The organism is Nitrospirota bacterium (assembly GCA_016212185.1).
In the GTDB taxonomy this organism is placed as follows: Bacteria; Nitrospirota; Thermodesulfovibrionia; order UBA6902; family DSMQ01; genus JACRGX01.
On record JACRGX010000056.1, the window covers coordinates 1 to 115343 of the forward strand.

Genomic DNA, 115343 nt, shown 5'->3' on the forward strand with positions numbered 1-115343 from the left:
AGATAATCTTCAAATTTTTCTTTTGTTTCATCTCCTGTTCCGTTAAGATATACGGAGCTAATCTATTCCCGTATGCCTCAAAACATGCATTTGATAAATTTTCTATTTTAGGCTCCAGTTTCTTTTTGCTTTGTTCATCTTTAACCAAGACAAAGACATCTATATCACTGTTTACCCTTTCCAAACCTTTTGCTACAGATCCAAACAAAACCACTCTTTTAATTAAAGTCGTGGGTAAATTTTTTAATAGTGTATCTTTAAAGTCCTCTACAGGCTCTTTAATACCTGAAACACCTTTAATTAATTTAGATAAAACTCTAAAAGCATAACTCTTACGATTTACTCTCCACAGATGGACTTTCCCAACAGTAACGCAGTTCACGAGATTAAACTCGGTGAGTTCTCTCATCATTCTATTTACACTCATGTGAGAGACTTTTAAAATAGATGCTATCTCTCTTTCACTCATAGAAGCCTCATGAGTTAGGAGAAATTTTATTATTTTTACCTTTGTTTTTGAATTTAATATATCAAGCAGCGAAATATGAAACTTCATATAAGTCTCCTTGTAACATATTTGTTACAAGTGTAACATATTAATTTTCCCGCTGACAAGTGGAGAGGTTCATGAGAACTTTGGTTATGAGATTTTATAAGACAAGACGTCAAAAATATCCTGTTTGAATCTTGATGGTATAATCCTTATCGTTTTTTGTTATGTTATCTGTCTGTTGCAGGCATATTATATTTTACTTTATTTTTCTCCCACCACTCTTGCCATTCTTCTCTATTAGTTCCAAAGTCTTCACCGGTGATTTTGCTAAGGGCATAAGCCCCAGCCTGCAGCACAAAATTTATTTTGTAGTTTTCAATAATATCAGTCATCTTATAGTTCTCCAGATAGTATTTGGCATAATAGTGTTCAAAATTAATAATGTTAAGATATTTTCCATACCGCGTTTTTAACTCGTGAAGTGCAGGAACCTTATCAGGATCTCTATCAATCCACCTTTCAAGAACTCTATAATTAACTATACCCCAATTTGCTATATCCCCTGTGTCAACAATAACTACAGTTTCACTTATCTCTAAGGCTGGAAATGAACTAATCAACGCGGGTATGGGGCCCTTTGCACCTATTTCAGCTAATACAAGGGCAATATATCCATGCTTATTTGATGACATGTTTTCTTCCTTCTTCTGGAGAGCCTCAATGAGTGTTGGCACAGCATTTTTGCCCTGTTTTTCTAAGTATGAAGATGCTTCCTCCTTTGAGCAATCCTTAGACAGTAATCTATCTATTACAGCCGGGATACCTTTCTTACCTGAGAAAATGCCATCCTTCTGCATTTCTTGTATCAGTGCCTTGTACAAGTTCTTACGAACCTCGCTCCTAATTTTCTTGTTTTATATACTTGAATAATCGTTTTGCTAATTTATATTCGCCTATCCGCTTTTTTAAGTTTTCTCTTGCCCTTTGGCTCATAGGGCATTACTTTATCCCCGCCCCCTCCTTCACATCCTTCTCAGTCGTTAATATTGATAATACGCCGTCGCTGTCAGTGGCGGCAAGCACCATGCCCTGCGACTCAACGCCCATTAATTTTGCAGGCTGAAGATTTGTAACCACCACAACCTTTTTCCCGGTAAGGTCCTCAGGCGCATATACATTCCCGATTCCCGCCACTACCTGACGCATCTCTCCGGTATCTACCTGAAGCTTAATCAGCTTGTTTGATTTTTTCACCCGCTCTGCACTAATAACTTTTCCGACCTTTAATTTGACCTTTAAAAAATCATCAATTGTGATAAGGTTTAATCCTTCTGCTTCTGGTTCAGCAGATGCCTTTTCTTCTCTTTGCATTTCTTTTTTCACCTCTATCCTCGGAAACAATTGTTCTGCCTTTGAAACTTTTATTTCATAACCCGGCGTCCATTCCCATTTAAAGATTTCAGGATATTTCTCTGAACCGAAACTCTGTCTGGTTTCATCAGCTAATGACTTAAGTCCGAGCTGCTTCCATATTTTTTTTGTTGTATCAGGCATAAACGGATGCAGCGCAACTGCCGTAAGCCTAATGGCATTCCATAGATTAAACATAACGAACTTCAATTGTTCTGTATTGCTTTTGGCAAGTTTCCAAGGTTCTTTTTGTGCTATATGATTATTGGCAGCCCTGACAATAATCCAGATAGCGTCAAGTATTATATTGAATCTGAGATGAGACCAATGGCCGTAGTTTTCATCATCAATGGCGGTATGCATTGCATTTATACACTCACGCGCAAAGGGATTAATCTCGGTTGTGTCTCCCATCGGAATTTCAATTTTACTCTCAAAATATTTTTCCGCCATTGTCAAAAATCTGCTCAATAAATTTCCTAAGTCGTTTGCAAGGTCAGTATTGATACGGTTAATCAAAGCCTCTTCTGAGAAATTACCATCAAGGCCGAAAGGAACTTCCCGAAAAAGAAAAAACCTGAACGCGTCCGCGCCATACTTACCAATCATTGCATTAGGGTCCACCACATTGCCGAAAGACTTTGACATTTTCTTCCCGTTCACCGTCCACCAGCCGTGCGCAAAGATATTCTGAGGCAAAGGTAATTTAAGCGCCATGAGCATCGTAGACCAGTAAACCGCATGTGTTGTAAGGATATCTTTTCCGACAAGGTGATGGTCCGCAGGCCACCAGTCATCTGAGTTGAGAGTTAACCCCCCTTTAATTCCCCCCTTATTAAGGGGGGAGGCAGGGGGGTGTTGTAAATTTTCACTCCCGACTCCTGACTTCTGACTCCTGACTCCTTTTGGGGGAGTAAGATATTTTGTTGCTGAATAGTAATTTACCAGCGCGTCAAACCAGACGTAAACCACAAAGTCTTTATCAAAAGAAAACGGAATGCCCCATGCAAGCCTTGATTTGGGCCTTGATATGCAGAGGTCTCCGAGGGTGTTGTTCTTTAAAAAGCCGAGCACCTCATTCCTGCGCGTATCCGGAAGTATGTATGAGGGATTGTCTTCAATATATTTAATGAGCCTCTCCTGATACTTTGACATCAGGAAAAAATAGTTTTCCTCCTGTATCTGCTCCACAGCCCGGCCGCAGTCAGGACATTTCCCCTCAACAAGGTCTTTTTCCGTCCAGAACCGCTCGTCCGGCGTGCAATACCATCCCGAGTACTGTCTTTTTTCTATCTCTCCGTTATCCCACAAAATCCGGATAAGTCCCTGCACTGTCTTAATATGTTCAGAATCAGTGGTGCGGATAAATGTATCATTTGATATATTTAATTTTGTCCAGAGATTCCTGAAATTCCCAACCATCAGGTCAGCATGTGTCTTCGGGGTGTGCCCCCTTTCCTGCGCGGATTTTTCAACTTTTTGCCCGTGCTCGTCAGTGCCGGTAAGGAAAAAAACCTCCCTGCCTTTAAGCCTGTTGTACCGTGCAAGTATGTCGGCTGCAATCGTTGTATAGGCATGGCCTATATGCGGGACGTCATTAACATAATAAATCGGGGTGGTGACATAAAACTTCTCCATCTTTCCTTACCTTCTCTTTTTCTTCCAGAAATTCCTGCGTTTGTTAAACGGCTTGCCCTTGCCCGTTTTTTCAGGCTGTTCTGAGCCGGGGACTTGCGCCTGCCTGTCGCCTGCCTGTCCTGTAGGCAGGGTAGGCACGGTTAAGCTTTCAGCGTTGGGTGTTGGGTGTTGAGCGCCTGCCTGCCAGGAGGCAAGGTTCGGCATATCCTGCACCGGAGACTGAGGCCTGTGTTCCTGCCTCCGGCGTCTGCGTTCTCTATCGCGTCTTCTGTGTTCTCTGCCTTTATAACTTGTTTCAGTCTTTCCTGCCGTTTTATCATCCTGCTGCCCTGCCACCTGATCTTTTGCATTATTGCCTGTTACTGTTTCTGCTGCTACTGCCTGTTCTGCCTGCGGCTCTTCTATGGTTTCCTTTGAAGCTTCAACATAGGGTTCGCCGGGCTGCTTGCATTCATATCCCAGACAGCACATCAGCCTGCCGCAAATGCCTGAAAGCTTGCTTGGATTTAAGGCAAGCTCCTGCTTTTTCGCCATTCTTATTGATACCGGTTCAAAGGATGTAAGAAAAAGCGTGCAGCATGTCTGCCTGCCGCATACACCGATGCCGCCGATGCATTTTACCTCGTCCCTTACGCCTATCTGCCGCATCTCTATCCGGGTTTTAAATCTCCCCGCAAGGTCCCTTACAAGCTCCCTGAAGTCAATCCTCTCATCGGCAGTAAAATAGAAGATGAGCCTTTTCCTGTCAAGAGTTGACTCCGTGGCAATCACCTTCATAGCAAGCTTATGGTCTTTTACCTTTTCAATGCAAAAAGCCTTTGCCTCGTTTTCAAAAGTACGGTTGTTTTTGTCACTGGCAATGTCTTCCTCAGTTGCTATCCTGAGAATTTTTTTAAGCTGCGGCTCAGGCTTTTCAATGATGTGTTTTGCTTTTATGACAACGCCGAGGTTTAAACCCATTTCAGACTCTGCCACAACCCATGTTCCGGGGCTGACTTCAACGCCGTTTACCTCAAAGAAATTTGGTTTGCCGCATGACTTAAATCTTACGCTTACTGCATTTATACGTGTACGGGATTCTCCGCCTTCAGCAGGCGGCGGGTTGTCAGCCGCCGGTTTTTCAGCAGCTTCCGGCTGTTCTTCGCTAACCGCTTTGCCCGCATTCTGTGTGTCGTCTGCTGTATTCTGTGCGCTATCTTCCTGCATCTATCCTCCCTGCGAGCTATAACCCAAAGCCTCTTTTAACAAAATACTTGTATAGTAAAATGTAAGTTCTTTGTTTAAATTAAACCGTAACCGGTCTTTTATATCATTAAGTTTATCAGAAAGCGTAAGTATTTCTCTCAAATCAGCGTATTGTGAAATATTTTTTATCTCCGCCTCTTTGTCGTAATTAATCAAAAGCCCTGCATTGTCAGTAGCCTTAAACACAGCAATATCCCTGAGCCAAAGCTGCGCCCACTCAAACCATTCCTCCATAGAATCCCTGTCTGCCCATGATGCGCCCTCAATATTGCCCAGAAGGTTTTTAAGCTTATCCAGCGAATCATCCCTCCTGCCGATCATATCCTCACTTAATGCATCACCAAGCCTTCCTGCAGAAAGCAGGCTTATGAGTTTGTGATTTGTGTTTTGCGTTTCATGCTTCAGCAGTTCTGTCATTTTTTCAAGTGGAAGAGGAGAAAATCTGACTGTCTGGCATCTTGAACGTATTGTGTCAGGGATTAATTCAGGCCTTGAAGATATAAGGATTAAAAGGCTGTGCCCGGGAGGCTCTTCAAGAGTCTTCAAAAAGGCATTCGCCGCAGACTGATTAAGGTTTTCCGCTATGTCTATAACTGCAACCTTCCACATGCCTTCAAATGATTTGTATGATAAATGCTCCTCAAGCTCCCTGATTATTTTAATCGTAATCTGACCACCGTCGCCTTCCGGGGCAATAAAAAACACATCAGGGTGAATAGCCTTATCTATCTTTATGCAGGACGGGCACTCATCACAGCAGTCAATTGCGTGATGCGTGATGCGTGATGCGTAATGCGTATCTTTTTTTAACTCATCACTCATAACGCTTAACGCTTCACGGTTGTTCAGGCAGTTAAGCGCCTTTGCAAAATTAACCGCCGTAAGCTTCTTGCCTATGCCTGCGTCGCCTGCAAAAAGATATGCATGGGCAAGGCGGTTTTTTGCAATAGAGCCTCTTAAAATCCCCAAGGCCCTTTCCTGTCCGATAATATCTTTTAAAGCCATGCCGACTCCAGCGCCTCTATAATTCTTTTATGAACTTCCTCAGTGCTCCCTGATGCATCAATTATCCTTACCCTCTCAGGCTCTTCTTTTGCAATCTTAAAATACCCCTCCTGCACCCTCTTGTGAAACTCCACAGTCTCAAGTTCAAGCCTGTCTCTTTTCCGGGCTTCCACATTTCTTCTTAATCCTTCCTCAACATCCATATCAAGCAGGAATGTAACAAACGGCTTTAAATCAGGGGCTGCAATTTCATTGAGGGTTTTTATAACTGCCATGTCCATCCCCCTGCCATGGCCCTGATAAGCAACGGTTGAATCAAAAAATCTGTCGCATATTACAACAGCGCCCTGCATAAGCGCGGGATAAATGACCTCCCTTACATGCTGCGCCCTGGATGTGTTATAAAGAAGAAGCTCTGTCAAAGGATTCATGCTGTTTTCAGGCGCAAGGAGTATCTCCCTTATTTTAAGCCCGATTTTTGTGCCTCCGGGCTCTTCAGTTGTCAGGACCTTTAACCCTTTAGCCTTCAAATAGTCCGAAAGAAGTTTAAGCTGCGTGCTTTTGCCCGAGCCTTCAATGCCCTCAAATGTTATAAAGCCCCTGAGACCGTGAAGCGTAATGCCTGCCTGACCCTGCCTACCGGACAGGCAGGCGGCAGGCAGGCGTGATACATTAGTTGATTCATTATTTTGCATAACTTTATTTATAAGCCTCAGACACCTCTTTCAGAAGCGAAAAAACCCGCAGGGCATCGCCGGCATCCATTGAACCGGTGCCGCATGAAGGCGTAAGAATCGCCTGTCTCCTTATGCTGTCGCGTGAAATGCCTGTTTTCTCCAGCGAAACAAGCCCCCGTTCAAGCTGTTCTTTTAAATCATTGGCTGTTATCTCTTTTATTTTATTTATTGTCGGCACGATTCCCCATGCAATATATCCGCCCCTGTCTATAAATTCCCTCATCTCCCCGGGATAAATGCCAAGGGTATCCCAGAAAAAATAGGCGTCAAAGTTCAGTATGTCAATGCCTGATGAGATGATTAGAGGCCAGTCCGCCTTGCCGCAGCAATGAATGCCTGTCTTTGCCCCCGCGCCTTTGATATAGTCTGAAATATCCTTAAGGATGCGTAATGCCTCATTTGCATCCACGCCAAGGTAAGTTGATGTGCCGAGCGCAGAGAGTATGGGCTCGTCAATGAATATTATAACTTTTTCAGCAAAAGGCCAGAGATTATCAATCTGCCACTTAGCCTTTCCCTTAAGCAGAAAAAGGGCCAGCTCTCTCATTTCTTCGTCAAAATAAATGGGGCGTTTCTGGCTGTCAGTCAGGCTCAGCGTAAATGTAAGCGGTCCTGTAACATGACCCTTCACAACATTTAATTTTTCTTTTCTCTGTTTAAGAATCTCCAGGAATGTATAAAACCCCGGTGCATATTCTTTGGAAATAGGAAATCCCGCGCCCTTTTCAATTGCCTCATAAAAAGATGCCGCCGCCTGCTCATCAGCCTTGTCCACATAGACATACTCTCCCTTAATCTTCACAAACGGAAATCCTTCAGTGTATTGAGGAATCATGAATTCAAGAAAGCTCCTGTGGGGAAGCTGGGGCCAGAACGGGATGTCAACGGATTCAAATACAACCCTGCACGCCTCTTCTGCGTCTAAAAGGGGCAGACTGCCTATTCCTGTTGTGCTGAAACTCTTAAGCATGATTACTAATGATACTCTAAGGGTGTAATGAGTTTCAAATTATTTGGTAGAATATAGAAGGATCACGGTGCTGACAATATGAACATTGTTGCAATTTACAATCTGGATAAAGACGCAGACAGGTTCTCGCAAGCCCTTGCAGCAGTTCTCGGCAAAACGATATATGAAGCACGCTCCCGTCTGCGCGTCCCAGGCGGCGGCCCCTCAGTCCTTGCCGTTTTTCAGGAGATTGCAAAAGCAGAGGACTGTGCTGCAAACCTTAGGACAAACGGCTTTGATACTGTTATTCTCAGGCTGGATGAAATAGAGTCTGACAGGGTGCGTTTTCTCGTAAGAAACTTTGAATTTACCGGAGAATCACTGCATACCGAGTCCAGCCAGGGGCAAAAGCTTGTTCTGCCCTATCGTGATATCAGGCTTATCCTGTACGGTCTTTGTATCACCGTCCACATGGGAACTGAGACTGTTAAAGAACGTAAATTCAGCATGGGAAAAGCTCTGATGACAAGCGGGTTGGCAATGACCAAGCGCACAAGTCATGAAGTCCATACCAAGGAGGAAAACCGTGAACGGTTTCTTTATATCTTTGCGCCAGACCGGCAGACGGTTGTATTACGCGAGAATGCGCTTCATTATGACTCTCTTGGAAAGGCGCTTCAGCCATCCCGGGCAGCAAACTTCAACCACGTCGCTGCGGAACTGAGAAGGCAAAGCCCTGATGCTAAATTTGATGAGCGCTTATTAAACCGCGGCAGTCAGGTGCAGATGCTCGGGCCTTTGTTCAATCCGGAAGAACATCTGGACATTGCAACATCTCTGCTCGCTAAAATATTGCGGCCCATTTGAGTTCAGCCGAGCTGTTGTGCAAAAAAGAGATGGGTCTCCCCTTTTTGATGCTTAAGAAAACCCTCCTTTAGGATTTATCGGCAGTCAAGGCAGGGGATTTTTTAACCAGCGAAGAATACAACTCATCCATTGTTTTCACCAGATTGGAGCTATCGTATTTGGGGAATACGCAGCGGCGGCCGGCCTCTCCCATCTTTTTTCTTAAGAGGGCGTCGCTTAGGAGTTTTATAAGGGCGTCTGCAAATAAATCTGCACGCCCCGGCGGAACGAGGAATCCTGTAACACCGTCTTTTACAAGTGATGACACACCGCCAACATTTGCAGCAACAACAGGCTTGTCTCCAACCATTGCCTCAATAATGGACACAGGCGTGCCTTCATTAAATGAGGTAAGCGCAACAATGTCAAGGTCTGCATAAATTCTCTGGAGGTCGCGTCTGAAACCTGTGAAAATGACTTTATCTGCAATGCCTAATTTTTTTGCATACTCTTCAAGTTCTTCCCTCAACTCCCCGTCGCCGACAATAACAAATTTTACATCTGTCGCTTTCTTAAGCAAGTCTTCATAAAAAGTTACTCCCGCATGTTTCATGCGGTCTGTTATTATCTTTGCTCCTTCAAGAAACTGCCTGTGCCCTTTAATCGGCACAAGCCTTCCCACAATGCCTATAAGGAGGGTATCCAACGATACACCAATCTCAGTTCTGAATTCGCCCCTGTATTTTGCAAGATCAAAAAATGGCGCAAGTTTAAGACCAAGCGGTATGGTCTCAAATTTCTCCGCACTACCAATACCCATGCCCATCAATTCCCTCTTTAGCTCTTCGCTTAGCGTAATAATCCGCGTTGAGATATTGGCAAGCCCCTTTTCCATCTGTATAAATATCCATGATTTCAATTTTCCGAAATACCCTGTAAGCACATGTCCGTGAAAGGTATGGATAATCACCGGCACCCGTGCCAGCCATGCCGCCTGCCTGCCCAGAGTCCCTGCCTTTGCCGTGTGAGTGTGAACAATATCAGGTTTTTCTTTTTTTATTAATTTATACAGTTTATAAAATGCGATGAGGTCATTTTTGAGCCCTATCTCCCTGCCAAGCTCAGGGATGACAACAGGTTTTATGCCTTTGGATTCGGCAAGGTCTGTCATGCTTCCTTCCCTCGGCCCTTCAGTCCCTTTTACAAGGATTGTCTTGTACCCTAATTTGTCCAATTCAGAAGATAAAAGGATTGTATGAATGGCAGGACCGCCGATGTTAAGACGGGCTATTATGCGGATGATTTTTATGTTAGGCATATAATCTCATCGTTTTGTCCACTAATTGCATTTTCTTGCCGTCATTCCGCACTTGATGCGGAATCCAGTTCTAAGAAGTTCTCTGGATTCCCCGATCAAGTCGGGGAATGACAAATTAATATACTACTATATCACTTATAAAAATTCTGAAGATGACAAGGTCATATTAATATTCCTCACACATCCACAAACTCCCTGTGCCACAGCTCAAGCATAAGAAGCGCCCAGAGCCTTGCACTGTTGTCAATCCTCCCGCCGGTGTGTTCTGAAATAAGTTTTCTTACCGCATCAGACTTAAAATATCCCCTCTGAAGCGATTTCCAACTTAACAGCGTCTCTGTTAAATAATCCCTGAGTTCATGCCTGAACCACTTGCTTATCGGAACGCCGAAGCCTGCCTTTTGCCTGCTGAATACTGCCTCAGGTACCACACCATTAAATGCTTTCTTAAGAATATATTTATTTATTCGCCCCCTGAGTTTATATTCCACAGGGATTGAGGCTGCAAACTCCATAAATTCATAATCCAGAAACGGGCACCTTACCTCAAGGGAATTAGCCATTGATGCAATATCAACTTTCACCAGCAGGTCAAACGGGAGGTATGAATGAATATCCGCATCCATTGCCTTCTCAGCCATGTTACCGGCTGTGCTGCGCTCAAACAGCTTTATCAGATAATCGTAAGGCTCTTCATTTTTTAAAATCTCCTGCATTGCATCACCATAATACTTTTGCATATCATCTTTTGAGAACACTATCATCCACTGCAAATATTCCTGATTTGACGGATAGAAAGAGCCCTGAAGAAACCGCTTGAGCCGTTTCTTTTTGCTCCTGATATCCGTTTCGCCGCCGATGCTCAATATCTTAACGCACAAGGCCCTGACAGTTCCAGGTATATGCCTGAACCACTGCATAAGTTTTAACGCATAATACCTGTCATAGCCTGCAAAATTCTCATCGCCTCCGTCTCCTGAGAGGGCAACTTTTACAAATTCCGATGTCATCTTTGAAAGATAGTATGTTGGAAGCGCCGAGGAATCTGCAAACGGCTCGCCGTAGTGCCTTACAAGTTTCGGCAAAATATTCAGCGCATCAAATCTTACAATGAATTCTTTATGGTCTGTTTTGAAAAGTTTTGCTATCTGCCTTGCATAAGGAAGCTCATTATATGTATCCTCTTCAAATCCGATTGAAAAGGTCTTTACCGGCTCTTTCATAAGCCCTGACATGAGGGCAGTGACTATGCTTGAGTCAATGCCGCCGCTTAAAAATGCCCCAAGCGGAACATCGCTTATGAGTCTCTTCTCTACAGCATTTTCAAGCTGTTTAAAAACATTTTCTGCTAATTCTCTCTCATCAGTCGGGACAGTTTTTTTTGAAAAATCAATGTCCCAGTACCGCTTGGTCTTTACAATGCCGTTTTCAAAAATCAGATAGTGTGCAGGAGGAAGCTTGAAAATATTTTTAAATGCCGACTTTGGCGCAGGGATGTACTGATATGTTAAATAGAGGCTGATTGCAGACAGGTCAACAGCCTTTGGAATGTTGAGCGCCAGTAATCCCTGAAGCTCTGAGGCAAAGGCAAAGGTTTTTCCGTCATAATAATAAAATAACGGCTTTTTGCCTATGCGGTCCCTCGCAAGAAAGAGTCTTTGCCTTTTTTCATCCCAGACTGCAAATGCAAACATCCCCTGAAATTTATCAAGGCATTTTTCTTCCCATTCTTCATAGGCGTGCAGGATAACTTCAGTGTCAGAATTGCTTCTAAATTTGTGGCCGGCGGCAGTTAATGCCATGCGGATTTCCCGGAAGTTATAGATTTCGCCGTTATATGTTATCCATAACAAGCCGTTTTCATTTGACATCGGCTGATGCGCATTTTCAGAAAGATCAATGATGGATAATCTTCTATGCCCCAAGGCAACATTTACTTCTGATTTCTGACTTCCCGATACGGGACTCCGCTGAGGGTCGCTCCGACAGACTCCTGACTTCATATAAATTCCTTTGTCATCCGGCCCGCGGTGTGAGTGGGCATCTCCTGCCTTTTCAAATAAAATACGGTCAATATCCCCGCCTGTTATCATTCCCCATATCCCGCACATTTTATGGAAAACCCCCTGCTAATTCTATAAATTTTTGACAGCTTGACACGACTTATTAATGAAGTTTTAAAGAGTAAGCGGTCTTTATATTAAAAAGCGTATTTCAGACGCGGCATGAGTTTAACAATAACGCCATTAATAAATTTATTATCAATCAACTGAGCCCAGTGACGATTGTCATTGGGAAGGCTGTCAATATAATTTTGTATTTTATTTTTTTCTATCTTCAATAATTTATCAGATTCCGAGTCGTACACATTTATGTAATCTTTCACTATAAACTTTATCTCCCATTTCCTGTCAATCAAAACATTATTGTCAACATAGAATCTCTTATTTATCGGAGATATTTTAAAGTCTTTCTTTGCAGCCCTTTTTAAAAGATGGCCCCCCACTCCCTCTGTAATAAATTCTATATGGCTTATTTCACCGAATTTACTGAACTGGTTGTACGACACGAAAAGTGGTTCGGAAGCATCAAGGCTTATAATATCTCGGTTGCCGGCAAAATTATCAGCAATTAATTTCTGTTTTTTATTCCAATCTTTCCAATGATCCGAAATGCCCAGTATGCTGAAAATCAAGATTGAAAAAATTATTACTGCTGCTTTCTTATTAGAACTAATAAATGAACCCGCCAGAAAGGCCAGCAATAGCGAACTATAAATAGTTACCCTGTTGCCGAGATTGAAGGCAGTTTGCGGATAATAACCCGTTACTGCAAACATGCAAAAAGCCAGCACAGTTACAACTGAAAAAGCGCAAAACAGGTGAAAATTAAATTTTTCTTTTTCAAAACCATAATATTTATAAAATAAAACAATTATCAGAATACCAATCGCTACGGATAAAAATGATAGCTGGAGAATGGAAAAATAAATTTTCACTGCGAGAGACGGTCCGATTGCAACATCTATGAATGTCAGTACCTGTAATATAAATTGTTTTATAAGCTTTGAAAAATTGCCTGAATCAATTGTCCTGACTTTTTCCAGTGTAAAGACCTTTACGGCAATAAGGATATAAAGCGTATATATGACTTGCGGCGCTGTGAAAATCAAAAATTTCTTATACTCCTTCTTCATCAAAAATATTACGGAAAGTCCCCATACAAAAGGGGGGGATGCGTAACTGAAAAAAGAACCTAACATCCCCATTAAAAAGCCTTTTTTTAGACTATTGTTATTTATCAGGGCATGGGAATACACTATCAAACCGAATGCTATAAGCAGATACTGTGCATTTTGAAGGAGGTAATTTACAGAATCGTGCAGCGGAAATAAAATAAAAAAAACTGCCAATAAGAATGCCGCCTGTCTGTTTACATAATCCCTGGCAAAAACATAGAACAGATAACCGCTTAAAAATGAGACAGCGGTCTTCATGACTTCGTAGTATATTGCAACGTCTTCAAAAAAATAATATTGAAAAAAATCCAGATAATACACGGGAAGGTTGTAGAACATGTAGAGAGGCGGGCTTTTAGAAAAGTTCAATGTCAATAATTGCTTTAACGTCCATAACGGCACATTATTAGTGTGTATAAATTCATCGCCGTGAATCCCGGTTTTAAAAAAAATATAGCATAGAAAAACAAAAAAAAGCAGGAACACTCTTGATATATTATTTGTCAACAGATGCGTTTCCCTGTCTTGTTAAAGTAATTTTGCTGATTTAAGCTTTTTGTAAACATCCTCCAGAGCATTCTTACTGCAACATTCGTAAACCTGGAAAAAAGGTAAAAAAACATAGCAGACATTTTTTTCAGTTCTGTAAATGATAAATACCACCTCTTTTTTAACTTTACGACATTACCGCCCGCATATTTCGCCGTTAATAAATTTTTAATTCCCATAAAACTTAAATAGTAGGATAAATTCGCCCACATGGTATCAAAAATAAGCTCAATCCTGTCATTCCCCTCCGGAATATAAGGGATATCATCGCTCTCCCACATATACTGCACTCCGAAATTTTCCCAGTTGTCTTTTACAAGAATTTTTCCTTTGGGCTGCTCCTGGCTGTATACGGGAGTCCCCGGATACGGAGTAAGCGTATTAAAGCGGACTGAAGACAGCGGAAGGGACTTCACGAACTTCAATGTATTGTAGCGGTCTTTCCTCGTTTCTGTCGGTAAACCGAAAATTATTGTTGTACCGACTGAAAAACCTTTCACAGCAGACCTCCTGATTGCATCTTCAACAACGGCTACGGTTTCCCCTTTGTTGATGATTTTCATCAGCTTTTCACTGCCTGTTTCCAGCCCGTAATAGAGGATCCTGAAATTAGCATCATAAGCCATATCAAGGATATCATCAGCAGCATTGTCCCCTCTCAGTGAGCCGTGAAAAAATGCTTCCTTATGTAAATCTTCTTTTATTATCGCATCGCATAATTCCTTGAAATGTTTCTTGTTCACCGCTATATTATCATCCATAAGAAAAACAGATTCCTGCTTGTATTTCCTGACCAGTGTGCTGATTTCATGAATAACCCTGTCCACCGAATGATAACGGTATTTTCTCCCAGAAATATTCCTGGATGAGCAAAAAGTGCATTGGTATGGACATCCCCGCGATGCAAAGATTCCGCAAAAATTCGGATATTTAGCAAGGTCTTTTTCAAACAGGTAATAAGGGAATGGGGGTATAATATCAAGGTCCTGCACCAGAGGCCTGTCGGGATTATGTATATTTCTGCCGTCCTGCCTGTATGATACTCCCTGAATGCTTAGATAGTTTTTTTTGTTTAATATAAATTGAACTAATTCTTTAAATGTTTCCTCCCCTTCTCCCCTGACAATAACATCTACCCCATCTCTGGACAAAACTTCATCCGCAGCTACCGTCGGATGTATGCCGCCAAGCACTACTAAAGTTTTCCGGTCAATCCCTTTTATCTTGCGCGCCAGTTCATATGCCCGCCCGCAGTTCAGCGTTAAAACGCTAAGGCCTACAATTCGCGGTTCTTCCAGAGAATTTAATATATACGGCAACTCATTGTCTTCTATCGGATGAATCTGCTCGTCAATAATATCAACTTTATCAATGCCTGAAACCGATAAATAGCCTGCAAGCACTCCGATGCTTGTGGGAAAGGTTATGTTAATCATGGCGTTGATTTTCTTGTTCTGGGACCTTTCGCCTATTTTAGGGTTTATCAAGAGCACATTGGGCTTCACTGTTTGTCCACCTCGCGTTCAATATCAATTAAATCCCTAATAATAAAGGGCGGGCGTTTTCTTGATTCGTCAAAATTCCGCCATAGATATTCGCCGAGGATGCCGAGCATCACAAGCTGAACCCCTGAAACTATCAGTAAAACAACCATGAGCGACGACCAGCCTTCTACCGGAGCTGACAAGAACAGCCGGTTAAAGATGACGACGAGCGCATATACAAAACCCATGAATGCAAACAATATACCTATCAGAGAGATTAACCTTATTGGTGAATACGAAAATGACACAAAGGTATCAATAAAAAGTTTTATCTTTTTCATTAGTGTCCATTTTGAAGCTCCTTTATGCCTTAGCCCTCTTTTGTAAGTAACTATTCCCTGATTGAAGCCGCTCCAGAGTATAAGACCGAATATTGAAGTGTTCTTTTCCCTCATTGATACAACGGCATTTATCACTTTTCTGTCTATCAGAAACACGTCTGTTCCCATTTCAGGCATATTTTTCAAGGCAAATCTTCCGACTAACTTATAATATATCTTAGGGAGCAGCCGCAAAGGTCTTCCTTCCCATTCTCTAATGCCAATGACTACTTCACAGCCCCTTTTCCATTCATCTATCATCTGCTGTATTATCTCGGGAGGGTCCTGCAAATCAGCAGATATAAAGGTGCTTGCATCTCCTTTTGAATGCATAAGTCCGGCAAGACATGCGGCGTGGCTTCCGAAATTCCTTGAAAACCTGATTATTTTAACTCTGGAATCTTTTCTTGACATGCCATAGAGCATAGAAAACGATTTGTCAGTTGAACCGTCATCAACAAAGATAAATTCAAAAATATTCTCCGAGTTCTTCGTGATATCCAATAATTTCTGATACAGCGGCAGAAGATTTTCCTCTTCATTAAATACAGGAATTATTATGGAAATAAGCGGCATGGTTTTCACCCCCGCTGTCCCTGCTTTATCCAGTTTTGTATTTCCTCTTTTATGTTTCTCACTATTTCCCCCGGCACCCCCGCTACAAGAGAATAAGGCGGAATTACTGTATTTTCTTTAACTACAGTTCCAGCCGCAATAATGCTGTGGTGTCCGATATGCACCCCTTTCAGTATAGTTGCATGTTCGCCGATAAAAATATAATCTTCAATTATTGTTTCTGCCTTCTCTATTTCGCCGTATTTTCTTTCTGTAATACAACGTTTAACAGTGGAGTGTGTAATTATGTGAACCCCGCAGCTTATATCACAATTCTTTCCTATCTTCAGGCCTCCTATGCCGTCAATAACGGTAAATGCGCCAATCCACGTTCCTTCTCCTATCTCGGGGTTGTTTATAATCCATGCGTGGGGATTGTATTTGTTTGGCGGAATCCCATGTTCACCGGAGATCACTGCAGAGCCTCCTTTATACATTGAATTACATATTCCTGTCCTTTCATTGTCATCGCCGGATATATGGGGAGAAGTATAGTATTTCTTGTTATTCTCTCAACACCGGGAAGAAAAACCTTGTAGTTTGAATAGCACTCTTCCGTATGAATTGCCATAATGCCCCTTCTTGTCGCTATCCCCTTTTCAAGCAGCCTCTGCATCAAAGCATCCCTTGTCACAGGCGCAGAGGCAAATAATTCAATCCAATACGACTGATAGTTATGGAAAGCATACTCCGGAACCTCAGACACATTTATACACGAAATATCGCTTAATTTTTTATTATAAAACGCAGCTATCTGCCGTCGTCTTTCTATTATATACGGCAGCTTTTTAAGCTGACTAATTCCCATTGCCGCCTGCATATCGGTCATTCTGTAGTTATAACCTTTCTCCGGGTATGACTCAATAATAACCCTGTCTGCCGTGTGCCTTTCAATATCAGACACAGACATGCCGTGATGGCGGAATCTCCTGAGTCTTGCGGCCATATCAGGGTTGTCGGTAGTTATCATTCCGCCTTCGCCTGTTGTGATAATCTTTCTCGGATGAAAACTGAAGCAGGCTGTATTACCGTGACTGCCTATCCTTCTGCCCTTATACTCAGAGCCGATTGCGCAGGCGGCGTCTTCTATTATTATTAACTTATATTTATCGGCAATTTTTTTAATAGCATCCATATCAGCGGGAAGTCCCATCTGGTGGACGGGCATTATTGCCTTTGTCTTTTCAGTAATTGCCCCCTCTATTTTATCCGGATCAATATTGCAGGTTTTGGGGTCTATATCAACGAGTACAGGAGCCGCACCGCAGTGTACCACAGAATTGGCTGAGGCAATAAATGAAAGTGACGGCACTACAACCTCATCTCCTGCGCCTATGCCTGATACTGCCAGGGAGGCATGAAGCGCCGCAGTGCACGATGTCACAGCAACAGCATATTTTGAACCGGTATACTCAGCGAATTTTTCTTCAAACTCTTTTACTTTCGGCCCCTGCGTAACCCAGCCTGAACGAATCACTGCCGCAACAGCTTCCTCTTCTTCCCTGTCAAAAAACGGCTTTGATACCGGAATATTCATACGCCTTCCTCCCAGTTAAATACAATATCTTTTTTCAGCAGTTCTGACATATTGTATCCCTGAGATATAAACCACTTTATAAACATATCCAGCCCGTCATCTATGCCGACTGCGGCTTTAAACTTAAAAAGGCTTTCCGCCTTTTTACCGTCCGCAAAATGCCTTTTTACGTCGCCGGGCCTGTCCTTTTCAAAAACCGGTTTAATGGCTGGCTTGCCGAGCTTCGTATATATTTTTTCTGCAAGCTTTTTAATGCTTACCTCTTCGCCTCTCGCTATATTAACAGTCTGACCAATCATATCATCGCATTCAGACGCCATTATGATTCCTCTTACCGTATCGTCAACATATGTAAAATCCCTTGTCTGACTGCCGTCGCCGAAAATAACAGGCGGGACATTGTTAAGCGCGCGCAATACAAATTTCGGAATCACTTCTCCATATGCGCTTTCAAAATGCTCCCTCGGACCATATGTATTAAACGGAATGACAACCATGGAAGGCAGGTTATACGTTCTGTAATATGCAAGCGTATATTTTTCTCCTGCGAGTTTGCTGGCGCCATAAACAGTTGTGGGTTCACAGGTATGAAATTCATCCATCGGAACTTTAACTGCCGTACCGTATACCTCTGAAGATGAGACATATACAAACCTTTTTACGTTATTTCTGAGTGCAGCCATGCAGAGGTTGAAAGTCCCTCCAGCATTCACTTCGTGGTTTATTTCAGGGTCATTAATAGATACCCTGAGACACTGAACGGCCAGGTGATAAATAATATCCGTATCTTTTGTGATGTTATACAATAAATCTTTGTTTCTGATATCCCCTTTGATTATTTCAACATTTGCACTGCCTTCATGGTGAATGATATTTTCTTTCTTCCCGGATGAAAAATTATCAAGTATTACAACTTGATTGTTTTTTGCAAGTTTATCTACCAGATTGCTGCCGATAAAGCCGGCGCCGCCGGTTACAAGCACCTTCTTATTTTGTATTTTCATTTCGCCGCTGCTGAAGAATTATTTAAAGAAGTTTTATTGTCAGGCATAGAACTCTTTTATTTTCTCTGCTATATAAACCTGGCTTTCTTCTTTTAGTTCAGGATACATAGGGAGAGATAATATTTCATCGCATACTTTTTCAACAACCGGGAAATCACCCCTTTTATATCCAAGACCGGCAAGCGCCTTCTGGAGATGCGCAGGATTCTTATAATGTATGCCTGTGCCGATGCCTTTCTTATTAAGAAACTCTTGGAGTTTATCCCTTTCCTTACTGCGTACTACATATAAATGGTAAACATGACTCATCTTTTTTCCCTCAACCGGAAGTTTAAGGGGCACATCTTTGAGCAAAGAATTATATAATAGCGCCTTTTCTTTTCTTCTCTTATTATACTCGTCCAAATATTTGAGTTTTATCCTTATAACAGCCGCTTGTATCTCATCTAATCTGCCGTTATAGCCTACCACTGAATGCTCGTATTTTGACTTATGGCCGTGATTTCTATACAGTATCAGCAGTTCAGCTATTTTTTCATCGCTGGTGGTAACTATGCCGCCTTCTCCATATGCGCCAAGATTCTTTGTAAAGTAAAAACTGAAACATCCTGCCCTGCCTATTGAACCGCATTTTACGCCGTTATAAAGTGCGCCATGCGCCTGGCAGGCGTCTTCAATTACATCTATCCCGTACTGCCTTGAAGCCTCCATTATAGGGTTCATATCTGCCGTCTGCCCGTACATATGAACAGGTATTATCGCCTTTGATTTTTTGGTTATTTTTTTTCTTATCCCATCAGGGCTTATGTTGAAGGTGTCATTTTCAATATCAACAAAAACGGGTTTTGCCCCAATACATACAATCGCCTCTATAGTGGCAAAAAAAGTATGAGGTGCGGTAATAACCTCGTCTCCTTCTTTTATACCGGCGGCTAAAAGCGCAAACTGGATTGCCTCTGTTCCCGAACCCACGCCAACCGCATATTTAGTCCCGCAATACAATGCAAATTCCTTTTCAAGCGCATGGCAATTAGGACCTATGTAAAGATCCATCCCGCTTAATATCTCATCAATGGCGCTCATAACCTCATCTTTTATCGGCTCAAAACCTGCTTTTAGATCTACTAAAGGTATTTCTCTCATGTAATTATTTTATTTTTTTTCGTAGGGATGCCATTTATACGGTTTTTCATAAAAACCAGCCTTACATTCAAGTTCGTCAATCTTTTTTATAACTCTTGCAGGATTCCCGACTGCCACACAGTTAGCAGGAATATCCGTTACAACTACAGAGCCTGCCCCTATAAGTGCATTTTTACCGATTCTCACGCCAGGCAATATTGTTGAATTTGCTCCAATCCTGGCGAAATCTTCAACCAATGCCCCGCCTTTGCACTCCTTATATCTGGGACAGCCCATAGGATGCGGGTCATCGGTAAAAACCACATTCGGTCCTACAAAAACATTCTCGCCGATAGTCGTCATTTCAAGAAAACATCCGGTATGGATTCTGCTGAAGTCGCCTATCTTATTGCCGAACTCAAGAACAGAGTTCGTCCCCACGCTGACATTATTGCCTATAATATTATCCTCTCTTATGGAAATTCCCTGCCCTGTTTCAAAGTTGTCACCTATAGCGCTGCCAGCATAGATTGTAGAAAAAGGTCTTATATGTCCCTTGGAGCCAATACGGAGTTTTTTTGCGCCGGATTTGCACCCCCTCGGCGGTTTGCCGATAATGCACGGCTCGTCAATTAGTGTCCCGGCGCCGATTACAACATTGGTATAAATTTTTTTGTCGGATGTTTTTCTCATGTAATATATCTGCTGTTTAAATTTTTACAAAAATGCCGCCTTTCCTTAATGAGTTTTGTGCGGCTTCAAGTAATTTCACGACCCTGAGACCCGCTTCCCCGTCAGTAACAGGTCTCTTGCCATTTATTACACAATCCGCAAGATGTGTTATTTCAGCCTTCAGCGCCTCGGTGCTTTCAATTCTCGGTGAATACATATTGCCTATCCTGTACTGCACAAGGTTTCTGTATAACTTCTCCCTTGATACATTCATTAATTTAACGCCCTTGTCATATACTTTAACCTTCTCATCTACATTGAGATCATCAAAAACTATCATGTTCTTACTGCATCCTATAATAATTTTACGTATCTTTACGGGAGACATCCAGTTTACATGCAAGTGAGCGATAAGACCGCTTTGAAATCGCAGCGAAATATACGCAATATCCTCAACTTTCCCGGATATGCGGCTCGCTCCTGTTGAAGATATAAACGCGGGCTTTTCGGCTATAAGATAATCCATTATAGAAAAATCGTGGGGGGCAAGATCCCATATTACATTAATATCATGCTGAAACATGCCGAGATTAACCCTCACAGAATCAAAATAATAAATGTCGCCCATTTCATTGGAGGTCAGCAGGTCTTTGATAACTTTGACCGCGCCTGTATAGATAAAGGTATGATCCACAAAAATTATCAGATTCTTTTTTTCGGCAAGTTCTATGAGTTTTTTCCCTTCTGAGGAATTTAATGTCATTGGTTTCTCTATAAATACATGTTTTCCTGCATTCAGCACGTCATAAGCTATTTTGTAATGGGTAGATACAGGGGTTGCTATTGCTACAACCTGTACATTATCGTCTTTGATGATATCGCGATAATCTACAACTGATTTAATTTGAGATTTTTTTTGTTTAATCATCTTCAACCGGGATTTATCAATATCGCAGACATAAGAGACATCTGTTGAATGATTATCAACGAAATTTCTCACGAGATTGGGGCCCCAGTAACCGTAGCCTATAACCGCCACATTAATCATTTATTTTTTTCTCCTTCGCTGTTAATTATAGCAGAAATTCATTCTGATATTATTATTGTGAAAAACGGAAACGGCCTCCAAACTGAAAAAATAAAATTTTCGCTGTTTCAAGGATTACATTCCGTGCTGAATCCTGATTGGTCCACCATTTTTTTGAAAACGGTTCGTAAGGGGTCCTCAGCATTTTAAATTCACAGTTTTTAAGCGTTTTCTTAAAAATCATCTTTGCCCTCCTGACATGGTAAGGCGATGTAATAATCAGAAACCGGCATTGCCGTCCTTTGAACATCTTATTTAAGTTTTCAGCCTCCTCAATCGTGCTTAGAGACGGCCGGCTGAATATATGAATATCTTTATCTCGCACCCCTTTTTTTAAAAGAACCTTCCGGCAGATTTCCTCTTCCTGCGGCAGAACAATGCCTATATCATCAAGCATTTGAACAGCATGCTCACGGGCCGGTTTGCTGATATAAATTTGCGGGGCGTAGCCCTGCCTGTAAAGGTCCGCTGCATAAAATGCCCTCGTCAGTTCGCCTGAAAGAATAATAATAGCATCAGCCTTCCCGGGCTTATCTTCATTCTGAAGCCAGTACCCCGCATAAAAAAAAGCCCCTGCGGCAAGACCAAGAAAAATAATAACGGTCAGAGAAATCCAGTATATTTGCCGGATGCCTTTTTTCATTATTAAAACCACTGAGTTGCAGAGTATTTCATTGCAAAATTATCAATTATCATTTCAAAATGTAAATTTTAAATGCTAACTTTGCATTGCTAATTTTACATTGAATCTTTTTCTCTGTGGTTATTCAACTTTTTTATGAATAAACCAATTTTATCAGCCTATTTGTATGGCCGGCCAGCAATCCGACTGTCTTTGCCGTATCCAGCAAAACACCAAGAAAAGCAGCAACCATAAATGCGCTGAAATTCCCTTTCCACCAATGCCATGTTCCGCTTTTTTTGATAGGGATAATAACTCCGCGGGTTATGGCATAAACAGTCAGCATGGATGCTCCCAATAAAAATTTATGTGCAAAAGAAACAGTAAGAATTCCGAAAATTAAAAAATAAAAAAGCTGCTGTTTCTTAAAAACCCCAGCTTTTGCCGTATTCAGTCCGTATACATACCATTTTTTAATGCCGGCGCTTGCGGAGTCAGGGAAATTACGATAAGTAACCTCAGCCTCCGCACATATCTCCTTTGGGGAATAAATTTTCAGATATTCCTTTATCCAGTAAATATCTTCCGCAGACCTGAGATCCGGCTTGAACAGCCCAACCTGCCTGAAAATATCACGGTGAAATAACGATGCCGGGAGAACAGAATGAATTGCCTTATATCCGTATGAAAGCGCGCAAAAGGCGCGTTCTATTGCACTTTCGCCCATAAACCGGCATACTCCAAAAACACCTTTTATTTTATGCAGGCGCGCATAATTAAAAAGAGCATTCAGCCAATCAGGGGCCGGGACCACTCCTGCATCAAGAAAGGCAATCCATTCACTCCGTGCGGTTTCAATCCCTGCATTGCGGGCTGCGCCGGGGAAAGCCCCCTGCCGTAAAATTACCCGGCATTCTCCTTTCTCCCATCTGTTTAATTCCCACCATTCAGCAATTAATTCTGAACTTCCATCAGCAGACCCCGCATCAACAAAAACGAGTTCTTCCGGGAGGAGGTTTTGATTCTCCAATCCTTTAAAAAGATTAGGCAGTGTCATTGCCTCGTTCAAGACAGGGATAACAATTGAAACCGGTGCGGTTATATTGCTGTTAAAGCTTTTTGACCCCATTTATACCAATCCCATGCGCCGTAAAGTTTTTGAAGAAAGACCTTCTCAGAGTCCGATGCAATCATCTCCGTCCTGTATAACAAAAGCGCATCACGTGACGCCTTGTTTATTCCAAACATACTGCAGCCGCCGATTATATACCCCGCCTTTGCCGCCGTATCCCTGACGCGCCGGTTTACAGAACCATACGGATAGGAAACTGCAGTAATCGGCTTGCCTGTAATATCTTCAAGATAATTTTTGCTCTCCCGCAGCTCCTTCCATAAGGCAGAGTCGCCGCATTCCGCGAGAGGGATATGGTTTACGCCATGTGAGCCGATGGTAACGCCGTCAACAGAGGAAAGCTCCTTCAGTTCCTGCGGCGTCAGATAAAAAGGAACTTTCTTTTGAATAAATGCGGTTGAAACAAAGACCGTAAACGGTATGCGGTATTTCAAAAGAATAGGCGCTGCGGTATAAAGATTGTCCTTGTATCCGTCATCAAAAGTTATTGCTATCTGAAGCGCCGTATCAGATACATGTCTGTTATTTAAGCTGACGATGCATATATCTTCCATTCCTCTTAAAGCTGCCATCTGCCGCGTAAACACTTCTTTTTTAACGCTGATGCCGTATGAGTCATGCGGAAGTTTCGCATCAATGGAATGATAAAGCAGGATACGAAGCCCCTTTTGATAATTCTGATGCCCCTTAATAAAAAAAAGCCCTTCTGATATTCCTTCCGCTATAACACGTTTCCATTTCATAGACACACGCTTTTTTTAAAATATTTCTTCATTAATTATTTTATAAGCCTGTCTTATAAATTATTTTTCTTGATTTTTTTACAATATTTCTTAACATATTATTGGATTTAGCACCAATCTTTATACGCTGTAAGGTTATATAATAAAATCCCTTCAGTGTCTGCCTGGCAAGGAAAAACTGAAATAAAGGAGACTGTTTATTGCACCATTGAGCTTTATAAAATTGCCCATGACCATACCAATTATAATAAGTTTCACCTTTGCTGCATATCTCTTTTACCAGCTCTTCAATCAGAAGGTATCCGGGTCTGACATATTTATATTCATAATTAAAGCTTGTCAACACCCAATTAAAACCCTTGCCAAACCGGTAACCAAAGCTGACTGCCATTATCTTATCGCCTGCAAACAGAACATGTGCGTATAATCTTTGTTTTTGGTCCATAAGGACCAATAAGTCTCTTAAAAAAACTGAATATTTTTTATTCTCAAAAATACTGCCTTGATTTCTCTCGTTAAACGCCCGGAGTGAAAATTCAGTGTAAATGTCAAAATACCGCTCCACTTCTTCCCTGCCTGTTATCTCTTTTAATTTTAATTCGCCATAATGCTTAAACGCATGCTTCCGCCTCCTTCTCAGATCTCTTTTAAATTTATTGGATAAGGTTGAAAAATAATTTTCTGCCCCGGCGGAAAGGTCAACTGCCCAATTCATATGATCCTGTACCATGTAGAACCTGAACTTATTATCAGGCAGGCAATTACGGCACTCTTCAACTAATTTATTATCAGCCCTGACATCAGTAAGCCGGAGGACATCCCAATCATCTCTTTTTGATAATGCGTCCTTGAGCAGTGTCAGTATTTTTGTGCTGTCTGCTATACAGAAAGGCTCCGTATAATTTGCCGCGGTCCCGCCTATGTAATGCAGAACTCCGGCAAAACCGTTCCGGAATTCTCCGTTTTTTATGTAAAGCGGCAAGCCGCCGCAAATCTTCCCGTCATCATAAACAACAAAAATCCTTAGTCTTAGATTGTTGTGAAAATGCCTCCACCATGTGATAATAAAATCCGACAGTAAAAAAGGATTGTAATTGCCGGAAGAGATAAGCGCCTCATCCCACATCACGGCAATATCATTATATTCCCCGATATTTTCTATCCAGCGATATTTCATCTGATAATCACCATGTTAAACCCTGCTACCATAAAAAGCTGACAAACCATATTGTTTTATAATGTTCGGGTGCCGATGATTTAACGGCATCCGGCAGTTCAGGCCAGCGGAAACATTCAAGTCCGTATTTTCTTAATAATTTATTTATTGACCCTGTTTGTTCATCCGAAGCATAAAAAGGATACGCATAAGGCGCTACCCCGGCGGGAAGGGATTTGAATACCGGCTGAGCGCCTGCTTCCTTAAGAATCGGCTCCAGGGCAATATAAAGTTCACGCCGGCGTTTAATCTCTTTACTGACATCAACAGATGAAAGATATGAAAAAAGTTCGGAGCTGGGAGAGGGGCCTTCCGGCAGAATATATTCGGCGTCACTTGCAGAAGGCATTATCTCATAGCCTGTTCTTAATCTTCTCATGTGCCGGTTCAAAGATATTACAAACTGCAGCAGACTCACTCCAATAAATGGCGCAATTTTTCTTAATAGCTGTTTTAATCTGAAGGACAGCGGTTCAACAGAAGGGCTGAAGGCTATTTGAGGCTCTAAATTATAACCTGCATTTAAATTATTAAGAATCAATGCTGCGCCGTTCGGCATGGGAATTGTCTTGCGCAGGCTGAAAATACCAAAATCCCCTCTTGTGCCGAGAAAACTGCTGTTTTCATCTCTACTGAATAAACCGTGCGCATTATCCTCAATCAATACCGCACCTGTTTTCTTACAGTAATCACGGAAAGGCCTTAAGTCCTGCGGGAAACCGAAATAATTAACTGCCAGAATTACTTTTGAATCAGGCATGGCATCGGGGCTGACTGACAGTTGTAGTAAACGGTCTACAGGATAATACTCAACCTTGGCTCCAAGAGAATTAACGGCAGACAGTAAATCCCTGCATATAAAGCCCGGAATCAGAACCCTCTCTCCCGGGGCAACACCGGCAATTTTTAATCCTTCCAATAAGGCATGCCTGCCGTAGCTGAAAAAACGGATGTTATTATTGCCAAAAAAATCTCCAAGCCTCAGCGCTCCGTGTCCCGGCGGCGGCAGGTATATCTGTCTAACGAGTTCTTGAAGCGGCACTTATGGATGTTTCCCGAAAAAACGCAGCAGCTTTACAAACTGTTCAAATGGAAGGATAGATAATAAAAATACAAGGAAAAGTTTCGGCTTTATGAGCATATGCGGACCTACTATTGCCCTGACCCTGGACCTGTTGTTGTTCTTCCACTCCTCCACTGCCTCAAAATATGAAATCATTGCATTAATTTTTTTAATTTCCTTCTCATAGCGTAAACCGAAACCCTCAAACAAACTGCTGTATTTATCAAGCAGCATCCTCCATTCTGTCCCGAACAAACCAATCTTTTTCCAGGTCCAGCTTTCCTCATACATCCTCCATTTTGCAAGAGGCTCATCAATATATTCCAATTCCCAATCAAAGGCGACCCTTATAAACAAATCCGCATCACCTACATGATTAAACCGGCCGTCAAACCATTCAGACAGCATATCAAAACACTTCCGGCGTAAAACAACTGTCTCTAAAGAAAGAAAATACCCTGCCAATAACTCGCGGAATATCATTCCTGCGGGAGGTTTCTTCTTATAAAGAATTTTTTCATTCCCGGTTTTCTGATTTAAAAGCATTGTATTGGAATACACCAGCCCAACACTTTCTTTAGAAAAAAGGGGCATTTGTTTTTCAAGTTTTGCAGGAAGCCATATATCATCACAATCAAGAAAAGCAATAAACTCTCCCCGGGCATGTCGGAGAGCCATATTTCTTGCAGCATAAAGCGGGACCGTTTGTTCACCCCTGAAATATTTCAGCTTATCATCATAATTTTTTGCAATTTCCGCGCTGTCATCAGTTGAGACATTATCCCAAAAAATTATTTCCCAGTTTTTATAAGTCTGCGCATATACGCTGTCTATGGCTTCACGCAGGTATTTTGAACAATTAAGACAGTTCATGATAACACTGACTTTAGGCTTGCCGGTTAAATAGTCCGGTGAATGATTACGCACTTTTAATCCCAAACATAAGGTATTTTTTTATCAGAAGCGTTCAGGCGTTCCGTTTCATCAGGGTCGTGCGGCAAATCAGTGCAGTTTACCACCACAGAGGGCGTTGAAGATATGCCTTTAAATCCATACCATACAAGGGGGGGAATTCTGACAAGAGAGAACTTATCTTCTCCTATTTCTATAATCTTAATATCTCCGCAGCTCTTTGACCCGTTACGGTTATCATACAGCACTAACCTGATTTCACCTGCCGGCACTGCAAAGTGCTGAGTCATTTTAGTGTGCCTCTTCCATGCCTTCACAGCACCCTTGTTAACAATTGAAAAATAAATCTCTCCGAATTTCGTAAAAAGAGGGGAGTCGCAGCGAAGCATGTGCATAACCTTTCCTCTTTCATCGGCTATTTGTTTTAATTTTTGAATAATTACACCGTCAATCATAGTCGTGGAAGATTATTTTTTCACCCAAACCAAGCCTTGTCTTTTAGCTAATTTTGTATACTCCTCAATCTGGTTTGCGGTAAAACTATACATGTCTTTTTTCCCGCCGTAGAAAGCTTTATACCAGTTAGTAGTCATTTCAACCATTTCTTCAAAGGAAAGCACCGCATGCCAGTCCAGATAATGCAATGCCTTATCACAATTAAGTTTTAAAAAGGTTGATTCTTTCTTATTAATATGACCCTTGGATATACCCCACCTGCCGCCTCCCCATATCCTTGCAAAATCCCTCATCAACCCTTCTACTGATTTATTGCCGGTATTTAACGGGCCGAAATTGAACGATTCACCGGCTGCCTTTTCATTATTGAGCAAAAGATTTTCCCCTAAGCACAAATATCCACTCAATGGTTCAAGCACATGCTGCCACGGGCGGATAGCCTTTGGGTTTCTTATTTCAAGTTTTTCCTTCTTAGAAAAGGCCCTGATGCAGTCAGGGACAATACGGTCAGAGGCCCAGTCACCGCCTCCGATGACATTGCCGGCCCTTGCTGTAGCAATTTTAGGAGAATTTTTCATGGAGAAAAACGACTTAATGTAAGAATGACTGGCTGTTTCAGCACAGGCCTTTGATGCGCTGTAAGGGTCGTCTCCTCCCAGTCTGTCATTTTCTCTGTACCCCCAGGCCCACTCTACATTTTGGTAGCATTTATCACTTGTAATTATTACGGCAGCCTTTACTGATTTGGATTTTCGTATACATTCAAGAACATTCACCGTGCCGCCCATATTAGTGTAGAAGGTTTCATGCGGTATATCGTAGGAAAGGCGCGTTATCGCCTGTGCGGCTAAATGAAATACCACTTCCGGAGAAAAATCATCAAACACCCGTTTCAAGCTCTTCAAATCCCTTACATCACCTTTAATATGTTTTAATTTATTTTCAAGATTAATAACTTCAAAATTTGACGGCTTTGAAGGCAAATCTATTGAGAACCCTGCCACCTTGGCCCCTAATGCTAAGAGCCACGCACTTAACCATGACCCTTTAAATCCCGTATGACCGGTTACAAGTACCCGCTTATTACGATATATATTTCCGAATGATCTCACGTTCATCCTCAGTCCTTCCACACCTTCCATGGAGCATTATTGCCTTCCCATAATTTTTCAAGCAGTTGTCTGTCTCTTAAAGTATCCATGCATTGCCAAAAACCTTCGTGTTTATACGCTATTAATTGTCCGTCTTTTGCAAGATTTTCCAAAGGCTCTTTTTCAAGGATGTCGTTATCTCCATGAAGATAATCAAAAACTTTGGAGTCAAATATAAAAAACCCGCCGTTAATCCATCCTTCGCCTGTCTGAGGCTTTTCTTTAAATTCCAACACCCTGCTGCCGTCAAATGTCATGCCGCCGAATCTCGCCGTAGGCCTTACGGCAGTTACTGTTGCAATTTTACCATGTGATTTATGAAATTCAACAAGCTTCTTAATATCCACGCTGCAGACCCCATCGCCGTAGGTAAGCATGAATGTCTGATTTTTTAATTTATCCCTTAACCTGTACAGCCTCCCGCCTGTCATACTGCCGAAACCTGTATCAACAAGCTGTATAATCCACTCCCTGTAACAGTTTTTTGATGCCGACACTTCTCCTGTTTTAAGTGAAATGGTCAGATCACTCTGGAGGTTATAATAATTAAGAAAATATTTTTTAATAATTTCACCCTTATATCCAAGGGCAATGATAAATTCATTATAACCGCAGGCCCCGTAAATACTCATTATATGCCAGATTATAGGCTTATTCCCTATTTCAACCATTGGTTTTGGTTTAATCATGGTCTCTTCACTAAGCCTTGTGCCCATACCGCCGGCTAAGATTACCACTTTCATAATTTTGCTCCTTTCAGAAAACTTTTGTAATGCTCAATTGTTTCTTTTAATCCTTTTTCAAAGGTTACTTTAGGCTCCCATTTAAGCAAGTTTTTAGCAAGACTAATATCAGCATACAATGCCATATTCTCGCCTTTACGATACTGATGCGCGCCCCAGAGTGGTCTTCCGCCTCCTGTCAGCCTTACAACCTTTTCCGTTACCTGCCTTATAGATACGGGTGCTCCTGACGCCACATTTATGATATGTCCTTTTGCAGAGGGCAGTACAGCCGCCTTTATCAGGGCCTCAACCACATCTTCAACATAACAAAAATCTCTTAATTGTTTCCCCTCAGAAATTTTAAAACTGCAATTTTTCAAACATGCTTTAATAATATGAGGAAGAAAGCGTTTGCCGTCCTGCATAGGTCCATAAACCAGAAATAATCTTAAAACTACACCCGGAAACCCTTCTGTATTAGAAAGCATCTGTATAAAATGCGATGACGCTGTCTTTGCAAAAGAATATGGAGAGATGGGCTTTTCCCGCATACCCTCCTGCTGGGGCGCAGGCGCATTGCCATATTCATCACTGCTGCCTGTCTGGACAAAACCTTTAAGTTTTTTTACATCAAGGCAATCAATCAAGTTCATAAGCCCTGTAAAATGAGATTCTATTATCTTACGTCCATCTTCTAAATAAGGGGTATGGTCTATATAACCGCCAAGATTAAAAACATAGTCAAACGACTTGTTTCTGAGGGCTGATTTAAGTTGTCTTTTATTCCTGATATCCGCCTGTATAAACCGCATGTTCCGAGATTTTTGTTGTCCTCTATAGTTGCCGGTCAATCCGAGACAGGTAATGTGCGGTGTATATTCAGAACACCTGTTTGCAAGATGCCTCCCGATAAACCCGCTGCCCCCTGCAATCAGTATTTTGTCTGTGTTATTAAACACTGCTGAAAAACTTTCCTCTCAAAATGTTGTTTTAAAACTGTACGTTTATCTGTCGGCGCTCAAAACATTTTTACTAAAAAAGGCCGTTGTAAATTCTTTTATCTTTAACAGCCTTTCAAGCACCGCTCTCTCAAAAGAAACAAACTCAAAAAAGTCAAAATTAAAACGCATAAATGAAACAAACCGGATTATCCTCCAGTAGAATTTGCTGTCTCTCTTGGGTCTATTCCATGCAATGCGGTTATAGACATACTGCATGGCTTTGAGTTTACCGGAGTTTTGGATCCACTTATATTTTTCAAATGATTCATATCCTACCCCCTCCATAAACTCCTTTTTTGAGAGCATTGCCCAGTCGCTTAGATTAGTGGGCGGCGAGTATCCATATTCAGATACCACCTGCTCATAAAGCGGGGACCCCGGATACGGACGGAAGGGAGAAACAGTAATACAGCTTTTCTTCACCATGCCTCTAAGCTTAACCGCAAGGCTGTAGGTTTTTTTAATTTCATCTTCGGTCTCCCCGGGAAGTCCTACCATAAAGTTCATTTTAGGAACTATATTGGTTTTTGACAATATCTCCATGGCTTTGATTATATTCTCAACCTTGAGCTGTTTTTTCAGCATGTCAAGAATCTGCTGTGAGGCGCTTTCTACACCCATAGCTGCTACGACCATTCCTGATTTCTCCAGTCTTTTTGCAAGTTCAACATTTATATAAGTGTCGCTAAAATAATCTGCCCTCAATTGCGGACGCCATTTAATATTAATATTTTCCTGTTCTAATAGCTCTACAAATTCAAAAATCCTCTTTTTATTAATGAAGAAATTTTCATCCAGCGGCTGTATAAAATCCGCCCTGTAATTTTTTATAAGTTTCTTTATTTCTTCTATGATTTCACCGGCTTTTTTAAAACGATAGCTTTTTTGCAGGATAACATTTATACAGAAAGTACATTTGTAACTGCACCCGATGCCGGTTATAATAGGATACACAAGGCAGTTTTTATATGCATCGCCATAAAAATCCTCAACAGCTATTACATTATTTCTTGAATAACGTAGATGGTCTATCAAAGAAAAGTCCAAGGCAGGGATATTGCTGAGGTCATCTTTAACGGGGTTGGGGGGGGTCTGTACTATTGAATGCTTCGCAGTCTTATAATATACTCCCGGAACTCCAGAGAGGTCCCCGCCTTCGGACAATGTCAAGCTTAGCGGGATAATCGTAGCCGCCGCATCATTTACCACTACAATATCTACTGCCTTATCTTCAACGGTCTGCTCCGGGAAAAGTGTTGGGTGAACCCCTCCCCATACTATCACTGCATTGCTGTGTCTTTGCTTTATTGCCTGCGACACATGATATGCCCACGGCAGTTGCACAGTCATTACCGAAAAACCGACGAATATAACTCTTTCGTCAATTTCTTTAAGAATAGAGTTTACAGCCTCATCAATCCTCTGATACCTGCCGTCAACCACAATGACTTGAAAACCTGCGTTATGGAGTATTGTTGCAAGAACCATTATTGCAGTATTCGGATAGGCGCCATATGACATAATCTCCTGAAAATGTGTGCCGGGGTTTACCAGAATTATCTTATTCTTCTTCATAGTATTTTCTGTGAGTAAAAATTTTCATCTTAGATAAAAAAGTCTTTATAGTTAACTGCAACGCATAACCAATGCGTCCATGCCAGTAATACATTACAGCATAATCCTGTCTGTTATGATTGCCTATATTCTGCTTGCAGCGTTCAATATCTTTTATGAAACTATACTCGCTGTAAAGTGATTCAATCAAATTCCTGCCCTCAGTTGTCATATTGGATCTTATATAGCACCAGTAAAGCAACGGCACATAAGGCAGAAAAATCTCTCTGTTCATGCGCGGAGGATAATCGGCAAGCCATTCTCTTTCCATAGCCTGCAATTTCTCACCTCTTAAATATATCTTCCTGATCCAGAGGCTTTGCAGTATCCACTCCATATAACTGCCACGAAGCCATTTCTGCAGCAACAGGATATCTTTAAGGTCAACCCTGCAGAGAAACAATTTTTCTATTTCATTTGAAAAAGGTATGCATGAAAATTTTTTATGTGCAAGTGACAATGCTTTTAAAGCCTGCGGCATACAGCCGGTAAACGCCCAAAAAATTGAGAGCAGTGACATTCTTTCCTCGGGTTTGTATAATTCTCCTTTATTCGCTATTTTCTTTATTCTGTCAAGGGTCTTCTCCAGCGCCAGTTCAGGGGAAACAGCAAGATGAGTTTTAAATATCGGGGCATAAACATCCATTTTTCTTTCTTCCACAATATGTAATATATTTTTTATGTCCCCCCCGCTGTTTACTATCATATTGTCTAAAAGATTATGGAAAAATGTTTTCCTTCCCGCCGGCACTGCCACTACCGGCACATTTCTTTGCAGGGCATCTATAATCACCTGAGAGTTCCCACGGTTAAAAAGCACATCGGCAATGTCCAGAATATGATCTATGGGTGTATATTGATTTGCAATTTTTGCATCAGGGGCATGCCTTTTTATAAATTCATAGATGTTTTTGTCCTGTTCGGCAGGATGGGGTTTAACAATAAGCTCATATCTCGCAGGCAGTCCTTTTGATATGCACGCAAGCAGCTCTTTCCTGACTGCAGGAGTTTCTCCGCTTGGCGTCAGATATGCAAGACTCAGCACCGCTACGAGTTTGTTGTCGGATATCTTTAGTTCTTTTCTTAACGCTTCTTTCTTGTTTGAATCGGATGAATATAATTTTTTATACCTGAATACGCACCCAGTGGTTTCAACCACATCGCCGGGAACCCCTGTTTCAATAAACTTCTGCTGCTCATATTCCGACGCAACAAGCAAATGGTCAACAGGCAAAAAATATTCGTTTACAAAACCCTGCTCCAGCATCATCTGAAGTACCTCCTCAATTGCAATTACAGGAACTCCGAGCAGTGCAGCTTTCTGAATCAGATTGAGATGAGGCATTCTCGGTTGCGCTGAAAAGAGTATTAAAGCCTTTACATTGTCAAACAGCCCTTCCGGGGGATACCCGTCATTTAAAAAAAAGTTCCCGTTAATATGCCTTTTTTTATCAGAAAACCATTTAAGCTTAGGGTTATAAACACACTTTATATCCCATCCGGGCAGGAACTGCCTGAAGATTTCTATACTTCTATCGTGAACAATACTGACAGGATTAAAAAGAAGGGTATTCTTCATTTAGCATTTTTCTTTAGATTATAATAAGCTGTATTTGTAGCGCCGACTTTAGAATTTTTTATCGTGGTGTATACCAGGACATCATCTCTTTTATGCAGCTGGTCGCATACATTACAAAAGGGAAACTTGTAAAAATTCCCTTCCTGGTGCGCCTGCCTGAACGCATTATACTCTTTGCTATGCAATACCTCGTGCAGAGTCTGTTTTTTAAAATCGCCTAAAACAATCTTGCTGTCATAATCAAAGCAGCAGGGAACCGCCAATCCGTCCCACTGCACCTGAACAGGCCCTGTAAACGGACGGCCGCAGCTGGTTTTTTTCTCATCAAAGGGTCTGTATGTTCTTCCGTCTCCCCAGTTATGGGGCTTCCATACAGAAATGCCATCAGCTATTTCTTCATAACGCCTGAGAAAATCCTTCATCTCATGCTCATTTTCCGGCATTAATAAAAAATACATTTCTATCCTTAATTTACTGTTTTCCCTCCGGCGGGTCTCAAATAAATTCGCGACATTTTTACTGACATCTTCAAAAGACAGCCCTTTATGTATTCCTTCATAGGTTAACTTTGTTGTCCCGTACATGCTGATGCGTATTTTATCAAACAGGTCTGCAACCTTTTCCGCCTTCTTTTCATCAAGAATGGAGCCGTTTGTTATGGTGTAAACCTCAAGTCCCTTTGATTTTGCATATTCAGCGCGCTCAAAGATATATGGATCCAGAAAGCTTTCCCCGTAATTTTCAAGCGAAACCAGCTTAGCCCCGCCGCCTACGGCTTCATCCAGAACTTTTTTATAAAGGTTAAGGTCGAGGACGCCCTGGCGCCGTGTCATCCTCTCGCGCGGGCACATTATACATTTTGCATTACATTTGTTTGTTACTTCAAAACGTATTTCCGGGTTAATTAATTTCATTTCAAATCCGCCTTTTCTTAGATTTATTTAAAAATACTATACAGCATTTTCATATTCCGGTTATTTTCTTATGAGCAGATCTTTGAAATAAGCGCTCAATTTTACTATTTCCTTATCATCAAAAACATGCTTTGCCCATACAGCTTCAGGCACTGTCCCATGAAAATGGTTTTTAATCAGCCAATTCAGCGCCCACGGGAAATTATCTGCCGAGTTCACATAATAGCATGAATCCGGCTCAGGCTTTGTCTCAGGAGCAAGTATCTGACATGGTATGTGGCAGTATTTACCTGTGGGATCATACTGCAAAACCGGAATTCTGTTTTGCAGGGCTTCTTCAATCGTTGTTGATGAGTAACTGACAAGCATGTCAGAGAGGGACAGATACTCTTCAAACGACCCTTCGGTATGGATGTCGTAACAATCGGATTCAACCAATAAAGACTCTAAATCATTTTTTGATAAATAATCTTTCGGCCTGAACCGGATAATTAAATGTAAATCACTAACTTTTTCCACAGCACTGATAAGTGAGTTCAGATTGCCGATATATTCATCCACTGTCTGATAAACATAAAATCTTAAATCATTATGCAGTCTGGGAGTATCGGCATGCAGTAGTATGATTTTATTTTCATACCCTCGAAGAAGTTTTTTTCTTAAAAGCACCCTCGTGTTTTCATTTTTGTTAACCTTTGCAAAAAGTAGCGGACCTGTAATAATATGTGTGCTCCGTGTTGAAATCTCCTGAAGATATGCCCTTGCCCATGGAGATTGAACGGCAATATATTGATAGCGGGTATTCACTAAACCAAGACCGTGTTCCTTCCATTCCATCATCTCATACTGGTTTTTGGGAGGGACATGCGAACCATGTGAAACCAGCAATGACGGTATATTATATAAAGAAGCGAGTTCACCGAGGTTATAATTCATAAACCTTGCCATCTGCGAAATAATAATTGCCGGTCTTAATTTCTTTAAAAACCCGTTTAGATGTAAGGTTTGATTATGTATATTAGAAATAGTGGAAACAATGTCGTCCCTGATTTTTTTAAATACTATCTCTTTAACGCTAATCCCTCTGTAGCTGAAAATTTCATCGCTGCCCGCTGATTCCCAAAGTCTTTGTACCGATTGATTTATTGTTTTTTTAAATCTTTTTTGTTTTTTGCCGCCAATAACCGGCAAAGGGAAAAAAATATCTCCATCAGCCCTGAATAAAAAACTTAGTATTGAACTGGGATTTTTATCTGCCAAATAAAGCACACGGGCATCTGGCAATACCGGCATTAATTCATTGATGACCCTCTGAAAGTTATAACTCATTGACGGTGCAATAATAATTTGCCGGGCTTTAAGCAGACTGCTCATCGACAGTATTAATTTATAGATAAGAAACTTACATAAATCAGAAGCATTTTTTTTAACCGCTCCGGCTGCCGGATTCCTGCTTATATGGACGCCCTGCATTAATTCATGTGCTATGCAGAGCTTTTCAGATATCCTCTTGCTGATAGTTCCTGCATATCCTTCGCTATCGGACAAATATGGATTAAGCGAATAGCTGCCGTCTCTTGAAAATGCGATTATTTGCTCAATATTCCAAAGTAAGCAGGCCCTGTAAATAATTTCAATAAGCCATAAAAAATAATGAATAAATGTTCTCAGGTAAAAGAGAACGGTTATGTTATATCCCTGTGTTATTCTAAGTTCATCCTCTATCGTTAATAGAGATTCGCAGAATTTGTATATCTCATCCGATTTCAGTAATGCCTGTTCATGCCCTTCTCTTCCAAAAAGTTCATAAGTGGTAAAAAAACGGATTCCATTGCGTTTTAACTGCAGTTGTGCCTCAGGGAGAATTGCAAGAACATAAGTGTCTTCCTTCCTTAGTTCCTCAATAGACCTCCGGGCGATGAAGGAATCTACTTCGTCTTTGAATTCAAATATGATAAGGGTTCTGCTCAAGGTTAATGCAGCTAAACTGACTTCCCTGCCTGCCGGTCAGGCGGGTGAATCCAGAAATCAATAAGCCTTTCCGCCATTCTAAAGTCTTCTTCCTCTCTCACTTCAAGCGGCGAGTAAGGGTTGTTCACCGCGTAAATGCCTATTTTTTCGCCGAGCAGGGAGCCTTCGCGAATAAATTCAGGATGCGTGACTGAACACAGCCCTTTGATTCCGATAAATGAAGGTTCTTTGTATTTTCGCGGGATATCGCCTTTGTCTATTCTCTCAATTTTATTATCTTCCTGCTTCCATATAGACCTGTATTCGGTTCTGGCGGCAATAACGCTGTCCAGTCCTTCTTTAATTAATTGCTCTATTATGCTGTCTATGAGCTTTTTGGTCCTGAAAGGGAATGTCTCCTCAAGATAGACGATAATATCAGGAAATATTTTTTGCTCTTCAAGCTTATTCAAAGAATACTGAAGCACCTTCTCAATATCAACAAAATCTCTTGAGAGCGCTTCATCTCTTACAAACGGGGCGCTTGCTCCAAGAGTTTTTACAAGCTTTGCAAGCTCATGGTTATCCGTAGACACTATTACCTCTTTGATGTATTTTGATGCAAGCGCCTGTTCAATGGTATACCCTATAAGAGGCTTGCCTTTAAGATAATTAATCTTCCCCTTTACAGGTATAACAGCCATAATCCTGAGGTTTTTAATATCTACATGTATATTGTTTTTTGTCTCCGGATTCAGCGATTCAAGTATATTCACCACACTTGCACACCTTTTCTTGTCTCCGCCCTGGTGAATGCCATGGTAGTGGTAAACACTCGCATGAGGTTCATACACAATTACATATCCCTTTTGAAGCATTTTTTCCGCCCATATCCTGTCCTCAATATTCGCAGCCGTCTCGTCAAAAGGCATCTCATTCCATGCTGATTTCCTTAGAATGCTGTTTGCATTGTGGAAAAAACTGTCTTTTTTCTGAACTCTCCGGTCCATGCCGAATATTATTGAGAGGTCTCTCTTATCTATATCCGGCGTATAGGCAAGCGGTTCCTGCCGTCCGTACACTCCAACCACTTTCGGGTCGTCAAAATTATTTAATAAACTTGACAGCCATTTTTCGTCAATAGGAATACAGTGGCCTGAAAGGCAGACAATATAATCTCCTCTGGATTCCCGTATCCCCATATTAAGGGCAAGCCCGGGTCTGTAGTCCTTGCACGTTATGACCTTTGCAATATTAAACTGCTGTGCCTTCTCAATTGTCTTGTCCGTGCTCTCATTATCAACTACAATAACTTCAAAATCAGTGAAATCCTGTTTGAATACCCCCATCAGACACGAGGTTATCCATCTTTCCTCATTTTTAGTCCTGATAATAATAGATACCATTCTTATCTAAATTCCTCTCGAATAAAAGAATTCATTGTAAATTTAACAATGCAAATTTAGCATTTAAAATTTGAAATGTTAATTGATAATTTTGCAATTTAAAATGTTCAGCATTATTTCTCTGCGTTCTCTGTAGTAAATTACTTTTTTGAGGTTTTGACTATTTCATCATACTGAATCACATAACCGCCGGATGATGCCTTTGCCCTCATTACATAGTCTGCAAGCATGATGTCTTCCTTTGTTTTGATAATAATAGCCGTTTCTTTGCTCACCGGATGATATCCGATTTTGCCACAGAACAATGCGTGTCCATTTTTTTCAAATGCGTCAATAAAGGTCTTGTTCTTCCACATCATAATTGAATACACAAAAGGCTGGACAGGCATCAAGTCCTGTGTCTGGGCGAAAATTTCATCAGTTTTAAAATTTACAGGGCTGCCTTTAAAAATACAGTGAACTTGTTCATTCTTAACAGTTATGAGGGTATCAAGATTTTCTTTAATGAAATAGTCTATAACTTCCTTTATCTCTTCGCCTGTCTGCAAGGGAGATGTCGGGTTAACCCATGCAACAATATCCGAAGGGTGCTTTAGCATAAAATCATATACAACATTATCTGATTTTGTAGCAGATGAACCGAGGTCTTTCGGCCTTAGATAAAATTCAACGCTGTATCTTCTGGCAATATCGGAAAATATTTCATCATCAGAATTAACAACTACCCTGCTGAAAACACCTGAAGCCTTTGCCGCCTCAATAGCATAGGAAATAAGGGGCTTCCCGTTTATAAGGGCAAGGTTCTTCATCTTAAGACGCGTACTGCCTATCCTTGCCGGAATCATAGCTATAATATTCATCGTTCTCCTTTCTACTATTGAGTAAGCACTGTGTAATAAATGTCCGAGGTCTTGCCATTCCCGCAGGTCTTAAGCGGGAATCCAGATGTTTTTAAAAGGCCCTGGATTCCGTGTCAAGCACAGAATGACACAGAAAGAACATCTATGAAAAATGGTCATATCCCCACAGAAAAGTCTGTAGAACCAAAAAATTTGATTTTATATTTTTCTGCCAATGCCTTGAACGCATTTAAATCAAGTTCTTTTACCGGAATGCCGTTTTTTGTCCGGTCCGCAAGGTTTTTCTTTTCCGGGTCGCCCGGCGACATTACAGGGGTATCCGCATCCCTTCCCGGCTCATTGCGAATATCATCCATAAGTTTTTTCATCCTCTTTTTGAATAAACCGAGCGGCTGAAAAGCATCAATCTTTATTGCCATGTAGAACTGTCCGAGATGGCGTTTTTCAGAAAGCGGTGTCTTATACATATCCGGAATATCCCTGCCAACCTTCATCCCGGTAAGCAGTCCGCATAGTATGTCAACAATCATTGCAAGTCCAAAACCCTTATAGCCGCCGATGGGAAGGAGCTGTGTCACCTTATGAGAATAACTTGTTGGACTGCCATTTTCATCCGCACCGCTAAGAACAGGCGCATCAAGATTTTCCTGGCGTAACTGCAGCAGTCTGTTCCATGTAATCACAGACGGCGCTGAATCATAGCAAAAAGGCTCTTCACCTTCGCAGGGCACAGCCATGGCTATAGGGTTCAGTCCAAAAAAGGGGCGTGTTGAGCCCGGCGTATTCAGCAGTGCATTTGCGTGTGTAAATGCCAATCCTATAAAATCTTTTTTTGCCGCTTCAACGGCAAAGAATGCAGATGTCCCGCAGTGGCTGGAATTATAAACCGAAACAAGTCCTGCGCCTGCTTCCCTTGCCATATCCACAGCCTTACGCATGGCTTCAATGCCTGCAGCATGTCCAAAGGTATGGTCCGCATCAAAAGTGCCTGCCGCAGAAGCCGTGCGTTCAAACTTGTACTGCGGATTGGGATTGAGCCGGCCCCCTTCAACTGAGGCAATATAATGAGGCAGCAGTCTTATGCCGTGTGAATCAACGCCTCTCAGCGAGGCGTTCAGCAGCCCGTCCGCTACATGTACGGCAACATCATCTCTGACATTCACAGCCTTTAATACAGATTGTAAGAATTTGTATATTCTATCAGTGCTGAATTTCTTAATACTGTCAGACAAGTTTATTCTCCTCCCTGTTTATAATTAGATTTTATATTTATCCATTTGCCGTTCCCGGCAAGACTCTTATTTACAGCTTCAATAATTGCAGTGGGGATAATGGAGTCCTTAAATGTCGGCCGTTTGCCTTCAAGTCCGGCAATTTTTACTGTCCCCGATTCAATAGCGCATACATCAGCGAGGAATTGAAGCACGCTCTCAATCCCATACCCGCGAAATGATACATCTCCGGCAGCAGTTCCGTACATAGAACAAAAATCAGGATTCGGCTCTTCTATTCCATTTCCATCTGTGATTATGCGTATCCCGCGATTTTTTTGGTCCGCTTCATAACGCCCCTTTGTCCCAATCACTTTTATCTTCTGGTCAGACATCGCAGAGGTGTTTTCAGGGTCGATCCAGTTGGTAAAAAAGGAAGATGTGAAAACAGCGCCTGAGGGCATTTCCCATTCAATAACAGCCTGAATAGAATCATATGTATCAATGCCTTTTGAAATAAGGAATCTTTTCTGTCCTGTTGCCATTACCCTGAGAGGAATGGCTTTTGTCGCAAAATAAATTATATCAACATAGTGAACACCGAGATATTGGAATATGTTAGCCGTCTCAACCCAGCCCTTAAATCTTTCAGTCGGAATGCTTTTTCGCTGGCTGTATTCCACTATAAAATATAAAGGGGTACCGATTTTGCCGCTTGAAATGGCATCTTTTAATTTAAGGTTTGAACGGTCAAACCGTTTATGAAATTCCACTGCTCCATAAACATTATGCCCTTGCTGAAGTTCAACGAGTTCCAATGTTTCCTTTAAGGCAGGCGCAAGAGGCTTTACTACAAGGGTATGCAAACCATTTTCAATAGTATCGCCTGCAATCTTTCGGTGAAGATTGTCAGGGACCGCCACAATGGCGCAGGCCGGTTTAGGAATATCCTTTATTGCCTTCTTGTATGCGTTTACATCACTGTCTCCGGCACCGGGGTAATATCTTAAATTAACCTTAATACCTGTTAATTTGCTGAGTTCCACGGATTTTTTCTTTAAAATATTGATGCCCTTTGGATTTGTTCCGGCTATATAAACATCCCCGGCTTTCCCTTGTTTTTTCCATTCATAAATTGCAGGCAGTATCGTACCGTAACCATCTGTACCTCTCCCGCACACATACATGCCGGTGCCGATAACAAGGATGTTGAGGTTTTTGGGAGAAACAACAGTTTTTTTCATCGTTCTATACCCTGACCTTTACTACGATTTTTCTTACATGCCCGGGTTTATCAATAAAACAGCCTGGCATATGCGCATCCGCCGGATAAAATACGGCAAATATCCCCGGCGTCAAGATAAGTTGAGACCTACCTTCAGCGTCATGATAAAAAATCACATCTTTGTCCTCTGAGTACGGCGTCATTATTCCCAATTCATAGACAGGCAGCCATCCAATTGCCTCTCTGCCTGAAACAATATATTGTATATCAATATATTGTCTGTGACTTTCAAATTTCTTAGTTTCCAGTGCATCTGTGCAGTAACTCTGCACCATTGCATATATTTCATCACCTATAATATCATACCGCCCGTCAGGAGTATTCTCATTGAACACTTCAGTTATAAATTTGAAACCTTTATACATATCCGATTCTTTATTAAAATAACCGCCCCAGTTTTCAATCCGGTCTAATATCATCTCTATAAATTTACTCCTTTCTCAAGATTGCATAGTAATAGCGCCATCCGGCACGGTGATAAAAAGTCGGTTTATCCTTGCACAAGTCACCTTTATGAAGGTAAAATTCAGCAGTAAACCCCTCTTCCTTAAAAATATCCTTCAGCTCTCTTATTGTCCTCCAGTGCTCTCCGTCAAAGGGGTTTGGCGACCTCAAATTTTTAAGATCAAACCCGAGTTTCTTTTTATTCCCTAAGTGTTTGAAATAGGAAATAAAACGTTTTATCACCCAGACTGAATTCACATAATGCTCATTCGCTATCAGCACCCTGCCTTCCGGATTGAGCAGTTTTCTAATGTTCCTGAAAAGCTCCTGGATATATTTATCATAACAGTGATGAAATGAAGCGCATAAAACAAAAAGGTCAATTTTTTGAGTGATAGCAATTTCTTCAAAATTGCCGTTTAAAATAGTAACTTTTCCTTCCGGCGCCCTTAAGTGTTTAAAGACACATTCAGCATGCCTGAGCCGTTCAGCGCTCGGTTCAACTGAATAGACATGCTTCACATAAGGCAGGTTTGCCAGTATCGCAGAAGTCCAGCAGATGCCTGAACCTATATCTGCCACTGTTATCCCTTTTTTGAGCCTTTCACTCCCAAAATGTCTCTGCATCTCTTCAACAGCTTCTTCAAAATAGGGTTTAAAATTTGACTTTACTTCAAGCTGTTCCATCAGCCGGCTGAAGCTCTCTTTTGTTTCATCCACCTGCCAGTGCAGTGCCAGTGATTCATCTACAAATCTTTGCGCTATTTTCACAGAATTATATTAACCTTTGACCTCTGCTATTTATCCGGCTTATCCGCCATAAAGTATGATAAAGCCCCTTTCCATGCACTCAGTTCAAAAACGGCCATCCACGGCATGGGGTAAAGCCTGTTAACAAACATCCATGTAAGAATAAAAAAGGTAAGATAAGCAAGGAAAGTTGCCTGCGCCGCACCAATGGCTCCATTAATCCTAATTAGTGCAAAGTTGGCGGCAACTGCCACCAGCCCCGACAGGAGTGTTATCCATGCAAGCAGATATGTCTTCCTTGAGAATGTGATGAATATCGCGAGAAGCCGGTACATTGCAAAGGCAACCTGCGACATTGCTATCCAGAAAATAAATACCCCTGCACCGTAAAACCTCTCCCCCACAAGAAGCCTGAGGATGTAAGGGCCCGCCATTGATATAACAAATGCCGCCAGAATAAAAACGGCCAGATATATGATAAAAAAGCAGACGAATTTTTTCTTCCCATTATCTTCATCCTTTCCAAGCATTCTATATATATGCGGGGAAACAGCATTGTCAAACGGAGCGGCAAGCATAATGATAACTGTGCCAAATGTATATCCGACATTATAAACACCCAGTGTTTCCATCCCAAACATGGCATTTAAAAAAAACTTATCAATAGTCCCTATCATCATAAGCCCGAGAGAATGAGGGAACAGCGGGAAGCCGAAAATTGCCACCTCTCTGAAATATTGCTTATTCAGCCGGAAATGCAGCCCGTCCTCTTTCAGAAGAAAGTAGAAACTAATCCCGAAGAAAATGATTTCAGCCATAATTATTCCGGCTATTCTTCCGCGCCAGTCAAACCAGAAAAAGGATATCATCAGGAAGGATAACCCTATATTCAGAAACGATTTGGCAACCAGAGTCGTCCCGTAGTGCAAAGGCTTTTCCTGATATATCCATAATTTAGCTTTGAAATTTCCAAATGACGAAAAAAGCGCAAGCAGTGGAACAAACCATACCCACAGAACAGGAAAGTGCAGTTTATCTGAAATGACGCCCTGCAAAAAACACAGCAGTATTGCAACAATAAAAAACAGCGCCAGATTGAATGCCATCGCATTAAATATGTAGCCCGGGAAGTCAAACCCTTTTTGATTCCTGTCAACCTGCGCCCTGCAGACAGCCCCGGCAGACGACATGGTTACCGCCGGCTCCATATTAGACCTGATGGCATTGAACGTTCCGATATAGCCATAATCGGCAGGCGTCAGCCAACGCGTCAGAATTGGCAGAAAAACGAAAGGGACGGCCATATTGATTGTATTGCTGACCAGATAGATGCTGCTTGAAAGAAAAAATTTTTTTATATTTTCAGATAAATTCATATCTCTAAATCTGTCCAATGTTTCTGCGCCGTGATTAAGACTGCCGGTTACACGACCTTGTCACTGCCCCATTTCTCGGAATATCTTCGCCTGCTTTCGGCTATAACATCCTCTCTGCTTAATCCAGCCTCAAAACCTTCAAGGCACCATCTTAGACACTCAGAGATACGTTCTGATGAAGCGCTGTCCATGAAAGGGTCCAGTATCTCATGAACCGCGCTGCAGTCGCCAAATCCGTCAAATCCGCCTTCTATATGCTTATGCAACGAGCCGAGCAATAACGGCATGCTGTCAAAGATGCAGATGTTTTTAAGGTTCTGCTGATAAAAAATACCCCTTATTGTCCTTAGAGGGTTAAACACAGCCGTGCGTTTTCCGCAGCATATGGATGTAAACATCGCGGTGGAAGGAAGACTGACTGCCATGTCAGCTACCTTTGACGAAAGCGTGACAGTGGTAAAAGGGTCCAGGATAAAACATCGCCGCTTTTCAACCAGAGATTTAAAACCTTTCAATATATCCGCAGGCATGCGGCTGAAAAATTTCTCTTTCTTGGGTTTTATTACAACTGAGTATCCGCCCCTTTCCTCCATATCATTGAACAAGGTGCGGTAAAAATCAAAAATAACATCCCTGCCGTATATAAACCCGGGTTCATCAAAAACTGCTATCAGCGGACCGTTTTCAAAAGCGCCCATATCTTTCAATTTGTCTTTAAGAAGATTAACCTGTTCACTAAGAGCTTCACTGTCCATCTGGTCATGATAGTAGCCGCTGATGACTTTATTAATGGCTTTATCCGGGTCAATAACCTGGCTAAGACTGTAACTGCCGGATAAAAAGGATACATTTGCCGGCCTGTCATCATAATATGAATGATTGCTGTATACCATGCTTCGTTCCACAAGGGCATTTATGCCGCCTGCCATCTCCATGGCAACCGCCCTCTGGTATATTTCAGCTCCGTAGGCGTCTTCAACATAAACTTTTATACTGTTTGACATGAAATAGTCATACCACCATGCAACCCCTTTCAGTAAAAAAGCCGTCTGTACGTATGTCCAGAGGCGCTTGCGGCTGAACAGTATAATGTTTATCAGAAACAGACCCAAAAGCTTTAGAGACTTTGTAAGAATAATTTCATAATAAAGACCCGTCGGCTTCCATAGAGGGAATGAACCTTCTTCTGTGCCGGCATAACCTCTTCTCCTTCCGTGGACTTTCATTTGAAGCCTGCCCGCCAACTCAAATTCCGCGTCGGTCGGCTGACGGTAGTCATTCTCCCAAAGACCTGCCAGATGTGCGGGACTAAGCGCCCTTCCCCAAGCCCAATTAAGGTTGTTGCGCATATCAGGGGAAATTCCGTCAGAAATACTTGTAGCGATATAATAACCGAATATTTTATGCGGCGCACCTGATGTTGAGATTTTTCCAAGAAAAGGGGCAATAAAAGGCAGCTGCGTTTCTGCCCGCTTATTCCTTACCAAATTGTTATCATGGGATTTATTAAGAAAAATTTTATTGAATATCTTTTCCGCATACCACGATGTAAAACCGGGATAACCGCCTCCGACAATCACTGCAAAAGGCATCTCCCTCAAATAAACTGCCAGTTCTTTCCCCCACCAGTTTGCCGGTACAAATAAAATGAACTCCTCTTTATCATCAGTTTTGCTCTTAGCCTGCCGCGATAAAATGTAAAATGCAAGATAGACAGCGGCTTCTATTTCCTGTGCAATCCTGAATTCTATGTATGCGGGTACAAATAAGCCGGCACTCAGTCCCGGCACAAGTGAACTGAAAGCATTTCTGTGTTCATTGGAAGAAACAATTTTTTTTGCTAATTGTATCACGGTATCATTTGCCCTTTCCCTGAGATTGTTACCGTTCTCATCGCAAAGCTCCTTTGCCGGAAGCGCATTAGGGCTGCAGGCAAGTCTCCTGGCGGTAATTTTTCTGGGAAATACTCTTGTCAGTAATGCAACCAGATGCTCAGCAATAAAGTTTGCTTTCCAGTAGACAATCTCTAAAGAATTATATCTAAGGCAGACCTGCATTATGCGGATAAACAGCGATAATGAGATAAAAACAAAAACTATCGAACAGCGCCTGCCCCTGACCGACTTATGCATTATTTCAACTTGGATAAAACAAGACCGGCAACAGCGTCAACGGCGCCCCTGTGGTCAGGGGCTGATGCCTTAACCTCTTTCCAATCCCCCAGGTAACCGTGCCCTGCAAGATAATTCCAAAGCCTAGGCAGGAGAAATGAATTCTCCGGACTCCATCCTGAAAGAAACGGCTCAACATTATATGTGGGAACCCCATATGCAACGCTTAACTGCGTAAACATTGAGGTAAGCCCGTAAACCCTGTCTGATATGCCGAGTACCGTCATCTCATCAGCCTCTTCAAATCCTATCCGCCTGAGTCTGTTATCAACCTTGTTTTTTTCATTTGGATGCGGCCTGACCAGAATAAGCACGTCTTTTCCTTCTTTTTCAACTATTTTTGCTTTTAAAGCAACACCCCCTGCATCCATATCAAACAGGCTGCCGCATCCTGCATCGCACGGCTCATAAAATGAGTGGCTATGGATAATCTCTGACGCCAGAAAACAGACTTCTTTATCTTCTGGAATGCTTAGCTTTTTTTTTGTTTCTGTTTTCACTTTCTCAGACATTTTGGTCAAACTGCATTTTTCAAGATAGGGATGACCGGTAACCACAAGCTTGTCTTCAGGCATTCCCATATCAGCCAGCGCTGTTTTTGCGGCACTGTCCATCACCGCAAGTATATCCGGCATGTCATGCGTCAGCCCTCCGTCAGGTTCCAAAAATCTCTCAAGACCTTTGTAGTTGTCCAGAAAAGCAATACTAAACAGCCCCCTCTTTCCGGCTTCTCTAAAGATTTCCCGGTTAATCGTGTGTTTTGGATGACCATAGCCTGTCAATAAGAGGCTGAACTCTTTTGCAGGGAAATCCACCCAGCTCATGATTTTACTGTAATGTTTTTTATATACGATGTCTGACGGCGGTAGGGCATAAATATCTAACATAAGACCGGCTGACATCAATTTTCCAATAACCGGGATCAGTGCAGCAGCTGAACCTGCCTGCTGTGAAAAAATAAGTATGGATTTATCCGCTGCCTGTCTCAAGTTTTCTGAGTTCATCAATATTTGCCTGTATCTTCCTGAGCGCTTTTACAAACTCTTCTACTTCTTTTTCAGTATGAGGATACCTGCATATATTAGTCACAACCATTTTCGTATCATGGATCAATTCCGCTTCAGGACATATTCCGGGAGAGTAGTCGGGCTTGCAATTATATTCAGGGAAAAGCCTTTTAAAGTTACCGGCTGCAGGGTCCTGATGTTCCTGATATATAGGGCACCTGTAGATAGGCGCAGCATAGTTAGATGCATGCACGCCTTCGGCAATTAACGACTTCAGCAAAAGATCGCGGGTTATTCCAAGTTTTTCACTTTTATAAAGCATGGGGTAAAGATAAAAGACATGTGTGCATTCCTTACGAATTGCCGGCGGCATAATGAAATCTATCTCACCTAATGCAGCAGTAAGTTTCCCTGCAAGCGAAATGCGTCCGGAATTCAGGGTTCCAAGCTTATTAAGCTGAGGGATGGCGACTGCTGCATGGAGTTCTGAAAGCCTGTAATTGAAGCCCACAACATCTGCATTCCTGTTCGTCTCCCAGTCAAGAAGCACAACCTCTCCATGGTTCCGGCAAAGCTGCAGGCGCTCTGCAAACCGGCTGTCATCAGTCAGGACAACGCCTCCTTCTCCGCACTGGATAGTCTTGTGGCGGTTAAGGCTGAACACGCCCATATGGCCTGTCCTTCCGGTAAACCTTCCCTTGTATTTTGCTCCGGGCGCCTGGGCATTATCTTCAACAACTATAAGACCATGCCTTGCGGCTGTATCCATAACAGGATCCATGTCGGATGAAAGTCCGAAAAGATTTACCGCTATTACAGCTTTTGTGCGTTCAGTAACCGCAGCCTCCAGTTTTGACGGATCCAGGCAAAACATCTCAGGCTCTATGTCAATAAAGACAGGCACTGCATGGCACATAAGCACTGCGGCTGCCGTTGCGCTCATGGAATAAGGCGGCACAATCACCTCATCGCCCGGGCCTATGCCTGCTGCAATCATGGTCCCGTGCAAAGCAGACGTGGCGGAGTTAAAGGAAATTGCATATCTGCTTCCGTACTTGGTGCAGAAAAGCGCTTCAAGCTCTCTGACCTTTGCGCCTCCGTAGAACTGTTCGTTTCCCCTCCCCACAAAGCCGGACAAAACTCCGGTATCAAGAACAGACATTGCCATTTTCTTTTCTTCATCGCCTATTGTGTTATAAGGGGGATAAGGCTCTCTGCGAACAGGCTCGCCGCCAAACATCGCAAGTTTTTCAGGCATGATTATTTCTCCCTGAACTATACTGCTTATTAATCACCTCTGTGACATCTCCTATAAGCTTTGCCGTTTTTACGGAATCTTCAGGCGGTGAAAAAGTTGAATCACCGTTACCTTCAACCGCTTCAATCAGATTTGCAAGAGCCCTTGTAAACGAATCTTTCCATCTGCAGATTACGGTTTCAGGTTCAGGGTTAAGAATATTCAAATGAGGGAACTCCTTATCGCTCATTACATGATAAATTTCAATCCGCCTTCCGTTTTCACAGATGCGTATCCTAGCGTTTTCACAAAATATATCAAGTTCAAAAATATTGTAGCCGCCGCTTAAAGGCTGCAATATGCTGTATATTCCTCCGCGTGTTTTGCAGACCATATATACCGGACCGTCTCCGCCTCCTAAAAAACCGGCGGCAGGTTGAGCATGCATAAGAGAAAATTCCTCCTCAAAGAAATTCATCAGGTCAATCATATGCGAACCATTCCGCACATAGCCCCCTGTGTACAGTCCGCTCATCATCTTTATTTTCCCGTAGAGCCCTCTGATGATATCGCTCCGTATCTCTGCTATTTCAGGTATGAACCGCCTGAAATAATTTATCTGCACCAGGATCCCCGATTCTCTGCTTCTGCCGCTTATTTCTTCTGCAGACCTGCCGTCAAGCGCCATGGGTTTTTCACACCATATGCCTTTCACTCTGCGGTTAATAGCTTTCACTAATAATTCATAATGTGAATCATCCGGAGTGCATATGCTCAATATATCAACCTGCTCGTTATTGACAAGACTATCAAAATCCTCGTACGCCCTCAGTTGAGGAAACGCTTTCTTAACAGCAGTCCGCTGCGCCTTGTCGGTTTCTGCAAAAGCAATCAGCTCTACATGCCCGCTCAACTCCATATAGCTCCTGACATGTGTCATAGGATATTTTTTTTCTCCTATGCCTGTTGCAATAGTTCCGGCTCCGACTATGGCGGAATACAGCTTCTTTTCTGTGTAATTCAATTCTGCCCTGCCTCCGGAGGATAAATAAACATGCGGGTTTTTCTTTCACTTAACAGCAAATATAATTATATTCCAGCAGTATCTTTTTAAAAAAGGGAGTTGGTGTAAAAAATAATTATCAATCCTTTCCAGCCTCATATAGGTCTTTTCAAGTTTTCTGTGTTCCTTGAGAATTTTTTTCCAGTATCTTTCTTTGTTGGGGTCCACCCTGTCAATAAGATAATATTTAATGAATATCCAGAGAAGAAAGAACCATGTCGCATAAGTTTCCAGGCGTGAAAAATATTTATTAAATATTTTCAGATCCCTCATGCTGAGCGGATGCTCATCTTCTGTTCTGACCTCATTGGCTATCCGCCTGTATATATTCAGTAGGATATTATGCGCAAGCGGGTCCCATGATACGAATATTCCGCCTTTTCTCAAAACCCTGTGAGCTTCTCTGACTGTACTTTCAATATCAACATGATGAAGCAGGTTTGCGGCATAAACGATATCAAATGTCTCGTCTTCAAAAATAGTCTTATGTGAGTCTAACTGCTCGGTCAGTATGCTGACGCCGTGTTTTGAAGCAACTTTCTTTACGACTTCAAGCATCCCGGCTGAAATATCCGTCGCAATGACATCAGCGCCCTTTTTTGCAAAATATACAGAAGCCTCTCCAGCGCCGCAGCCGAGTTCCAGTATCTTTTTACCTTTCAGGTCTCCCAGTTTCCTGATAATCAGCCTGTTTTCAGGGGAAGTGCATGCCTCAAAAGATTCGTCAACCATGACCTCGTTAATATTTATTGAATCCGCCCACCTGTCATGGAATATCTCTTCTTTCCGGAATGCCTTATTCTCTGTCACAAAACCCTTTTAACAAAAATGAGGCTTATTCAATATTTTTTCTGCCCTCTATTAAATATAACGGCCTGTTTTTTGCCTCTTCAAATATTCTGCCGATATATTCACCTACAATGCCAAGCATAATAATCTGAAAGCCCCCTATTATTACAATTGTAATGATTACGGTAGATATACCCGGAGCAGACAGATGGGTAAATAATCTAAGATATGCTATAAAAAGTCCTCCTAAAACGCCTACCCCCACTATCGCAATCCCAAAATATGTCGCAATCCTCAGGGGCACATTAGAAAAAGAAAAGACTGCGTCCAGCGCAAAGTTGACCATTTTGCTTACCGGATACTTAGTCTTGCCGGCATATCTTTCATCCCTTTGATAAACCAGGGGAGCGCTCTTAAAACCGCACCATGGAACCATCCCCCTTATGAAACGGTGTTTTTCCCTCATCTGATTAAGCGACTTTAAAACCCGGCGCGTTATAAGACGGAAATCTCCGGTATCAGCCGGGATACTGATATTGCACATTTTGTTCAGAAGCTTATAAAATATTTTGGCTGTAAATTTTTTAAAAAAAGAATCCCCCTTACGCTGATCTCTTTGCCCATAAATAATGTCAAATCCTTCTTTCGCCTTTTTGTACATATCCTCTATAAGCTCAGGCGGGTCCTGCAGGTCCCCGTCAATTATGGCGACATAATCAGCGTCTGCGTGGTCAAGCCCTGCTGTGACAGCGATCTGATGACCAAAATTCCTGCTAAGATTAATGACCTTGATGCAGTCGTGCTTATCAGCATATTTGTGCATCAGTTCTAGGCTCCGGTCTTTTGAGCCGTCATTTATCAATATAAAACTAATATCCAACTCACTGAGCTTTTCCTTAAATGCCAACAGCCTTTTCAGCAGCTCGGTAATGCAGAGCTCCTCATTATATACAGGAATTATAACCTCTAATTTTTCTTTTTCCTGTAGCATGCTGTTATTACACCTCCATTCCCCGGGAATAGTGAATCATACAGTGAAAGCAATATTGCCGGCATAAGAAATAGAACTGCCAATGCATAGTTATAAATATCCAGAAACAGCAGTCTCTTTTTGCTTTTGTCAAAAACCTGCATCCGTTTTTTTCTGTAATAGAAATAGTTGTGCGTAGAGTTGCATTTATTCATAAATCCCTGCAGATATCCAAAAATATTATATACCGACGACCTGAAGATTTGGACCTTATCAAAACCGGAATTCTCCATAAGTCTGTTTAATGAGTCGGCAGAAAACTGATGAATATGGTTCTGCAGGTCATAAAATGCATAACCCTCACCGAAGAGTCTGTACTGCAGGGAAAAGTTATTTGGGACAGAAATAACGATTCTTGTATTATCAAACGAGAGGCTCCTGACATGGCACAATATCTTTTTTATATCATCTGCAGGCATGTGCTCCAGTGAATGCCAAAATGTAGCTACTGATATAGGACTTGTAATGGCGGCTACATCTGTCATAATATTCAACCTCAGCACATCTCTTGAAAACCTGATACATTCAGGCGTTATTTCAATACCGGCATGATTATGGAACATCTTCTTGTTATTAAAGAGAAACTTGCCGGAAGAGGCTCCTACATCAAGAAGAAAATCATGCGCCTTAGAGCAATTTGCAATTACGCTCCGCTTAAATTTCTCAAGTAAATCAATTTTTTTGACCTTTTCCTCTGATAAAATATCATTTATGATAAACTGCTGCTTATTTTTTTCTTTAAGCATCTCATGGCCGCAAACCGAACATTTCACATATGCATTTTCTCTTGCATTAGAAATTATTTTGCCGCCGCATATAAAACATACCTGATCGAAGCTTCCATTAATGCCCATATATTATCAGCTTGTGCATGAATTATTATCAAAACCAGTCTACTGAAAATGCCGCCTTAATCGTAGCGAATAAGGTTTTGTTCCTGACAGAGTGTATAAACCTTCTCAAGATGTACTGCGGGTTTAAATAAAAATTCCGGTAAAATTTTTTCTGAAATTTCTCAATTATCTCCCACTCAAGCGAAGGATGCCTGTAGACTTCTTTGGGAGAAGTATATACATTATATTCTCTATAATCTCCCGGCGGTTTCAACAGGCCGAGTTCTCTGTATTTATTATGAAGGGGGGATCCCGGAAACGGCATAATGAGACTGGCCTTGGCAAAATCAAGAGGGAGGCTTCTGGCAAATCTGACTGTATCCTGCATAGTATCTTCTGTGTCGTCAAGGAACCCGAACATAAAATATCCAAAGACTTCCAGCCCGGCTTTCTTTGCCATCTTTACTGCTGATTCAATCTGGGATAAAGTGATCTTCTTGCCCAAATTATCCAGGACACTCTGGTTTCCGCTTTCCATACCAAATGAAAGTCTGTAACAACCCGCTTTACGCATCTTGACTAATAGCCCCGGAGTTACCCTATCCACTCTTATCCCGTTTATACAAGCCCAGGTGACAGATAAATTCCTGCTGATTAACCCGTCACATATTTCTTCTGCACGTTTCATATTGGATGTAAAACCATCATCGGCTATCAAAAATTCTCTGACACCCATCTTATAATAAAACTCAATTTCATTAAGGACTCTGACGGATGATTTCGGTCTGAACGTCTGCCCATGAACCACTTTATTGCAGATCATGCAGTCAAACGGACATCCCCTGCTTGTCTCTATCCACAAAACAGGATTTTGCCGTGCATGCATATTGGGCAGATAATAATTTGATAAATCATAAAGAGAGTACTCAGGAAAGGGGAATTTGTCCAGATCTTTTAAAAAACCTGTACTCGGCCTTATATGAAGGCTGCCGTCATTTTTTTTAAAAGCCAGACCTTCTATGTCTTCAGGATTAATGCCATTAAGAAACTGCCTGAAAGATATTTCCGCTTCTCCTATAAAAAGGTAATCAAAGCAGTTATTGTTCAGAGTATCTTCAACTGTAGAACTTGCATGCGGGCCTCCAATCAATATCCTGGCGCCAGGCTGCTTTTTCCTGATAAATCTTGCTATTTCCAACACATGAAAATAAATAGCAGTTGTGCCGGTTAAACAAACATATGCCGGATTAGGCGATAATTTTCCCTCCAGTATTTTTTCAAAATTATCATAGAGGGTCAGATCTAATACCTCCGGAATATATCCGGATTCTTTAGCCGCAGCGCCTAAAATCGCAAAGGCCAGTGAAGGCAGATGAAAGGAGCCTACTTTGACAGAAACATTTTCATAGACCTTTTTTTCATCCGGTATTATAAATAGTATTTTTTTGTCGTCCATGTCTAGTTTTATACTTATCTCATCCTTGAAAAAAGCTTGCCCCATAGCTTTATATTTATCTCTCTCGGCAGGCATCCTGCAAAAAACAGCAGAAGTTTTGTTTTCACTCCCAGAATTACGACACTTCTCTTTTTATCAATAGCTTTCAATAGTCTATGCGCTACATATTCGGGCGTCAGTAGTCCTTTACCTTCATTAACAACTTTTACACCGGCTCCTTTTTGAAAATTCGTGAATGTGCCTGATGGCGAAAAAGTGATTACCTTATTTGTCTTTCTCAGTTCATAGGAAAGCGCCTCTGACCAGTTTGCCAGAAACGCTTTTGAAGCAGAATACAATGACATTCCGGGCAGAGGATTATACGCAACACTGCTTGCGACGTTGACAATCACGCTCCTGTTTTCAATTAAAGCATCAAGCATTAATTTCGTAAAAATAACCGGATAAAATATATTTACATCTACCGTCTTTCTGATTTTTTCAAGGTCAATTTCACGCAGCGAGCCCCGGAAACCAACGCCGGCATTGTTTACCAGACAGAATATTTTGTACTGTTTTACGTTATCTGCCAGTCTTTCAATTTCACCGTATCTGCCCAGGTCAGCCCTGAGGACAGTCTGGTTTTTAAAGCTGTCAAGGTTATTTGTGTCTTTATCAATCAGAATCAGTTTCTTGTTCAGAGCGTTCAGCTTCCTTGCAAGCTCAAGCCCTATCCCGCTGTTTGCCCCTGTGATTACCCAATAGCCGTTATGTATATTCGTTGAGATAATTTCATCCGCACCGTCAATTAACCTCCTGACGCCGTCAATCTGAAAATCCTTTCTGAAATCCGCGTCTTCGGCATATAGATAATCCAGAAAAAGGTTTGAGACGGTTACCGGCAGTCTGTGATGAATTCTTTTAAACAAAAAATGAAGCGCCGGCATACTGATCTGTCCGGGCTTTCTGTTCCGGATCCTGCTGTAAATGATATTGAAAATATTTCCGATGGACAATGCCTCAGTCTCGGCAAAATAAATCTTGTTTATGACTCTATCGTTATTGATGCACCTGACAAATGCCCGGCAGAGATCATCCGTATGTATCAAAGATACCTTGCCGGGAAAGCCCACCCGGGAAACAGGGCTGTTCTCGTACACCATAGATACGAATTTGTTGATATGCGAGTCTGCTCTCATATTTTTTCCATAAACCCAGGTTGGCCTGATTATTGTATGCGGGATACCGCTTTTTTTAATATATTTTTCGGATTTTAATTTAGACTCCCCGTACAAAGACCTGGGGTTGGGAGAGCTCTTAACCGTCATAGGGTTACTGCAATCATCGCCTTTGCTCCTGTCAACCGCCCCTATGGTGCTGACAAAGATAAAGTTCCTGAGGCTGCTACTCTTTTTAAGCAGGTCTACTATCTGAACAGTGGGATCATAGTTAACCTTGTCATAATTAATGTCACTGCCAAAAACAGGATTTGCCGCAATATGGAAAAAGTATTCACACTGCAGTATTTCGTCTTTAAATTTTGTTATCTCTTCAAGGCTCCCGTTCAACTGTGTTATCCTGCTGTCGTCAAATAACGCCTTTTTCCGCACCAGCACAAAGCACCTGTCATCAGCTCCCATGGCAGGATACAGCTGCTCCATGAAGTTCTTTCCGATAAAACCAGTTGCACCTGTTATAAAAATATTCATTCTCTCCCGTCTCTGTCGTTCCACAACCGCTGCGGAATATTTGAAGCCTTAGGCCATTTTTTCCCGTCTCTGTACCGGAATTCCCTTTCCTTTCCGTAAACATTATACTTGCGCTTAATCATATTTATTGTCTCAAACAGCTCATCTTCTTCAACCGGCTTCAGCCCCGAAGCTCTGGCTTTAAACTGTAAGCGCACCCGTTCTCTGATAGTAGAAAATGATCTTGCGGAAAGGGTGATCTCCGGGAAACTTCCAAAATTACAGCCTGAACACTTATGTGTTATGCTTCTTACCTTCTCACGAAACTCCCGCGACTTAAAAATCTTCGGGAACTCAGGGTCAGACACGTATATGTCCTCCTTTAGTTTATAGTCACAGCATGGAGCAAACCGCCCGTCAGGCAGGATGACAAAATACAGATACGGGGAATCGCAGATCCCTTTATGCCGCCAGTCAGGACTGCCGGTGGTAATAAAATGATGCACTGAATCAAGGTAGTCGTCAGAATCAAACAGTTTAGCGCCCTCCCGTTTTTTCTTTTTCAGTCTTTCAATAAGCGCCCTGATTTTGGGAAAGTCTTTTTCATTAAAACTGAACAATTCATCATAACCCCTGAAATTCAGCGGAGCGTCAGGATTTGTGATATGTACCGGAACGAGGGACAGCCACCAGCCTATCTGTGTTGCAAAATCAAGCACTGCCTCTATTTCGTCAATATTATAACTTGACATAACACACCCCAGCGCACAGATGGAATCACTGCGGGGGAAGGTCCTTGATATAAATGATATTGTCCTGATTGCATTCCTCCATGACCCTTCTGCGCCGTTGATGTAGTCCGAGAGCCGCTCGTCCAGGGAATCCAGGCTCACATTAATATCCCTTGCGCCGTACTGGACGCATTTGCGGATTTTCTCCCTTTTTGAGTACAGCCCGGCAGTTTGAAGCCTTATGTCCAGCCCTCTTGATTTAAATATGCGAACTATTTCATCAATGTCGTCCCTTAAAAAAGGCTCCCCTCCGGTCAGCAAAACAACGCCTGCCCCTACCTTGACGAGATTATCGGCAATCATCCCAATATTTTCGGTTTTAAAAGGGTGGATATCGGCATTTGCCTCAACTATATTGCACATCTTGCATTTCAGATAGCAGACGTTTGAAACATAGAACTGCACATAAAAAGGAGACCTTTTTGTCAGTAGCGCTTTTGCCATTGATAATTTAGTGCGGAAAGTAAACATTTTTATGAACTCAATACGGATTTAAGCTTGACAAACAACGCCCTGCCGCCGCGCTTTTTAAGAACAAACTCCCTGAAAAGCCTCTTGAGCGGTTTTAGTCTTAAATAAAATTTCATATACGCATATCTCTGCAGCTGTTTCAGCTTCTCAGGGGAAACAAGACTGTTCCTAAAAATCACCTTGTCAGGCTTCATATCGTCCCAGTTGATTCTGTCTATCTCAAGCGCCCCGCCTGCAACAAGTTCATCAAATATCTCAGAACCGGGCAGGGGCATGAAAATTGAAAAATTCGTTTTATCAATATCAAGCTCAATCGCAAAATCAATGGTCTTCCTTATATCCTCTTCTGTCTCATCCGGAAAGCCGACCATAAAAAGCCCCTGAGGAACAACCTTTGAGCGTTTTACCATAGCGACTTTTTCCCGTATCACTTCAGTTGAAATATTCTTCTTCATGCTCTTCAGTATCCTGTTGTTTCCGCTTTCTATGCCGACAGAGATATACCGGCAGCCGGCCTTGTACATAATATCAAGAACTTCATCGTCCAGCGTATCAAGTCTTACGCCGTTGGAACATTCCCATTTCAGATTTAGTCCGCTTTTTATTAAACCTTTGCAAAGATCAATAAAATAATTACGGTTCAGTGTCAGCTCATCATCACTGAAATTAAAACCCTCAATTTTATGAGTTTCCTTAAGAAACCGCAGTTCATCAATAACATTTTCTACTGAACGATATCTCATTTTGCGCCCCACAATAGAATGGGCTGCGCAATATTTACACTGGAAAGGGCATCCTCTCGTTGCCATAACCGGAATAAAAGGCAGTGATGTGAGAAAGTCAGGATAGTCTTCAATACTGACGTCTTCCCACTGGATGCGCGGCAGTCTGTCAAGCTCATCAACTGCCACACATTTGTTTTGTACAACACCTTTTTCCCTTCTGTAGGCAATGTTCGGAGCTTCCAGCAGCGGCTTCCCTGCAAGAACCTTTTCACAAAAAACGGGAAACCCCGCCTCCCCCTCTCCTCTGAAGACATAATCTATCCCCGGCATATCTTCAAGAATATATTCCGGCAGGCATGTAGGATGAGGTCCGCCTGCAACAGTTACACATTCAGGAAGAACCTGTTTTGCAATCAATGACATCCTTTTTACTGAATTATGGTCCACAGAGAACATTTTAAACCCGATAGTCTTTATATGAAGGTTTGCCTGAAGTATCTCCCTGAATTTTTCTTCGGTTATACCGTCTTTAGGGCAGTGCATTATTGTTGAAACAATACCCTTAGCCTTTAGTGCGCTGTAAATATGAAGAAGTCCGAGGTCTATCGTGATACCGGAATAACCCTTCCTGACCGGCACAACCAGCAAAATGTCTGATGTAATTTTATTATTCCCCTGCTGAAACATGATTTTTAATAAACGTTTTCTGTTTTTCTTTTCTCAAAAATCATAATAACGATAAAAATAATAAATCCGCAGGCTGAGATAACAGTCCATCCCCAATAATGCCTGAGGCTGTACTGAATCACAGCCTTTTCTGTCATATCAATGTCAACTATCCTGAACGGTCCGTTAGATAATGGAAAATCAACACGCGATTTATTCTCCTTAACAACTTCCCATCTCCCTTCCGCGGGAATATTGGTCAGGGGAAAACTGATATTTCTGTGATATTCCAGAGGGTGGTTCATAAAAAGGGCGCCTCCCGTGCCTCTCAAATCAGGCGGCGCAGAGACCTCCCACCTGATATTGGAACTGCGTGAAAAATTCAATTTGCGTTTAAGCCTGTCTAAAACCAAAAAATCATAAACTGCTTTTTGGGAGCCTCTTGCTAATCCCTGAATAGTCTCTTTCAAAAACCTGCTGTCCGCCCCAGGGAAATAAGTTATGTCAGGCCATGGTTCACCAAGCTCATACAGGCGCAGTCCACTGGTCTGTTTTATTTTCTTTGCCCCGATGTCATTTATTTCACGGTCTGTAAAAAGATATTTTACCCCAAGCGCCCTGAAGAGGCTTTTTGCAGAAATAACCATACTTGAATCTTTTTCAGATATCACTTTTTCAGAGCATATCCAGTTTACCTCCATGAGATTTACGCCTTTTTTATTCAGTTCTTCAATATCATTAAGCGGCGCCCAGAAGCACCTCATCTCGGTAAAAATGCCTGTATCCGTAGGGCCGTCAAATGTGCTGAAACCCGCTAATGTAGCCTCATTGCGATACCACTGGTGTCCGGCAGAGCCGCAGTCTTCCAGGGTCAGCGCCTTATCCCTGTTTTTTATTTCAATGCCGGAAAAAATCGGATGTCTTAAAACATCATATTTAGAAAGAAGGTCCGGCCTCTGAAACTGGTAAATTAAGAGGTAGCCGATTCCAATAAGAAGCACCAGCAGGAGCTGTGCCCTGGAAGTGTTCTTTGAAGAACTGCTGTAAACATTGAGGCGCCAGAAAGAAAAAAAAAAGATTGATATCAGTAATCCAAGTCCGGTAGTAAAAAACCGCTCCTCATGATTATGGATTAGCCCTGCGAATTCAGGCAGTTTGCCGGGCAATGCCCTCACTAACTCAGGTGAAAGCATCTGCAAAACAGAAACTGACCAGTAGACAGCATTTGCCAGGAGTACAACAGCAAGGACCAGCAATATAATTTTCATAAAATTCTTACCTGCTTTCTCCTTGTTGTTTTTAAAATATTCCGACAGCCATGCGATAAGAATAAAGCCAAACAGATTGGCAAAAAAAAGCATACGGAATAATGCATTATTAGAATATTTCATTCCCGGCATTACGCTGCGGAATATCGCCTGAAGACCCTCAAAACTCGTAATCAAAAAGGCGGCTACCCAGAAATATATCATCGCAATTATCCCTACAGGGAAATTTTTCAATAAAGACAGATACAGCAGGATAGGGAGTATAAACAAAAAAGGGACATAAGCGTTATTGCCCAATCCAAAAACACTCAGCGAACTTATCACGGCATTCAAGTTGTTCCACGGCGCATAGCTTGAATAACTTGGGGCTACAGGCTCCCTGACAAGATAGCTCTCCAGAAGTATGGGCCCGAGGAAAAAAGAGCAAAAAAGAACTGCGGAGGAATAGCATGCAACGCCTCTTGCGATACGGCTGACCCTCTCCTTCCTTGGTATCGTGGAGTGCAAAACAAAGGCAACAGAAATCACAACAAGGAATAAAGATATAAAAAGAAGTACTGAAAGAAAATTAGTGATAATTGAAAGGCTTAAAAAAATAAAAAGCAGGGACAAATAAAATGGGTTTCTGTGCTGCAGATATAAATAATATGCCAGAGTTATATATAACCCTGAATATAGGATTCCCGGTTGATGCGTATGAGCGTAAAAATGAAGTGACAGCGGAGTAAATAACCCGAATATCATAACCATAAACGTCCAGACAGGTGAAATTTGCAAAGTTCTGCACCAGAACAAAAACCCCAGCATCCCGTAATTCAGCAATAGAAATATCTGCACCCCCTTTGCAATATGGTCATCTGAAATGACAAGCCAGGGCAAATGGAAGGGAGAGAGGTAGCTGTATATCATTGAATCTTCCTGTGATACCCCTCCAAAAGTCCTTTCGTTCCAGAATGGCAAATCACCTTTAAGAATGCTCTCTCTGTAAAACCTGAGAAATATGCGCTCCTGGTCAAAGAAGTCTCTCTGACCATACTGGTTGCGGAGCGTCATAGCCTCATGCACCTGCCCCGAAGATGCAAATGTGCCTGTGTACAAAACCTCTTTTGGGGCATAGGCGTACCTGCCTGAAAGATACGGCAATGCTGTCAGGATAATTATGATTTCAATCAATATGACAATTTTTACGAGTTCGCTGTTTTTATTGAACATTCTTAAGCTCACTGCAGATAAATTCTGGAAACCCTATTTGCCGGCTTTAGCTCTGAGCCGCTCGTGTGCAATCCTCTGCTGAACACCGGCATTTATCGCCTTCAGTTCCGGATTTTCTGAAACCAGCTTTATGGCTTCAAGGGATGAAAACGCAGGATTACGATGATAAAGCATATTGTATATTCGGGACATCAACTCATAGTCTTCAGGCGTATCAACTGTAAAGCGCAGTTCAGGATGTCTCCATTCAATGTATTTCCCTTCCGCCTGAAAATCACCGAGTTTATATTTGCCGTCTGTACGGTTATATATTCCGTAGGTTCCGTGCTCCCGGATTTTAATGTCTTTTATTTCCTCAGAAACATCAAGAATTATTCCCGCCCTGATGACCTGGACCGAGATGCCCGCAGGGAATGTACGTTCAGCCATCCACTTATCCGAATGGTGCATATGCGTGCTGGCTGCATAATCATACCCCTTGCTGAAGAAAAAACTGACCATGTCGTCAATAAGCACGGGGTCTATCAGCGGATTATCGCCGGTAAGGCTGACGACTACATCAGGGGTATATTTTTTTATTGCGCCTGCAAGCCTGTCCAGCACATCTTCCTCGCTTCCCCTGTAATAGTCTGTGCCGAGTTCTTCTGCAAGATGAACAAGGACGTCATCCCTTTTCTCCGTAGTAGTAGCCAAGACCACCCGGTCAATACTTCCGGCTCCGGCAGCCCTCTCAAAAACACGCTGAAGCATAGGGGCGCCTGCAAGCGGTTTTAATACTTTTCCGGGAAGGCGCGTAGAGCCCATCCGGGCTTCAATGGTTGCTATTATTTTTTTTTGGACTGCCATCGGCATCAGGAATTGTTCTCAATGCCTTCCTGACATTGCATATTGGTGAGGTTATTTCTGCTTTTTTATCACTGCTAAACGAACTACATCGGTAAAAAGACCGTTTCTCAGAAAATGATCCCTGAATATCCCTTCCTCAACAAAGCCTGCTTTCTTATATGCCCTGATTGCGGCCTCATTATGGGCATTAACACCGAGACCTATCCTGTGAAGGTTCAGCTTATTAAATGCATGTGCCGCCAATAAATTTATCGCCTCGGTTCCATAGCCCTTTAATTGAGCATCTTTTTCACCTATCAAAATTGCCAGCTCGGCGCGCCTGTGAATCCAGTTTATCTCATGCAGACCGATATTCCCTATATGACGGTCGGTTGATTTTTCATGTATACAGAAAACCACGTCGTTTTTGTGTCCGCTGACGCGTTTATAAAAAACCCTCATCTTCTCCTTTGTATTCGGCCACATGGCGTGACTTGTATAGAGGTCATTGTCATGGTCGTTGAGCCACTGGAAGTATCTGTCATTATTCAGGTCAGACTCTTCAATCCCCCGGAGATAGACCTTATTGCCGATTAAAAAAGGATCCTTCATAATTTTTTATACAGTCTCAATCCCTGTTCCGCCTTCAGCTACTTTTACGGGCGGCACTAATTCCAGGTCATCAAGATAGTCAAGAAAATTTATAAGAAGCAGGTCATTATATCTTTTTGCTACAACCTGAAGGCCAAACGGGAGTCCTTTCGGTCCTGTAAATACCGGCACATTTACAGCCGGGACATGGCATAAGGTCCAGATAGGACAATAATCTTTATCCCTCGCCTCTTCTACAGGCGCCTCTCCAAATGAGGACAGGCTTAGCAAAATGTCGTACTCTTCAAATACGCTGTCAAGCCTGTGAATCAGTGTCCTCTGCTCTTTCAATGCACTTGAATAATTATCAGGCGGATATGAAAACCCGAGTTTAATATGATGCTTTAAAACATCACTCATTAACTCAGGCTGTCTGTAATATTCTTCTTTGAAATAATAGGCAAGGTCTGAATTATAGATATGAGAATGAATCGCATGGACATTTTCAAATCCTTCGGGAAGTCCGGCTTCTTCTATTAATATATTTTCATTTGCCAGTCGGCTGATAAAATCAATGAAGTCCTTCTTAGCATATTCAGAAACACCATTCCATATACTGCCTTTAACAATACCCACTTTCCAGAATTTTCTTCCTATATCCTTTAACAGTTTTTCTTCTTTGAGGGGATGGTCCCTGCCTCCTATTCTTGCGGAATCGAACAGCAGCTTAATGTCACGGACTGAACGCGTAAAAAACCCTACCTGGTCCAGAGTTTCCATTGTCTTAAGCACCCCTGTCCTCGGAATCATGCCAAAAGTGGGTTTCATGGCATATATACCGCAGTAGCTCGCCGGTCGTATCAAGGAGCCTGCTGTCTGTGTACCCAGAGCAACAGGAACCATCAAGGATGCAACCGCTGCGGCAGAACCGCTTGAAGAAGTTCCGGGCGTGTGTTTGATATTGTGAGGGTTTCTTGTCGCCCCGGGAAAATGAACGGCAAATTCGGCAGTAACAGTTTTGCCCATGATTATCCCGTCATCCCACATCATCTGTTCTACAACCCTCGCGTCATTGCCGGCCTTATGCCCCTTCCATATCGGACTCCCCATTTCAACAGGGAACCCCCTTGTATTAAATATGTCCTTAACGCCGATTGGAACCCCGCACAGTCTGCCGCAAACCTTACCGCGTGACAAATTATTGTCCACTGCGGCGGTCTGTTCAAAGACATGCTCCTCATTAAGAAATTCCCATGCGCTGATTTTCCCCTCCAAACTTCTGATTCTTTCAAGATATGTCATGGCAACATCAGCGGCGGAAAGATTCCCGGACCGTATTTCTTTGACAATATCAGATGCCGTTTTAATTAATTTGATATTGACTACGCCTGAACTATTCATCTAAAAACCGCCGTCTCTGGAGCTATCAGGGCAAACGCCCTGCCGCTCCTTTTCTCTGTCCCTTTATTTCCTTTATTATCTCTGCTTCGCTGAGGCCTGTAATTTCCATATAATATTTCAGCGCTTCAGGTTTAAGTGAATCATATTTTTTTATCATTTCAAAGCCCTCTTCCTGCGTCAATATGCCGGCCCTGACGTCTCTGGTGGCATGGTCAGTGGTGCGTCCGAAGCCGCGTTTCAGATATTTTAAATAATCATGCACTCCTGCCATGTTACATTCTACGCTTTTATAACCTTTGTATGTACCTTCAACATCTCCCTCTCTCCAGCCATATTCCTTCTTTATAAAATCCACCTGCCGTTCATCATCCCAGAATATATAATCTCCAAGATGTATTCCTTCAACCCCTGCCTTCCTCATCTCTTCAGCTGTGGGAAACATGAAAGGCCTCAATTCACTTCTTTTAATCTCATCACTTACCATTTGGTCAATGCCGACTTTTGAAGATATCTTTTGAAAATATTCCGCGTCATATCTGACAGGGTTAAAGTATGTAGCCTTAGTGCCGTTTTCAGCCGCTGATTCACCCCAAATAATAAGTTTTATGCCGAATTTTATGGCTACCTGCAGGGGAAATGCGCCAACCCCTGCGTGGCAGTGCCAGCAGGAGTCGCCTATTTTATAAAGCGACTGTTTTGCAAGGCGGTCTACAAGGCTTTTCTTGGGTGTGAACATTATATGGTCAATATCAAATTTTTCAAGACAGTTCTGCAAATTATATTTCCCTGTTTCAGAAAACCATGTATGGCTGAAAGTCACGGCAAGAGGACGCATTCCCAAAACTTTTGTAACAACATGAAGCTGGTATGTGCTGTCTTTACCGCCGCTGATAGGCACAATACAGTGATAATTATCCCCTGCAATTTTTTTATTATGCTCCACTTTCTTAAGCAATTCGTTCCATCTGTCTTCCCAGTTTATCTTCATCTTCTGTTCCGAACTGTTACAACCCGAGCATATTCCTCTCTCATCAAAGGTTATACCCTCAACAGTCTCAGGCAGACAGCAGCGGACACAGTATTTCAACTGGGGGAAAGGGACTTCAAGCTCTCCTTTTTTTACGGCTTTTTCTGTTTTGATTTTATCAATTAATTTCATAATTGCCTCCACGTATCTTTATTTAACCTTAACCCCGGTTAGCTGCCTGCTTTATCAATATTATTGTACGTCAATGGCTCTTCGCTATCTATATCCTTTTGGGCGATAAATGAGCTGACAGTATCAAAATCTTCAAAAGAGACACTGTTTGCAGGTACCGGTCTTAACCAGATGACGTCTGCGGCAGTTATTTTTTGTCCTTTACGGATATTGTATTTAGCATATGCACTGCGGCGCAGGTTTGTCCTTCCGTATTCCTCAGAGGGCTGGATTTTTCTCGGATAATCTCCCATCATTTTCTCCAGCCGCCTGATGTCCCTGATAAAGTCTGACATCTCCTTAGGCTCAAGTGAAAGCGCACGGTCCCCCCCGGGAATAGACCGGTCAAGAATAAAATGCTTCTCAATTACAACCGCCCCAGTTGCCACTGCAGCAAGCGGGGCAAGGGTGTCAGCAGTATGGTCGGAATATCCCACCGGCAACCCGTATCTTTGATTATAAAAAGGTATCAGAGACAGACCTGTTTCATTATCAGGGACAGGATACGCGCCGATACAGTGAAGCAGAATTGACCCTTTTTTCGGGAGCATTTCAGCAAGCCTGTCTACCTCCTCCTGCTTGCAAAATCCGGTTGATACGAGAACCGGCTTGCCTTTTGAAATAACGTGCCTAAGCAAAGGCAGATTATTTGCATCTCCTGATGCAACTTTGAACGCCGGTACAATATCATCAAGAAAATCAGCGCTCTTTTCGTCAAAAGGGGTGCATAAAAATACCATGCCAATAGATTCCGCCTTCTGCGCCAATTCCCGGAAGACTCCTCCGGGAAGAACCATACTTTTAAATCTCTCCCTTTGTGTGCCGTGTGATTTATCAGGCACATGTTTAAGCACCGGCGCATCTTTGCTTACAAGGAGCTCCGGGTCAAAAAGCTGGAATTTAACGGCATCCGCCCCGCTTGCAGCCGCAGCTTCAAGGGTTTTCATGGCAAGCTCGGCATCGCCCAAATGATTGTTTCCGATTTCGGCAATTATAAATGTCTTTCTGCCAATTTCAAAATTACCTATTTTCATTTATCAATAAAAAGACGCCCGCAGGCGGTATTACTTTTCATAAAGGTACTTATCTTTCGGTACCCTGTCCAAATATCCCTCTTTCATGATTTGAGAAGCCAGCCATATTGAAAATTCATTATTTACTACTTCAATGCTTTCATTCTGCGACAGCTCAATAAAACCGATGGAATTCCCGAGCCAGTCTTTTCCAAGCAGATTTTTTGTCTTAACAATTCGTATGCCGCCGGTCTCCAAATATAGGGTATCGCTGTCTTCCTTCATTATCTTTCTGTCATACCCGAATGGCACCAGTCCGCTTGGTCCTGGTCTCCAGTAAAAGTCATAATGCTCCATAACTGAGATCACTGAGTCATAATCATGTATCAACATTGTATCAATAGCCTCGGTCAGATGATAAGATTTTATAAAAGGACAGTTTATTGAAATCGTTGCCATTATGTCAGGCATGCTATGCCCCCTTTTATCCATCTCTCTGACAAAGTAGCTCACAACTTCACCCCTTGTTACAGTCGGGCTTGCTAATCCCTTTGGGTGCAGTCCCAGCGACTTTGCTCCGTATTTTACGGCAATCTCCTCTACTTCCTCATCATCGGTCAATATATAAACATCCTGCATATATTCACATTCCATTAATGCATTAAGGGAATAATTTATGAGCGGCATGCCATTTATATCTGCAAGTGCAATCTTAGGAATGCCCGATTTCTTAAGAAAAACTGATTCGCGAATCAATCCAATAACCTTCCTGTCTGCCCCAACTTTTTCTCTGACAAATTCGTGCTTGACATGCCTGCGCGCCATTGACCGTTTCTCTGAGTTTGTTGACATAGTTCCTTCATGTCTGCGGTAATACATAAGCGGCAGCCTTACATTATAGACATTGAACCTGTTGATAAAACGGAGCCAGAAGTCATAATCCTCCTGATATTTTAGTTCCTCATTATAACCGCCGATTTCGTCATAGCACTGTTTCCTGTACATAGCCCCTGCGCCTAATGGAGCCCTGTCCAGGAGTTTGATCTCATCATTGCTCTTCATCAGCCTGTAATGCTCTATAATATTGCCGGAGTAGTCAACTTTAAAATAGTCCGAATAGACAAGGTGGACCTCTGGCTTAGAGTCCAGTATCCGGCTTTCAACCAATAAGGCATTTTCATCAAAGTAGTCATCGGCGTCCAGCCTTATGATGTATTGCCCCCTTGACTCCCTGATTGCAGCGTTGCATGCAGCAGCCAGCCCCACGCCTTTAAGTCTGACGACCCTGACTTTAGGATGTTTAGTATATTTTTCAAGAACTTCATCCGTATGGTCGGTGCTGCCGTCTTCAGCTATGATAAGTTCAAACTCCTGGCATGTCTGGTTTAGTACGCTATCTATTGCCTGCCCCAGAAACTTTGCATAATTATGCGCTGTCAGTATTACGCTTATTTTTGGTTTGTCACTCATTATTAATTCTCTATTTACTGTTCTTGAAATATTTAAATGTTTTTTTCAGCCCGGATTTCAGGTCATGTTCCGGTTCAAACCCAAGGATATTTTTTGCCTTTGAAATATCTGCAAAGTTTCTCTTTACATCACCGGGTCTCTGTTCTGAATAAATAATATTCACATCCCTGCCGGTTTCTTTCTTCACAATTTCCTTTATTGCCTCCGCAATCTCATTTACCGTGGTCTCCTTATGCGTAGCGATCTGGAAGACCTCGCCTCCTATGTCAGCCTTCACAGAAAGCATAATAGCATTAATTAGGTCCTCAATAAATATAAAATCCCTTGTCTGTTCCCCATTGCCGTAAATCTCAATGCGCTCCCCGGCAAGCGCATTTTTAAAGAATTTTGCCACCACACTGTTTTTATTTTTTGACAGATGGCCGTAAACGTTGCTGAATCTGAGGGCTATTGTTTTCACGCCGAAGGTCCTGAAATAGGCTGAACAGTATGCCTCACCTGCAAGTTTGCTTGCACCGTATGGTGATACCGGTCTTGGCGCCTTATCCTCATGAACAGGCGGAACAACATCACCCAGCGGGGCCCCGGAAGAGGCAAAAATAAACTTTTTTATGCCCTGCCGCCTTGATGCTTCCAGCATATTTAATGTTCCAATGACATTTGCCTCCATATCTGCCCTTGGATTTTCAACAGACTGCGGGACGCCCGTGCTTGCCGCAAGATGGACAACAACATCTACCGAACTGCAGCAACGAATGCAGGCCTCAGGGTTTCTGATGTCGCCGATGACGAGTTCAAGCCCTTCAGGGCGGCCTTTAAGTGACAATACATCTTTCTCTATAAAAGGTCCGGCTCCTGACAGTGCATCCCTGCTTCCTGAAGAAAGATTATCAAGTATTCTTATATTAACACCCGGGACTTCTTTCAGCAGTCTGTATATTAATGTGCTTCCTATAAATCCGCAGCCGCCGGTTATAAGCCATGACCGGGCATCTAAAAGTTCAGTCAAAATATCAATCCCCTATTTACCATTAATGAAGTCGCACCTTACCCTCTTCCCGTCCCAGCGGATGTCAGGTATGAGAGCCTCTTTGCGCGCCTCTATTCTGTTTTTGTACTTTATAAGGTCCTTTAACATAATGCCGATTTCATGCTCAATATCATGGGTTGGTTTATATCCAAGGTCAAGAAGGCGCTGATGGTCCGGTTTAAAATAATGCTCTTCAAGCTCCTTCCTCGGATTAATCAGATTTCTGATCTGAACATCCAGCCCAAAACTATCGCCGACTTTTTTTACCTTCCCGGCGAGTTCAGTAATGTCATAAACCTCCTCAAACTGGTTAAACACTCTGTACTCACCGGCTCCAGGAGGATTCTCAACAGTAATCGCCAAACATTGCATTGAGTCCCTCAAAGGGAGAAAACCCCTTTTCTGATGTCCCTTGCCATAAGGAGACAGAGGATGCCCTATTACCGCCTCACAGCAAAAACGGTTAATAGCCGTACCAAAGCTCTGGTCAAAATCCAGTCTGGTCAGCAAACGTTCGTCATCGCCCATCTCGTCAATACGCGTTCCGAATACCACACCCTGCATAATATCCGTTGAGCGCAGGTTCCATATTCTGCACGCCATCATAACATTGTTGCTGTCATGGACCTTGCTCTGATGATACCAGCTACCGGCCTGTTTTGGAAAAGGCAGGTAATCCTTCCTACCCCTGAACTCTACTTCAAAGAATCCCTCGGGAATATCAATTTTAGGCGTCCCATATTCTCCCATGGTCCCCAGTTTAACCAGATGGGACTCAGGACATATGTCACGCATGGCATAAAGTATATTAAGGGTCCCAACAATATTATTTACCTGTGTCCATGTGGCGTGTTCAACGTCAATCATGCTGTATGGAGCAGACGGCATCTCCCCAAGATGTACTATTGCCTCCGGTTTAAAATGCCTGAAAATATTCTCAATAAAATTATATTCCGTAAGGTTCCCCTTGAAAAACCTTAGGTTCTTTCCGAAGTTCTCGCGAAAAGCCTCAAGCCTCTCCGTCATTTTACATATAGGGGTTGCAGACTGAGACCCCATCTCTTGTACCCAGTCCCTTCTTAAATAATTATCCGCTCCAGAAACCTCATGCCCCCTTTTAGTCAAATACATTGCAAGCGCCCAGCCCAGATAACCGTCAATTCCAGCGATAAAGACTCTCAAATCATCTCCCCCTTTAATTATAATTTATACATATATATTTGCCTTTTTGAAGACTGCTCCGCCCTTTCAGTCACATCTAAGCAACCGGCAGAGTTAAGAGTTAAAAGTTAATTTTTTCTTTTTTGCACTATAACTCTTAACTTATAACTTTCAACTTTTAACTTTATACTCTCTCAACATTAGCCGCTTCTATCTTTACCGCCACTCCCTGACGGAGAATATCAACCGAAAGCACCAGCATATGCTGTCCCAGTTTTTCAACGAGTATTCCCTCAACACCGCTCAGGGAGCCGTATTTAATCCTTACCCTTTGCCCTTCTTGCAGATATGGATAAGGGTCCAGCGTTTCCTTGCTTTCAATAAGTTTTTTAAGCGATATTATTTGTTCGTCAGGGATAGGCTCAGGCTCTCCGCGTCCTGCGCCGAGGAGCCGCACCACTCCCTTAATCCGGACCACATTTAATATATCCTGCGACCTTTTTGTTGTATAAACAAATATGTACCCCGGGAACAGGGGAAATGTAACTGCTTTTTTCCTGTCCTTCCATTTTCTGAGCCGCTCCACTGCAGGCAGAAAAGCCTCAATGCCTTTCATTTTAAGCCTGTCATACACCTGAAATTCATGACGGGACCTTGTATGGACCGCATACCAGTTCTGTTCTGCATTTGCCGTTAGTTCCATCATCCCTCTTTAGAAAGCAAAAATAATTTTTTTGTATCTGCACCCATATCCATAGCCCTCTGCCTTTCGTTTTCCTTGTCTTTTAAGGATGTAATCAAAATGGCGTCATAATTTAAGCCGGCTAAATCCTGCGGGGCATAAATGTTATGCCCGAAAAAACCGTTGTCCGCCCTTTTATTGTCAATTATTCCAATCAGATTAAGCGGCAAGCCCCGCAGGGAAACATAACATAATTCCGCAACTTCCCCGTCGCCCCATAACAGGAGGTTTTTTGCCCCTGATGAAATCATCTGTTTATAGACATTGTCTATTCTCTGGCGGATGTCCTTGAAATAACTCAGGGAGAAATGCATATATTCATAGGTCAATCTTACCTTCTCTGTAAAACCTTTGGGGGTAAGGATATATTTGACCCTGTTTTGCGGGATAGTGGTAACCTTTATATACCCTTTTTTAGCCAGCCGCTTCATGTAGGCATTCACAAGCCCAAGGGCAACATCAAGCTTGCCCGATAGAGAGCGCTGTGTGACATGAGGCTCTTTGCTTAATTCGTCAAGGATTCTTAGTGTAATATCATCATCATGCCTGTCAGTCTTAAGCTTGTTCATATTATGAACATGATAAGGGGTTTGAGACGGTTTGTCAAGTAAAATGATAAATTAAGAAGCCTCTATTCGCTTCCTATGCCCTTTCTCAGTTTCCTGTCCGCCTTAATAATCTCCTCTGCATTGTCACCGCTTATTTCCCATGAGTAGTCATTCTTTGCGTCGCGTTTGAGTTTTATCTTCGGGGGTTTTTCAGGTTTTATTTCCCTAATCTCCGGAATCTGTTTAAATACAGGCTGAACCTGCTGTTTATCTTCCTTGGGCGCGCATGAAAAAATAAATATTACAAAAAAAACCAGCAGCAAACGCTTAACAAACATTTTAACCTCCAATTTTTATTTTAAATCATGCTGCAGTCAGTAGCTTCTGTATCTATTTGTAATCGGAAACCGCCTGTCCTTCCCGAATGCCCTCGGCGTTATCTTTATCCCGGGCGGCGCCTGACGCCTTTTATATTCAGAGCAGTCAATCATTTTAATGACCTTTTGAGCGCACTCAAGGTCGCAGCCCATTTTCAATATCTCATCAAAACCCTTATCCTCTTCCACATATGCCTTTAAAATAGGATCCAGCACAGGGTAGGGCGGCAGAGTGTCAGTGTCTCTCTGTTCCGGCTTGAGCTCTGCCGTAGGTTCTTTCCAAAAAACCCTTTCGGGTATAAGATTTTTTCTTTCCTTTTCATTCCTCCACTTACAAAGGTCATATACCATTGTCTTTGGCACATCTTTAATGACAGCAAACCCTCCTGCCATATCACCGTAAAGTGTTGCATATCCCACGCTCATCTCGGATTTATTCCCGGTTGTGAGCACAAGCCATCCGAATTTATTGGAAAACGCCATTAATATATTACCCCTGATTCTTGCCTGAAGATTTTCTTCGGTGATGTCTTTTTTTGCGCCCTTGAATTTCACCGCAAGCGTATTAAGATATGTCTTAAATATCTTATCAATCGGAACCCTGATAATTTTTATGCCGAGATTTTTTGCAAGGCGGTAGGCATCTTCACGGCTTTCTTTTGATGTATAAGGCGACGGCATAAACAGCCCCTGCACATTTTCCCTGCCGATTGCATCAACGGCTATTGCCGCAACAAGCGCGGAATCAATGCCTCCGCTTAATCCGATTATCACGCCGTTGAATCCGTTTTTCCGCACATAATCTTTTGTGCCAAACAAAAGCGCATTATAGACCTCTTCTTCGGGAGAAAGCGTAATAAATTTTTTGGGCTTAATAGCAGGCTTGCCGGTTTTGATTAAATAGTCTATTTTTATTTTCTCAATATTGTCTTCCGAAGAAACGTAGGACTGAGTTTTTTCTGCAACCTTATCAGATGTTTTTAATGCTTCCATGCCAATATCAAAAACAATCAACTCTTCCTTAAATTGACCCGTCCTTAAAATGATTTTCCCTGATTTATCAGCAGCAAAACTGCCCCCGTCAAAGACAAGTTCATCCTGCCCCCCGACCATATTCACATAAGCTATTGCAACTTTATTCTTCAATGCCTGAGCGGCGATTAACTGCTCCCTGAAAGAAATTTTCCCCGTATGATAAGGCGATGCATTGATATTGATAATTATATCCGCTCCGGCGACTGCCTGAATATTTACAGGTCCATGCTCATGCCATATATCCTCGCAGATATTAACGCTGAATTTTACTGCGCCAATATCATAAACAGGGTATCTTATGCCCGGCTTAAAATAGCGGTACTCGTCAAAGACGCTGTAATTTGGCAGATGCATTTTGTGATAAACGTCTGCTAATTTGCAGTCTGAAATTACGGCAGCGGCATTGTGCAGGCCCCGCGAGTCAAGATAGCTCATGCGTATATTTTCATCAACAAAGCCCGCAATGGAAATTATGTCTTTTGAGGCGGCGATTATCTTATTCAGCGCATCAATATTGTCTTTTATAAACTGGGGCTTTAAGAGCAGGTCTTCGGGCGGGTATCCTGTGACAGCAAGCTCGGGGAATGCAACAATATCAGTCCTTAAATCCCTTGCCTTTTTCATAAAGGCAATTATTTTTTTTACATTTCCGGACAGGTCGCCGACCGTAGGGTTCATCTGGGCAAGGGCAATCCTCAGCATTTTCATTATCTAAATGATAATTAAACAAACCGTGTTTGTCTACCCCATTGGAATTTAACGGGGTGAATCATTGAGGATGTGAGGGCAGTATGGAACTGGGTGCTGGGCAATTATCCTGAGTTAATGCACTTGGCATTATATGCGGTAAATGAAAGATTCGGAGATTTTAAATTAACATGGGCGTCCTGCCTTGACATGGAAGAAGGCTCCAGGGTAATAGCCCCTGCATGGAGGCCCGGAGGGGTGCGGAGCGTAAGGGTGACGTAATTAGCATAGCATCTTATGTTATAATTGAAACATAGGAGGTTATAAATGGGCATATCTGTGAACCTTCCCGAATTAAATATATCAGAGAAAGAATTAAAATTATTGCTTGCTATCAAGCTTTTTGACGACGGCTTAGTGTCTCTTGGTAAGGCATCTGAGATAGCCGGCTATTCTGAAAAGGCATTTGTAGAAATATTGTTGCAAAAAGGAATGTCTCCGCTAAAATACCAGAAGTTAAATCTTGATAAAGAACTGTCCAATGCCTGAAACAGTTATTGTTGACGCCTCTGTTTTAATAGCCTTTGAAAAAATAAATCTTTGCTTGCTAAGATGGCAAAAAATAAATAATCTTTATTGCTTTTAGATGAGAATTAAAACATCTAACAACAAACTGCCTATACCGCTTTATCATGGAACATCAAGTTTTTTCTGTGGGTCTATCCTTAAAAATGGGCTTGGTGCTATTAATATAGTAGAAGAATATGTGATATGATTATGTTCTTGAGTTGCTAAAAAACTATTTTATACTTTTTGCCGTCATTGACCTGAAAATAGACTGTCATTGTCCGGCTTGACCGGACAATCCAGTACTTTCATATTCTGGTTCCCCGCTTTCGCGGGAACGGCACCTGCCGGCAGGCAGGTCTGGATACCCCGATTAAATCGGGGTATGACAATTGAAAAGGAGGGGTGTTATGCAAGTCTTGATTCTTTACTATTCCAAAGGGGGCAATACAAAAAAGCTTGCGGAGATCATTGCAAAAGGCGTGGAGTCCGCCGGCGTAAAGGCTGTAATGAAAACCACGCAGGAGGTTACAAAGGATGACTTTCTTAATTCCGCAGGAATAATTGCCGGCTCTCCTGTTTATTTCGGGGTAATGGCTGCTGACCTTAAGCGGATATTTGACGAGTTTATCGGCACCAGGAGAAAAATTGGCGATTTTAAAGTCGGCGCTGCCTTTGCCACTGGAGGTCATCACACAGGAGGCAAGGAAACTACCATTATTTCCATCCTTCAGTGCATGCTCATATACGGAATGATTATAGTAGGGGACCCTATGAGCGCATCTGGACATTACGGCGTAGGCTGTGTAGGCGCGCCGGATAAAACAGCTGATGATGAGGGCTTTAAGCTCGGCGCGCGTGTGGCAGAACTTTGCAAGAGATTAAAAGGATAACTTTATGGACTGGATAACTGACCCGCAGGCATGGATAGCGCTGGCAACACTTACAGCGCTTGAAATTGTGCTGGGCATTGACAATATTATTTTCATCTCCATACTGACAGGCAAACTGCCTGTGCATCAGCGGAGAAAATCGCAGACCATCGGCCTCGCGCTGGCAATGCTTACGCGCATTATGCTTTTGTTTTCCCTTACATGGCTTATGCGACTTACCGCACCGCTTTTTTCCGTGCTGGAAAACAACATCTCAGGCAGGGACCTTATCCTGATTACCGGCGGGTTGTTCCTTATTGGCAAAAGTACATTTGAAATTCACGACAAGCTTGAGGGCGAGGCTGGGCATTCTTCCGGCCGGACTGCGGCTTCCTTTGCAAGCGTTATCATACAGATAATGTTCCTTGACATTATTTTTTCGCTTGACTCCGTCATCACTGCCATAGGCATGGCAAATCAACTGATAATTATGGTTTTGGCAGTTGTCATTGCAGTAGTGTTTATGATGATGTCGGCAGGCAGGGTAAGCGGTTTTATTGAAAGGCATCCGACAATAAAAGTGCTTGCGTTAAGCTTCCTTCTTCTAATAGGCGTGGCCCTGATAGCTGATGGACTTGATTCCCACATTCCCAAAGGCTACATTTATTTTGCAATGGCATTCTCTGTATTTGTGGAGATGCTGAACATCAGGGTGCGGCGCCGAGCCGTCCCCGTTAAACTTCACCAGTCGTATGTTGAAGAAGACGGCAATAATCCCTGAAAATGGTTTTGTTGACAGTAATCACGTCTGCTATTTATAATTCTAATAATAAGGATACCTAAACTACTCTGCGACAAAACCTCAGGGTAGTATAATCATAACGTCATTCCGTGCTTGACACGGAATCCAGAATTTGTACTACAAAAACTGCAAACTACTGGATTCCCCGATTAAATCGGAGAATGACAGCCAAAGGAGTTTACTATGTCTTTAAGAAAAAATTTCAAGATTCTTTTAACTATTGCCCTTGCATCAGGCATAATCTTTTCTGTTACTGCGGGATTCACTCCCAATGCTTATTCTGAGACGCCGAAGATTTCAAAAGAATCTGTAGATGTTCTCACAAAAACAGGCCAGGCAATGGCAGATGTGGCAGCCGCTGTTAAACCTGCTGTTGTAAATGTGTCAACTTCGCGCACCGTTAAAACCCCCCAGAGTGATTTCGGCCCGTTTTTTAACGACCCGTTTTTTAGAAGGTTTTTTGGCGATGAATTCAGCCAGAGGCGGATGCCCAGGGAACACAAGACAGAAAGCCTCGGCTCAGGAGTGATTGTATCGCCTGACGGGTATATCCTTACAAACAACCATGTCATTAAAGATGCCGATGAAATAAAAGTTATGCTTTCAGACAAAAGGGAATTCAACGGCACGGTCAAAGGTGTTGACCCAAAAACAGACATCGCCGTCATTAAGATAGACGCCGTAAACCTCCCGACAGTTCCGTGGGGAGATTCTGACAGGCTACGGGTAGGCGAAATAGTGCTTGCGGTTGGAAGCCCTTACGGGCTTAACCAGACTATAACAATGGGCATAGTCAGTGCAGTAGGAAGGGCAAATGTCGGCATTGCTGATTATGAAGATTTTATCCAGACAGACGCCGCAATAAATCCCGGCAACTCAGGCGGGGCAATGGTCAATGCAAAAGGCGAGCTTATCGGCATCAACACTGCTATCTTCAGCACAAGCGGCGGGTATCAGGGCATTGGTTTTGCAATACCGAGCAACATGGCAAAGACTGTCATGGACAGCCTTATCAAAAAAGGCAAGGTCATACGCGGCTGGCTCGGCGTATCAATACAGCCGGTTACCCCTGAGCTTGCAAAACAATTTAACCTAAAGGAAGAATATGGCGCGCTTGTCAGTGATATCGTTGAAAAAAGCCCGGCTGAAAATGCCGGCATTATGCGCGGTGACGTTATCATTGAAATTGAAGGCAAAAAAGTTGACGAACCTGATCATTTAAGAAATATGGTGGCAGGCACTCCTCCGGGCACTGAGATTAACCTTAAGGTGATAAGAGAAGGCAAATCAAAATCCTTTAAGATTACAGTAGGCGAACTTCCTGCTGAGATGCAGAAGACGACAGGAGGCGAATATGACAATGTCCTGAAGGGCGTAAGCGTACAGGATTTAACCTCTGAGATATCAAAGCAGTTAAACATCCCTTCAAGGATAAAGGGAGTCGTCATTACCGATATTGCAGAGGGAGCTCCTTCAGAAGGAACCCTCAGGCAAGATGACGTTATTGTGGAGATAAACAGGAAGAAAATTACTGACATCAAGAGTTATGAGAATATCGTCTCAAAGATAAAATCAAAAGAAGATATCCTGCTGACGGTTTTTAGAAACGGGGCTGCAATTTATATACCGCTTTCTTGGAAGTAAGCGAAGTAATCACAGCGTCCCGAAGCTTCGGGACGCTGCAAAGTCCAATGCCGCATTCAAGCCTTCCTTTGTCAATGTCGGATAACCGCGCAGGATATCCTCTTTAGTCATGCCGGATGCAATATTTTGCAGTATTAAGGCAATAGATATTTTTGTGCCTTTTTTCTCTCTTGCAGTGCCAATTTTTTCCAAGTAGATATTTAGTCTTAGTTTGGTGAAGGGTTGTGATTTACCAAGTCTATACAGGGATTTCTTCTGGCTTGAGCCAAACAATTTTGCCATTACGCCATACAACAACCGGGTTGCCAGCCTGTTTGTGTTTCAACAGAGCATCCCTTACACCCCGAGTAAGCGCCTTAGTTATCTTGTCAGGGTCAGCAAAGGCTTCTGCTATTCTGTCTTTATGTTTTTCTTTTACCGCCATATGTTACCTCAATATTATGCCAGATATCTGAATCATTTACCACTAATCCTTGTTTATGATCGCAATAGGCTATCAATGCAGGTTCTTCACCTGAGTTGTCATAAAAAAACCATGTATCCGATAGGGGGCAATAGAGCTTAAAAAAATTCCTAATACCAGCATGATAACGACGTCTGATGGTTTCTTCAGGAACATTGTGTCCGCCCATACGTACCCTTTCTGCCACACGGTCAATAGCAAATTCTTCATTTGGCAGCCATAAAAAAATCAGATGAAGTGCGTAACCTGTCTTACGAAGTTCAGTAATCCATGGAGCAAAAGTACGGCTTGCTAATGTTGTTTCAAAGGCAAAATCAACACGTTTTTTTGCAAGATAATGTATGCGCTCAAGCATAACACGTCCTGCATGAAAAACTGCGCCTTCAGGCTGAAATCCGGAGAGACCTTGTGCTATTAGGTCTGCATTAACAAACTCGGTAACCTTAAGCGTACCTTTCAGTAAGGAAGGCGCGGTTGTTGATTTCCCTGCACCGTTAGGGCCTGCAATAACTATAAGATTTTGCCGCTGAATTTTCATGTTAAGTATAATTTTGTTGCGACTAAACGATTAAGGCTCTATCTGATTTTTTCATAACCTCAATCAGGGGCTTATTCAGCTTCTCCGCAATTTTTTTGCAGTCTTCATATTCAGGCGCGGATTTCAGAATCTCATTCCCCAGCTTTGAAATTTTCACGCGTACATTTCCAAACTCAGTTTTTACTGTCTTAATCTCACGCTGTAATGTAATTCTGTCTGCCTCATAAAATCTTACTCCAATGCTTGTTGTCTCTTTTAAAATTATTTTGATTAAGCCCTCTTTTTTATCCGCACTGCACAGCACGGTAAGCACTATGCCGGGCCTGTCCTTTTTCATAATTACCTGTGTTAAAAATACGTCAAGCGCGCCTGCCTTAAAAAGCCTCTCCATAACGTATTCATAAACCTGCGGGTTCATATCGTCAATATTGGTTTCTATAATAGTAACCCCCTGACCCCTGACCCCTGACCCCTGACCCTCTCCCACAAACACTCTCAAAACATTCGGGTGCGTTTTAAAATCCCTGCCTCCTGCGCCTATGCCGATTTTAGAAACGCTCATCACGGGCATCTGCCCGAAACCGTCAGCAAGCGAGGATATGAGCACTGCGCCTGTCGGTGTAGTAAGTTCAAATTTTGTATCCGATGAATAAACAGGTATGTACTTCAGTAATTCCAAGGTTGCAGGCGCGGGCACGGGCAGTATGCCGTGCTCTGTCTTTATCATGCCGCTTCCTAAATTCAACGGGGAAGCATAGATTTTTTTTACCCCTAAGATATCCAGTCCGATTAACGCGCCGAAAATATCCACAATGCAGTCAACAGCGCCGAGTTCATGCAGATGGACTTTATCAACCCTCTCCCCATGCACCTTTGCCTCTGCCTCAAAAAGCCGTCTAAAGATTGATAAACCTTTCTGCTTTACAATATTGGGAAGGGAAGATTTTTTAATTATTCTCTCTATATCCTTCCATCTTCTGACTTCTGACTTCTGACTCCTGACTCCTGTTTTTAAGATGACCTCAATCTTCGTCGCCAAAAATCCCGCGCGTTTCACTTTCCGTGATTCTAATTCATACCCGCGCATAGGAAGTTTGGAGAGTTCCTTTTTTAATTTTTCAAGGGGAACGCCGGCATCAACCAGCGCGCCCAGAATCATATCACCGCTTATGCCTGATGAAGTGTCAAAGTATATGATCATAATAGTTCTTCGTTAGTGTGTCATTCCCGTGAAAACGGGAATCCAGAATACAAAAAATCTGGATGCCCGATTAAGAATCTCGGGCATAACAGATCCTTATAACGTATTTATTTTATGCGCTAAAACCCCGGCGCCGAAGCCATTGTCAATGTTCATAACCGCAATGCCCGGAACGCATGAATTAAGCATTGCAAAGAGCGCTGTTAATCCCGCAAAGCTTGTGCCGTAACCGACAGATGTAGGAACAGCAATCACAGGTTTGTCCGTCATCCCGCCCACAACAGAGGGAAGGGCACCTTCCATGCCTGCAACAACAATTATCACATGCGCTTTTTTCAAATATTCAGCATTCCCCATCAGCCTGTGGAGCCCTGCCACCCCTACATCATAAACAGTGGTTACACTGCTTCCAAGAAATTCCGCAGTCACCGCCGCCTCTTCCGCAACAGCAATATCAGAGGTCCCCGCGGTCAAAACAAGCACATGGCCCTTTTTCTTTATTTCCCCGCCGATTGAGATCATGCCTGATGCAGAATGGAATACGGCATTTTTTATTTTCAGGGAATTATAAATCCTCTCCGTTGCCTTTGAAATAAGAAGCCTCCGACTCTTTTTATACATTGCCTCTGCAATCTTTATCACCTGCTCCTCAGTCTTGCCCGCGGCAAAAATAACCTCCGGAACTCCGAGCCTGAGATGCCTGTGGTGGTCCACCTTTGCAAATGAAATGTCCTCATACGGCAGGTGCTTGAATTTTTTTACTGCCTCATCCACGGAGATACTGCCTGATTTTACAGAATTTAGAATTCGTTGTAATTTTTTATTGTCCATAATTTTAACCTGTCATTCCGCACTTGATGCGGAATCCAGGGTTCCCCGTGAAAACAGGGCTCTAAATCCTAATGTCTGGATTCCCGCCTTCGCGGGAATGACAAAAACCATGTTAGAACTCCGCCTTAAGCGCCCTTGTCATAAGCAATCTTACCGCATCCCCGGGATTTTTACCCTGATAAATAACCTCATAAACCTGCTCAACTATCGGCATTTCTACATTATGCTTTTTTGAAAGCTCATAGGCAGACTGTGCAGTCGCCACCCCCTCTGCAACGCTTTTTTTGGCTGAAAGAATGTCTTTGAGCTTTATTCCTTTGCCGAGATTTATGCCTACGGTATAATTCCTTGAAAGCGGTCCTGTGCAGGTAAGCACAAGGTCGCCAAGCCCGCTTAAGCCTGAAAAGGTCCTCGGGTCAGCACCCATCGTCTTCCCCAATCTCACAATCTCTGCAAGCCCTCTTGTTATAAGCGCTGCCCTTGCATCATGCCCAAGCCCAAGCCCGTCTGATATGCCTGACGCTATTGCGATGACGTTCTTGAGCGCGCCGCCAAGCTCAGCCCCAAGCACGTCAGTGTGAGTATAAACCCTGAAATAGTTCGTATTGAAAATTTCCTGAAGCCTTTGTCCTGTTTCAGGATTGTCTGTTGCAAGCGTAACAGCCGTAGGCAATTTTTTAATCACCTCTTTTGCAAAGCTCGGGCCGGAGAGCGCCGCCGCCTGCCTGCCTGTGATTTCCCTAATGATTGCCGATACCGTAAGCAGGGTCTTTTGTTCAATGCCCTTTGAGGCGCTGATGATTACGGCGCTTGGCGGAATAAGATTTGCCGCTTTTTTAAATATGGCGCGCGTAAACTGCGCCGGCACAACGCTTAATATGCAGTCAGCATTTTTTACCGCATGTTCAATGTCGTCTGTTGCCTTTAAATTTGCCGGCAGGTACGCCTCAGGAATATATATGCTGTTTGTGTGTGCATTATTAATCTCAACAGCAGTCTCTTTCTCAAACGCCCAGAGCAGGACCTCATACCCTTTTCCGGCAAGCAGGCTTGCAAGGACCGTTCCCCAGCTTCCGGCGCCTATGACAGTAATGCGTTTCATTTCTTTTGTCCCTTTTCTATCTTCGCCCATTCATCTTTTAACGTAACCGTGCGGTTAAATACAAGCTTCCCTGCAGATGAATCAGGGTCCACGCAAAAATAACCCAATCGCTCAAATTGAAACCTCTCGCATGCTTTTGCGCCAGCAAGCCCCGGCTCTGTCTTGCACAATGTCAATTTTTCAAGAGAGGCTGGATTTAAAGCAGCCTCCTCCGTGTCAGTCTTTAAAAAAAGCTGGTCGTACAACCTTACCTCCGCAGTGACCGCATGCGGGGCAGAGACCCAGTGCAGGGTTGCTTTGACCTTGCGCTTGTCAGGCGCATCTCCGCCGCGCGTCTCAGGGTCATATGTGCAGTGAATCTCAATCAGCTCTCCTGTTTGGGGGTCTTTGACAACACTATTGCATTTGATAAAATACGCATACCTAAGCCTCACCTCGCGCCCGGGCGCAAGACGGAAAAACTGTTTGGGCGGATCCTCGCGGAAATCCTCCTGTTCAATGTACAGTGTTTTTGAAAAAGGAACCTTGCGCATTCCCTTTCCCGGGGCTTCGGGATTATTCACTGCGTCAAGCTCTTCACTCTGATTTTCCGGATAGTTTGTTATGATGACCTTAAGGGGACGGAGCACTGCCATGACGCGCGGCGTTTTCTTGTTTAAATCCTCGCGCACGCAGTATTCAAGCAATGCCGAGTCAACCACGCTGTCCCTTTTGGCAACACCAATGCGCTCGCAGAAATTTCTTACTGCCTCAGGCGTATAGCCGCGCCTTCTTATGCCTGCTATTGTAGGCATCCTCGGGTCGTCCCATCCCGCAACCTGCTTCTCATTCACAAGCCCGATAAGCTTCCTCTTGCTGAGCACCGTGCGGCTCAAATTAAGACGCGCAAACTCTATCTGCTGAGGATGATAAATGTTCAGCTCATTTAAAAACCAGTCATAAAGCAGGCGGTGGTCTTCAAATTCAAGCGTGCAGATTGAATGTGTGATGCCTTCAATGGAATCCGATATGCAGTGCGCATAATCATACATCGGATAAATGCACCACTTGTTTCCTGTCCTGTGATGTTCAGCGCGAAGAATGCGGTACATGACCGGGTCGCGCATATTGATATTGCCCGATGTCATATCAATCATTGCCCTGAGCGTGCGTGAGCCGTCCGGGAATTCTCCCGCGCGCATGCGCTTAAATAAATCTAAGTTTTCCTCAACAGGGCGGCTGCGATACGGGCTTTCTTTGCCCGGCTCAGTCAACGTTCCGCGGTATTTTCTGATTTCATCAGCGCTCAAATCGCAGACATACGCCTTTCCTTTTTGAATCAACTGCACGGCATATTCATACATCCGCTCAAAATAATCTGATGCATAATAAAGCCTGTCCTGCCAGTCAAAGCCAAGCCACCTCACATCTTCTTTTATTGATTCCACATACTCAACTTCTTCTTTTGACGGGTTTGTGTCATCAAAGCGCAGGTTGCAAAGCCCTTTAAATTCAGCGGCAGCGCCGAAATTAAGGCAGATGGATTTTGCGTGTCCTATGTGCAGATAGCCGTTTGGCTCCGGCGGAAAGCGGGTATGGACCCGGCTGTCGTTTTTGCCTGTCCGAAGGTCTTCCTTGATAATCTCCCGGATAAAATCAGCGCGGGAGGCATCGGTTGTGGATATATCTTTTTCCATAAATTATATCTCTTATGCGGGTTTGATGGGATATTTTAACACATTAAGTAGTTTTATCAGAGGGCGTTTTCTATCCTATCGTCTTTATCGCCTTGTCCAGTCTCTTCAGCGCTTTTTCCTTGCCCAGCACTTCAAGCACTTCAAATATCCCCGGGCTTTCCGTGCCGCCGGTCATGGCAACGCGCACAGGCTGTGCAAGGTCTTTAAGCTTGACCCCGTGCTTTTCTGTAACCGCCTTAAATGCCCCTTCAAGCTCCTGATGGGAGAATCCTGTAAGGGATATCAGGCTGCTTTTCAGCTCTGATAATAATTCCCTGCTTTTTTCATTTAGAAATTTCTCTTTTGCTTTTTCGTTGTATTCAACCTCTTCGGCAATATAGTATCTGAGTGAGTTTGCAAGCTCCACCAGCGTCTTTGAACGTTCTTTAAGGGTATTATTTGCCTTTGACAGCCATTCTTTATTTAATTCCTGCCCCTCGCTGATTATTTTGTCTTTAATAAGAAACAGCAGGACCAGTTCTGCAAGTTTTTCAGCCGGCGTATTGATAATGTACTGGCCGTTAAGCCAGAGGAGTTTTTCAGGATTAAACACTGCCGCCGCCTTGCCGACATGTTCAAAAGAAAATTTTTCTATCAACTCTTTGCGGGAAAATATTTCCTGGTCCCCGAAAGACCATCCGAGCCTTACGAGATAGTTAACAAGTGCGTCCGGCAGAAAGCCCATTTCCTGATATGCCATGACAGCGGTTGCACCGTGTCTTTTTGAAAGCCGCGTCTTGTCAGCGCCTAAAATCATGGGCAGATGCGCAAATTTAGGAATTTCATAACCGAGCGCCTTGTAAATGTGTATTTGTTTGGGGGTATTGTTAAGGTGGTCGTCCCCGCGGATGACGTGGGTGATATTCATATCTACATCATCAACAACAACCGTAAAATTGTATGTAGGCGTTCCGTCAGAGCGGAGGATAATCAGGTCGTCAAGCTGTGAATTATCAAATATAACCGCCCCTCTTATCAGGTCGTCAACAATAGTCTGCCCGTCTGCCGGCATTTTAAACCTCACTGCAGCGCCTTGTTCTTGACCCCTTGAATCCTTGACCCCTTGAACCCTTTCTGTCGCTCTGCACCTTCCGTCATATTTTTGAGGCAGACCTTTTGCCGCCGCCTCTTTGCGCCTTGCCTCAAGCTCTTCAGGGGTGCAGAAGCAATAATACGCCTTGCCCTCTTTCAACAGCTTATCAACATATCCCCTGTAAACATCAAACCGGTCCGTCTGCCTGAACGGTCCCTCGTCCCATTCAAGCCCAAGCCATTTCATCCCTTCAATTATTGCCTCAATGTATTCGTCTGTTGAGCGGCTCCTGTCCGTGTCCTCAATTCTTAAAATGAACGCGCCGCCCTGGTGTCTTGCAAGGAGATAGTTGAAAAGCGCTGTTCTTGCGCCTCCTATGTGAAGGTGCCCGGTCGGGCTTGGTGCAAATCTTACGCGTATTTTATCAGGCAAAATAAAACTCCTTTGAATCCAATTGGCTGGTTTACAGTCTGTCACAGCGGTGGTTTGTTAATTTATCCCATGTGTGTTCGTCTATTTCAGAGATATAGTCCTGTATAGAAAATTCTTTACCGCACCCCGTGCAGTATAAGCGGACATGGCTTCAACTGAAAATTACTCTTAGCTCCCCTTCACATTTTTTGCATTTCATTATTGCCCTTTCTCTGTAGTGGAATCAATTTAATTCTTTATAATATCATATTTTAATTTCTTAAGCCTCTTTTATCCTCCCCTTGTTTATCAACATCCTTTTTTTGCCGTTTTTATAAATCATCCATACGGTCGGTTTGAAAAATATATAGTCCTGATGAAACGGCGTGCTTACCTTGCCTCCGAAGGAGCTGTTGTCGCCAAAGGCGATGTGGATTGTGCCGAGGATTTTTTCGGTCTCAAGGATGCTGTCAGGTCTTGATGCCTTATCATTAGTTCCAATGCCGAGCTCTGCAATATTTGCATTCTCCGGTCTTTCTGAAAACTTTTTTCTTAAAAAACCCGCGTATTCTTCTTTCCCTTTTACATCAACGGCTATTCCGTTTTTAACGGTAATTGTTATCGCTGATTTTAATTTTTGTGTCGGCGCCCACTCTAAAATTAATTTTCCGTTAGCCGTGCCTTCAACTGGCGCAAAATAGACCTCTCCTGCAGGCAGGTTGCTGTAAGCGCCTTTTTGTGTGATAATCCCTGTATCTGCTTTTGCCTTACGCCCCCTTTTTGAAAATGAAATGTGCGTGCCGTTTGGCGTTCTTATCTTCACCCTGTCTGCTTTATTTATGGTTTGCGCTATTTTTTCAGTCCTTTCTGCCATTTTCCCCCAGTCAACGTTCATTGCGCCTTTGAGCATTCTCTTTTCAAAAAGCGGCATGCTTGCATAGCGTGCCTTGCATATTTCCGTAAGAAATCTGCGGAAATTTGTGTGCGTTGTTGAATAGTGTGACAATGCAACTACAATATTGACTGAATCTTTTTTAAATTTTTTTATTATCTTTTCTGCCTCTTTAAGACTGGCTTTATTTATTTTTTTATCACGCAGGGGCTTAAAAATCTTTTTAGCCTTTAATTCTTTTACTACATTCCTACTAAATGCCTTTAGCCATAAAGCCTCTGGAGGCTCTGCCCCGTGACTGCCTGTAACCTGATATTTCAGAAAAGCAACTCTCTTTGTAAAATTTTTTCCCTCTTTTGTAATTAATTTTGCCGTTTTGGTCAACTCATTACTGTATCTATCCGTAAATACAATAACGCTTTCGCTCTTTTTAATCTTGAAATTTACCTTGTAGATATTTGTTATTGTATTTTGAATAACATTTTTCACATTAAGCTCCGTATTTTACTTGTCATTCCCGCAAGCCCCGAACAAGTTCTAACAAACCGGAATAACTGCGGGGTATTTCATTATAATTTATTGTCAAGTCTTTATTCTTTTTTATCTTTATTCTTTAATAATCCTTTTAGAAGTAGTAGTAATAATGTAGGTAGATTTGTGAATTAAACAGAAACAGCATGATAATTAATTAAAATTAATGTTAAAAACTTCACCGAAAACCATAGAATGTTTTCTTGACAAACAGCAGTTGAAATGATACGCTTTTAAGTCGGTTATATTTATTTTTAATTAATGAGTAGGTTATAATTCTTTATCCACCAAAAATCCACAGGTATTAACAAATTGCTAAGGAAATAGATAGAAAAAAGGAAAGTAAAGGTATTAGAATGTCACGCAGATATAATTTTAGCGCAGGACCGGCAATGCTTCCCAAGGAAGTGCTTGAGAAAGCTGCTTCAGAAATGATTGACTGGCGCGGCAGCGGTATGTCAATTATGGAAATGAGCCACCGCGACAAGGAATTTATTGCAGTTGCAGAAAAAGCCGAAGCAGACCTGAAAGAGCTTTTGGCAATACCGCAGAATTATAAGGTTTTGTTTCTTCAGGGCGGGGCTTCGTCTCAGTTTGCCATGGTGCCGATGAACCTTTTAAGAGGCCGGAAGACCGCTGATTATATTAATACGGGGCAGTGGTCAAAAAAGGCAATATCAGAGGCAAAGCGTTACTGTAGTGTAAATATTGCCGCGACAAGCGAGCCGACGAAATTTACAACAATACCTGAGCCCGCAGAATGGTCCCTGAATCCTGAGGCAGCTTATGTGCACTACACGCCTAATGAAACAATAGGTGGGGTTGAATTTCCGTATATTCCTGAAACAGGCAGCGTACCGCTAATTGCCGATATGTCTTCAACAATACTTTCACGGCCGCTAAATGTTTCAAAATTCGGAGTTATTTATGCCGGTGCGCAGAAAAACATAGGACCTGCAGGGCTGACAATTGTAATTATACGCGAAGATCTAATAGGCGGAGAACTGCCTAGCACCCCGACAATGTTCAGCTATAAAATTCATGCCGAAAACAACTCTATGTACAACACCCCGCCCACGTACGGCTGGTATATTGCAGGGCTTGTATTTGAATGGATTAAGCAAAAAGGCGGACTAAAGGCAATGGCAGAGATTAACAGGCGCAAGGCGGGGAAGCTCTATAATTTTATAGACAATTCCGCTTTTTATAAAAACCCGGTAAGCATTTCCTGCCGCTCTTGGATGAATGTGCCGTTTACGCTTGTCAAACAGGAGCTTGACAAGAAATTTCTTGAAGAGGCAGGCAAAGCCGGGCTTGTTGCGCTTAAGGGACACCGCTCTGTCGGAGGCCTGAGGGCGAGTATTTACAATGCCATGCCGGAGCAAGGCATTGATGCGCTTATTGAATTTATGGCGGACTTTAAAAAGAGCAATGCTTAAAATAAAAAAAGGGAGAAGCTTATATGGAGTATTTTTTGTCATTCCCGTGCAAACCTGCCTACCGGCAGGCAGATGGGAAGCCAGAGGATTGTTTTTACTGGATTCCTGCTTTCGCAGGAATTACAGCTTGTTTCCGAAACGTTATATAATATTTGAACAGAAAGAGAAACTATGAAAGTTCTTGTAAGCGACAGCATATCTGAGAAAGGCGTTAATATTCTAAAAAAAGCCGGGTTTGATGTAACCGTAAAGACAGGGCTTAAGCCCGAGGAGCTTAAGGCGGAGATCGGCACATACGACGCCCTTATCGTAAGAAGCGCCACAAAGGTGACGGCAGACATCATAAGCGCCGCCAAAAACCTGAAGGTTATAGGACGCGCAGGCTCGGGGCTTGACAATGTTGATAAAAACGCCGCCACCAAGCAGGGCATTGTGGTGATGAACACGCCCGGCGGCAATACAATTACCACAGCCGAGCACACAATGGCGCTGCTTTTTTCCATGGCGAGGCTCATACCGCAGGCAACGGCCTCCATGAAAAGCGGCAAGTGGGAAAAGAAAAAATTTATGGGTATTGAGCTTTACAATAAGACGCTTGGAATAATAGGTTTTGGCAATATCGGCGCCCATGTGGCGCGTATGGCTCACGGCATAGGGATGAATGTAATTACCTTTGACCCGTTTTTGAATGAGGAAAAGGCAAAAACGCTGGGCGTTAAGGTCGTGGAGCTTGACGAATTAATACAAAAATCGGATTTTATAACCATACACACACCGCTTACAAACGAAACAAAATATCTTATCAATGCGGAAAAAATTGCCATGATGAAAGATGGCGTGAGGATTATTAATGCCGCAAGAGGCGGAATTGTTGATGAAAAGGCGCTTTACAATGCGCTGAAGTCAGGCAAGGTAGGCGGCGCTGCGCTGGATGTCTTTGAAAAGGAGCCGTCTGACACCGTGTCCTGTCCGCTGCTTGAGAGTGATAACATTATCTGCACCCCGCATCTCGGCGCAGCCACAGAAGAGGCGCAGGAAAATGTTGCAATTGCCATTGCAGAGCAGATAGTAGAATACCTTGTCTCAGGGACCATCAGAAATGCGGTCAACTTCCCCTCGGTGCCTTCAGATGCCCTGCCGAGACTTCAGCCTTACATAAATCTTGCGGAAAGGCTCGGCAGTTTCCTCTCACAGGGTATAAACGGCGGCATTAATGAGGTCACAATAGAGTTTATGGGCGAGGTGACGAAGCTTACGCTTGCGCCAATAACAATTGCCGTGTTAAAGGGGATTCTGACGCCCATACTTGAGGAAACGGTCAATTTTGTAAATGCGCCCTTAATTGCAAAGGAACGCGGCATTGCCGTCAGAGAAATTACTACAACCGAGGCCGGTGATTATCACAGCATGCTTAAGGTCAGGGTAAAGGTTGATTCAAAGGAACACATTGTCGCAGGCGTGCTTTACGGCAAGAAAGAACCGCGCATCATAACAATAAATGATTTTGCCATAGAAGTAGTCCCCGAGGGGGCGATGCTGGTGCTGTCAAATGTTGACAAGCCCGGCGTAATTGGGAACGTAGGCACACTGCTTGGCAAAAACAATATCAATATCGCACGGATGCAGTTTGGGAGGGAGCAGTTAGGCGGCAGGGCCATATCTGTTGTCAGCATAGATACGCCTGCGTCAAAAGAAATACTTGCAGAGATAAAAAAACTTCCCAATGTCCTTTCCGTAAAACAGATTTATCTGCCGGTATAAAATAAGGGGTCAAGGATTCAAGGGGTCAAGTTTACGACAATTCACTTGAACCCTTGACCGCAGGAATCCTTGAACCCTGTCTTTAAGGAGTTAACTAAATGGCTAATATTGTAGTTGTCGGCGCCCAGTGGGGCGATGAAGGAAAAGGCAAAATTGTTGACCTGATGTCTGAAGACGCCGATGTCATAGCGCGGTATCAGGGCGGGCACAATGCCGGGCATACCGTTGTTATAAAGGATAAAAAGTTTGTGCTGCATCTTATCCCCTCAGGAATACTGCATAAAAATAAAATCTGCATCATAGGCAACGGTGTTGTCATTGACCCCGGAGCGCTTATTGAAGAAATAGAAGGACTGAAGAAAAAGGGGATTATCGCCGGCAAAAATCTTTTTGTGAGCGGTAATGCCCATGTCATTATGCCGTACCATGTTGCAATTGAGGCCGCCTGCGAACAATCAAAGGGTTCAAAAAAGATTGGAACGACCGGCAGGGGCATAGGGCCTGCCTATGTTGACAAGGCATCAAGGGCAGGGATAAGGATGCTGGACCTGCTTGACGCCGGCGTATTCAGGGAAAAACTTCGCGCAAATCTGCAAAATATGAATTATATCCTTGAAAACAGGTATAAAAGCAAAAGACTCAGCTTGGGAAAGATATATTCTGATTATATGAAATATGTCGGCTACCTGTCCCCGTTTATTACTGACACAAGTGTGCTTATTAACAAATTTATTGATAAAGGCAAAAACATCCTTTTTGAAGGCGCTCAGGGCACACTTCTTGACGTGGACCACGGGACATATCCTTATGTGACTTCATCAAATGCTTCTGCCGGCGGTGTTTGCACCGGGCTTGGCGTGGCTCCGACAAAGATAGACGGAATCGTGGGTGTAATGAAGGCTTATACGACACGGGTGGGAAGCGGGCCGTTTCCGACAGAATTAAAAGACAAGCTTGGCGAGGCGCTGCGGGCAAAAGGCGGAGAATACGGCGCAACAACCGGAAGGCCGAGGAGGTGCGGCTGGTTTGATGCGGTAAGCCTGCGGCATGCAAGAAGGATAAACGACTTTACCGGGATTGCCATGACAAAACTGGATGTGCTGGACGAAGTTGAAAAAATAAAGGTCTGTGTCGCTTATAAATATGAAAACCTCAAACAGGACTGCAAGTGCAGCATAAAAGGCAAACCATGCAAGTATACGGATGTGCCGCAGTCGCTCAGGGGGCTTGAAAGATGCGAGCCTGTTTACAAAGAGCTTCCGGGATGGAAGAAAAACACGCTCGGAGTAAAAAAACTGAAAGATTTGCCGAAGCAGGCAAGGGCATATATTGATTATGTTGAAGACCTGCTTAATGTGGGAATTGACATGATCTCTACAGGTCAGAAACGGGATGAAATTATTGTGCGTAGAAACCCTATGAAAGCATACAGGCGGCGATAATTTAAGTATGAAAACGATACAGAAGCACAAAAGGCTTTTATTTCTATTTCTTGCAGTTTCTATCCTCCTTTCTGCCTGCGGCGGCAAAAAAGAAGTAGCGCCTGTCTTTAATCCGGATGCGTCTTTTAAGCAGGCGGCGGAAAAGGCAAAGGAAGGCTATTATGAAGAAGCCAGAAAAATACTTGAAGAGGTAAAGGCACAGGATGCGTCAGGCAAATATTCTCCGCTGGCACAGATACGCATCGGAGATATGTATTTTGAGGAAGGCTCTTATGAGGAGGCGGCCGCCGAATACGAGCGATTTCTTGACATCCATTCTTATCACAGATATGCCTATTACGCTCAGTATCAGCTGGCCATGTGTTATTACAGGAGAATTGATACTATTGACGTAAGTTATGGATGGGCGCGGCAAGCCTTAACGGAATTTGAAAAACTTCAGACGACATATCCGCGCAATCCTTATATGAATGTTACTGAAAGCAGGATAAAGGAGTGCAGGAATATCCTTGCAGGGTTTGAATTTTATGTCGGAGAGTTTTATTTTAAGAAGGAGTCCTTTAATGCGGCTGTACTGCGGTTTAATCAGGTGCTTCAGAAATATCCCGATTCAAAAAAAGAAAGCGATGCGCTTTATTATCTGGCGCTGTCTTACAAAAACCTTGGGGATAAAGACAAAGCCATAGAGGCGCTTAACATGCTTCTTGATAAGCATCCGACAACAAGGCAGGCTGATGCAGCGAAAAAACTGATGACAACTTTAAAATGAGGATGAAGGCAGTTTTATTTTCTCTTCATCCTTCAGAATTCAACCTTCAACCTTTCAATGAACTACTATCCGGTATATTTAAATCTTAGAGGTAAAAAAGCGGTTGTTGCCGGCGGCGGCAATGTTGCGGAAAGAAAAGCGCTGGCCCTGCTGAAGGCAGGCGCCGCTGTTGCGGTTGTCAGCCCAGAGCTTACGGAACGGCTGGGATATCTGAAAAAAAAGGGCAAAATAACTCATATCAGAAGACAGTATAAAAAAGGCGACCTCAGGAATGCATTTATCGTTGTCGCCTGCACTTCTTCGGAAAAGACCAATACAGAAATTGCCCGCAATGCAAAGTGCCTTGTAAATGTCGTTGGTACGCCTTCAGAGGGGAACTTTATTGTCCCCTCTACGGTAAAAAGAGGACATTTGACTATTGCCGTTTCAACGGGAGGCGTAAGCCCGGCGGTTTCAAAGGCCATCAGGAAAGAGCTTGAAAAGCTTTACGGCAGGGAGTTTGCGCATTATCTCAGGGCGCTTGTACAGATGCGCAGGAAGGCAATTAAGAAAATAAAAGACATCAAAAAAAGAAGAAAGAAATTTAAAGACCTTGCCTCAGAGGAAATGTTTAATATTCTCAGGAGCAAGGGCTTTAAAGCCGCCAGTGAGAAAGTAAGACAGTTATTTGATAGGGGATAAGTTATGCATCAAACACAAAGTCATTGACCAGAAAACACCCTATGGGTTTAATCAAAAAATTGCTTGTCATTCCCGCAAGCCCCGAACAAGTCGGGACAGGCTCCACACGTCGGGAATCTTTCTTGAATCCCGATACATCGGGACGGACAAGCCGGAATGACAGATAAATTTATTTTATCCCTGCCACGGTCGCTATTTCTTCATGTATGCGCTGGGCATCCTGTTTATCTCCGAAATTTCCAACGCGCACACTAATAGTGGAAACTCCCTGTCCCCTGTCCGTAATATATATAGCTACCTTTGTGCCGTCTTTCCGAACAGCCGTTATGTTGCCCTTAACTCCTTCATTAGAACTGTTTGATACTGTTATAGAGAGATTGGCAAGTGCAGTGTTCGTTGTCTCCCAGGCCTTGGTATAGGCAAGGGGATAGTCCCGAGTCATACTGCCTTCAAGATACTTATAAGTACCTGCTCCCACACCTGCACCAATCCCTGCTCCGATTAAAAACACCTCTGCACCACAGCCCCACAAACAAGTTAATGACAACAGTAGCACGGTTAACCTAAAAAATTTCTTCATTCCTTACCTCCTCTAAGAGTCATTGACCGATTTAGTTTCTGTATAAAGGAATAACAAAAAAAATTAAAAATTACAAGTAAAAATTTAATGGCTGTATGTTAGAATGAAAAATGTTACGGCTTTTACTGAGGGAGCATCCGTTAGAAACGGTTTTAAAAAACGCACTGCAAGCGCTAAAAGATGGCGGTATTATAGCTTATCCTACTGAGAGTTTTTACGCACTTGGGGTTAACGCGCATAATGAAGATGCCATTAGGCGGCTTTATGAAGTTAAAAAAAGACCTGCTGATAAACCGGCGCCGTTAATTGCCGGCAGTAGGGAAATTCTTAGGACCCTCGTTAAATCCATTCCTCCGCAGGCAGAAGGGTTAATGAAAAATTTCTGGCCCGGCGCATTGACAATGGTCTTTGACGCCGCAGAAGGTTTGCCGGATGTCTTAACGGCCGGCATAGGAAAGGTGGCAGTAAGGATTCCCGGAGAAAGTTTTGCTTTGAGTTTAGCAAAGTCGGCGGATTTTCCAATCACGGCAACAAGCGCAAATCACTCAGGAAGTCCCCCGGCTGAAACTGCGGATGAGGTAATAAAGTATTTTGGAGAAGAGATTGATTTAATCATTGACGCCGGAAAAACCTCAGGCGGGGAACCCTCAACGATTATAAACGTTACGGTTATGCCGTTTAAGGTGTTGAGGGAAGGAAGGGTGAAGGTACAAAATTGCCGCGGGCGAATACAGTTATTGGGCCTTTGATAGAAGTGCCTATAATGCTGGCGCTCATGTGGTTTGCAAAAAAGACAGAGCACAGGTTTTTTAAGGAGATTAAGGAAAAGGGATAAATTGTGAAAATCAGAATTAGCGCAGGTTGTGAGATTGCAGAAAGGATTGCAAATCAGGATTTATAAGGGATATAATAAAGTACAAATAAGGAGGTCGTTATGGCTGAGGCAGCAATAAAATTAACAAAAGAAAAATTAATTGAAGGACTTACAGCACTCAGTTTTAAAGAGATTAAAGATATTATGGATTCTCTGATACAGAAGAAACTTTTCAGTCCCTCTTCTGCAAAAAATATTTATAAAGAAGCCGCTGAAATTGTAAGAAAGGGGAAAATTAATCCGGTAGTTGCAGAAGAGGCGGTTAAGTGGGCAAGGGCGAAAAAGTAGTAATTGATACTAATATTTTCATTTCTGCCTTTGGATGGGGCGGCAACCCGCTGCATATAATTGAATTATTAGAGCAAAAGAAATTAATAAACTGCACCTCGGAAGAAATACTCAACGAACTCAACTGCGCACTTTCTTATCCAAAGCTTGATTTTCCCCAGAAACTTCAGACATATATCTTAGAATTTGTTCTTGCGCATTCCAACATCTATAAAACAGAGAAACATTTGAAGATTGCGACTGACCCCGGAGATAACAAGTTTTTAGAATGTGCTGTCTCTGCTAATGCTAAATTTATAATCACTGGTGATAAAAAACTTTTGTCTATAAAACAATTTAAAAATGTGAAAATAACCAATGCAGACGATTTTCTTAAAGAAAGAAACTATAAATGATTAAGCGTGGAAGTTATACGTTATAATACACAGCGGATATAATAGCTTATGTTGAATAACATCTTAGACAACCTCAAAGAAACTGTACCTGATGCCGTAGAAAATCAGCGATAATGTCAGTTAGTGATGCAAAAAAATACAAGGAGTCTTTAAGTGTTCTATTAATCTGTAAGCCATATATAGAAGATGATGCACTAACGTTTACAAGTAGTTGCCATAATAAACCTACATTTGATAGCCCAATAGAAATTAACGATAGTGTATTAAGTATAAATGTAGAATTGATTGAAGTTTGGATATATGATTTTAAGACTGGCAAGATACTTTATAAGCAAAACTATCTGTAAAAAAATTGTTTTACCGTTTAAAGATAGAAGCGTCCCCTACAAAGCATAGACCAAAAAACATTTGATGACTAAGACCACTTATAACATCCCTTCCGGCGCAAAGCCTGAGCGCCTTGATATTTATCTCTCTTTAAAAACCGGATTATCGCGCGGGCGCATTCAGAATCACATAAAGCAGGGGCTTGTGCAGGTTAATTCAAAAACGCAAAAGGCAAGTTATAAAATACGGCAGGGCGACAGGATAGAGGTTGCTGTGTCGGACGAGCCTGAAAATACGCTTGTTCCCGAAGATATTCCAGTAGACATTATTTATGAAGATGAACACATAATAGTTGTCAACAAACCTCCGGGCCTGGTGGTCTATCCTGCGGCAGGCCATGAGAGCGGCACCCTTATGAATGCCCTGATTTTCAGGTGTAAAAAACTCGCCCCAACAGGCGCGCCGTTAAGGCCCGGGGTGGTGCATAGGCTTGATAAAGATACATCAGGCGTTATGGTCCTTGCAAAAAATGACAGCGCATATTTAAATCTCTGCAGGCAATTCAGGGAAAGGACCGTTGAAAAACAGTACATTGCGCTTTTGTACGGCAACCTTAAAAATAATACCGGAGAGATAAACGCGCCAATAGGCAGGGCGGCTTCAGACAGGAAAAAAATGTCTGTCAGGACAAAAAAAGGCAAAGAGGCAATTACCCGCTATGATGTAATCAAAAGATTCAAATCAGCAATGCTTGCGAAGGTCAGCATTCTTACCGGAAGGACGCATCAGATAAGGGTGCATTTAGCATCAGCAGGGCATCCGGTGCTTGGGGATAAAACATACGGAAAAAAGGTTGAAGTTAATGCTGAGGCGAAGAAAAAATTTTTATTTTCAAGGCAAATGCTTCATGCGCACAGTTTAAAAATTAAACACCCGGTAAGCCTTGAACCGCTGGAATTTACCGCCCCTATGCCTGAGGATATTAAAAAGGCAGTTGCAGAATTAAGCGGCTGACAGGTTCAGGTTGACTAAGATGCAATTTTAATGTTATAAATCATAGGGTATAACCTGCCGACTACAAGCGAGCATTTAAGCCCTGCCTGAGAATATATTTAGCAGCGCTTACATGGAGGATTTAAGTTGGAAGACAAAGAAAAAACCAAACCAGAGAGCAGTCCTGTATCTGATATTTCTGATAAAATCTGGGATTTTTTTACATCGGTCAAGCTTACAATAGTCATTCTTATCATTATTGCTCTTACCTCAATCATCGGGACCATCATAGAGCAGGACGCAGAACCCGAAAAAAATATCCAACTGCTTGCAAAATTTTTTGGCGACAGCATGGCGCCTACGTTTTACAACATTTTTTTAAAGCTTGATTTTATGAATATGTACCATTCGTGGTGGTTTATTGCCCTCCTTCTGCTTTTTTGCGTTAACCTCATCGTATGCACTCTTGACAGGCTGCCCAAGACGCTGAAGATTATCAATGCGCCGATGAAACCCATGGGAGAAACGGTTATAAAAACACTTCCGGTTAAAAAAGAACTGCGGGTCAACGCCGGTCTTGCAGCGGCAAAGGATGCGTTTTTAAACAGCCTCAGCGCCGCAGGATTCCGGGTATTTGAAGCAACAGAAGGAGATTCGGTTGAGCTTTATACGCAAAAAGGCAGATATAGCCGGCTTGGGCTTTATATTGTCCACTTAAGTATTTTCCTTATATTTATCGGCGCAATTATCGGCGCAAGATTCGGGTTTAATGCAATGTTGAATATCCCGGAAGGTGGCACATCGGATATAGCGTATCAACGAGGCGGAAAGCAGATACCATTAGGGTTTACCGTGAAATGCAATTGGTACAGGACAGATTATTACGGCGATACGGATATGCCACAGGAATTCCAGAGCGAGCTTGTCATAATTGACTCCGGCAGGGAAATTTTAACAAAGGTTATTGAGGTCAACAGCCCGCTTACATATAAAGGCATAACTTTTTACCAGTCAAGCTATGGACTGATGTCAGATGTAGAGGGGGTATTTATCCTGAAAGTTACGCCGCGCGGCGGACAGGAAACCACCATCAATGCAAAATTAGGCGACACCTTTGTAATTCCCGGGACAAATGTTAAGGTTGAGATTGTAAATTTTTCTCCGGCCCTTGCTAAAGACCCGATGACGGGGAAACTGTTTACTTACAATGAAAAGATGATGGTCAATCCTGCTGTCGGGGTGCGGGTCAGCGAGCCCGGCAAACCGGAATATACAGGCTGGATAATGCGGCGCTATCCTGAAACAGGCGTACTGCCTGACGGGAATAAGATTACGCTTGATGATTACTGGGGCGTTGAGTACACAGGGCTCCAGGTCTCCAGAGACCCCGGCGTTGGAATTATCTACTTTGCAGCCATAATCATGAGCCTTGGGCTGTTCATGGCGTTTTTTATGAGCAATAGAAAATTGTGGATAAGGCTTACCGGAGAGAAAGGCGCCGTAAGAGTTGCTCTCGGAGGCACTGCCAGCAAAAACAGGCTTTCTTTTGAGAAAGATGTAGAGAAAATATTATCAAATGCAACACATTCAATTGAGGGTTCACCTCAGATTCCGGCACACAGGGGAAGGAGTAAAAAATGAGCAGCGCTATATTTTTTGACATATCAGGTTTGTCGTATGTGCTTGCGATGGTGGTTTATGTCGTCTTTCTTGCCTCACGCAAGAATGCCGTGGGTGCAGCAGCCACGACTATAACAATATTCGGCCTTGCCTCTCAGACGATTGCATTAATACTCAGATGGGTTGATTCCTATGCTTTCTGGGTGGCAAGTTCACCGGCAAGCGGAGTAGTTCTGTCACTCTTAAGAAGCGCCCCGCTTAGAAACCTTTATGAATCACTCATTTTCTTTGTCTGGTGCCTTATTTTTATACACCTGATAGTGGAATTTAAATACAAACTCCGCTCACTCGGCGCCTTTGTCACGCCGCTTGCGGCGCTTACGCTGGTTTTTATTGACATATCAGGCACATCAAAAGACATCCAGCCGCTGGTCCCTGCCCTTCAGTCCAACTGGCTGCTTTTCCACGTGCTTATAAGCTTCCTTGGATATGCCGCATTCGGCGTATCGTTTGGCGCTGGAATGGCGCATCTGATTCTGCTGACAGAGTCAAGGAATGAAAAGTCCTACATTTTCTGGAGCATTATCGTAGGAATTTTCATAACTGTGCTTGCTGCCATGGGACTTGATTTTTTAAACGCGCCTCCGGCTAAACCCGATGAGATTATCAAGAGCTACTTTCTTACATCTACCTTCAAAAGCGCCTCCGGCGGAGTGGCTGTGATAAGCTGGATTAGTGCACTTGCAATTATACTTGTTATCTGGAGATTCGGGCTTGGCCTTAAGAAAATTCTTTCCGGGCTTTCGCTGACGACAGATATGCTGGAGGAGATTACTTACAAAAGCATTGCAGTCGGGTTCCCGTTGTTTACGGTCGGCGGGCTCCTGATGGGCGCCATATGGGCCAACAGCGCATGGGGAAAATACTGGAGTTGGGACCCGAAAGAGACATGGTCGCTGATAACATGGTTTGTCTATGCCCTTTATATTCATGCCCGTTTTGTAAAAGGCTGGAGGGGCAAAAAAGTTGCAGTGCTCGCTGTTGTCGGTTTTATAGCGGTGTTTTTTACTTACATCGGGGTTAATCTCTGGCTGTCAGGGCTTCATGCCTATGGTAGCGAGTAAAAAACAACAGGGGCCAAGGATTCCAGGGTTCTATGGTTCGAGAAAAATAAAAAACAATCACTTGAACCCTTGACCACTAGACCCCTTGAATCCTAAAAGTAGTAATTAATGCTTAAAGAGATTCACATTAAAAACCTTGCCATAATTGACGACATCACCATAGAGTTTGGAGACAGACTTACCGTCCTCACAGGCGAAACCGGCGCAGGCAAATCAATAATAATAGACGCCCTGTGCCTTGCCCTTGGAGAAAGGGCCTCAGGCGAAATTATCAGAAGCGGTGAAAAAGAGGCGCTTGTTGAGGCATTTTTTGATGTTCCCCTTAAAAATCTTAATCAAAAGAGCAGACAGATTTTATCTGATACTGGAACCGATACCTGTGACGGGCTGATTATGAAGAGGATTGTTTCCGCACAGGGGAAAAACCGCGCTTACATCAATGATTTCATGACCAGTGTGCAGACCCTTTCTGATATAAGCCGGAACATCATAGATGTCCATGGACAATACGAGCATCAGTCCCTTCTCTCTTCTGATAATCAACTGGACCTGCTTGATGCTTACGGCGGACTCATTTCCGAAAGAGAGGGCTTTGCCTCTGTTTACCAATCACTCGTTTCAGCAAACCGGAATATTGCAGAACTGATTGAGAAGGAAAAAGAAAGGGCGCAGAGGATTGACATGCTTCAATTCCAAATCAGCGAGATTGAATCTGCAAATCTGAAATCAGGCGAGGAAGAAGGGCTCGTTGAAGAAGCAGGAATTCTGAGCAATGTCAGCCGGCTGATGGAGCTTGCGCACGGGGCATATGAATCCATTTATTCTTCAGAGGGGGCATGCCTGACCAATTTTTTTAAAATCATAAATGCCTTTAAGGAGATTGCAAATATTGACAATAAGGCGCAGGAGGCTTTGAAATCTTTGCAGGAGGCAACGCCGCTTCTTGAGGACGCCGCACATTTTCTCAGGGACTATAAAGAGAGGCTTAATTTTGACCCCGAGAGGCTTGCGGTGATTCAGGAGAGGCTTGAGCTTATAAAAGGGCTGAAGAAAAAATACAGGGGCGATATTGAAAGCATACTTGCTTACAAAGCAAAGGCGGAGGGAGAGCTTGCCGGTATGCAGAATGCAGAGGAAAGGCTGGAATCGTTAAAGGCTGAACGCGAAGGGCTGAAGAAAGCGCTTACAGAAAAGGCAGGGATGCTTTCCAAAAAAAGGAAGGCCGTTGCAAAAAAAATAGAAACAGCGGTAGTTAAAGAACTTGCAGAGCTTTCCATGCCTGATACAAAATTTTCAATTAATATGACTACTGAACCCGGGGATGATACCATTGACGGGTTTAAGGCAAATCCAAAGGGCATAGACAAAATAGATTATCTCATCTCGCCAAATATCGGTGAGGAACTAAGGCCCCTGTCAAAAGTTGCCTCAGGCGGAGAGCTTTCAAGAATTATGCTTGCGCTAAAAGGGATTTTAAGCGAAGGAGACAGAATCCCCGTGCTTATCTTTGACGAAATAGATGCGGGCATCGGAGGCAAGGCCGCAGAGACCGTCGGACTGAAATTAAAAAATCTCTCAAAGAAGCATCAGGTAGTCTGCATTACACATCTGCCCCAGATAGCATCTTACGGAGACAGTCATTTAAGAATAGAAAAAAAGGTTAAAGGCCAACGGACCGTTGTGGAGATTAAGGAATTGGACAAAGAAGAGCGGACCATGGAGATTGCGCGCATGTTAGGCGGCAATGTCACGGATGCGTCTGTAAAACATGCAAAAGAAATGTTAAAACTAAAAGGGTTTAAGGAGTCAGGGGTTCAAGGAGTCAAGGGTTGAAGCGACCTGCGAAATTTGTTATAAGTTATTAGTTATTCGTATAATAGATAACGAATAACGTTTAACTATTGAATAATACTGTAAATCTAATGTCCTATGCAAACGATAAACCTGTCATTCCGGCTTGTCCGGAATCTATATTGCAGAAAGACTCCCGTGATCCCTGACAAGCAGGGACAGGCTCTGCGGGAGTGACAGTTATGTGTAAGACATTTATTATACAGGAGTCAATAAAATTCCCTTGAATCCTGTAACCCACGAACCCGGAATTAAAAGATGAAAGGCAAGATTACAATTGACAGTAAATTATGCAAGGGCTGCGGCTTTTGCATAACCGCATGCCCCAAAGGGCTGATAGTCCTTAGTGAGAATTTTAATGCAATGGGCTATTATCCTGCGATGCCGGCGGGTTCTGACGGATGCAACGGCTGCGGGCTTTGCGAGGTCATGTGTCCTGATATTGCGATTGAGGTGTGGAGGGAGGAGTAGCCGCTTCCTCATCCATCAGCCACAAAAGATTCCCGTGAACAGGTTTTACCATCCCCGCAGGATATTGTTTTTTCTTAGTCCCATCACAGAGGATTTTTCCAACAATATCTGTTTTTGACTTGCCTGATACGAGGAAGATTATCTGTGAGGCATTATTTAAAACAGGAAGCGTGAGGGTTATCCGCGGAATTCCCGGGTTTCCCATTTTTCCTAGATTCAGCCCGTTAGAAAAGTTTTTTCTAACGGGCTGAATAGCAACAGCAACTCTTTTTGTTTCTTGAAGCGCATCTGAGCCGGGAAAAAGCGAAGCAGTGTGCCCGTCTTTACCCAGCCCCAAAATTATGAGGTCAAAGACAGGCAGGCCTGATTTTCCAAAGAAATTTTCAAGCGCTTTTTCATAATCCTGCACGCCATCCTCAGGAGGCAGTTCACCCTTAATCCTGTGAATGTTTTCAGCAGGCAAGGGGATTTTTGACAAAAGCAGGTCAAAGGCAAGTTTGAAATTACTCTCATTAGCTTCTACAGGAACACAGCGTTCATCAGTCCAGAAAAAATGCACGCGGCTCCAGTCAATTTTATTTTTGCACTCTTCTAAGGCAAGGAGTTCAAATAGTTTTTTTGGCGTAGAGCCTCCGGGGATTGCCGCGGCAAATCTCCCGTGCTCGGCAATACTTTTTGCAGAGAGATTTATAAAAATTGAGGCTGCGTGGAGGCTTACAGCCTCCAGGTCAGGGAAGACTTTAATTACAGGTACCATGTATTTCTATAATAAAAACTTCATTGCAAAATGCAAAGTTAGCATTTATCAATTTTCAATGATAATTGTTAAGTGATAATTTTAACTTGAATCCTTTACTTTGTGCCCGCCGAACTGATTTCTCAATGCAGAGAGTATTTGCCCTGCATAGCTTGGATTTTTTTGTGACTTAATCCTGAAATTTAGCGCCTCTTTAATGACAGGCACGGGTATGCCGAGTTTATTAGCCTCTTTAACCATCCACAGTCCCTCACCGCCATGAGCTACCGAGCCTGGAATTTTCTTTAAATCCCTTCCGTATTTTTCAAAGACGTCTTTTAGCCAGCCTGTTAAGCGGGATTCAATAACGCTTTTATGGTTATAGAGTCTGGCAATTTTCTCTAAATCCAAATCAAAATCTGAGCGCTTTATTAAGCTAAACCCTTCTGCCAGCGCCTGCATCATGCCATATTCAATGCCGTTATGAACCATTTTCACGAAATGCCCTGCCCCGGATTTACCCATATAGCCGTACCCGTTTTTTACCGATAAATCACTGAATAAACCTTCATATTTTTTAAAAAGCTCTTTTTTGCCTCCCACCATGATGCAGGCGCCGTTTCTTGCGCCTGAGGGTCCGCCGCTTACGCCTGCGTCCAAAAAATTTATTCCTCTTTTTTGCAGTTCCATTGCGCGGCGCATGGATTCTTTGTAATTTGAATTTCCACCGTCAATCACGGTGTCGCCTTTTTGAAGAAAAGGCATAAGCTCTTTCAGGGCAGAATTAACTGCCCTGTGCGGCACCATGAGCCAGACAAGGCGCGGTGACGGCAATGCTTTGGCAAGGGATTGTAAAGAACCAGCCGGTATTACGCCAAACCTTGAAATTTTTTTCATGGCATCTTTGTTTTTATCAAAGGCAACGACCTTGTGGTTTTTTTCCAAAAGGCGCTGAACCATGTTAAATCCCATTTTCCCCAGTCCGATGTACCCTAATTTCATAGATAGAATTGTAGCATATTTTTATTAAGTAATTATCATGCAAATGATATAATAATAAGATAAGGATTCAAGTTAAAATTATCACTTAACAATTATCATTGAAAATTGATAAATGCTAACTTTGCATTTTGCAATGAAGTTTTTCTCAAACCCATGAATCCTTGAACCCTTTTATGACTAATAAAACAATGGGAAATGCAACCGTCTATCTCGCCAAGACAAATGACCCCTATAAGGGAGCCTGTGAAGCCCTTGACGCCCTGAAATTCAGCGTAACGGGAAAACGGGTTTACATTAAACCCAATCTTACCGGCGGCGAGCCTTCTGAAAAGGGAATGACCATTGACATAGGGCTTGTCAGGGCAGTGCTTGAACGCCTCCACGACTGTCCGAAAATAACTATCGGTGAATCATGCAGTGATACGGTCAAGGCATTTGACGAACTGGGTTACAGGCAATTGGCTAAAGAATTCTCCAATGTCCAGCTTGAGGACATCAGGACTTCTGAAGTAGTATGGAAGCCCGTGCCGAGACCCTTTCACACGAAGGAGATGCCTTTTAACGCCACAGTCTTTGAGCATGATTATTTAATCAATATTGCAAAAATGAAGACACATTCGCTGGCAGGTGTTACCTTATGCCTTAAAAACATCTTTGGTTTTGTTCCCACGCGGAAGCAGAAACTCATGTACCATCCGTTTATCCGCAAGGCGGTGCTTGACATGAATCAGGTTATCAAAAGCCATTTCTGCATGATTGACGGCGTATGCGGCAATGAGTTTGACGAGGTTCAAAGCACGCCGATAAAGACCGGCGCTGTTTTGGCAGGAGAAAATCTGCTTGCGGTAGACCTTACAGGAGGTAAGGTTATGGGGATTGACCTGCATAAAAACGAGACTTACCGCATGGCAATGGACCTCTGGGGCCAACCAGAGATTAAACTGCTCGGCGCGTCACTTGATGAGGTTAAGGTCGCCTACCGTCAGGGATGCCTGCCTTCTACAAGAGTGCGCTATTGCAAGGAAACCGCAGCGAGCATCCTCTACCGCATGGTCAACAGGCATTAGGTTGACAGCGTCATAAAAAAAATTAGATAATCTTGTTGAAAGAAAGAGCCTTTAAAAGGAGGTGGAATCAAAAAACTTTCCTGTAGGCATACAGATTAACAATAATAATTTAATCAAAAGGGAGAATTAAGATGAAAAAATATGCAGTGATTTTATTCATACTTACATTTTGTGCCGGTATTGTTTATGCAGCTCATGACAAAGCAATAACAGACCCGTACAGAGAGATTCTTAAGCACATGCCAAAAGCCGCGGCAGGCGATCTGCGGTATCATATTACTATTCATAAACCATATCAAAACTGGGCGCTGTGGCCCGGTAAGGGAAAACTGTATAAAGGGAAAGAACCGCATGGCTCTTTGCTGACAACTTATGTAAATGAAATAGCGCTTGATTCAATTAATAAGGCGCAGGGTATGATAGATAGATCAATGGTCGTAAAGGAAAATTATGACGCCAATAAAAAGCTGATGGCTGTAACTGTCATGTACAAGGTAAAAGGCTATAATCCTGAGGGCGGCGACTGGTTCTGGGCAAAATTTGATCCGAAGATGGAGATTCAGGCAGAAGGGAAAGTCAAAGACTGCATGGATTGCCACGGAACCGTAAAGAATAATGATTACATATTTACGGGCAAAGTAGCGGGGAAATAATTAACTTTCAGCGCACTGCTTTGGGGTTAAGCTCCGTATTTTGCTTGTTATTCCTCCCGAAGCTTCGGGATCGGAAATCTCGCAGCGAGTCTACGCGAAGAGTCGCTCCGACCGGACAAGCCGGAATGACGGTTTGATACCTCGAAACTCTGTTTTGGGGTGGTTTAATATTTTTTTTGGAGGTCTCTTGCAAAAGGTATTAATGAAGGGCAATGAGGCAGTAGCAGAAGCTGCTGTTCGGGCAGGATGCGGATTTTATGCAGGCTATCCGATAACGCCGCAAAATGAAATCCCCGAGTATTTGTCATGGCGGATGCCAGAGGCAGGGGGCATCTTTATTCAGGCGGAGAGCGAACTTTCTGCAATAAACATGGTCTTTGGCGCATCTGCCGTAGGCGCAAGGGCCATGACGTCCTCCAGCAGTCCGGGCATCAGCCTCAAGCAGGAAGGGATATCATATCTTGCCGGCGCAGAGCTTCCGGCAGTTATTGTAAACATTCAAAGGGGCGGGCCCGGTCTTGGGAATATTTCCGGCAGTCAGGCAGACTATTTTCAGGCTGTAAAAGGCGGCGGGCACGGAGATTACAGACTCCTTGTTTATGCGCCGTGGAACCTGCAGGAGATGTGGGACCTTACGATGAAGGCCTTTGACAAGGCAGATGAATACAGAAATCCTGTAATGATTTTAGCCGACGGCGTGATTGGACAGATGATGGAGCCGCTGATTCAGACAGCATATAAACAGCCGGTTTTGCCGCCGAAGGAGTGGGCGCTTACCGGATGTGCAGGCAGGGAGCCTAATGTTATTAAGTCCCTCTATATGCAGGAAGGCATGCTTGAGAAAAAAAACTGGCAGCTCAAAGAAAAATACGACAGGATGTGTCAGAACGAGGTGATGTATGACGCGCTTTATCCGGACGATGCAGACATAATTATAACTGCGTATGGAAGCAGTGCGCGGATTGCACTATCGGCAATAAGACGGCTGAGAAAAGAGGGGGTTAAGGCAGGACTTTTCAGGCCTGTTACCCTTTTCCCCTTTCCTCAAAAAGAAATTGCAGGGCTTTGTGACGGGAAACGCAGATTCCTTACGATTGAGATGAACACAGGACAGATGGTTGAGGATGTAAGGCTTGCTGTAAACGGAAAAGCCCATGTGGATTTTTACGGAAGACCCGGCGGCGGCATGCCGACACCCGAAGAACTCTGCGAAGTTATACTAAAATCCATAAGGGCTTGACAAATAAAGGCATTCCAGTTTATTATTACTCTTTACGATTTTATCCCCAAGGGAAGAACAATGAAGACTATATTTGCTAAAAACACGACTGTTCAGAAAAAGTGGCATCTTATTGATGCGGAAGACAAAGTATTGGGAAGGCTTGCATGCAGGGTTGCGGCAATACTGCGCGGCAAGGACAAGCCCATATTTACCCCGAATGTGGACTGCGGGGATTTTGTGGTTATTATCAATGCCGACAAAGTGAGACTTACAGGCGCAAAGCTTGAGCATAAGGTCTACAGGCACCATAGCAGTTATCCGGGCGGGCTTAAGACAAGGACTGCAAAAAATCTTATGCAGACGGCGCCTGAAGAAATAATCACAATGGCTGTCGGCGGCATGCTTCCGAAGAGCAAACTCGGCAAGGCGCAGCTGAAAAAATTAAAGGTCTACAAGGGTGCTGACCACCCTCATCATGCGCAAACTCCTGAAGTAAAAGGAATATAAAGGTCTAAAGATATGGCAGAGATTTTATATAACGCAACAGGCAGAAGGAAAACCTCAATTGCGAGGGTCAAGCTGACACCGGGCACCGGCGCAATAACCATTAACAACAAACCGGTTGATAAATACTTTCCTGACGCCATGAAGATGCTTGTAAGACAGCCGCTGGAGTCAGTAGCTGTCTCCAATAAATACAATGTTGCCGTAAAAGTTGTGGGCGGTGGAGTGACCGGGCAGGCAGGAGCCATAAGGCACGGTATTTCAAGGGCCTTGATTCAGCTTAATCCTGATTTCAGGCCGAAGCTCAAAAAGGAAGGACTGCTGACAAGAGACCCGCGTGCAAAAGAGCGGAAGAAATACGGGCAGAAGGGCGCAAGAAAGAGATTCCAGTTCTCCAAGAGATAACCTATAAACCGTGAAGCGTGATGCGTAAAGCGTAATGGGTAAAAGACCACAACACATCACTCATCACTCATTACGGGCTATAAATGTTAAAAGTTGCAATAGCAGGCGGCAGCGGATATACAGGCGGCGAACTTCTAAGACTGCTCCTTCAGCACCCCCATGTAAAAGTCACCCTTGTAACCGCAGAGCACTCGGCAGGCAAGGCTGTCACTAAGCTTTTCCCCGGGCTCAGAAAAATCGCCGACCATCTGACCTTTGAACCCATGGACTTTAAAAAGGCGGTAAACCGCGCTGACCTTTTCTTCCTTTGCCTCCCACATAAAACCTCGCAGGAAATTGTTTTTAATTTTCATAAGGCAGGCAAAAAAGTAATTGACCTCTCTGCTGATTACAGGTTAAAAGAGCCCTCTGTTTATGAGGAATGGTACAAGACGCCTCATTTCTATGCGGCTTTGTTAAAAAAATCAGTCTACGGGCTTCCAGAACTTTACAGAAAAGAAATAAAGAAGGCGAAAATAGTCGCAAACCCCGGCTGCTATCCTGTAAGCGCCATTTTAGGGCTTGCGCCGCTGCTGTCCAAGAAAGCTGAGATTATTGATACAGACTCTATAATCATAGATTCAAAATCAGGCGTCTCAGGCGCAGGAAGAAATCCGAGCCAGCCATTTATGTTTTCCGAGGCAAACGAGTCTGTTATGGCTTATGCCATCACAACGCACCGTCATACGCCTGAGATAGAGCAGGAACTTAGTTTTGCTGCAAAGAAGAAGATTCAAATAACCTTCACGCCTCATCTCATGCCCATGGACCGGGGCATACTTACAACAATATATGTGAAACTGAAAAAAGGGTCAGGGGTCAGGGGTCAGGGGTCAGGGCTGCAGGAAATGTATAAAAAGTTTTATGCCAAGGAGCCTTTTGTCAGGGTGTTGAAAGAAGGTGAATATCCAAACACCAAGGCTGTCAAAGGGACTAATTTCTGCGACATTGCCGTATTCCCTGATAATAGGAGAAATAATTCCCTCATTATTGTTTCTGCGATAGACAATCTCTTAAAAGGCGCCGCCGGCACGGCAGTGCATAATATGAATATCATGTACGGCTTTGATGAAACAAAAGGGCTGAAGCCATTTGCGCCATTTCCATGACATCTAAAATCCAAATTCCAAAATCCAAATTCCAAAATCTCAAAGTCTCCGGTTTTAAATTCTCCGCAGTATCAGCAGGCATAAAGACCCCCGGCAGGAAAGACCTCTGCCTGATTTCTTCAGAAGCGGTTTCAAATATCGCGGGCGTTTTTACAACGAACAAGATTAAGGCGGCGCCGGTTAAACTTGATACCTCAAAAATTGCATCAGGCAAAGGGCAGGCAATAATTGCCAACAGCGGAAATGCAAACGCCTGCACAGGCGCAAGGGGGATGAAGGACGCAAAAGAAACAGCGGCTTCACTTGCCAAAGAATTAGGCATATCGCCAATGCTTGTCTATGTGGCATCCACAGGCGTCATCGGACATCCGCTTCCTGCCGGAAATATAAAAACCGCTATTCCGGGGTTAGTAAAAAAACTCTCTGTCCACTCTCTGCCTGATGCGGCAGATGCAATTATGACCACGGATACATTCCCTAAGATAGTTTCAAGAAAAATAAATATTAACGGAAAGACAGGCACGATTGCCGGCATTGCAAAGGGCGCGGGCATGATTTCGCCCAATATGGCGACAATGCTCTGTTTTATAGTCACTGATATAGCCGTGGAGCCAAACGCACTTAATTCCGCTTTAAAAAATGCAGTAAAAACTACTTTTAACATGCTGACTATTGATAATGACATGAGCACCAATGACACAGTATTGCTCATGGCAAACGGCGCATTAAAAAACAGTCCCCTGAGAAAAAATTCCCCTTCATACCGTAAATTTAAAAATGCGCTTACAGAGGTTTCATATAATCTCACAAAGATGATTGCGATGGACGGCGAAGGCGCGACAAAATTAATTGAAGTCATTGTAAAAGGCGCAAGGACTGAAGCTGATGCGGAAAAGGTTTGCAGGGCAATTGCAAATTCACTTCTGGTAAAAACCGCTATTTACGGACAAGACCCGAACTGGGGCCGGATTATGGCGGCAATCGGTTATTCAGGAGCGGATGTGCAGGAAGAAAAAATCAGTATTTCACTTAATGGACTCAAACTTGTAAGCAGGGGCAAAGGCAGGGGCAATGAGGCATCCCTGAGAAAAACCCTTTCAAAAAATGAAATAATAATCACCGTGGATTTAAGCCTCGGCAAAAAAGAGGCGCGTGTTCTCACCTGCGATTTAACAGAAGGGTATATTAAGATTAACGCAAGCTATACGACGTAAAAAATATTTTAAATTACATCTGTCGTTGCTTTTCCCTGTTCTATAATCACAGCTAAAGCCCTCATTTAACAGCAGGCTGAAAAAATACTTCACTTTAATATAAAATGTGTCAGATATTAGGCAATTATATGACCGAACAGGATGCAAGAATTGTAATCAACCGAAAGCTTATTGAATCCGGCTGGATTCTTGAAGGAGCAGGCAGGAATGTTTTGACAGAGCAGCATTGCGGCGCTGGTTTCTCCGACTATCTCCTTCTCGGCAGAAAGGGACAGAATCTTGCAGTTCTGGAAGCAAAGGATGATTCCCTCGGCGATGTTTATCTCGCAAAAGAGCAGGCGCGGGGTTATGCCCTTGCACATGGCTGTAGATATATTTTCCTCGCTAATTCAGAACAGATTTATTTCTGGGATTTGGATGAAGGCGATGCCCGCCCGATAGAAAGATTTATCTCGCCCGAAGACCTGCAACGAAGATCAGACCTAAAATTATTAAAAAAACCATTATCTCAAACAGTTCACTCCGTAAGTATTGCTGATAGACCTTATCAAGCAGAGGCAAGCGATATTATCGCAAAATTATATGATGAAGGCAAAAGGGCATTTTTGTTGGAAATGGCAACAGGCACAGGCAAGACAAGACTTGCGGCTGCAATAATTGACAGGTTTCTCAATACACATCAGGCTGAGAGAGTTCTTTTTATTGTTGACAGGATTGAGCTTGCAAAGCAGGCGATTGAGGCGTTCCAACTTGCGTTTAGGGATAAATATAAGAGCGTGCGGTACAAACCGGGGCGTCACGGCGAATGGGGAGGAGCTTCAGTTGTAGTGGCGACAATACAAAGTTTAAACCTTCATTACAAGGATGACTTTACTCCCGGTTATTTTGATATCGTTTTCAATGATGAATGTCACCGTTCTATTTATGGCGAATTGCCTCGTCAGGTAGTTGAGTATTTTCAGGCAACAAGAATCGGATTAACTGCAACGCCAAAGGATTTTTTGAGAAACATTGATATAGACAAGCTTAACGAAAGTAATCCCAAAGCCCTTGAATACAGGATAATGCGCGACACATACAAACATTTCGGATGTGAACCCGGAGAGCCGACATACAGATATACAATTCAAGATGCTGTAAATGCTTTACAGCCCGGTCCATATCTTGTCCCGTCAAAGATATACAAACTTTATTCTCTGGTTACCAAGGAATCTGCATCAGAAAACGGATGGAGCACTGAGATTGACGGTGAAGATTATACATTTGCTATTTCCCAAATAGAAAAAAAGGTAAATGTTCCTGAGCGGAATAGGCTTATATGCAAGGAGTTTCTAAAATATGCTTTAATAACTCCTGACGGTTCAATTGGAAAGACCATTGTTTTTGCCGTATCTCAAGACCACGCAGGTGCGCTTGCAAGGGAATTAAATATGCTTGTACCGGAGGCAAACGGCAGATTTGCACAGGTTATTACCTCAAGAGTGAAAGGCGCTTCCGACCTTGCAAAGGCGTTTCGTAAAGATGAAAACTACTGGCCCAGAATTGCAGTTAGTGTTGATATGCTTTCCACAGGCTATGATTGTCCAGAGCTTTTGAATATTGTTCTTGCCCGACCCATTGCCTCGCCTACAAATTACATACAGATAAAAGGGCGCGGTACGCGCAAATATGCTTTCCCTGACGGAATACAAAAGACCCATTTTATCATCCATGATTTCTGCGAGGTTGTTGAATATTTTGAGGAGAAATATGACTATAATGCGCCGTTGCCGGTCTATGAGCCTTCTGATGTATCTGAAAACCCAACACCCTTTTATCAAAAAATGAGCGGAAGTGCAGAAAACAATAAAGGCACAAACAGAGGGAAGCTTATTTCTCCTGCGCCAGACATAATAGTTTTCACGGAATTTATTGAAGTCGGCCTGGATGGCGAGAAAGTTGACAGGATGTTTTATCAAAGCATGTGGCAGGAAAAAATTCGCGAGACGGCAAAAGAAAAACCGGAACTTATTGAGGCGGCAAAGACGGATAATTTCCCTGATGAGTTGATGGAATACTTGAGAACAGAGGTTTTAAATCGCCCTGTGGAATACTTCAATGAAACTAATCTTGCAAAGGTTTACAAAATATTTGCAGACATCACGGATTTTATCAAAGAGGCATTAGGTGTTGGGAAACTGCCTACACAGCACGAACAACTTGATAAACTTATTGAGTTTCTCAAGGTTGAATATAAGCTGAATCTGTTACAGATCCGCTTGCTCAAGGTTCTGATAGAACAACTTATTCAGAGCCCAAAGTATGCTGAACAGTTTGACAGAGGTGATTTCAAATTTCTTGATAACCAGCCTTTTGCTTCCTATGGCGGTGTGGGAGCTTATGTATCAGCCTTTGGTGTAATAATTAAACCCATTTTTTCAGAGGTTAAACAAAGCCCGCCCTTTAAACTGGCAAGGATGAAATAATATGCCGACTAATTTCATAAACTCAGACCTGAGACAGAAAGTTGACCAGCTTATGGATGAACTTTGGGCAGGCGGAGTCAATAACCCGATGACTGCCATTGAACAGATTAGTTATCTGATGTTTCTTAAGAGCCTGACTGAAATGGACGAGAAACAGGAGCAGTTACAGAAGATTATGGACAATCCACATACTCCCATCTTTTCCAATTCACTGGCAAAGTACAGTTGGCGGATTATTGCCCGTCTCTCAGGCGATGCCCTTTATGTTACGCTTTCAGAGGCTTTTGAGAAATTTCATGAGCTGCCCAATCTTTCGCCAATGGGAAAGGTTCTTTTCAGACAGGCGCATCTGAAGATTTTCAACAGACCCACACTGCGTTCAGTAGTTTCAATCATTGACGCTATGGATTATAACAATGTCCGGGAATACGATACGGATGTAAAAGGCGACCTCTATGAATATCTGCTGGATAAAATCGCTATTTCAGGAACAAACGGTCAATTCAGGACGCCGCGCCACATTATCAAGATGATGGTTAATCTCATAAAACCCACGGCAGGGCAGTACATCCTTGACCCGACATGCGGAACAGCAGGATTTCTTATTCAGGCATACCTTTATATCATGGAGCAAAATACAAGCGGAGAGATGAAGAAGGAAGGGCATATTACCGGCGATAAGCTGAGACCTGACCAGCACGAGTTTTTAAAAATGCACGCTTTGACAGGATATGACAATGATACGGATATGATAAAGATAGCAATAATGAATCTTTATCTTCACGGACTTGAAAATGCAAATGTAAGACATCACGACCCGCTTACTTTGCCAACAGAAAACGACAGAAAATATGACGTCATCTTAACCAATCCTCCGTTTGCAGGGAATGTGAACAAAGAGGCGATTCTTGAGGACTTTGACCTGAAGACATCAAAGACAGAACTTCTTTTCGGCGAATATTTCTACAAACATCTTGCTCCGGAAGGAAAGGCAGCAGTTATCGTTCCTGAAGGCGTATTGTTCGGCTCAACAAATGTACATAAGAAACTGAGAGCATGGCTTCTTGATGAATGCAGGATTCATGGAATAATCAGCCTTCCATCCGGGGTATTTAAACCTTATGCAGGAGTAAAGACTTCAATTGTTGTCTTTGAACGTGGTGGTAAGACCGATAAAGTCTGGTTCTATGAAATCACGGCAGACGGCTACAGCCTTGACGACAAACGGACTCCGCAACCTGATAAAAACTACATTCCTGACCTCATTGAAAAATGGAAGACAAAGCCGGAGACGGAGCGAAGCTGGTATGCAACAAGAGATGAGCTTGCAGAGAACGATTTGAACTTGACAGCAGGGCGTTATAAACCGCATGTTCATGAAGAAGTTAAGTATCCAGAGCCGAAAATAATTATCAGCGAGGTGATGGAGCTTGAGAATAAGATAGAGGGTGGATTAAAAAGTCTGTTAAAAAAAGTTTAATGCAGTCTTTATATGGTAAAATACCCGGAAGAGGAGGCAGGATGTTAGCGAAGCTAAAGCAAAAAAATACAGTTACAGTTAAACAGTATGTAACCGATGAAAAAGGCCATAAGGTTGCTGCAATTCTTGATATTAAAGAACTTGCGAGAATTGCAGATTTGCTTGAGGACCTTTCGGATTTAAAGACAATTGAAGGCAGAGTTGCCGAGCCATCAGAAGATTATGAGGCATACAGCCGCAAAAGAAAATCCCGCCTGCATGTATAAGCTTGACATCAAGAAAAGCGCGAGAAAAGAGCTGGACAATCTGCAAAGTCAAATATTCCTAAAAATTGACAAAGCAATCCTTTCTTTGAAAAAAGACCCTTCCCCGTATCCACAATCCAAAGAGCTTAAAGGCGAAAATAAACGCAGATTGAGAGTGGGAGATTACAGGGTTGTGTATGCTATTGATGAACAACAAAAGATAATTACTGTTTTTCGCGTAAGACATCGCAAAGATGTTTACAGGCAAGGATAACTGTCATGCAAAAGCCTTTGCCAAAAGGGTGGAAATGGGTGAAGCTGGGGGAGGTGTGCGAATTTGTTAGAGGTGTTACATTCGACAAGTCTGAAGTTTCAAAAGAGATCCGAAATAATTATTTACCAGTCTTGAGAGCGGGCAATATCAAAAGTAGTTTAGATACAGTTAATGATTTATTATGGGTGACTGAAAAACAAATATCAGATAAACAGAAGCTTCAAGTAGGTGACATTGTAGTTTGCATGTCATCTGGCAGTTCTGATGTGGTAGGCAAGACAGCTCAACTGAAATATCCGTTTATTGGCTCATTTGGAGCTTTTTGTGGGGTTATAAGAGCTAAGAATAAAGAGCAGATCGATTATGTAGCGTACTGGTTAGGGTCTTCTGCATATTATAAGTGGAGAGACGGGCAAGCCAGAGGTGTAAATATTCAGAATCTGAAATTTTCTAATTTTGAAACAATCCAAATCCCTCTTCCTCCTCTCCCCACCCAGCACAAGATTGTTGAGATTCTGGAAGAAGCCGACAACCTGCGGAAGCTTCGCCGACAGGCGGATAAGAAGATGAAAGAGCTTATCCCCTCGCTCTTTGTCCAGATGTTCGGCGACCCTGCAACAAATCTGAAAGGGTGGGAGGTGAAGAAGTTGGGGGAGATTACCAAGCGAGTTACGGCGCAAATATTACCAACAGATTCGCCTGATACAGAATTCTTTTATATTGGATTGGAACATATTGAAAGCAATACAGGGGCATTAATTAATGCTAACCATCAAAAAGGAGAGGGAATCAAAAGTAATAAAAACAAATTTGAAAATGGGGACATTTTATACGGAAAACTGAGACCGTATCTCAATAAAGTTTGGTTAGCTGATAGAAATGGTATATGTTCAACGGATATATGGGTTCTTCGTCCAATTAAGAAGGTAACGAATGGATGTTTTATTTCAACATTCTTAAAGTTTCAGCGTATTGTTAAGATGCTTAATTTAAAGACTGAAGGTGCAAATCTGCCGAGAGTAAAAGCTATAAGTTTTGATAAAGTTTCTGTCCCCCTTCCCCCTCTTTCTCTCCAGCAGAAATTCGCAAGGCTCGTTGAGGATATAGAAGCCGAGAAGCAGAGACAGGCGGAAAGCAGGAAGAAGCTTGATGAACTCTTTCAGAGTCTCATGCAGAGAGCATTTACAGGGGAGTTGGTGGTGTGAGAGTGCAAAAGGAAATCAAGATTTAATTTTTATAATGCCATTTAGATGCTCAATAGGATTATCAGGCTGTATTTCAATAATGCTTTCATCTATTAATTTTTTTAAATAAATATTAGCTTCTTCGGTTGAGATTGTTAATTCCCATTTAGGCAACCAACTCCTTATAACAAGCCCGGTCTTAACATCCTTCTCTTTTTTCTCTTTCCAGCTTTTAATGCTGTACATCAGGCGACTTTTAAAAAGTTCATACTTAGGTTTTTCTTCTGTCTCCAGAGGCAATTCTAATGTTTTAGTAAAAAGATCGAGTGAATTTCCCATAAGGTTTTCAATAAATATTAACTCGTTTTTAAGCGCAGGTAAATTTTTATAAAAATCACTAAGGCGGTTCTTAAAAGACAGAAAACGCACTCTTTTCTCACTATGTTCTCTAATAAATGCCGCTAAAGGATAAAAGTCTACATCTCCAGATGCAATTATTACTGTATCTATGGATTTCTTAGAAAAAATACGTCTTCTATCACTTCTAAAATTAAAGACCTGTCAGAAGCGTCTTTTATTTTAAACCCACCTGCTGTGACAAATGAAATAAAAGGTTCAATCCCAGCATTGTGGAGTAAATTAGTTATTGAAGGGTTGAAGTCACTGGCATGCGGTAATCTGTCAAAGTCAGCAAACGCTTTTATATATCTTATTTCTTCGTCAAGCTGAGAATTTTTGTAAATTTTTTCTGAAAATTCACCTAAAAATGTTTTGATTTTTTCTTTTAGAGGGGCTTCTAACGGTTTTCTTTTAGTGGGATTTTTTTCTACTTTGATTTCAAAGAAACTTAATATGCCACCCCAGATATTATCCCAATCAAGATAAATGCCGCAACGCTTTGATAGTTTATCCACAATAAATGTAAAGGGGGGATTTCTCCCCCCTGAATAATTGGTGGGTGTTTCCCACGGTTAGTTAGTGTAATTAAATTATAACACATAGTTTAAAATCATAGTCAAGCATTATTTCATTTTAAAAACGCAGTGGCGGATAACTTATTGATATTCTTATATTTAAAGATGGCTACATTATTTTACGTAATGACCGAGATTTGCGGAGGATATACATCGGTCATATCAATTTAATAATCCTAATCTAGCTTTCAAGATCTAGCTTTCAAGAACTTGACATCCCACTCATAAATTTGTAATAATTGTACTAAGAGTACAACAAATATCAGACAAGGAGGTATTTAACTATGGCTGGCGACTATAAATCCTTTGGGGATTTTTTCAAAAGCCTTCGTAAGAGAAAAAGAATCACGCTTAGAGAGTTTTGTATCAAGGCCTCAGCGGACCCTGCCAACATCAGCCGTCTTGAACGCGGCGCAATGGCTCCTCCGCAGGATACGGATATACTTGAACGTTACGCAAAAGCTCTTAGCATCAAAGCAGGCAGTGACGACTGGTATACCTTTTTCGATCTTGCTGCAGTAAATCGGGGAATCATACCCAAAGACCTGATGTCTGACTATGAAGTCGTAGGAATGCTCCCTGCCTTCTTCAGAACATTGCGGGGTCAAAAACCAACGGTGGAAGAGATGCAGAAACTGGTTGATAAGATAAGGAAAAGTTAGATACGGAATGATAGACCCGGGGGAATTTAAGGCGCCATTCATAACGATTGAGGACATAAGAAAGGCAGTAGATGAATTTCGCGTACGATATTGGCCGCGTGATACAATCCCCGTTGATATTTTTGAGATAGTTGAATTTGAACTTGACATTGAAATCCGGACAATTTTAAATCTGAAAGAAGCAGGAGATGTTGACGCATTGTTGCTCGGTGATCTAAAAACAATCGTGGTTGATCAAAACGATTTTCTGAATGAAAAGTCTCAGAACAGGCTCAGATTTTCCGTAGCGCATGAAATTGGACATCTTATCCTTCATCCTGATACTTTTTCAAAGATCCAATATTCCTCTGTCTCTGAGTGGATAGATTTTTTCCAAAAAATACCGGAGGATCAATATTATTGGATTGAACAGCATGCTTACGAATTTGCCGGAAGTTTACTCGTGCCGAGAGAAAAACTGATAGAGAAATTAAATGATGCAGTTGCGTTGGCAAAAAGTATAGGTTTTGATGCTTGGGATACATCCGGCGATTCAACCCGCCAATATATAGCTCATGGCATCGCCAAGTATTTTGAGGTGTCCGATCAGGTGATAGAAAAAAGATTAATCAGGGAAAATCTTTGGCCGCCAATGAGATGATTAAAAAAATGTAGCCCTCGCCCCTACCGTATCAGCATCTCAAGCAAT

Annotated in this window: 111 protein-coding genes (1 of these 111 running past the window's edge); 33 read left to right on the top strand and 78 right to left on the bottom strand. The window is 42.7% G+C overall.

The genetic code is table 11. The features are described 5' to 3' along the window. The 7 genes from HZA10_05890 to HZA10_05920 all read right to left on the bottom strand — a co-directional run. Positions 1-556 (bottom strand): nucleotidyltransferase domain-containing protein (locus HZA10_05890; protein ID MBI5195832.1); only part of this gene is annotated, 556 nt, incomplete at its 3' end. 164 nt (positions 557-720) lie between these two features. Further along, complete coding sequence (locus tag HZA10_05895) at positions 721-1350, bottom strand: metallophosphoesterase (GenBank protein ID MBI5195833.1); 630 nt, start codon at positions 1348-1350, stop codon at positions 721-723. Between the two features lie 142 nt (positions 1351-1492). Then, positions 1493-3541 (bottom strand): methionine--tRNA ligase, encoded by a 2049-nt coding sequence (metG, locus tag HZA10_05900; protein MBI5195834.1) that lies wholly within the window; start codon positions 3539-3541, stop codon positions 1493-1495. A gap of 6 nt (positions 3542-3547) precedes the next feature. Further along, entirely contained in the window at positions 3548-4747 is a 1200-nt protein-coding gene (locus HZA10_05905) for a hypothetical protein (protein ID MBI5195835.1), read from the bottom strand. After that, positions 4748-5791, bottom strand: coding sequence for a hypothetical protein (locus HZA10_05910; GenBank protein ID MBI5195836.1), 1044 nt, complete (start codon positions 5789-5791; stop codon positions 4748-4750). Further along, positions 5782-6486 carry a dTMP kinase gene (locus tag HZA10_05915; protein ID MBI5195837.1) on the bottom strand — a complete coding sequence of 235 codons (705 nt, stop codon included), beginning with the start codon at positions 6484-6486 and terminating at the stop codon, positions 5782-5784. Before HZA10_05915 ends, HZA10_05910 begins: the two co-directional genes overlap by 10 nt. 4 nt (positions 6487-6490) lie before the next feature. Further along, complete coding sequence (locus HZA10_05920) at positions 6491-7498, bottom strand: hypothetical protein (protein ID MBI5195838.1); 1008 nt, start codon at positions 7496-7498, stop codon at positions 6491-6493. Between the two features lie 78 nt (positions 7499-7576). Here HZA10_05920 and HZA10_05925 point away from each other — a divergent pair, with 78 nt between their 5' ends. Continuing rightward, positions 7577-8344 carry a hypothetical protein gene (locus HZA10_05925; GenBank protein ID MBI5195839.1) on the top strand — a complete coding sequence of 256 codons (768 nt, stop codon included), beginning with the start codon at positions 7577-7579 and terminating at the stop codon, positions 8342-8344. 67 nt (positions 8345-8411) lie between these two features. On the opposite strand, the gene HZA10_05930 is transcribed toward HZA10_05925, so the two are convergent. The 56 genes from HZA10_05930 to HZA10_06205 all read right to left on the bottom strand — a co-directional run bounded on the left by HZA10_05930 (position 8412) and on the right by HZA10_06205 (position 72224). Continuing rightward, positions 8412-9641: a glycosyltransferase family 4 protein gene (locus HZA10_05930; protein ID MBI5195840.1), complete on the bottom strand. Its 1230-nt coding sequence runs from the start codon at positions 9639-9641 to the stop codon at positions 8412-8414. Between the two features lie 176 nt (positions 9642-9817). Next, on the bottom strand, positions 9818-11752 hold the full coding sequence (asnB, locus tag HZA10_05935) for an asparagine synthase (glutamine-hydrolyzing) (GenBank protein MBI5195841.1): 1935 nt from the start codon (positions 11750-11752) through the stop codon (positions 9818-9820). Positions 11753-11841: 89 nt separating this feature from the next. Then, positions 11842-13248 (bottom strand): hypothetical protein, encoded by a 1407-nt coding sequence (locus HZA10_05940; GenBank protein MBI5195842.1) that lies wholly within the window; start codon positions 13246-13248, stop codon positions 11842-11844. A gap of 134 nt (positions 13249-13382) precedes the next feature. Beyond that, positions 13383-14933: a B12-binding domain-containing radical SAM protein gene (locus HZA10_05945; GenBank protein MBI5195843.1), complete on the bottom strand. Its 1551-nt coding sequence runs from the start codon at positions 14931-14933 to the stop codon at positions 13383-13385. Then, a complete protein-coding gene (locus HZA10_05950) occupies positions 14930-15868 on the bottom strand; it encodes a glycosyltransferase (protein MBI5195844.1) in 939 nt (312 codons plus the stop codon). Before HZA10_05950 ends, HZA10_05945 begins: the two co-directional genes overlap by 4 nt. A gap of 5 nt (positions 15869-15873) precedes the next feature. After that, a complete protein-coding gene (locus HZA10_05955) occupies positions 15874-16344 on the bottom strand; it encodes an acyltransferase (protein MBI5195845.1) in 471 nt (156 codons plus the stop codon). Continuing rightward, complete coding sequence (locus tag HZA10_05960) at positions 16320-17444, bottom strand: DegT/DnrJ/EryC1/StrS family aminotransferase (GenBank protein ID MBI5195846.1); 1125 nt, start codon at positions 17442-17444, stop codon at positions 16320-16322. The genes HZA10_05955 and HZA10_05960 overlap by 25 nt, the downstream gene beginning before the upstream one ends. Further along, the gene (locus tag HZA10_05965) at positions 17441-18442 is read right to left on the bottom strand and encodes a GDP-mannose 4,6-dehydratase (GenBank protein MBI5195847.1); all 1002 of its coding nucleotides are present in this window, start codon (positions 18440-18442) and stop codon (positions 17441-17443) included. The genes HZA10_05960 and HZA10_05965 overlap by 4 nt, the downstream gene beginning before the upstream one ends. 45 nt (positions 18443-18487) lie before the next feature. Then, complete coding sequence (locus tag HZA10_05970) at positions 18488-19591, bottom strand: DegT/DnrJ/EryC1/StrS family aminotransferase (protein ID MBI5195848.1); 1104 nt, start codon at positions 19589-19591, stop codon at positions 18488-18490. Between the two features lie 9 nt (positions 19592-19600). Then, entirely contained in the window at positions 19601-20263 is a 663-nt protein-coding gene (locus HZA10_05975) for an N-acetyltransferase (protein ID MBI5195849.1), read from the bottom strand. 16 nt (positions 20264-20279) lie between these two features. After that, positions 20280-21290, bottom strand: a complete 1011-nt coding sequence (locus HZA10_05980; GenBank protein ID MBI5195850.1) for a Gfo/Idh/MocA family oxidoreductase — start codon at positions 21288-21290, stop codon at positions 20280-20282. 52 nt (positions 21291-21342) lie between these two features. Beyond that, complete coding sequence (locus HZA10_05985; protein ID MBI5195851.1) at positions 21343-21972, bottom strand: YdcF family protein; 630 nt, start codon at positions 21970-21972, stop codon at positions 21343-21345. 133 nt (positions 21973-22105) lie between these two features. After that, positions 22106-23080 (bottom strand): glycosyltransferase family 2 protein, encoded by a 975-nt coding sequence (locus HZA10_05990; GenBank protein ID MBI5195852.1) that lies wholly within the window; start codon positions 23078-23080, stop codon positions 22106-22108. Beyond that, the gene (locus HZA10_05995) at positions 23050-23826 is read right to left on the bottom strand and encodes a polysaccharide deacetylase family protein (GenBank protein ID MBI5195853.1); all 777 of its coding nucleotides are present in this window, start codon (positions 23824-23826) and stop codon (positions 23050-23052) included. Before HZA10_05995 ends, HZA10_05990 begins: the two co-directional genes overlap by 31 nt. Positions 23827-23866: 40 nt before the next feature. Next, positions 23867-25003, bottom strand: a complete 1137-nt coding sequence (locus tag HZA10_06000) for a GNAT family N-acetyltransferase (GenBank protein MBI5195854.1) — start codon at positions 25001-25003, stop codon at positions 23867-23869. 25 nt (positions 25004-25028) lie between these two features. Continuing rightward, on the bottom strand, positions 25029-26084 hold the full coding sequence (locus HZA10_06005; protein MBI5195855.1) for a DegT/DnrJ/EryC1/StrS aminotransferase family protein: 1056 nt from the start codon (positions 26082-26084) through the stop codon (positions 25029-25031). Further along, positions 26085-26978: a glycosyltransferase gene (locus HZA10_06010; GenBank protein MBI5195856.1), complete on the bottom strand. Its 894-nt coding sequence runs from the start codon at positions 26976-26978 to the stop codon at positions 26085-26087. Positions 26979-27034: 56 nt separating this feature from the next. Next, positions 27035-27472 (bottom strand): dTDP-4-dehydrorhamnose 3,5-epimerase family protein, encoded by a 438-nt coding sequence (locus HZA10_06015; GenBank protein MBI5195857.1) that lies wholly within the window; start codon positions 27470-27472, stop codon positions 27035-27037. Positions 27473-27484: 12 nt separating this feature from the next. Beyond that, positions 27485-28591: a CDP-glucose 4,6-dehydratase gene (rfbG, locus tag HZA10_06020; protein MBI5195858.1), complete on the bottom strand. Its 1107-nt coding sequence runs from the start codon at positions 28589-28591 to the stop codon at positions 27485-27487. A gap of 2 nt (positions 28592-28593) precedes the next feature. Further along, complete coding sequence (rfbF, locus tag HZA10_06025; GenBank protein ID MBI5195859.1) at positions 28594-29367, bottom strand: glucose-1-phosphate cytidylyltransferase; 774 nt, start codon at positions 29365-29367, stop codon at positions 28594-28596. After that, positions 29364-30308 carry an NAD-dependent epimerase/dehydratase family protein gene (locus HZA10_06030; protein ID MBI5195860.1) on the bottom strand — a complete coding sequence of 315 codons (945 nt, stop codon included), beginning with the start codon at positions 30306-30308 and terminating at the stop codon, positions 29364-29366. Before HZA10_06030 ends, rfbF begins: the two co-directional genes overlap by 4 nt. A 45-nt stretch (positions 30309-30353) precedes the next feature. Continuing rightward, positions 30354-31925 (bottom strand): B12-binding domain-containing radical SAM protein, encoded by a 1572-nt coding sequence (locus HZA10_06035; protein ID MBI5195861.1) that lies wholly within the window; start codon positions 31923-31925, stop codon positions 30354-30356. Next, on the bottom strand, positions 31912-33543 hold the full coding sequence (locus tag HZA10_06040) for a hypothetical protein (GenBank protein MBI5195862.1): 1632 nt from the start codon (positions 33541-33543) through the stop codon (positions 31912-31914). The genes HZA10_06035 and HZA10_06040 overlap by 14 nt, the downstream gene beginning before the upstream one ends. Next, positions 33540-34457 (bottom strand): SPASM domain-containing protein, encoded by a 918-nt coding sequence (locus HZA10_06045; protein ID MBI5195863.1) that lies wholly within the window; start codon positions 34455-34457, stop codon positions 33540-33542. The genes HZA10_06040 and HZA10_06045 overlap by 4 nt, the downstream gene beginning before the upstream one ends. A gap of 60 nt (positions 34458-34517) precedes the next feature. Then, positions 34518-36428 carry a hypothetical protein gene (locus HZA10_06050; GenBank protein ID MBI5195864.1) on the bottom strand — a complete coding sequence of 637 codons (1911 nt, stop codon included), beginning with the start codon at positions 36426-36428 and terminating at the stop codon, positions 34518-34520. A gap of 11 nt (positions 36429-36439) precedes the next feature. Then, on the bottom strand, positions 36440-37813 hold the full coding sequence (locus tag HZA10_06055; GenBank protein MBI5195865.1) for a glycosyltransferase: 1374 nt from the start codon (positions 37811-37813) through the stop codon (positions 36440-36442). Between the two features lie 140 nt (positions 37814-37953). Further along, positions 37954-38691, bottom strand: coding sequence for a hypothetical protein (locus HZA10_06060; GenBank protein MBI5195866.1), 738 nt, complete (start codon positions 38689-38691; stop codon positions 37954-37956). Between the two features lie 137 nt (positions 38692-38828). Further along, the gene (locus HZA10_06065) at positions 38829-39905 is read right to left on the bottom strand and encodes an Ldh family oxidoreductase (protein ID MBI5195867.1); all 1077 of its coding nucleotides are present in this window, start codon (positions 39903-39905) and stop codon (positions 38829-38831) included. Positions 39906-39907: 2 nt separating this feature from the next. Next, positions 39908-41128, bottom strand: coding sequence for a Gfo/Idh/MocA family oxidoreductase (locus HZA10_06070; GenBank protein ID MBI5195868.1), 1221 nt, complete (start codon positions 41126-41128; stop codon positions 39908-39910). A gap of 4 nt (positions 41129-41132) precedes the next feature. Then, complete coding sequence (locus HZA10_06075; GenBank protein MBI5195869.1) at positions 41133-41588, bottom strand: YhcH/YjgK/YiaL family protein; 456 nt, start codon at positions 41586-41588, stop codon at positions 41133-41135. A gap of 10 nt (positions 41589-41598) precedes the next feature. Continuing rightward, positions 41599-42384: a class I SAM-dependent methyltransferase gene (locus tag HZA10_06080; GenBank protein ID MBI5195870.1), complete on the bottom strand. Its 786-nt coding sequence runs from the start codon at positions 42382-42384 to the stop codon at positions 41599-41601. A 26-nt stretch (positions 42385-42410) separates the two neighbouring features. After that, positions 42411-43757, bottom strand: a complete 1347-nt coding sequence (locus HZA10_06085) for an oligosaccharide flippase family protein (GenBank protein MBI5195871.1) — start codon at positions 43755-43757, stop codon at positions 42411-42413. Positions 43758-43786: 29 nt separating this feature from the next. Continuing rightward, positions 43787-45871: a hypothetical protein gene (locus tag HZA10_06090; protein ID MBI5195872.1), complete on the bottom strand. Its 2085-nt coding sequence runs from the start codon at positions 45869-45871 to the stop codon at positions 43787-43789. Then, a complete protein-coding gene (locus HZA10_06095; protein ID MBI5195873.1) occupies positions 45871-46914 on the bottom strand; it encodes a hypothetical protein in 1044 nt (347 codons plus the stop codon). The genes HZA10_06090 and HZA10_06095 overlap by 1 nt, the downstream gene beginning before the upstream one ends. Beyond that, on the bottom strand, positions 46880-48175 hold the full coding sequence (locus HZA10_06100) for a DegT/DnrJ/EryC1/StrS family aminotransferase (protein ID MBI5195874.1): 1296 nt from the start codon (positions 48173-48175) through the stop codon (positions 46880-46882). The genes HZA10_06095 and HZA10_06100 overlap by 35 nt, the downstream gene beginning before the upstream one ends. Continuing rightward, the gene (locus tag HZA10_06105; GenBank protein ID MBI5195875.1) at positions 48168-49178 is read right to left on the bottom strand and encodes a Gfo/Idh/MocA family oxidoreductase; all 1011 of its coding nucleotides are present in this window, start codon (positions 49176-49178) and stop codon (positions 48168-48170) included. The genes HZA10_06100 and HZA10_06105 overlap by 8 nt, the downstream gene beginning before the upstream one ends. 45 nt (positions 49179-49223) lie before the next feature. Further along, positions 49224-50027 carry a class I SAM-dependent methyltransferase gene (locus HZA10_06110; GenBank protein MBI5195876.1) on the bottom strand — a complete coding sequence of 268 codons (804 nt, stop codon included), beginning with the start codon at positions 50025-50027 and terminating at the stop codon, positions 49224-49226. Positions 50028-50052: 25 nt separating this feature from the next. Next, positions 50053-50997, bottom strand: a complete 945-nt coding sequence (locus HZA10_06115; GenBank protein ID MBI5195877.1) for a glycosyltransferase family 2 protein — start codon at positions 50995-50997, stop codon at positions 50053-50055. Then, on the bottom strand, positions 50973-51782 hold the full coding sequence (locus HZA10_06120; GenBank protein MBI5195878.1) for a class I SAM-dependent methyltransferase: 810 nt from the start codon (positions 51780-51782) through the stop codon (positions 50973-50975). The genes HZA10_06115 and HZA10_06120 overlap by 25 nt, the downstream gene beginning before the upstream one ends. Before the next feature lie 136 nt (positions 51783-51918). Continuing rightward, the gene (locus HZA10_06125; protein MBI5195879.1) at positions 51919-53370 is read right to left on the bottom strand and encodes a radical SAM protein; all 1452 of its coding nucleotides are present in this window, start codon (positions 53368-53370) and stop codon (positions 51919-51921) included. Next, complete coding sequence (locus HZA10_06130) at positions 53340-55013, bottom strand: SDR family NAD(P)-dependent oxidoreductase (protein MBI5195880.1); 1674 nt, start codon at positions 55011-55013, stop codon at positions 53340-53342. Before HZA10_06130 ends, HZA10_06125 begins: the two co-directional genes overlap by 31 nt. Continuing rightward, complete coding sequence (locus HZA10_06135; GenBank protein MBI5195881.1) at positions 55010-56254, bottom strand: radical SAM protein; 1245 nt, start codon at positions 56252-56254, stop codon at positions 55010-55012. Before HZA10_06135 ends, HZA10_06130 begins: the two co-directional genes overlap by 4 nt. 2 nt (positions 56255-56256) lie before the next feature. Further along, positions 56257-57627, bottom strand: coding sequence for a radical SAM protein (locus HZA10_06140; protein ID MBI5195882.1), 1371 nt, complete (start codon positions 57625-57627; stop codon positions 56257-56259). 44 nt (positions 57628-57671) lie between these two features. Continuing rightward, a complete protein-coding gene (locus HZA10_06145) occupies positions 57672-60125 on the bottom strand; it encodes a hypothetical protein (GenBank protein ID MBI5195883.1) in 2454 nt (817 codons plus the stop codon). A 33-nt stretch (positions 60126-60158) separates the two neighbouring features. Then, complete coding sequence (locus HZA10_06150; protein MBI5195884.1) at positions 60159-60971, bottom strand: glycosyltransferase family protein; 813 nt, start codon at positions 60969-60971, stop codon at positions 60159-60161. A 51-nt stretch (positions 60972-61022) separates the two neighbouring features. Then, on the bottom strand, positions 61023-61562 hold the full coding sequence (locus HZA10_06155; protein ID MBI5195885.1) for a GNAT family N-acetyltransferase: 540 nt from the start codon (positions 61560-61562) through the stop codon (positions 61023-61025). Positions 61563-61568: 6 nt separating this feature from the next. After that, entirely contained in the window at positions 61569-62942 is a 1374-nt protein-coding gene (locus HZA10_06160; GenBank protein MBI5195886.1) for an amidase, read from the bottom strand. Between the two features lie 25 nt (positions 62943-62967). Continuing rightward, on the bottom strand, positions 62968-64101 hold the full coding sequence (locus HZA10_06165) for an N-acetyl sugar amidotransferase (GenBank protein MBI5195887.1): 1134 nt from the start codon (positions 64099-64101) through the stop codon (positions 62968-62970). Positions 64102-64139: 38 nt separating this feature from the next. Beyond that, positions 64140-65174, bottom strand: coding sequence for an N-acetylneuraminate synthase family protein (locus tag HZA10_06170; GenBank protein MBI5195888.1), 1035 nt, complete (start codon positions 65172-65174; stop codon positions 64140-64142). A gap of 30 nt (positions 65175-65204) precedes the next feature. Beyond that, a complete protein-coding gene (locus HZA10_06175) occupies positions 65205-66623 on the bottom strand; it encodes a glycosyltransferase (GenBank protein ID MBI5195889.1) in 1419 nt (472 codons plus the stop codon). A 10-nt stretch (positions 66624-66633) separates the two neighbouring features. Next, the gene (locus HZA10_06180; protein MBI5195890.1) at positions 66634-67632 is read right to left on the bottom strand and encodes a GDP-mannose 4,6-dehydratase; all 999 of its coding nucleotides are present in this window, start codon (positions 67630-67632) and stop codon (positions 66634-66636) included. Positions 67633-67644: 12 nt separating this feature from the next. Continuing rightward, on the bottom strand, positions 67645-68835 hold the full coding sequence (locus tag HZA10_06185) for an NAD-dependent epimerase/dehydratase family protein (protein ID MBI5195891.1): 1191 nt from the start codon (positions 68833-68835) through the stop codon (positions 67645-67647). A 163-nt stretch (positions 68836-68998) separates the two neighbouring features. Next, positions 68999-69520 carry a UpxY family transcription antiterminator gene (locus HZA10_06190; protein MBI5195892.1) on the bottom strand — a complete coding sequence of 174 codons (522 nt, stop codon included), beginning with the start codon at positions 69518-69520 and terminating at the stop codon, positions 68999-69001. After that, positions 69517-70125: a winged helix-turn-helix transcriptional regulator gene (locus tag HZA10_06195; protein ID MBI5195893.1), complete on the bottom strand. Its 609-nt coding sequence runs from the start codon at positions 70123-70125 to the stop codon at positions 69517-69519. The genes HZA10_06190 and HZA10_06195 overlap by 4 nt, the downstream gene beginning before the upstream one ends. Before the next feature lie 62 nt (positions 70126-70187). Beyond that, positions 70188-70442, bottom strand: a complete 255-nt coding sequence (locus HZA10_06200) for a hypothetical protein (protein MBI5195894.1) — start codon at positions 70440-70442, stop codon at positions 70188-70190. A 36-nt stretch (positions 70443-70478) separates the two neighbouring features. After that, a complete protein-coding gene (locus HZA10_06205; GenBank protein ID MBI5195895.1) occupies positions 70479-72224 on the bottom strand; it encodes an NAD+ synthase in 1746 nt (581 codons plus the stop codon). A gap of 72 nt (positions 72225-72296) precedes the next feature. Between HZA10_06205 and HZA10_06210 the strand changes: the two genes are divergently transcribed. From HZA10_06210 to HZA10_06230, 5 genes are all read left to right on the top strand, one after another. Next, positions 72297-72485 (top strand): hypothetical protein, encoded by a 189-nt coding sequence (locus tag HZA10_06210; protein MBI5195896.1) that lies wholly within the window; start codon positions 72297-72299, stop codon positions 72483-72485. Positions 72486-72530: 45 nt separating this feature from the next. Continuing rightward, entirely contained in the window at positions 72531-72752 is a 222-nt protein-coding gene (locus HZA10_06215; protein ID MBI5195897.1) for a UPF0175 family protein, read from the top strand. Positions 72753-73180: 428 nt separating this feature from the next. Beyond that, a complete protein-coding gene (locus HZA10_06220) occupies positions 73181-73663 on the top strand; it encodes a flavodoxin family protein (protein ID MBI5195898.1) in 483 nt (160 codons plus the stop codon). A 4-nt stretch (positions 73664-73667) separates the two neighbouring features. Further along, positions 73668-74423 carry a TerC family protein gene (locus tag HZA10_06225; GenBank protein ID MBI5195899.1) on the top strand — a complete coding sequence of 252 codons (756 nt, stop codon included), beginning with the start codon at positions 73668-73670 and terminating at the stop codon, positions 74421-74423. Between the two features lie 204 nt (positions 74424-74627). Beyond that, positions 74628-76088 carry a DegQ family serine endoprotease gene (locus HZA10_06230; protein ID MBI5195900.1) on the top strand — a complete coding sequence of 487 codons (1461 nt, stop codon included), beginning with the start codon at positions 74628-74630 and terminating at the stop codon, positions 76086-76088. A 9-nt stretch (positions 76089-76097) separates the two neighbouring features. On the opposite strand, the gene HZA10_06235 is transcribed toward HZA10_06230, so the two are convergent. The 9 genes from HZA10_06235 to HZA10_06275 all read right to left on the bottom strand — a co-directional run bounded on the left by HZA10_06235 (position 76098) and on the right by HZA10_06275 (position 84763). Then, positions 76098-76370: a DUF433 domain-containing protein gene (locus HZA10_06235; protein MBI5195901.1), complete on the bottom strand. Its 273-nt coding sequence runs from the start codon at positions 76368-76370 to the stop codon at positions 76098-76100. Next, a complete protein-coding gene (locus HZA10_06240) occupies positions 76327-76512 on the bottom strand; it encodes a hypothetical protein (protein MBI5195902.1) in 186 nt (61 codons plus the stop codon). The genes HZA10_06235 and HZA10_06240 overlap by 44 nt, the downstream gene beginning before the upstream one ends. Further along, positions 76490-77089, bottom strand: coding sequence for a zeta toxin family protein (locus HZA10_06245; GenBank protein MBI5195903.1), 600 nt, complete (start codon positions 77087-77089; stop codon positions 76490-76492). The genes HZA10_06240 and HZA10_06245 overlap by 23 nt, the downstream gene beginning before the upstream one ends. Positions 77090-77111: 22 nt before the next feature. Continuing rightward, positions 77112-78293, bottom strand: a complete 1182-nt coding sequence (gene larC, locus HZA10_06250) for a nickel pincer cofactor biosynthesis protein LarC (protein MBI5195904.1) — start codon at positions 78291-78293, stop codon at positions 77112-77114. A 93-nt stretch (positions 78294-78386) separates the two neighbouring features. Continuing rightward, entirely contained in the window at positions 78387-79121 is a 735-nt protein-coding gene (gene larB / locus HZA10_06255) for a nickel pincer cofactor biosynthesis protein LarB (protein ID MBI5195905.1), read from the bottom strand. Between the two features lie 112 nt (positions 79122-79233). Further along, positions 79234-80223 (bottom strand): NAD(P)-dependent glycerol-3-phosphate dehydrogenase, encoded by a 990-nt coding sequence (locus HZA10_06260; protein ID MBI5195906.1) that lies wholly within the window; start codon positions 80221-80223, stop codon positions 79234-79236. After that, entirely contained in the window at positions 80220-81899 is a 1680-nt protein-coding gene (locus tag HZA10_06265) for a glutamine--tRNA ligase/YqeY domain fusion protein (protein ID MBI5195907.1), read from the bottom strand. Before HZA10_06265 ends, HZA10_06260 begins: the two co-directional genes overlap by 4 nt. Before the next feature lie 70 nt (positions 81900-81969). Continuing rightward, a complete protein-coding gene (gltX, locus tag HZA10_06270; GenBank protein ID MBI5195908.1) occupies positions 81970-83403 on the bottom strand; it encodes a glutamate--tRNA ligase in 1434 nt (477 codons plus the stop codon). Positions 83404-83662: 259 nt separating this feature from the next. Further along, positions 83663-84763 (bottom strand): aminopeptidase, encoded by a 1101-nt coding sequence (locus HZA10_06275; protein MBI5195909.1) that lies wholly within the window; start codon positions 84761-84763, stop codon positions 83663-83665. Between the two features lie 398 nt (positions 84764-85161). Between HZA10_06275 and serC the strand changes: the two genes are divergently transcribed. From serC to HZA10_06300, 5 genes are all read left to right on the top strand, one after another. Then, positions 85162-86244: a 3-phosphoserine/phosphohydroxythreonine transaminase gene (gene serC, locus HZA10_06280; protein ID MBI5195910.1), complete on the top strand. Its 1083-nt coding sequence runs from the start codon at positions 85162-85164 to the stop codon at positions 86242-86244. Positions 86245-86415: 171 nt separating this feature from the next. Further along, complete coding sequence (locus HZA10_06285; protein ID MBI5195911.1) at positions 86416-88005, top strand: phosphoglycerate dehydrogenase; 1590 nt, start codon at positions 86416-86418, stop codon at positions 88003-88005. A gap of 98 nt (positions 88006-88103) precedes the next feature. Next, on the top strand, positions 88104-89447 hold the full coding sequence (locus HZA10_06290; protein MBI5195912.1) for an adenylosuccinate synthase: 1344 nt from the start codon (positions 88104-88106) through the stop codon (positions 89445-89447). A 7-nt stretch (positions 89448-89454) separates the two neighbouring features. Further along, positions 89455-90216 (top strand): outer membrane protein assembly factor BamD, encoded by a 762-nt coding sequence (gene bamD / locus HZA10_06295; protein ID MBI5195913.1) that lies wholly within the window; start codon positions 89455-89457, stop codon positions 90214-90216. A 57-nt stretch (positions 90217-90273) separates the two neighbouring features. Next, positions 90274-90897, top strand: a complete 624-nt coding sequence (locus tag HZA10_06300; GenBank protein MBI5195914.1) for a bifunctional precorrin-2 dehydrogenase/sirohydrochlorin ferrochelatase — start codon at positions 90274-90276, stop codon at positions 90895-90897. Positions 90898-91066: 169 nt separating this feature from the next. Here HZA10_06300 and HZA10_06305 read toward each other — a convergent pair whose 3' ends face one another. After that, entirely contained in the window at positions 91067-91477 is a 411-nt protein-coding gene (locus tag HZA10_06305) for a DUF3568 family protein (GenBank protein MBI5195915.1), read from the bottom strand. Between the two features lie 110 nt (positions 91478-91587). On the opposite strand from HZA10_06305, the gene HZA10_06310 reads away from it, so the two are divergent. From HZA10_06310 to HZA10_06345, 8 genes are all read left to right on the top strand, one after another. Further along, complete coding sequence (locus HZA10_06310) at positions 91588-92226, top strand: threonylcarbamoyl-AMP synthase (GenBank protein MBI5195916.1); 639 nt, start codon at positions 91588-91590, stop codon at positions 92224-92226. 185 nt (positions 92227-92411) lie between these two features. After that, positions 92412-92639, top strand: coding sequence for a hypothetical protein (locus tag HZA10_06315; GenBank protein ID MBI5195917.1), 228 nt, complete (start codon positions 92412-92414; stop codon positions 92637-92639). After that, complete coding sequence (locus tag HZA10_06320; protein MBI5195918.1) at positions 92618-93034, top strand: putative toxin-antitoxin system toxin component, PIN family; 417 nt, start codon at positions 92618-92620, stop codon at positions 93032-93034. Before HZA10_06315 ends, HZA10_06320 begins: the two co-directional genes overlap by 22 nt. 411 nt (positions 93035-93445) lie before the next feature. After that, complete coding sequence (locus HZA10_06325; GenBank protein MBI5195919.1) at positions 93446-94375, top strand: RluA family pseudouridine synthase; 930 nt, start codon at positions 93446-93448, stop codon at positions 94373-94375. Positions 94376-94501: 126 nt separating this feature from the next. Next, positions 94502-95995, top strand: coding sequence for a cytochrome c biogenesis protein ResB (locus tag HZA10_06330; protein MBI5195920.1), 1494 nt, complete (start codon positions 94502-94504; stop codon positions 95993-95995). Next, entirely contained in the window at positions 95992-97098 is a 1107-nt protein-coding gene (ccsB, locus tag HZA10_06335) for a c-type cytochrome biogenesis protein CcsB (protein ID MBI5195921.1), read from the top strand. Before HZA10_06330 ends, ccsB begins: the two co-directional genes overlap by 4 nt. A gap of 108 nt (positions 97099-97206) precedes the next feature. Continuing rightward, positions 97207-98931, top strand: coding sequence for a DNA repair protein RecN (gene recN / locus HZA10_06340; protein MBI5195922.1), 1725 nt, complete (start codon positions 97207-97209; stop codon positions 98929-98931). A gap of 276 nt (positions 98932-99207) precedes the next feature. After that, a complete protein-coding gene (locus HZA10_06345) occupies positions 99208-99420 on the top strand; it encodes a 4Fe-4S binding protein (GenBank protein ID MBI5195923.1) in 213 nt (70 codons plus the stop codon). On the opposite strand, the gene pgl is transcribed toward HZA10_06345, so the two are convergent. Further along, positions 99377-100177 carry a 6-phosphogluconolactonase gene (gene pgl, locus HZA10_06350; protein MBI5195924.1) on the bottom strand — a complete coding sequence of 267 codons (801 nt, stop codon included), beginning with the start codon at positions 100175-100177 and terminating at the stop codon, positions 99377-99379. The genes HZA10_06345 and pgl overlap by 44 nt on opposite strands. 81 nt (positions 100178-100258) lie before the next feature. After that, complete coding sequence (gnd, locus tag HZA10_06355) at positions 100259-101158, bottom strand: decarboxylating 6-phosphogluconate dehydrogenase (protein ID MBI5195925.1); 900 nt, start codon at positions 101156-101158, stop codon at positions 100259-100261. Positions 101159-101331: 173 nt separating this feature from the next. Here gnd and HZA10_06360 point away from each other — a divergent pair, with 173 nt between their 5' ends. The 12 genes from HZA10_06360 to HZA10_06415 all read left to right on the top strand — a co-directional run bounded on the left by HZA10_06360 (position 101332) and on the right by HZA10_06415 (position 113040). After that, the gene (locus HZA10_06360) at positions 101332-102225 is read left to right on the top strand and encodes a DUF362 domain-containing protein (protein MBI5195926.1); all 894 of its coding nucleotides are present in this window, start codon (positions 101332-101334) and stop codon (positions 102223-102225) included. Positions 102226-102464: 239 nt separating this feature from the next. Then, positions 102465-102878 carry a cytochrome P460 family protein gene (locus tag HZA10_06365; GenBank protein ID MBI5195927.1) on the top strand — a complete coding sequence of 138 codons (414 nt, stop codon included), beginning with the start codon at positions 102465-102467 and terminating at the stop codon, positions 102876-102878. Positions 102879-103065: 187 nt separating this feature from the next. Further along, a complete protein-coding gene (locus HZA10_06370) occupies positions 103066-104118 on the top strand; it encodes a 3-methyl-2-oxobutanoate dehydrogenase subunit VorB (protein MBI5195928.1) in 1053 nt (350 codons plus the stop codon). A 60-nt stretch (positions 104119-104178) separates the two neighbouring features. Beyond that, positions 104179-104607 carry a 50S ribosomal protein L13 gene (gene rplM, locus HZA10_06375; protein ID MBI5195929.1) on the top strand — a complete coding sequence of 143 codons (429 nt, stop codon included), beginning with the start codon at positions 104179-104181 and terminating at the stop codon, positions 104605-104607. A 12-nt stretch (positions 104608-104619) separates the two neighbouring features. Continuing rightward, on the top strand, positions 104620-105009 hold the full coding sequence (gene rpsI / locus HZA10_06380) for a 30S ribosomal protein S9 (protein ID MBI5195930.1): 390 nt from the start codon (positions 104620-104622) through the stop codon (positions 105007-105009). An 83-nt stretch (positions 105010-105092) separates the two neighbouring features. After that, positions 105093-106157, top strand: coding sequence for an N-acetyl-gamma-glutamyl-phosphate reductase (locus HZA10_06385; protein MBI5195931.1), 1065 nt, complete (start codon positions 105093-105095; stop codon positions 106155-106157). Next, positions 106154-107371 carry a bifunctional glutamate N-acetyltransferase/amino-acid acetyltransferase ArgJ gene (gene argJ / locus HZA10_06390; protein MBI5195932.1) on the top strand — a complete coding sequence of 406 codons (1218 nt, stop codon included), beginning with the start codon at positions 106154-106156 and terminating at the stop codon, positions 107369-107371. Before HZA10_06385 ends, argJ begins: the two co-directional genes overlap by 4 nt. 128 nt (positions 107372-107499) lie before the next feature. Next, positions 107500-109836 carry a DEAD/DEAH box helicase family protein gene (locus tag HZA10_06395; protein ID MBI5195933.1) on the top strand — a complete coding sequence of 779 codons (2337 nt, stop codon included), beginning with the start codon at positions 107500-107502 and terminating at the stop codon, positions 109834-109836. Between the two features lies 1 nt (position 109837). Then, entirely contained in the window at positions 109838-111316 is a 1479-nt protein-coding gene (locus tag HZA10_06400) for an N-6 DNA methylase (protein MBI5195934.1), read from the top strand. A gap of 41 nt (positions 111317-111357) precedes the next feature. Further along, positions 111358-111582: a hypothetical protein gene (locus HZA10_06405; protein MBI5195935.1), complete on the top strand. Its 225-nt coding sequence runs from the start codon at positions 111358-111360 to the stop codon at positions 111580-111582. Next, positions 111539-111835: a type II toxin-antitoxin system RelE/ParE family toxin gene (locus tag HZA10_06410; GenBank protein ID MBI5195936.1), complete on the top strand. Its 297-nt coding sequence runs from the start codon at positions 111539-111541 to the stop codon at positions 111833-111835. Before HZA10_06405 ends, HZA10_06410 begins: the two co-directional genes overlap by 44 nt. Before the next feature lie 5 nt (positions 111836-111840). Beyond that, the gene (locus tag HZA10_06415; GenBank protein ID MBI5195937.1) at positions 111841-113040 is read left to right on the top strand and encodes a restriction endonuclease subunit S; all 1200 of its coding nucleotides are present in this window, start codon (positions 111841-111843) and stop codon (positions 113038-113040) included. A gap of 15 nt (positions 113041-113055) precedes the next feature. On the opposite strand, the gene HZA10_06420 is transcribed toward HZA10_06415, so the two are convergent. Together HZA10_06420 and HZA10_06425 are read right to left on the bottom strand one after the other, a co-directional pair. Beyond that, positions 113056-113448: a hypothetical protein gene (locus tag HZA10_06420; protein MBI5195938.1), complete on the bottom strand. Its 393-nt coding sequence runs from the start codon at positions 113446-113448 to the stop codon at positions 113056-113058. A 77-nt stretch (positions 113449-113525) separates the two neighbouring features. Further along, positions 113526-113933, bottom strand: coding sequence for a hypothetical protein (locus tag HZA10_06425; protein MBI5195939.1), 408 nt, complete (start codon positions 113931-113933; stop codon positions 113526-113528). 344 nt (positions 113934-114277) lie between these two features. On the opposite strand from HZA10_06425, the gene HZA10_06430 reads away from it, so the two are divergent. Beyond that, complete coding sequence (locus HZA10_06430; GenBank protein MBI5195940.1) at positions 114278-114655, top strand: helix-turn-helix transcriptional regulator; 378 nt, start codon at positions 114278-114280, stop codon at positions 114653-114655. 7 nt (positions 114656-114662) lie between these two features. Further along, positions 114663-115295 (top strand): ImmA/IrrE family metallo-endopeptidase, encoded by a 633-nt coding sequence (locus HZA10_06435; protein MBI5195941.1) that lies wholly within the window; start codon positions 114663-114665, stop codon positions 115293-115295. Positions 115296-115318: 23 nt separating this feature from the next. Here the strand turns inward: HZA10_06435 and argF are convergent, their stop codons facing one another. Next, positions 115319-115343, bottom strand: partial view of an ornithine carbamoyltransferase gene (argF, locus tag HZA10_06440; protein ID MBI5195942.1) — the 3' portion only. It continues 878 nt past the right edge of the window; 25 of the gene's 903 nt are visible here — the last part of the coding sequence; its start codon lies beyond the right edge, outside the window; it ends in the stop codon at positions 115319-115321.

What these genes read in the sequence shown, in the direction of transcription:
- HZA10_05895 (MBI5195833.1), bottom strand. Translation starts at nt 1,350, where the DNA reads ATGCAGAAGGATGGCATTTTCTCAGGTAAGAAAGGTATCCCGGCTGTA.
- metG (MBI5195834.1), bottom strand. Translation starts at nt 3,541, where the DNA reads ATGGAGAAGTTTTATGTCACCACCCCGATTTATTATGTTAATGACGTC.
- HZA10_05905 (MBI5195835.1), bottom strand. Translation starts at nt 4,747, where the DNA reads ATGCAGGAAGATAGCGCACAGAATACAGCAGACGACACACAGAATGCG.
- HZA10_05910 (MBI5195836.1), bottom strand. Translation starts at nt 5,791, where the DNA reads ATGGCTTTAAAAGATATTATCGGACAGGAAAGGGCCTTGGGGATTTTA.
- HZA10_05915 (MBI5195837.1), bottom strand. Translation starts at nt 6,486, where the DNA reads ATGCAAAATAATGAATCAACTAATGTATCACGCCTGCCTGCCGCCTGC.
- HZA10_05920 (MBI5195838.1), bottom strand. Translation starts at nt 7,498, where the DNA reads ATGCTTAAGAGTTTCAGCACAACAGGAATAGGCAGTCTGCCCCTTTTA.
- HZA10_05925 (MBI5195839.1), top strand. Translation starts at nt 7,577, where the DNA reads ATGAACATTGTTGCAATTTACAATCTGGATAAAGACGCAGACAGGTTC.
- HZA10_05930 (MBI5195840.1), bottom strand. Translation starts at nt 9,641, where the DNA reads ATGCCTAACATAAAAATCATCCGCATAATAGCCCGTCTTAACATCGGC.
- asnB (MBI5195841.1), bottom strand. Translation starts at nt 11,752, where the DNA reads ATGTGCGGGATATGGGGAATGATAACAGGCGGGGATATTGACCGTATT.
- HZA10_05950 (MBI5195844.1), bottom strand. Translation starts at nt 15,868, where the DNA reads ATGCCGCTTATTTCCATAATAATTCCTGTATTTAATGAAGAGGAAAAT.
- HZA10_05955 (MBI5195845.1), bottom strand. Translation starts at nt 16,344, where the DNA reads ATGTATAAAGGAGGCTCTGCAGTGATCTCCGGTGAACATGGGATTCCG.
- HZA10_05960 (MBI5195846.1), bottom strand. Translation starts at nt 17,444, where the DNA reads ATGAATATTCCGGTATCAAAGCCGTTTTTTGACAGGGAAGAAGAGGAA.
- HZA10_05970 (MBI5195848.1), bottom strand. Translation starts at nt 19,591, where the DNA reads ATGAGAGAAATACCTTTAGTAGATCTAAAAGCAGGTTTTGAGCCGATA.
- HZA10_05975 (MBI5195849.1), bottom strand. Translation starts at nt 20,263, where the DNA reads ATGAGAAAAACATCCGACAAAAAAATTTATACCAATGTTGTAATCGGC.
- HZA10_05980 (MBI5195850.1), bottom strand. Translation starts at nt 21,290, where the DNA reads ATGATTAATGTGGCGGTTATAGGCTACGGTTACTGGGGCCCCAATCTC.
- HZA10_05985 (MBI5195851.1), bottom strand. Translation starts at nt 21,972, where the DNA reads ATGAAAAAAGGCATCCGGCAAATATACTGGATTTCTCTGACCGTTATT.
- HZA10_05990 (MBI5195852.1), bottom strand. Translation starts at nt 23,080, where the DNA reads ATGGGGTCAAAAAGCTTTAACAGCAATATAACCGCACCGGTTTCAATT.
- HZA10_05995 (MBI5195853.1), bottom strand. Translation starts at nt 23,826, where the DNA reads ATGAAATGGAAACGTGTTATAGCGGAAGGAATATCAGAAGGGCTTTTT.
- HZA10_06000 (MBI5195854.1), bottom strand. Translation starts at nt 25,003, where the DNA reads ATGAAATATCGCTGGATAGAAAATATCGGGGAATATAATGATATTGCC.
- HZA10_06010 (MBI5195856.1), bottom strand. Translation starts at nt 26,978, where the DNA reads ATGAACTGTCTTAATTGTTCAAAATACCTGCGTGAAGCCATAGACAGC.
- HZA10_06015 (MBI5195857.1), bottom strand. Translation starts at nt 27,472, where the DNA reads ATGATTGACGGTGTAATTATTCAAAAATTAAAACAAATAGCCGATGAA.
- rfbG (MBI5195858.1), bottom strand. Translation starts at nt 28,591, where the DNA reads ATGAACGTGAGATCATTCGGAAATATATATCGTAATAAGCGGGTACTT.
- rfbF (MBI5195859.1), bottom strand. Translation starts at nt 29,367, where the DNA reads ATGAAAGTGGTAATCTTAGCCGGCGGTATGGGCACAAGGCTTAGTGAA.
- HZA10_06035 (MBI5195861.1), bottom strand. Translation starts at nt 31,925, where the DNA reads ATGAAGAAGAATAAGATAATTCTGGTAAACCCCGGCACACATTTTCAG.
- HZA10_06040 (MBI5195862.1), bottom strand. Translation starts at nt 33,543, where the DNA reads ATGAAGAATACCCTTCTTTTTAATCCTGTCAGTATTGTTCACGATAGA.
- HZA10_06045 (MBI5195863.1), bottom strand. Translation starts at nt 34,457, where the DNA reads ATGAAATTAATTAACCCGGAAATACGTTTTGAAGTAACAAACAAATGT.
- HZA10_06055 (MBI5195865.1), bottom strand. Translation starts at nt 37,813, where the DNA reads ATGGTATCTATTATTATCAGGACTAAAAATGAGGAAAGATGGATAACC.
- HZA10_06070 (MBI5195868.1), bottom strand. Translation starts at nt 41,128, where the DNA reads ATGAAAAAAACTGTTGTTTCTCCCAAAAACCTCAACATCCTTGTTATC.
- HZA10_06075 (MBI5195869.1), bottom strand. Translation starts at nt 41,588, where the DNA reads ATGATATTAGACCGGATTGAAAACTGGGGCGGTTATTTTAATAAAGAA.
- HZA10_06090 (MBI5195872.1), bottom strand. Translation starts at nt 45,871, where the DNA reads ATGCATAAGTCGGTCAGGGGCAGGCGCTGTTCGATAGTTTTTGTTTTT.
- HZA10_06095 (MBI5195873.1), bottom strand. Translation starts at nt 46,914, where the DNA reads ATGAACTCAGAAAACTTGAGACAGGCAGCGGATAAATCCATACTTATT.
- HZA10_06100 (MBI5195874.1), bottom strand. Translation starts at nt 48,175, where the DNA reads ATGCCTGAAAAACTTGCGATGTTTGGCGGCGAGCCTGTTCGCAGAGAG.
- HZA10_06115 (MBI5195877.1), bottom strand. Translation starts at nt 50,997, where the DNA reads ATGCTACAGGAAAAAGAAAAATTAGAGGTTATAATTCCTGTATATAAT.
- HZA10_06120 (MBI5195878.1), bottom strand. Translation starts at nt 51,782, where the DNA reads ATGCTTAAAGAAAAAAATAAGCAGCAGTTTATCATAAATGATATTTTA.
- HZA10_06125 (MBI5195879.1), bottom strand. Translation starts at nt 53,370, where the DNA reads ATGGGGCAAGCTTTTTTCAAGGATGAGATAAGTATAAAACTAGACATG.
- HZA10_06130 (MBI5195880.1), bottom strand. Translation starts at nt 55,013, where the DNA reads ATGAATATTTTTATAACAGGTGCAACTGGTTTTATCGGAAAGAACTTC.
- HZA10_06135 (MBI5195881.1), bottom strand. Translation starts at nt 56,254, where the DNA reads ATGTTTACTTTCCGCACTAAATTATCAATGGCAAAAGCGCTACTGACA.
- HZA10_06145 (MBI5195883.1), bottom strand. Translation starts at nt 60,125, where the DNA reads ATGTTCAATAAAAACAGCGAACTCGTAAAAATTGTCATATTGATTGAA.
- HZA10_06150 (MBI5195884.1), bottom strand. Translation starts at nt 60,971, where the DNA reads ATGGCAGTCCAAAAAAAAATAATAGCAACCATTGAAGCCCGGATGGGC.
- HZA10_06155 (MBI5195885.1), bottom strand. Translation starts at nt 61,562, where the DNA reads ATGAAGGATCCTTTTTTAATCGGCAATAAGGTCTATCTCCGGGGGATT.
- HZA10_06160 (MBI5195886.1), bottom strand. Translation starts at nt 62,942, where the DNA reads ATGAATAGTTCAGGCGTAGTCAATATCAAATTAATTAAAACGGCATCT.
- HZA10_06165 (MBI5195887.1), bottom strand. Translation starts at nt 64,101, where the DNA reads ATGAAATTAATTGATAAAATCAAAACAGAAAAAGCCGTAAAAAAAGGA.
- HZA10_06170 (MBI5195888.1), bottom strand. Translation starts at nt 65,174, where the DNA reads ATGAAAATAGGTAATTTTGAAATTGGCAGAAAGACATTTATAATTGCC.
- HZA10_06175 (MBI5195889.1), bottom strand. Translation starts at nt 66,623, where the DNA reads ATGAGTGACAAACCAAAAATAAGCGTAATACTGACAGCGCATAATTAT.
- HZA10_06190 (MBI5195892.1), bottom strand. Translation starts at nt 69,520, where the DNA reads ATGATGGAACTAACGGCAAATGCAGAACAGAACTGGTATGCGGTCCAT.
- HZA10_06195 (MBI5195893.1), bottom strand. Translation starts at nt 70,125, where the DNA reads ATGAACAAGCTTAAGACTGACAGGCATGATGATGATATTACACTAAGA.
- HZA10_06200 (MBI5195894.1), bottom strand. Translation starts at nt 70,442, where the DNA reads ATGTTTGTTAAGCGTTTGCTGCTGGTTTTTTTTGTAATATTTATTTTT.
- HZA10_06205 (MBI5195895.1), bottom strand. Translation starts at nt 72,224, where the DNA reads ATGAAAATGCTGAGGATTGCCCTTGCCCAGATGAACCCTACGGTCGGC.
- HZA10_06215 (MBI5195897.1), top strand. Translation starts at nt 72,531, where the DNA reads ATGGGCATATCTGTGAACCTTCCCGAATTAAATATATCAGAGAAAGAA.
- HZA10_06220 (MBI5195898.1), top strand. Translation starts at nt 73,181, where the DNA reads ATGCAAGTCTTGATTCTTTACTATTCCAAAGGGGGCAATACAAAAAAG.
- HZA10_06225 (MBI5195899.1), top strand. Translation starts at nt 73,668, where the DNA reads ATGGACTGGATAACTGACCCGCAGGCATGGATAGCGCTGGCAACACTT.
- HZA10_06230 (MBI5195900.1), top strand. Translation starts at nt 74,628, where the DNA reads ATGTCTTTAAGAAAAAATTTCAAGATTCTTTTAACTATTGCCCTTGCA.
- HZA10_06235 (MBI5195901.1), bottom strand. Translation starts at nt 76,370, where the DNA reads ATGGCAAAATTGTTTGGCTCAAGCCAGAAGAAATCCCTGTATAGACTT.
- HZA10_06240 (MBI5195902.1), bottom strand. Translation starts at nt 76,512, where the DNA reads ATGGCGGTAAAAGAAAAACATAAAGACAGAATAGCAGAAGCCTTTGCT.
- HZA10_06245 (MBI5195903.1), bottom strand. Translation starts at nt 77,089, where the DNA reads ATGAAAATTCAGCGGCAAAATCTTATAGTTATTGCAGGCCCTAACGGT.
- larB (MBI5195905.1), bottom strand. Translation starts at nt 79,121, where the DNA reads ATGGACAATAAAAAATTACAACGAATTCTAAATTCTGTAAAATCAGGC.
- HZA10_06260 (MBI5195906.1), bottom strand. Translation starts at nt 80,223, where the DNA reads ATGAAACGCATTACTGTCATAGGCGCCGGAAGCTGGGGAACGGTCCTT.
- HZA10_06265 (MBI5195907.1), bottom strand. Translation starts at nt 81,899, where the DNA reads ATGGAAAAAGATATATCCACAACCGATGCCTCCCGCGCTGATTTTATC.
- serC (MBI5195910.1), top strand. Translation starts at nt 85,162, where the DNA reads ATGTCACGCAGATATAATTTTAGCGCAGGACCGGCAATGCTTCCCAAG.
- HZA10_06285 (MBI5195911.1), top strand. Translation starts at nt 86,416, where the DNA reads ATGAAAGTTCTTGTAAGCGACAGCATATCTGAGAAAGGCGTTAATATT.
- HZA10_06290 (MBI5195912.1), top strand. Translation starts at nt 88,104, where the DNA reads ATGGCTAATATTGTAGTTGTCGGCGCCCAGTGGGGCGATGAAGGAAAA.
- bamD (MBI5195913.1), top strand. Translation starts at nt 89,455, where the DNA reads ATGAAAACGATACAGAAGCACAAAAGGCTTTTATTTCTATTTCTTGCA.
- HZA10_06300 (MBI5195914.1), top strand. Translation starts at nt 90,274, where the DNA reads ATGAACTACTATCCGGTATATTTAAATCTTAGAGGTAAAAAAGCGGTT.
- HZA10_06305 (MBI5195915.1), bottom strand. Translation starts at nt 91,477, where the DNA reads ATGAAGAAATTTTTTAGGTTAACCGTGCTACTGTTGTCATTAACTTGT.
- HZA10_06310 (MBI5195916.1), top strand. Translation starts at nt 91,588, where the DNA reads ATGTTACGGCTTTTACTGAGGGAGCATCCGTTAGAAACGGTTTTAAAA.
- HZA10_06315 (MBI5195917.1), top strand. Translation starts at nt 92,412, where the DNA reads ATGGCTGAGGCAGCAATAAAATTAACAAAAGAAAAATTAATTGAAGGA.
- HZA10_06325 (MBI5195919.1), top strand. Translation starts at nt 93,446, where the DNA reads ATGACTAAGACCACTTATAACATCCCTTCCGGCGCAAAGCCTGAGCGC.
- ccsB (MBI5195921.1), top strand. Translation starts at nt 95,992, where the DNA reads ATGAGCAGCGCTATATTTTTTGACATATCAGGTTTGTCGTATGTGCTT.
- recN (MBI5195922.1), top strand. Translation starts at nt 97,207, where the DNA reads ATGCTTAAAGAGATTCACATTAAAAACCTTGCCATAATTGACGACATC.
- HZA10_06345 (MBI5195923.1), top strand. Translation starts at nt 99,208, where the DNA reads ATGAAAGGCAAGATTACAATTGACAGTAAATTATGCAAGGGCTGCGGC.
- pgl (MBI5195924.1), bottom strand. Translation starts at nt 100,177, where the DNA reads ATGGTACCTGTAATTAAAGTCTTCCCTGACCTGGAGGCTGTAAGCCTC.
- gnd (MBI5195925.1), bottom strand. Translation starts at nt 101,158, where the DNA reads ATGAAATTAGGGTACATCGGACTGGGGAAAATGGGATTTAACATGGTT.
- HZA10_06360 (MBI5195926.1), top strand. Translation starts at nt 101,332, where the DNA reads ATGACTAATAAAACAATGGGAAATGCAACCGTCTATCTCGCCAAGACA.
- HZA10_06365 (MBI5195927.1), top strand. Translation starts at nt 102,465, where the DNA reads ATGCCAAAAGCCGCGGCAGGCGATCTGCGGTATCATATTACTATTCAT.
- rplM (MBI5195929.1), top strand. Translation starts at nt 104,179, where the DNA reads ATGAAGACTATATTTGCTAAAAACACGACTGTTCAGAAAAAGTGGCAT.
- rpsI (MBI5195930.1), top strand. Translation starts at nt 104,620, where the DNA reads ATGGCAGAGATTTTATATAACGCAACAGGCAGAAGGAAAACCTCAATT.
- HZA10_06385 (MBI5195931.1), top strand. Translation starts at nt 105,093, where the DNA reads ATGTTAAAAGTTGCAATAGCAGGCGGCAGCGGATATACAGGCGGCGAA.
- argJ (MBI5195932.1), top strand. Translation starts at nt 106,154, where the DNA reads ATGACATCTAAAATCCAAATTCCAAAATCCAAATTCCAAAATCTCAAA.
- HZA10_06395 (MBI5195933.1), top strand. Translation starts at nt 107,500, where the DNA reads ATGACCGAACAGGATGCAAGAATTGTAATCAACCGAAAGCTTATTGAA.
- HZA10_06400 (MBI5195934.1), top strand. Translation starts at nt 109,838, where the DNA reads ATGCCGACTAATTTCATAAACTCAGACCTGAGACAGAAAGTTGACCAG.
- HZA10_06405 (MBI5195935.1), top strand. Translation starts at nt 111,358, where the DNA reads ATGTTAGCGAAGCTAAAGCAAAAAAATACAGTTACAGTTAAACAGTAT.
- HZA10_06410 (MBI5195936.1), top strand. Translation starts at nt 111,539, where the DNA reads ATGAGGCATACAGCCGCAAAAGAAAATCCCGCCTGCATGTATAAGCTT.
- HZA10_06415 (MBI5195937.1), top strand. Translation starts at nt 111,841, where the DNA reads ATGCAAAAGCCTTTGCCAAAAGGGTGGAAATGGGTGAAGCTGGGGGAG.
- HZA10_06430 (MBI5195940.1), top strand. Translation starts at nt 114,278, where the DNA reads ATGGCTGGCGACTATAAATCCTTTGGGGATTTTTTCAAAAGCCTTCGT.
- HZA10_06435 (MBI5195941.1), top strand. Translation starts at nt 114,663, where the DNA reads ATGATAGACCCGGGGGAATTTAAGGCGCCATTCATAACGATTGAGGAC.